Genomic DNA, 109,409 nt, shown 5'->3' on the forward strand with positions numbered 1-109,409 from the left:
TGGTTGTCACCCTGATCAACCCGGTCGCCATGGATGAAGGCCTGCGCTTCGCGATCCGCGAAGGCGGCCGTACCGTCGGCGCCGGCGTGGTCTCCAAGATCATCGCGTAATCTGCTAGAATCTGCGCCCCGATGTTGCCTGGGTAGGGCATCGGGGCGTAACCAAACGGGAAAAGAGGCGCAGGATGCTCCTCGTGTTCCCCAGACCAGGAAGGGTCGCGCCATTCAGGCTTTGTCAATAGGTTTCCTGTTGACTGCCAACTTGTATGCGCGCTATACTTTTTGTCTGGGCAGATCGGGAGACCGGTCTGCCTCGATTTTTGAGGTCTATGGAAAGATCTTGTCGCCGCGCAGGAATGTGCGGCGTCTGCATTCAGGATATTCATGGGACAAGGCAACCCAGAGGCCTTGTCCGTCGCTCTTTTAACGAAGGAACCCACCGTCATGGCGGACCAAAAGATCCGGATTCGGCTGAAGGCGTTCGATCATCGTTTGATCGACCGTTCGGCCAGCGAGATCGTAGAAACGGCAAAGCGGACCGGCGCGCAAGTGCGTGGCCCGATCCCCCTGCCGACCAAGATCGAGCGTTACACCATTCTCGTCTCCCCGCACGTCGACAAAGACGCGCGTGACCAGTACGAGACCCGCACGCATAAGCGCGTGCTCGATATCGTTGACCCGAACGACAAGACCGTGGACGCGCTGATGAAGCTCGAACTGGCTGCCGGCGTCGACGTTCAGATCAAGCTGACCTGAGGACTACGACCATGACGAAGAAATATTCGTTGGGCTTCGTGGGCCGCAAGGCTGGCATGAGCCGCGTGTTCACCGAAGATGGCCAGGCCATCCCGGTAACCCTGATTGAAGCTACCCCGAACCGCATCGCGCAGATCAAGACCGTCGAAGCTGACGGCTACAGCGCCGTGCAGGTGACCGTCGGCGCGCGTCGCGCTGCCCTGGTCAACAAGCCGGAAGCCGGTCACTTCGCCAAGGCGAAGGTCGACGCGGGCCGTGGCCTGTGGGAATTCCGCGTTGAAGACGCGCAGCTCGGCGATTTCGCCGTCGGCGGCGAAGTCAAGGCGGACATCTTTGAAGTTGGCCAGAAGGTCGACGTCCAGGGTGTCACCAAGGGTAAGGGCTTCCAGGGCACCATCAAGCGCTACAACTTCCGTATGGGCGATGCAACCCACGGTAACTCGCTGTCGCATCGCGCGCCGGGTTCCTTGGGTCAGCGCCAGACCCCGGGTCGCGTTTTCCCGGGTAAGAAGATGTCCGGCCACATGGGTTCGGTGCAGCAGAGCACCCAGAACCTTGAAGTGGTGAAGGTCGATGTCGAGCGTGGTCTGATCGCGATCCGTGGTGCCGTTCCGGGCGCAGCGGGTGGTGACGTGATCGTTCGTCCGGCTAGCAAGGCATAAGGAGAGATGACGATGGAACTCGTTATCACGGGTAGCAACAACAAGGTCTCGGTCTCCGATGCCGTGTTCGGTCGCGATTTCAGCGAAGATCTGGTTCACCAGGTCGTCGTTGCTTACCGCAACGCCGGTCGCGCCGGCACCAAGGCACAGAAGACTCGCTCTGAAGTGGCTGGTACCACCAAGAAGTCGAAGAAGCAGAAGGGCGGCGGCGCGCGTCATGGCGCACTGACGGCTCCGATCTTCATCGGCGGCGGTGTCACCTTCGCGGCCAAGCCGCGCAGCTTCGAGCAGAAGGTCAACCGTAAGCAGTACCGTGCAGCCATGTGCGCGATCCTGTCCGAGCTGAACCGCCAGGGCCGTCTGACGATCGTGGAGTCCTTCGATGTCGAAGCGACCAACACCAAGTCGTTGATCGCCAAGCTGGCCGGCCTGGAAGTGGGCAAGCGTCCGCTGATCGTCACCGAAGATGCTTCCGAGCACCTGTACCTGTCGGCCCGCAACATTCCCTACGTGGAAGTGCGTGACGTGCAGGGTCTGGACCCGGTGTCGCTGGTCGGTGCCGACACGGTCGTCATCACCGCGGATGCGGTCAAGAAGGTCGAGGAGTGGCTGGCATGAGCAGCAACGAAAAAGTCTTCAGCGTGCTGCGCGCTCCGCGAGTCTCCGAAAAGACCGCGCGCCTGCAGGAACATTCCAACCAGTATGTCTTCGAAGTTTCGAACGAAGCCACCAAGGCCGATGTAAAGGCCGCGGTCGAGCAGCTGTTCGACGTCAAGGTCGAGTCGGTCAACGTGCTGAACGTGAAGGGCAAGAACAAGTCCTTCCGTAACCGCACCGGCCGCCGCGGCGATTGGCGCAAGGCGTACGTGCGTCTCGCCGATGGCCAGTCCATCGATGTAACGGCCAAGGCCTGAGGTCCATCCCATGCCATTGATGAAATTCAAACCCACTTCTCCCGGCCGCCGTTCGGCCGTGCGCGTGGTCACGCCCGATCTGCACAAAGGCGCGCCGCATGCTGCGCTGCTGGAGCCGCAGAGCAAGTCCGGTGGTCGTAACCACCACGGCCGCATCACTACCCGTCACGTGGGCGGTGGTCACAAGCAGCACTACCGTGTCATCGACTTCAAGCGCAACAAGGAAGGCATTCCGGCGCGCGTGGAACGCATCGAATACGATCCGAACCGCACCGCCCATATCGCCCTGCTGTGCTACGTCGACGGCGAACGCCGCTACATCATCGCACCGAAGGGCCTGAAGGCCGGTGACCAGGTGATCGCGGGTTCGGATGCGCCGATCAAGACCGGTAACACGCTGCCGCTGCGCAACATCCCGGTCGGTACCACTGTCCACGGCATCGAACTGAAGCCGGGCAAGGGTGCTCAGATCGCGCGTGCCGCCGGCGCTGCCGTGCAGCTCGTCGCTCGTGAAGGTATCTACGCCACCCTGCGCCTGCGCTCGGGTGAAATGCGTAAGGTGCCGGTCGAGTGCCGCGCCACCATCGGTGAAGTCGGTAACGACGAACACAACCTGGAAAAGCTGGGCAAGGCTGGCGCCAAGCGCTGGCGTGGTGTCCGCCCGACCGTTCGTGGTGCTGCCATGAACCCGGTTGACCATCCGCACGGCGGTGGTGAGGCGAAGGCCGGCCAGGGCAACCCGCATCCGGTCACCCCGTGGGGTGTCCCGACCAAGGGTTACAAGACGCGCAAGAACAAGCGCACCCAGCAATTCATCGTCCGCGATCGTAGGGGCTAATCGACCATGGCACGTTCACTCAAGAAGGGCCCGTTTGTCGATCACCACCTCATCAAGAAGGTGGAAGCCGCTGCGGGTAGCAAGAAGCCGATCAAAACCTGGTCGCGCCGTTCGATGATCCTGCCGGAAATGGTAGGCGTCACCATCGCCGTTCATAACGGTAAGAACCACGTTCCGGTGCTCGTCAACGAGAACATGGTCGGCCACAAGCTTGGCGAATTTGCCATCACCCGGACCTTCAAGGGTCACGGTGGTGACAAGAAGTCCGGCAAGTAAGGAGAGATGACAATGGAAGCGAAAGCAATCCTGCGCTCCGCGCGCATCTCTGCGCAGAAAGCCCGCCTGGTCGCTGACCAGGTGCGCGGCCTGCCGGCCGAGCGTGCGGTCAACCTGCTGAAGTTCTCGGACAAGAAGGCTGCCCACCTGATCAAGAAGGTGGTGGAGTCGGCTATTGCAAATGCCGAGAACAACCAGGGCGCCGACGTCGACGAGCTGAAGGTACAGACCATCATGGTAGATGAAGGTCCGACCCTGAAGCGTTTCATGGCGCGGGCGAAAGGCCGCGGCACCCGCATCCTCAAGCGCACCAGCCACATCACTGTGGTTGTGGGCGCCGGCAAGTAAGCGGAAAGGAAAACACCATGGGTCATAAAGTTCATCCGATTGGTATCCGCCTCGGCATTTCCAAGGACTGGAACTCCAAGTGGTACGCCAACAAGGCCGAGTTCGCTGGTTATCTGGCAGCCGACCTGAAGGTGCGGGACATGCTGCGCAAGAAGCTTGCGCAGGCCGGCATCAGCAAGATCCTGATCGAGCGTCCGGCAAAGACCGCTCGCGTGACGATCCACACCGCCCGTCCGGGCGTGGTGATCGGCAAGCGCGGTGAGGACATCGAGAAGCTGCGCAAGGAAGTGAGCGAAATGATGGGCGTCCCGGCGCACATCAACGTCACCGAAGTGCGTAAACCCGAGCTGGACGCACAGCTGGTTGCCGAGTCGATCGCGCAGCAGCTGGAGCGTCGCATCATGTTCCGCCGCGCGATGAAGCGTTCGGTCGGCAACGCGATGCGCCTCGGTGCCCTGGGCATCAAGGTCAACGTCGGTGGCCGCTTGAACGGCGCGGAAATCGCCCGTTCGGAGTGGTACCGCGAAGGCCGCGTGCCGCTGCATACGCTGCGTGCCGACATCGACTATGGTTTCGCTGAAGCCAAGACGACCTACGGCATCATCGGCATCAAGGTCTGGATCTACAAGGGCGAAGTCTTCGATTTCTCCCAGGTTGGCCAGGAAAAGCAGGACGACTCCCCGCGCAACGATCGTAACGATCGCGGCGACCGCGGTGACCGTCCGTCGCGCCCGGCTCGTGAAGCGAGGTAACGACAATGTTGCAACCCAAGCGAACCAAATACCGCAAGGTACACAAGGGCCGTAACGATGGTCTGAGCTGGAGCGGCAACGCTGTCAGCTTCGGCGAATACGGCCTGAAGGCAACCGCTCATGGTCAGCTGACCGCGCGTCAGATCGAAGCGGCCCGCCGCTCGATCAGCCGCTACGTCAAGCGCGGCGGCAAGATGTGGATCCGAGTGTTCCCCGACAAGCCGATCACCAAGAAGCCCATCGAAGTCCGAATGGGTTCTGGTAAGGGCAACGTGGAGTACTGGGTAGCCCAGATCCAGCCCGGCCGCATGATCTATGAAATCGAAGGCGTCGCAGAAGACGTGGCACGTGAGGCGTTCCGCCTGGCTGCCGCCAAGCTCTCCGTGACCACCACTTTCGTGACCCGGACGGTGCTCTGATGGATATCAAACAACTTCGCGAAAAGTCGGCTGACGACCTGAAGAGCCACCTGATCGACCTGCGTAAGGAGCAGTTCTCGCTCCGTATGCAGCAGGTCACTGGCCAGCTGCCGAAGACCCACGAAACCCGCCGGGTTCGCCGCGAGATCGCTCGCGTCAAGACCCTGCTCGGCAGCACCAAGTAAGGATGGCCGCGATGAGCGATAACAACGACAGCAAGACGCTGCGCACGGTCGAAGGCCGTGTCGTCAGCAACAAGATGGACAAGACGGTCACCGTGTTGGTGGAGCGCCTGGTCAAGCACGCCCTGTACGGCAAGTACATCAAGCGTTCGACCAAGCTGCACGCACACGACGCCGACAACACCTGCAACGAAGGTGATGTCGTTCGTGTGACCGAGATTGCTCCGATGTCCAAGACCAAGAACTGGCGCGTGGTGGAAGTCATCACGCGTGCGGTTCAATAAGGAGATCTGACTCATGATCCAGATGCAGAGCTACCTCGAAGTCGCGGACAATTCCGGTGCCAAGGAAGTGATGTGCATCAAGGTGCTCGGCGGCTCCAAGCGCCGCTACGCGCACATTGGCGACATCATCAAGGTCACCGTGAAGGATGCAATCCCGCGCGGCAAGGTCAAGAAGGGTGAAGTGTTCGACGCCGTCGTGGTGCGTACCCGCAAGGGTGTGCGTCGCGCCGACGGTTCGCTGATCCGTTTCGATGCCAACGCCGCGGTCCTGCTCAACAACAAGCAAGAGCCGATCGGTACCCGCATCTTCGGACCGGTGACGCGTGAACTTCGTTCCGAGAAGTTCATGAAGATCGTCTCGCTCGCTCCCGAAGTGCTGTGAGCGACAGGAGATAATCATGGCTAACCGTATCAAGAAGGGCGACCAGGTTGTCGTCAACACCGGCAAGGACAAGGGCAAGCAGGGCGAAGTCGTCCGCGTCGACGGCGATCGTGTGATCGTCGCCAACGTGAACATCGTCAAGCGCCACACCAAGCCGAACCCGCAGGCAGGCGTTGCCGGCGGCGTGGTCGAGCGTGAAGCGTCGATCCATATCTCCAACGTGAATGTGCTGAACCCGGCTTCGGGCAAGGGCGAGCGCGTTGGCTTCAAGGTGCTGGAGGATGGACGCAAACTGCGTGTGTTCCGCTCCAGCGGTGAGGCGCTCGACGCCTGAGGAATGAGCAGATGAATTCCCGTCTCGAAAAGTTTTACAAGGAAGAAGTGGTGCCGGCGCTGATGAAGCAGTTCGGCTACACCAATCCGATGCAGGTTCCGAAGCTGGTCAAGGTCACCCTGAACATGGGTGTCGGCGAAGCAGCCACGAACAAGAAGATCCTGGAAAATGCCGTCGCCGATATGGCCAAGGTCTCCGGTCAGAAGCCGATCGTGACCAAGTCCCGCGTCTCGGTGGCATCGTTCAAGATCCGCGATGGTTGGCCGATCGGCTGCAAGACCACGCTGCGTCGTGAAAAGATGTACGAGTTCATGGACCGTCTGATCAACATCTCGTTGCCGCGCGTGCGCGACTTCCGTGGTGTCTCGGGTCGTTCCTTCGACGGTCGTGGCAACTTCAACATGGGTGTGAAGGAACAGATCATCTTCCCGGAAATCGACTTCGACGCTGTCGACGCGATCCGCGGCATGGATATCGCCATCACCACCACCGCCAAGACCGATGCGGAAGCGAAGGCGCTGCTCGCAGCGTTCAAGTTCCCGTTCCGTAACTGATACGTCGAGGAATCCGAAATGGCAAAGACCTCCATGGTCAACCGCGACCTCAAGCGTGCGAAGCTGGCCGTCAAGTACGCCGGCAAGCGTGAAGAGCTGAAGAAGATCATCTCCAGCACGACCGCGTCGTACGACGAAAAGGCCGAGGCCGTCATCAAGCTGCAGAAGCTGCCGCGCGACTCGTCGCCGAGCCGTCACCGCAACCGTTGCGAGCTCTCGGGCCGCCCGCGTGGCGTGTACAGCAAGTTCGGCCTGGGCCGTAACAAGCTGCGTGAAGCCACCATGCGTGGTGACGTGCCGGGCCTGCGCAAGGCCAGCTGGTAAGGGATTCGTCCCTTCAACTGCCCGGTGCCTTCGCGGTGCAGGGCAGGGGGGAGGAGCCGGTTTCCCGGCTCTGATCCCGGATTAAGGGAGCCCGACGCAAGTCGGGCTCTTTTTGCCGTATACTCCCGCGTCTTGCTCGCCCGCAAGGCGTGAGCAGTGTGTGAAGACGGGCCCTGGCCCATTCCAGGTAGACACAAGATTTTCGCGAAAGCGGATATCGGTGCACTCAAAGGTATCGACTATGAGCATGACTGATCCCATCGCCGACCTGCTGGTACGCATCAAGAATGCGGCCGCGGTTGGCAAGCAGACGGTGAAAGCACCGTCCTCCAAGATCAAGGTGGCAATCGCAGAGGTGTTGAAGGCCGAAGGCTACATCACCGATCTGCGCGTGACCAAGATCGAGAACAACAAGGCCGAGCTTGAAATCGTCCTGAAGTATTTCGAGGGCAAGCCGGTCATCGAGACCCTGAAGCGCTTCTCGCGTTCGGGTCTGCGCCAGTACCGTGGCAAGTCCGAGCTGCCGAAGGTCCTCAACGGCCTGGGTATCTCCATCATCTCCACCTCCAAGGGCATCATGACTGATGCGCAGGCGCGCCAGTTGGGCGTCGGCGGCGAAGTCCTGTGCTTCGTGGCCTAAGGCGAGAAGGAACCAACTATGTCCCGCGTAGCCAAGAAGCCAGTCAACCTGCCCAAGGGCGTTGAACTGAACATCCAGCCGGAATCCGTCAGCGTGAAGGGCCCGAAGGGCACCCTGTCGCTTGTCAAGGTTGCTGGCGTTGAAATCACTGTCGACAACGGCGTTGCCACCCTGGCCGCCAACGATGCCTCGCTGGTCGCCCTCACCGGCACCGTGCGTGCCATCCTGGCCAACATGGTCAAGGGCGTCACCGAAGGCTTCGAGCGCAAGCTTGAGCTGGTCGGCGTCGGTTACCGTGCCGCCATGCAGGGCAAGGATCTGAACCTGTCGCTCGGGTTCTCGCATCCGGTCCTGTTCGTGGCGCCGGAAGGCATCACCATCTCGACCCCGACCCAGACCGAAGTGCTGGTCCAGGGCACCGACAAGCAGCGCGTTGGCGAAGTTGCCGCCAAGATCCGTGGCTTCCGTCCGCCGGAGCCCTACAAGGGCAAGGGTGTGAAGTACGCCGGCGAAGTCATCATTCGTAAGGAAGCCAAGAAGGCCTAATTCAGGCCCTCAGCTTTCCAAGGAAAAAGATCATGAACAAGAACATCGCTCGTCTGCGTCGTGCCAAGTCGACCCGTGCACACATCCGTGTGCTCGGCGTGCCGCGCCTGTCGGTGCTGCGCACCGGCCAGCACCTGTACGCCCAGGTCTTCACCGCCGATGGCTCCAAGGTGCTGGCGTCGGCCAACACCACCCAGGCCGACGTCAAGGAAGGCCTGAAGAACGGCAAGAACAGCGACGCCGCCACCAAGGTCGGCAAGCTGGTCGCCGAGCGCGCCAAGGCTGCGGGCATCGAGAAGGTCGCTTTCGACCGCTCGGGCTACCGCTACCACGGCCGCATCAAGGCTCTGGCTGATGCAGCCCGCGAAGGCGGCCTGCAGTTCTAAGGGATAAGGAAGCGGGGCTGGTCCCCGCTTCCGCCTGCCTGCCGGCGCGGGTTGCGCCGGGCGACGTCCTTCTTCTGCAGGGGCGCTCGAATCACCGCTCCATCTCACAGCTATAAGCGGCCCTGAGCCGTACATACTCAATCAATCAAGGAATCAACATGGCAGAAGAACGTCAGCAGCGGGGTCGCGATCGCGATCGCCGCGAAGAGAAAGTCGACGACGGCATGATCGAGAAGCTGGTCGCGGTCAACCGCGTCAGCAAGACCGTCAAGGGCGGTCGTCAGTTCACCTTCACCGCACTGACCGTGGTCGGTGACGGCGCAGGCAAGGTCGGTTTCGGTTACGGCAAGGCGCGTGAAGTGCCGGTCGCCATCCAGAAGTCGATGGAGCAGGCTCGCAAGAACCTGGCCAATGTCGATCTGAACAACGGCACGTTGTGGCACCCGGTGAAGTCCGGCCACGGCGCAGCTCGCGTGTTCATGATGCCGGCCTCCGAAGGTACCGGTGTGATCGCCGGTGGTGCCATGCGCGCCGTCCTGGAAGCCGTTGGCGTCAAGAACGTGCTGGCCAAGGCGGTCGGTTCGCGTAACCCGATCAACCTGGTTCGCGCCACGCTGAAGGGTCTGAGCGAAATGCAGTCGCCGGCCCGCATCGCGGCCAAGCGCGGCAAGAAGGTGGAGGATCTCAACCATGGCTAATGAAACCGTCAAGACCGTCAAGGTCCGCCTGGTGGCTGGCCTGCGTGGCACCCAGTCGCGTCACCGCCTGTCGGTGCGTGCCCTGGGCCTGAACAAGCTCAACGATGTGCGTGAACTGAAGGACAGCCCGCAGGTTCGCGGTCTGATCAACAAGGTCCACTACCTCGTCAAGGTTGAGGAATAATCCAATGACCATGCATCTGAATGAATTGAGCCCGGCACCGGGCGCTCGTAAAGAGCGTACCCGCGTCGGTCGTGGTATCGGCTCCGGCCTGGGCAAGACCTGCGGCCGCGGCCACAAGGGTTCGTTCGCCCGTAAGGGTGGCGGCAAGATCAAGGCAGGCTTCGAAGGCGGCCAGACCCCCATGCAGCGTCGTCTGCCGAAGGTCGGTTTCCGTTCCAAGATTGCCAAGGACACCGCTGAAGTGCTGTCCTACCAGCTTGAGCGTCTGGAAGCTGGCGAGATCGACTTCGCCGCGCTGCGCGCTGCCAAGCTGGTCCCGAGCACTGCCAAGCGTGCCAAGATCGTCATGAAGGGTGACCTGACCAAGGCCTTCACCCTGAAGGGCGTCGCTGCAACGGCCAGTGCCAAGGCCGCGATCGAAGCTGCCGGCGGCAGCGTACAGGAGTAAGACATGGCGCAAGCTGGCATTGGTAACCTCGGCGGCGGGCTCGGCAAGTTCACGGAACTCCGCCAGCGACTGCTGTTCGTCATCGGGGCATTGATCGTCTACCGCATCGGCTGTTATGTGCCGGTGCCTGGGGTCAATCCCGATGCCATGCTTGCGCTCATGCAGGCGCAGGGCGGCGGCATCGTGGACATGTTCAACATGTTCTCGGGCGGCGCCCTGCACCGTTTCAGCATTTTCGCGCTGAACGTGATGCCGTACATCTCGGCATCCATCGTGATGCAGCTGGCGGTCCACATCTTCCCGGCATTGAAGTCGATGCAGAAGGAAGGTGAGTCGGGTCGTCGCAAGATCACCCAATATTCCCGCATCGGCGCCGTGTTGCTGGCGGTGGTGCAGGGCGGCAGCATCGCGCTGGCGCTGCAGAACCAGGTCTCCCCGGGCGGTGCTCCGGTCGTCTACGCGCCGGGCATGGGCTTCGTGCTCACCGCCATCGTCGCGCTGACCGCCGGTACCATCTTCCTGATGTGGGTCGGTGAGCAGGTCACCGAGCGCGGCATCGGCAACGGTGTGTCGCTGATCATCTTCGCCGGCATCGTGGCCGGTCTGCCGGGCGCGGTCATCCACACCGTGGAAGCCTACCGCGACGGCAACATGAGCTTCATCGCCCTGCTGCTGATCGTGCTGGTGGTGCTGGCCTTCACCTACTTCGTGGTGTTCGTCGAGCGCGGCCAACGCCGCATCACGGTGAACTACGCACGTCGCCAGGGTGGCCGCAACGCGTACATGAACCAGACCTCGTTCCTGCCGCTGAAGCTGAACATGGCGGGCGTGATCCCGGCCATCTTCGCCTCGAGCATCCTGGCATTCCCGACGACGCTGGCCATGTGGTCCGGCCAGGCCAGTTCGGCCACGTGGCTGCAGAAGGTCGCCAACGCCCTCGGGCCGGGCGAGCCCCTGCACATGATCGTGTTCGCCGCGCTGATCAGTGGTTTTGCGTTCTTCTACACCGCGCTGGTGTTCAACTCGCAGGAAACGGCCGACAACCTCAAGAAGTCGGGCGCGCTGATTCCGGGCATCCGTCCGGGCAAGGCCACCGCCGACTACGTGGATGCCGTGCTGACCCGTCTGACCGCCGCCGGCTCGCTGTACCTGGTGATCGTCTGTCTGCTGCCGGAAATCCTGCGCACCCAGCTCGGCGCCTCGTTCTACTTCGGCGGCACCTCGCTGCTGATCGTGGTGGTGGTGGTGATGGACTTCATTGCCCAGATCCAGGCGCACCTGATGTCGCACCAGTATGAGAGCCTGTTGAAGAAGGCCAACCTGAAGGGCGGCAACCGCGGCGGTTTTGCCCGCGGCTGATTGACCTGTTACACTAGTCTTCTTGTTGCGAAGGCCCTCCGGTTCCCGGACTGGCCTTCCAAATCGAAGGGCGGCCCCTGCAGCGGTTTCGGGTGGGGGTGTGATGTGGTGGTCCTGCGCGGGAGTAGCGCGGGCGGCGGCGAGGGCAACCTCTGCAGTCAACGACATCCGGCGCCGGAGCATGGGCACACTCCCCACGCCGGGTCCATGGAACCTCTTGGTTCCACGGGCTTCCAAGTAAACCGAGACCTTGATAGAATCGCTAGTTCACTTTTTTGATCCATCCTGCCGGATTGGCGCGCCCATGGTGCGCTGTCGGCCATCACTCAGCTGGAGAACCGCGTCATGGCGCGTATTGCAGGCGTCAACCTGCCAGCCCAGAAGCACGTCTGGGTCGGGTTGCAAAGCATTTACGGCATCGGCCGTACCCGTTCGAAGAAGGTCTGCGACGCCGCAGGCGTGACCTCGACCACCAAGATCCGCGATCTGTCGGAGCCGGAAATCGAGCGTCTGCGTCTCGAAGTCGGCAAGTACATCGTGGAAGGCGATCTGCGCCGTGAAATCGGTATCGCGATCAAGCGCCTGATGGACCTGGGCTGCTACCGCGGTCTGCGTCACCGTCGCGGTCTGCCGCTTCGTGGCCAGCGCACCCGTACCAACGCCCGCACCCGCAAGGGCCCGCGCAAGGCGATCAGGAAGTAAGGGACCTAAGAAATGGCTAAGCCCGTCGCTAAGACCAAGAAGAAGATCAAGCGCGTCGTCACTGACGGCGTCGCCCACGTCCATGCTTCTTTCAACAACACCATCGTGACCATCACCGACCGTCAGGGCAACGCTCTGTCGTGGGCGACCTCCGGTGGCGCTGGCTTCCGCGGTTCGCGTAAGTCCACCCCGTTCGCTGCCCAGGTGGCTGCCGAGAAGGCCGGCCGTGCCGCGCTCGACTACGGCGTCAAGTCCCTGGAAGTCCGCATCAAGGGCCCGGGTCCGGGTCGTGAGTCGGCCGTGCGCTCGCTGAACAACGTGGGCTACAAGATCACCAACATCATCGACGTGACGCCAATCCCGCACAACGGGTGCCGTCCGCCGAAGAAGCGTCGCGTCTAAAGGAGCGATAAGAAATGGCTCGTTATATCGGTCCTACCTGTAAGCTCGCCCGCCGCGAAGGCGCCGACCTTTCCCTCAAGAGCCCGGCCCGTGCGCTGGACTCCAAGTGCAAGCTGGAGCAGAAGCCCGGCCAGCACGGCGCCACTGCCCGTAAGGGCAAGCTTTCCGACTACGCTACCCAGCTGCGTGAAAAGCAGAAGGTCAAGCGTATCTACGGTCTGCTGGAGCGTCAGTTCCGCAACTACTACAAGAAGGCCTCGACCAAGAAGGGCAACACCGGCGAGAACCTGCTGCAGTTGCTGGAAACCCGTCTTGACAACGTCGTTTACCGCATGGGCTTCGCAGTGACCCGTCCGGCTGCCCGTCAGCTGGTCTCGCACCGCGGTGTCACCGTGAACGGCAAGTCGGTCAACCTGGCTTCGTACCAGGTCAAGGCTGGCGACGCCGTCGCTCTGTCCGAGAAGGCTGCCAAGCAGCTGCGCGTTCAGGAAGCCCTGACCGTGTCCGCTACGCATGACCTGCGTCCGTCGTGGGTTGAAGTTGATTCCGGCAAGTTCGCCGGCATCTTCAAGGCCGTGCCGGATCGTTCGGACCTGCCTGCGGATATCAACGAAGCGCTGATCGTCGAGTTGTATTCGAAGTAATTCACATTGGAGAACCTCCGGGTCACACCGGAGGTTCGCAGGAGAACCCGCAACATGACGGTTACCGCCAACCAGGTTCTGCGTCCTCGCGGTCCGCAGATCGAACGCCTTACCGATACCCGCGCCAAGGTCGTCATCGAACCCTTGGAGCGTGGTTACGGGCATACGCTGGGCAACGCCCTGCGTCGCGTGCTGCTGTCGTCCATCCCGGGCTTCGCCATCACGGAAGTCGAAATCGATGGCGTACTGCACGAGTACACCACGCTCGAAGGCTTGCAGGAGGACGTGCTGGAAGTCCTGCTCAACCTGAAGGACGTGGCGATCCGTATGCATACCGGTGACAACGCTACGTTGTCGCTGTCCAAGCAGGGTCCGGGTGTTGTGACCGCTGCTGATATCAAGCTGGACCACAACGTCGAAGTCCTCAACAACGACCATATCATTTGCCACCTGACCAAGGACACGGCAATCAATATGCGTTTGAAGATCGAGCGTGGTTTCGGCTACCAGCCGGCCGCTGCTCGTCGTCGTCCGGATGAAGAAACCCGTGCCATCGGCCGTCTGGTTCTGGACGCCTCGTTCTCGCCGGTCCGTCGCGTCGCCTATTCGGTGGAAGCGGCCCGCGTTGAACAGCGTACCGATCTGGACAAGCTGGTGCTGGACATCGAAACCAACGGCACGATCGATGCCGAGGAAGCCGTGCGCACTGCCGCCGACATCCTCAGCGATCAGCTGTCGGTCTTCGGTGACTTCACCCACCGCGATCGCGGTGCGGCCAAGCCGGCCAACAACGGCGTGGATCCGGTGCTGCTGCGCCCGATCGACGATCTGGAACTGACCGTGCGTTCGGCCAACTGCCTGAAGGCAGAGAGCATCTATTACATCGGCGATCTGATCCAGAAGACCGAAGTGGAGCTGCTCAAGACCCCGAACCTCGGCAAGAAGTCGCTGACCGAGATCAAGGAAGTCCTCGCACAGCGCGGTCTTTCGCTCGGCATGAAGCTGGAGAACTGGCCGCCGGCCGGTGTCGCCCAGCACGGCATGCTCGGCTGATCCAGCGCTACGCAAGATGCTTGACCCCGCACCTTCTGGTGCGGGGGCTTTACCCGCAACACTCCGCACCGACAGGTCGATAGCCTGCGGTGACGGCCAGCCAGGATGGCTGGCACCGGACCATCCGCAGTCCAAGCAACAACGCCAGGATGGCGACAGCGCTACCCAACCGATCCAACATTCACTTCAGGAATCACCGTCATGCGTCATATGAAGTCCGGTCGTAAGTTCAACCGCACCAGCGCCCATCGCGAAGCAATGTTCAAGAACATGGCTGCGTCGCTGTTCAAGCACGAGCTGATCAAGACCACCCTGCCGAAGGCCAAGGAACTGCGCCGCGTTGCTGAGCCGCTGATCACCCTGGCCAAGGTTGATTCGGTTGCCAACCGTCGTCTGGCGTTCGCTCGCCTGCGTGACAACGAAGCCGTCGGCAATCTGTTCACCACCCTGGGCCCGCGTTACGCGAACCGTCCGGGCGGCTACCTGCGTCTGCTGAAGTGCGGTTTCCGCGCTGGCGACAATGCGCCGATGGCCTATGTGGAGCTGGTTGATCGTCCGGCTGCTGTGGCTGAAGCCGTCGAAGAGTAATCTTCGAGCTGCACCCGTTATTCGGTGAAGAACCCGGCCTTGTGCCGGGTTTTTCCGTTTCTGCAGGGTGATAACGGCAACGGCAACGGCAACGGCAAGAGCATGGCGCTGCGGGCGCGGCTGGGGCGTCGGCGCGGGTGGGTTGGCGGGACACGCCGTAAATCCGTCCATGGAGGCTCATGTCGCGCCATCCATGGCGCTCATGGTCCCGACAACCCACCCGCGCCGACGCCTGCACACTGGGTCGGCGCGCTTGGAGGAGAGCGGAGCCTGTGCGCCGCACAGGTAGAGCCGGCCGTTGGCCGGCTGCGTGGCGCGTGGTCGCTTCGCTAGGGTAGATTCCTGCGCCGACTGCACGGAACACGCTGTCCGGTCGGCTACGCCGATGGTCGGCAGGTGCGCATGGACGTTGGTGGTCGCGGCCCTGTTAATCTTGGCGCCTGGACTTTCACGAGTGTTGGCAATGAATCCATTGCGTTGGGGTTTCCGCGCCCAGTTCCTGTTGGGGTTTCTGGTCTGCGCGGTACTGCTGGGGTATGCGATCTTCCTGCAGTTGAAGATGGGGCTGGAGCCGTGTCCGTTGTGCATTTTCCAGCGGATTGCGTTCGCGGCGCTGGGGCTGCTCTTCCTGATCGGGGCGCTGCATGGCCCGCGGGATCCGGCCGGGCGCAAGACGTATGGGGTGCTGGCCTTCATCGCGGCCGCGGTCGGTATCGGCATTGCCGGTCGCCATGTGTATGTGCAGTTGCTGCCGCAGGACATGGGCTCGAGCTGTGGGCCGCCGCTGAGTTTCCTCAGTGAAACGATGGGACCGTTCGAGGTGTTCCGCACGGTGCTGACCGGTACCGGCAACTGCGGCAACATCGATTGGCAGTTCCTGGGGCTGACGATGCCGATGTGGAGCCTGGTGTGGTTCGCGGCGTTGGCGGTGTGGGCGCTGGTGACGGCGTTCCGGGCGCGTCGCCGCCACTGAGGCCTTTCCAACATCGGTTACCCGGCCCGGCCTGGCACGCGTTGCGCGGCCAGGCCGGGTGCTGCGATCAGCTGTGGAGGCTCCTGACCTGATTGGATGACAGGGCGTGCTGGCGCAGCTCAGAAGTCCTGCTGCAGGCTGAGGTAGGCGCCGCGGCGTGGACCCCATTGCGGGGCGAAGACGCCGATGCCGCCGCCGTCGCGCAGTTGATAGCTGCGGTCCAGTGCGTTGACCAGGGCCAGCTGTGCGTGCAGCGGGTGGCCGCTGTCGGCGTTGAAGTCATGGCCGGCGCTGAGGTTGAGCTGCAGATAGGCGGGGAGTTCGCCGCCATTGGGAACGCCATCGGCGTCCGAGCGCAGGCCGCTGCCGAAGACGTAGTCCGCACCCAGGCGGTTGTGGCCGGCGAAGGCGTAGCTGATGCCGCCCGACGAGGTCAGTTTCTGGTCGTGGTCCAGATGGATCCAGTTGTTCTGGACGTAGGCCAATGCCTCGGGGTCGAGGTTGTACTGGCCGGTGATGACCTGCTTGCCCATGGCCTTGTTGTAGGCGGCGTTGACGTAGGCGCTGAGTGGGCCGTTGCTGTAGTCGGCGCTGAACTCCACGCCGTGGATGTGGCCCAGGCGATAGTTGAAGGTGGAGTAGATGTAGGCGGCGCCGAACTGGCCTTCGTCCTGCAGGCGATCGACCTTGCGGTCGTAAGCGTCCAGGCCCAGGGTGAGGTGATCGCCCACTTGCTGGGAGACGCCGATGTCGTAGTAGTCGCTGCGCTCTGACAGCGGTGTGGTGCTGTCCCCGGCCGGCTGCTGGTTGGTGGTGCCGTCGTAGAGTGCGATGTCGCTGCTGGCCACCAGTTCGCTGGCCGGCGGGGTGAAGTAGCGCGAGTAGCCGGCGTGCACGGTGGTGCTGTCGCTGGCGTTCCAGACCACGCCCACGCGCGGGCTGAGCTGGCCCTCGGTGCCGCCGAACGCCTTGTAGCGGTCGCCGCGCAGGCCGTAGTTCACGGTCCAGTCGTCGCCCAGGCGCCATTCGTCCTGCAGATAGACCGCGGTGGTGGTGGCGTTGAAGGCGCTCGCCTCCGGAATGCGCAGCGGCGTGTTGCTGGCCTGCTGGCCGTCGGCGTCGACCGGGAACACCCAGGTGTCGCTGCCGGCGCGGGCGCGCTCGGCGTTGACGTACAGGCCGTAGCGCAGCGTGTGGTTCTCACCGATCGGGGTGGAGACATCGGCCTGCACGGTGTTGGCGCGGTTGCTGCGCTCCACCTGTGAGGCAACGCCGTTGAAGATCAGATCGCTGGGCAGGTCCGGGTTGAAGGACAGGTCGCTGTAGCGCTGCCCGGCCGAGACCTGGTAGGCGGTGTTGCCCAGCGCGCCCTGCAGCACCAGCATGCCGAAGCGGGTGGTCTCGCGCTGGGTTTCGTCCAGCGCGGCGGAGTCCGCAGTGACCGTATCCAGGTAGCCGAACTGCGGGGTCTGGCCGGGGTTGACCGGGATCTGGAAGCGGTTGTTGGAGAACCCGGCGAACAGGCTCAGGCGGGTGTCGTCGTTGACCAGGTAGGTCAGGTCGGCGAACGCCTTGCCCTGGTGGGTGTCATCGTGGTCCGGCTGGCGCGAGGCGGTGGGGTTTTCCATGCCGATCTGGTTCTGGTCATAGTTGCCGGTCAGATACCAGCTCCAGCGGCCCTGGCTGCCCCACCACGAGGCGTTGGGGTTGACCTTGCCGTAGGAGCCGGCGGTGAGCCCGGCGCTGCCGCCATTGCCCAGCTCGGCGCCGCTGCGGGTGGTGATGTCCACCACGGCCGCCGTGCGCTCGCCGAACTGTGCCGGCAGCGCACCGTCCATCAGGCGGATGCTCTTGATCGCGCGGGCATCCAGGGTCTGGCCGAAGCCGGAGATTGATTCGGGCAGCAGGACGCCGTTGAGTCGGTACTGGAGGTTGGCGTGGTCGCCGCGCACGTGCACGCCGCCGTAGGAATCCTGGACCACACCAGGCGCCTGCAGCAGCACCTGGTTCAACGGGGTGGAGGCGCCCAGTGGCAGGTTCTGGATGTCTTCGGCGGTGATCTGGTACTGGCTGCTGCCGATATCCGGCGACAGCGCATTGCGCGCCTGGTCGAGTTTGGCGCTGACCGTCACTGCGTCCAGATCGGTGACGGCAGGGTCGGCGGCGAGGGCGGGCAGGCCGGTCAGGGCCAGGGAAACAGCAATACCGGTAGCAAGCAGGGAGGGCTTCATGAGGATGGCTTGGCTGGGCAATGGGAGGAGGGGCCGGCCTGGCAAGTGTTACTCCGTAACAAATCATGCGCCTCTCCCCGGGCGCTGGACCATGCGCGATCTGGCCAATCGAAGGGGGCTTTCTGCTCCGTTCAGTCTTGTGGCATGTGACCGCCCCTTTGCGCCGGGGGCGCGCTCTGCGACCATGACCGGCCCCACACCCCGGAAGTCCGTGATGAGCCTGTCCGCCCCGCCTGTAGCCGATCCCGCCGCGACCGCTGTCGACGCCTGGTCGCCGGAGAGCTGGCGTGGCAAGCCGGCGCTGCAGATGCCCACCTATCCGGACCCGCTGGCGCTGGATGCCGCGTTGCACGAGCTCAAGCGGCTGCCGCCGCTGGTCACCTCCTGGGAGATCCTGGCGCTCAAGCAGCAGCTGGCCGATGCCCAGGAAGGCAAGCGCTTCCTGCTGCAGGGCGGTGACTGCGCGGAGAACTTCAGCGACTGCGAATCCACCACCATCTCCAATCGGCTCAAGGTGCTGCTGCAGATGAGCCTGGTGATGGTGCATGGCATGCGCAAACCGGTGATCCGGGTCGGTCGCTTCGCCGGGCAGTACGCCAAGCCGCGCTCGGCCGATACCGAAACCCGCGACGGCGTGACCCTGCCCAGCTACCGCGGCGATGTGATCAATGCGCCGGAGTTCACCGAGGCCGCCCGCCTGCCGGACCCGCGCCGGATGCTGCAGGCGCATGCGCACTCGGCGATGACGATGAACTTCGTGCGGGCGCTGATCGATGGTGGCTTCGCCGATCTGCACCACCCCGAATACTGGAACCTGGAGTGGGTGCGGCACTCGCCGCTGGCCACCGATTACCAGAAGATGGTGTCCTCGATCGGCGATGCGGTGCGTTTCATGGAAACGCTGTCCGGCACGCAGGTGTACAACCTCAACCGGATCGATTTCTATACCTCGCACGAAGCGCTGCTGCTGCCCTACGAGCAGTCGCTGACCCGCCAGGTGCCGCGCCAGCAGGGCTGGTTGAACCTGAGCACGCATTACCCGTGGATCGGCATGCGCACCGCGGCACTGGATGGGGCGCACGTGGAGTACCTGCGTGGCGTGCGCAACCCGATCGCGATCAAGGTGGGCCCGTCGGTGCAGCCGGACCAGCTGCTGCGGCTGATCGATGTGCTCAACCCCGATGACGAGCCCGGCCGCCTGAGCTTCATTCACCGCATGGGCGCGGCGCAGATCGCCGAGAAGCTGCCGCCGCTGTTGAACGCGGTCAAGCGCGATGGCCGGCGCGTGCTGTGGGTGTGCGATGCGATGCACGGCAACACCGAGAGCACCAGCAACGGCTACAAGACGCGGCGTTTCGACAACGTGCGTGGCGAGGTCGAGCTGTCCTTCGACCTGCACGCTGCGGCCGGCACGCGCCTGGGTGGCGTGCACCTGGAGCTGACCGGTGAGGACGTGACCGAATGCACCGGCGGTGCGCGTGAGCTGACCGAGCGTGATCTGGAACGCGCCTACCGCTCTTCGGTGGATCCGCGCCTGAACTACGAGCAGTCGCTGGAAATCGCGATGGCGATCGTGCGCAAGCAGGCGCACTACGCCGACTGATACCGGTGCGTGTCCTCGACACGCACCTTACATTCGCCTGACACGCTGGTCATGGCGGCACCGGCATGCTGTGGACTTCCTTGCGAAGAACACAGGAGCGTGCAGTGACCGTGGACTGGCAGCAGGCAGCACTGTATCTATGGCCGATCTCGATCGCCCTGGCGATCGGGATCAGTGGCTGGTGGTTGTTGATGGCGTTGACGCGCCGGTTGAAAGACCGCGACTACCGCCGCGCCCGCATCGCGCGCGTGATCAGCAGACCGTTGGCCTTCGCCTTGCCGCTGTTGCTGTTGATTCCCGCACTGGAAGCGACGCCCCTGCAGGAGCACCGGCTTGAGCAGGTACTGCGGCTGCTGCACATCGGCGTGACCGGCTGTGTCATCTGGCTGCTGGTACGCGCCGTGGCTGCGGGCGAGCAGGCGATCCTGCGCGACCACCCGATGGAGGTGGCCGACAACCTCGAAGCACGCCGCATCCAGACCCAGACGCGCGTGCTGAGCCGCGTGCTGATGGGCGCGATCATCCTGGTGGGCGTCTCGCTGATCCTGCTGACCTTCCCGATGGTGCGCCAGATCGGCACGGCGCTGCTGGCCTCGGCCGGGATCATCGGGCTGGTCGCCGGTATCGCGGCCAAGCCCGTCTTCGGCAACCTGATCGCCGGCCTGCAGATCGCGCTGACACAGCCGATCCGGCTGGACGATGTGGTGATCGTCGAGGGCGAGTGGGGCCGTGTGGAAGAGATCAACAGCAGCTACGTGGTGGTGCGGATCTGGGATGCGCGACGCATGGTGGTGCCGCTGACTTGGTTCATCGAACACCCGTTCCAGAACTGGACCCGGCGCAGCGCCGATCTGCTTGGCACGGCCTTCCTGTGGCTGGATTACACCGCGCCGATTCCAGCCATCCGCGCCGAGCTGGAACGCATCTGCAAGGGCGAGGCGCTGTGGGATGGGCAGGTCTGCGTGACCCAGGTGACCGAGACCAGTGAGCACACGCTGCAGGTGCGTCTGCTGGTGAGTGCGCGCAATTCCGGCGATGCGTTCGATCTGCGCTGCATCGTGCGCGAGCGCATGCTCGACTTCCTGGCGCGCGAACATCCGCAGGCGCTGCCGCGTACCCGTGCCGAACTCAATCAGGAATCCGCGCCGACGCGCCGCGCGCGTTCGCAGCCGGCCGAGGATGTTCGCTCGCCCGGTGCCGAGGATGGTGAGCCGGCGATCCTGCCCGACCCGGGTGACGCATCCCGATAGTGCCGGCCAGCGGCCGGCACTACGGCGGGGCGCTGTTCGTCAGCAGGGTCTCGGTCTGGAACCGCGGCGGCCGACGCGCGCGGGTGCGCTGCTCGTAGGCGTAGCCCAGCTCGATCAACCGCGGCTCGCTCCATGCGGTGCCCATGAACAGCAGCCCCAGCGGCAGCCCGTTCACGTGCGCCATCGGCACGGTCAGGCTCGGGTAGCCGGCCACCGCGGCGGCGCTGTAACTCTCACCGGGGAAGTCATCGCCGCGGCCGGGCCGGATCGGCCAGGCCACCCCGGTGGTCGGCGCCACCAGCGCATCCAGGTTCTGCTCGCGCAGCACCGCATCGATGCCTTCGGGGCCGGCCAGGCGGCGCGCGTCACTGCGCGCGCGGATGTACTCGGGGCTTCCCAGGCCGCCCATCGTGGCGGCCGTGTCCATCAAGTCCTGATCGAACAGCGCCAGCTCCTTGCCCGCATGCTGCCGGTTCCATGCAATGACGTCGTCCAGTGAACGCACCGGCGCCCGGTAGGTCGTGAAGTATCGCTGCAGGCCGGCCTTGAACTCGTGCATCAGCACGATGCGTTCGGCCTCTTGCCACTGGCCCTGGGTGGGCAGCTGCACCGGCACCACGGTGGCGCCGGCATCGCGCAGCACGGCCACGGCATGCTGCAGGGCAGGCGCGATGCCCGGCTTCTGCATCAGGTCGCCATACAGCACACCGATCCGCGCACCGCGCAGGCCATCGGCGTTCAAGCGTGAGGTGTAGTCGTAGACCGCGCGCCCGGGCATGGTCGCGGTGGCCGGGTCGGCCTCGTCACGGCCGGCCATGGCGGTCAGCAGGGCGGCCGCATCGGCCACGCTGCGCGTCATCGGGCCGGCCGTGTCCTGGCTGAAGGAGATCGGGATGATGCCTTCGCGGCTGACCAGTCCCACGGTCGGCTTCAATCCGACCACGCCGTTGACCGCGGCCGGGCAGACGATGCTGCCATCGGTTTCGGTGCCGATCGCAGCCACCGCGAGGTTGGCCGAGACCGCCACCGCGCTGCCGCTGCTGGAGCCGCACGGATTGTGGCTGAGCCGGTAGGGATTGCGGGTCTGGCCGCCCCGGGCGCTCCATCCGGAGATCGATTGGCTGGAGCGGAAGTTGGCCCATTCGCTGAGGTTGGTCTTGCCCAGGATCAGCGCACCGGCCGCGCGCAGGCGCTGGACCAGGAAGGCATCGTCCGGGCGGAACCCTTCCAGGGCCAGTGAGCCGGCCGTAGTGCTCATCGGGCTGGCGCCGATGTTGTCTTTGAGCAGCAGCGGGATGCCATGCAGCGGGCCGCGCAGCTGCCCTTGGCGGCGCTCGGCGTCCAGCTGTGTGGCTTCGCGCAGCGCATCGGGATTGAGCTCGATCACCGCACGCAGGCGCGGGCCGGCCCGGTCAAGGCGGGCGATGCGGTCCAGGTAGGCGCGGGTCAAGGTGACGCTGTCCAGTTCTCCGCTGGCCATCCGCGACTGCAGATCAGCGAAGTCAGCTTCGGCGTAGGCGAACGGAAGCGCGGCGACCGGTGAGGGCGCAGGCGTGGGCGACTCGCGGGCATGCAGGGGCGCCGGGCCCGGGCTGCAGCCGGCCAGTGCGATGAGCATCAGTGACGTCAGTGTCAGGCGCATGCCTGTTCCCCCGAACCGGCCGACAGGCTAACCAGCACAGGCGGCGCTTGGCAACTCAGGCCGCGTCGGCGGCTTTGCCATGGCGTTTGCGGATATCGCGGGCGAGCACGCCGACCACGATCAGATTGATTACCAGCACCGACCACGAGGCCCAGCCCGGATGGCGGAGGATGGCGTAGATATCGAACGGCAGGTAGATGCCGGCAGTGACGCAGCCCAGCCAGGAGGCCCAGGCTTTGGCGCGCCAGAGGCCCCAGGCCTCGAAAAGGTGCAGGACGCCGTAGGCGACCATCGCAGCAGCCGCCAGATGCACCGCATCGGGGCTGATCATGTTGAGCAGCGAGGGCAGGGTGCCGTGATCCGGGTCCAGACTGAACCGGCGGATCAGGGCATTGACCGCATCGCGCAGGGGCTGCGGGCCGAGCATTTCCAGCCCGGTCGCAGCCAACAGCGCCAGAACCGCCTTGCTGGCTTCCAGCAAGGCGATCAGGTGAAGCCCCGGATGCTTGTGAGGATCCGGGTTGTAGGGCTTGTCGATCACGACAATGGGTCCGATCAGCCGCCGCGCGATGCCTTCTTGCGGTCGCTTTCGGTCAGGCCCTTCTTGCGAAGACGGATTTCCTTCGGGGTGATCTCGACCAGCTCGTCGTCTTCGATGAAGTCCAGAGCCTGCTCCAGCGAGTACTTGATCGCCGGGGTCAGCTGGATCGCATCGTCCTTGCCCGAGGCGCGCATGTTGGTCAGCGGCTTGGTCTTGATCGCGTTGACGGTCAGATCGTTGTCCTTGGAGTGGATGCCGACCAGCTGGCCTTCATACACGTTGTCGCCTTCAGCAGCGAACAGCTTGCCGCGTTCCTGCAGCGGGCCCAGGGAGTACGCCGGGGTGGCACCCGGAGCATTGGCGATCATCACGCCGTTCTGGCGCTTGGCGATCGAACCCTGTTCCTTCGGGCCGTAATGGTCGAACACGTGGAACAGCAGGCCCGAACCCTGGGTCAGGGTCTTGAACTCGTTCTGGAAACCGATCAGGCCACGGGCCGGGATCTGGTACTCCAGGCGCACACGGCCCTTGCCGTCCGGCTCCATGTTCTTCAGCTGGCCCTTGCGGGTGCCCAGCTTTTCCATGACGCCGCCCTGATGCTGTTCTTCGATGTCCACCACCAGCTGTTCGATCGGCTCCATGGCCTGGCCGTCGATCTGCTTGATGATCACTTCCGGGCGCGACACGGCCAGCTCGTAGCCTTCACGACGCATGTTCTCGATCAGCACCGACAGGTGCAGTTCGCCACGGCCGGAGACCAGGAACTTGTCGGCGTCTTCCAGCTGTTCCACCTTCAGGGCCACGTTGTGGACCTGCTCGCGGTCCAGACGGTCCTTGATCTGGCGGCTGGTCAGGAACTTGCCACCGGACAGGTCCTTGTTGCCGGCGAACGGCGAGTTGTTGACCTGGAAGGTCATCGAGATCGTCGGTTCATCGACGGTCAGCGCCGGCAGTGCTTCCGGGGTATCCGGGTGGCACAGGGTGTCGGAGATGGTCAGTTCCGGAATGCCCGAGATGGCGATGATGTCGCCGGCCTCGGCGGTGTCCTGCTCGATGCGCTCCAGGCCCAGGAAGCCCAGCACCTGCGCGACCTTGCCGTTGCGCTTCTTGCCTTCACGATCGATGACCGCGACCTGCATGTTCTTCTTCAGGGTGCCGCGCTGCACGCGGCCGATGCCGATCACGCCCACGAAGTTGTTGTAGTCCAGCTGGCTGATGCGCATCTGGAACGGGCCGTCCGGGTCCACTTCCGGCTTCGGCGCGTGCTGCATGATCGCTTCGTACAGCGGGGTCATGTCGCCGTCGCGCACGGTGTCTTCCAGGCCAGCGTAGCCGTTCAGGGCCGAGGCGTAGACGATCGGGAAGTCGAGCTGCTCATTGGTGGCGCCGAGCTTGTCGAACAGGTCGAAGACCTGGTCGATCACCCAATCCGGACGCGAGCCCGGACGGTCGACCTTGTTCACCACGACGATCGGCTTGAAGCCCATCGCGAAGGCCTTCTGGGTCACGAAGCGGGTCTGCGGCATGGGGCCGTCCATCGCGTCGACGAGGATCAGCACGGTGTCGACCATCGACAGCACGCGCTCCACTTCGCCGCCGAAGTCGGCGTGTCCCGGGGTGTCGACGATGTTGATCCGGTTCTTGATACCGGTCTTCTTGTCTTCCCAGGTGATGGCCGTGTTCTTGGCCAGGATGGTGATGCCGCGTTCCTTTTCCTGGTCATTGCTGTCCATCACGCGCTCGGCGAGCACGGTGCGCTCGGAGAGGGTGCCGGACTGCTTGAGCAGCTGGTCGACGAGGGTGGTCTTACCGTGGTCGACGTGGGCGACGATGGCGATGTTGCGAAGATTTTCGATAGACATGCGAAAGGGGGCCAGTCGGCGCCGGATTTGGAAAAAGAAGTCCAACATTATACGGCCAAGATGACCAATCGCGAAAAGTGCCTCGCAAGCCTTGCCGGACGGGCATTCAGCTGTGTGAGGGGCGTCTGTCCAGGCGGCCTGGCGCGCGCCGGGGAGGGGGTGTTCGACCATCGTCAGGCAGGCCGACGGCGGACCACGGGTGTATCCTTATGGGCTGACGATAACCCCGTATATCAAGGATCCGCATGTCCCTCATCGCCACTTTCGACACCACCCAGGGCCCGATCAAGGTCGAGCTGTTCGCCGACAAGGCCCCGCTGACGGTCGCCAACTTCGTCAACCTGGTCAAGCACGGCTTCTATGACGGCCTGGTCTTCCACCGCGTCATCCCGGACTTCATGATCCAGGGCGGCTGCCCCAAGGGCCAGGGCACCGGCGGCCCGGGCTACAAGTTCGAAGATGAAAAGAACGGCGTGAAGCACCAGGTCGGTTCGTTGTCGATGGCCAATGCCGGCCCGAACACGAACGGCAGCCAGTTCTTCATCACCCACATCAAGACCGATTGGCTGGACGGCAAGCACACCGTGTTCGGCCAGGTGCTCGACGGCCAGGCCATCGTGGACTCGGTCAAGCAGGGCGACGTGATCCATTCGATCACCTTGGAAGGCGACACCGACGCCGTGCTGGCCGCTCAGGCCGAGCGCGTGGCGGAGTGGAACAAGCTGATCCCCAGCGCCTGATCCGATCCCGACGGCCCCCTGTGAAGGGGGCCGTTTTTACGATTCTTAGCAGAGGAAATCCCCATGAAAGCACCTGTTCGTGTTGCCGTGACCGGCGCCGCCGGCCAGATCGGCTACGCCCTGCTGTTCCGCATCGCCTCCGGCGACATGCTGGGCAAGGACCAGCCGGTCATCCTGCAGCTGCTCGAGCTGCCGGTCGACAAGGCCCAGGCCGCCCTGCGCGGCGTGATGATGGAACTGGAAGACTGCGCCTTCCCGCTGCTGGCCGGCATGGTCGGTACCGATGACGCCGAAGTGGCCTTCAAGGATGCCGATATCGCCCTGCTGGTCGGCGCGCGTCCGCGCGGCCCGGGCATGGAGCGCAAGGATCTGCTGCTGGAAAACGCCAAGATCTTCACCGCCCAGGGCGCAGCGCTGAACAAGGTCGCCAAGCGTGACGTCAAGGTGCTGGTGGTTGGCAACCCGGCCAACACCAACGCCTACATCGCCATGAAGTCGGCCCCGGATCTGAACCCGCGCAACTTCACCGCCATGCTGCGCCTGGACCACAACCGTGCACTGAGCCAGCTGTCGACCAAGCTCGGCAAGCCGGTCGGTGGCATGGAGAAGCTGATCGTGTGGGGCAACCACAGCCCGACCATGTACCCGGATTACCGTTTCGCCACCGCCGATGGTGCCTCCATCGCCGAGGCGATCAACGATCAGGAATGGAACGCCTCCACCTTCATCCCGACCGTGGGCAAGCGCGGCGCGGCGATCATCGAAGCCCGTGGCTCGTCCTCGGCGGCCTCGGCCGCCAATGCCGCCGTCGACCACATCCGTGACTGGGTGCTGGGCAGCAACGGCAAGTGGGTCACGATGGGCGTGCCGTCCGACGGCTCCTACGGCATCCCGGAAGGCGTGATCTTCGGCTTCGCGGTCACCACCGAGAACGGCGAGTACACCCTGGTCAAGGATCTGCCGGTCGACGACTTCAGCCAGAAGTACATCGACAAGACCCTGGCCGAGCTGGAAGAAGAGCGCTCCGGCGTCGCCCACCTGCTGGGCTGATCGCACGCCACGACAGGTGCTGGCCGTTGGTCGGTGCCTGATGGAAGAAACGCCGGGCATTGCCCGGCGTTTTTTTTGGGTGTCCCTACGACCAAGGTCGTGCGGCCGGCCAACGGCCATCGGACTATGCTCGATCCCATGACTTTGTCTGGGAGGGCTGTCATGCGTTACGAAGATGTCTATCGACGTTCGGTCGATGAACCCGAGGCGTTCTGGGGCGAAGAGGCCCATCGCATCTATTGGCATACCCCGCCGCAGCAGATCCTCGACTACAGCAACCCGCCGTTCCGGCGCTGGTTCGTGGGCGGGGAAACCAACCTCTGCTACAACGCGGTGGACCGTCATCTGGTTGATCGCCCCGACCAGCTCGCGCTGGTTGCCATCTCCAGCGAAACCGGCGTCACCCGCGAGATCACCTACCGCGAGCTGCACCGCGAAGTGAATGCCTTCGCCGCCGTGCTGCAGCGGCTGGACGTGCAACGCGGCGACCGCGTGGTGATCTACATGCCGAACATGGCCGAAGCCGTGTTCGCGATGCTGGCCTGCGCGCGCATCGGGGCGATTCACTCGGTAGTGTTCGGTGGCTTCGCCGCGCACAACCTGGCGCTGCGCATCGATGACGCCGAGCCCAAGCTGCTGATCGCTGCCGATGCCGGCAAACGCGGTGGCAAAGTGATTCCGTACAAGGCGATGGTCGATGCCGCCTGCGCCGAAGCCGCCTCGCCGCCACCGCACGTGCTGATCGTCTCGCGCGGGCTGGACCCGGCCGAACCGAAGGTGCCTGGCCGCGACGTCGATTACGCCACCCTGCGTGCCGAAGTGGGCGACCAGGATGTGCCGGTGGTGTGGCTGGAATCCAGCGAGCCGAGCTATCTGCTCTACACCTCCGGTACCACCGGCAAGCCGAAGGGCGTGCAGCGTGACGTCGGCGGCTACGCGGTCGCGATGGCGCAGTCGATGGAGACGGTGTTCGACTGCAAACCCGGCCAGGTGATGTTCTCCACCTCGGATGTGGGCTGGGCGGTCGGGCATTCCTACAACGTCTACGGCCCACTGATCGGCGGCTGCACCTCGCTGCTGTACGAAGGGTTGCCGACCAACCCGGATCCGGGCATCTGGTGGGCGCTGTGCGAACAGTACGGCGTGCGCACGCTGTTCTCCTCGCCGACCGCGATCCGCGTGCTCAAGAAGCACGATGCGGACTTCATCCGCCGTCACGATCTGGAAGCACTGAAGTATGTGTTTCTTGCGGGCGAGCCGCTCGACGAACCGACCGCGCACTGGATCAACGATGCACTCGGCAAACCGATCATCGACAACTACTGGCAGACCGAAACCGGCTGGCCGGCGCTGACGCTGCTGCCGGGTGTGGACATGAAGCCGGTGCGCTTCGGCTCGCCCGGTTTCCCGAACCTCGGTTACCGGATGAAGGTCATTGACGAGAACACCGGCGAGACCGTCGCGCCGGGGCAGAAGGGCGTGCTGGTGATGATCCCGCCCTTGCCGCCGGGCTGCATGACCACCGTCTGGAAGGACGATGCGCGCTTCATCCAGAGCTACTTCAGCCACTTCAAGGAGCTGCTGTACAGCTCGCTGGACTGGGCGATCCAGGACGAAGATGGCTACACCTTCATCCTCGGCCGCACCGACGATGTCATCAACGTGGCCGGGCACCGCCTGGGCACGCGCGAGATCGAAGAGTGCATCGCCGGCCATCCGCTGGTGGCCGAGGCCGCGGTGATCGGGGTGAAGGATGAACTCAAGGGGCAGGTGCCGCTGGTGTTCGTCACCCTCAAGCAGGCGCTGCAGGGCGACGGTAGTGCGGTGGCGGCCGAGATGATGCAGCGGGTGACCAATACCCTGGGCGCGGTCGCACGGCCGGCGCACATCCATATCGTCAACGCGCTGCCCAAGACCCGCTCGGGCAAGCTGCTGCGGCGCTCGCTGCAGGCGCTGGCCGAGGAGCGTGATCCGGGCGATCTGTCGACCCTGGATGACCCGGCCGCACTGGACGAGATCCGGCGCGCGCTGGGGACGTAGGGCACTGGCAGCCCCGTGCGCTCCCCGGGCCCGCCCTCTCCGGAGAGGCGGGCCTTTTCATGTCCGCCGCAGGCCGGGCAGCGCGTGCTGCAGCGCATTACAGGCGATGCGAAGGGTCGCGTAAGCTGCGCAGGTGATCGTTGCAAGGGGGCGCGGACGCAGCGGCTGACGGCCGGTGCCAGGCGCGGTAATGCACCACGTGAAAGGGGAGCACATGGCGTACATCCATGCCAAGACGGCCGCTGGCCGTCAGGAAATCGAGGATCGTGCACGGCGCCTGCCGCCGGCGCTGCGGTCCATTCTGCTGATGGTCGATGGTCAGCGCGATGACACCGCGTTGACCGCGCTGTTGCCGGGCCTGCGTGCGCCGGCCGATGCGCTGGCGCAGCTCTCGGCGATGGGCCTGATCGAGATCGTCGGCGGCAGTGCCGCACCGGTCGTCGCCGCGGCACTGACCGCGGGGCGCGAGCAGGACCCGGAGCTCTACAAGCGTCTGTACGACTGGATGAGCGAATCGGTGCGCAGGCACCTCGGTCTGAAGGGCTATTTCATGCAGTTGAAGGTGGAGCGCTGCACCGATGCCGGCAGCCTGGAAAAGCTGTGGCCGGACATGGCCGCCGCGATCAGCAAGGCGAAAAGCCCGGCACTGGCCAACCGCTGGCTGGAAGAAACGCACACGCTGCTGCACACCGAGGCCGTGATCGCCTGAGGCGACACGTCGACGGCGGCCAGGCAGCACGCTGTTTAGAATGCGTGCTGTTTCGTGTGCGGGAGAATGGCGATGGTGGATGAGATCGAGGACGACGGCGCACCCGGGTGGGATGCCATCGATGCCGCGTTGAAGGCGGTGTATCCCACGCAGGCGCCGCAGCACTACGGGCCGGTGCTGCGTTCGCTGCTCGGTGGCGAGGATCCGCTGGACGGCATCAGCGCGTACTGGAACGATGCGCCGCTGCCGCACTGGCACTTCGTCAGCTACGGCTTCTCCGAGCTGTATGAAAAGGAGAGCGATGATCCGGCCACCAGTGGCTACGGCTTCGAGCTGAGCTTCCGGGTTGCCGCCGCGGCGGGCAGCGAGCCGCCGGCGTGGGCGATGAACTTCCTGCAGAATCTGGCGCGTTACGTGTTCGCCAACGGCAAAGTCTTCCAGCAGGGCCACTACCTCAACGCGGGTGGGCCGATCGCCGCCGACGCCGATACGCTGCTGCGGCACATTGCCTTCATGCGCGACCCGCAGCTGCCGCCGCGCGAGACGGCCAACGGTTCGCTGGAGTTCCTGCAGGTGATCGGGCTGACCGATGACGAGATGGAGGCGGTGAAACGCTGGTCGACCACCGGCGTGCTCGACGCGCTTCTGCCGAAGATGCCGCTGTGGATCACCGATATCGCGCGTGGCTCGCTGCTGGAGGACCCCGCGCTTGCTGCGGCGGTGGCCGAAGGTGCGGCACGCGAGGGCTCGCAGACGGCCTACCTGTTCCTGGAAAAGCTGGCTTGGGTGGTGCAGGGCGAGGGCGCCGGGCAGCAGTTGACCCTGACGCTGGGCGCGCGCCAGGTGGAATCGCTGCTCGCGCTGCTGCCGGCGCGGTTGCTGTTCGGCCAGCCATTGACGCTGGTCGGCAATGATCGGCAGATCACGCTGTCGCCGGCGGCCGTCAACGCGCTGTTGGCCGAGGCCGACGCGCTGGACTGCCAGTTGGCACCGGCCACGGTGCAGGCCCTGGTCGCCACGGTCATGCCACGCCGCGGCACCTATGCGATCCCGGGCTGGCCGGCGCTGCAGGTGGTGGTGGAGCCGAGCGAACTGCGCGATGCCGAGGGCAACGTGGTCGAGGTCGTTGGCTGAGTGCCGCGCGCGCTGGAAACGAAAAAGCCCGGCACTGCCGGGCTTCTTCTTATGCGTTTGCGAGAGCCATACCGGCTCAGCTCAGGCCTTCGGCCTTCAGCACCGCCTGCACGCCGGTATCGGCTTCCATGCGCTGCTTGAACGCGGCGAGGTTGTCCAGGCCGCTCAGGTCGATCTTCGCGCCCGCGGCCCAGCGCAGGGTGATGTAGAGGTACGGATCGGCGAAGCTGCGGAAGCCGGCCAGCCAGGGGCGGTCGGCCAGCTGCGCATCAGCGCGCTCGAACAGGCCGCGCAGGCGCTTTCGGGCAGTGGCGCGGAGCGCGTCGTACTGGGTGTCATCTTCGATGAAGGTGCCCGGCCCGAACAGCGGCTTGAACGCCGGGTGCAGGTCCGAGTTGACGAAGGACAGCCAACGGGTGGCCTCGGCGCGCTGCTTCGGGCTGCCGTCACCGGTCAGGCCGGCCTGCGGGTAGGTATCGGCGATGTACCCGAGGATGGCCGCGTTCTGGGTCAGCACGAAATCACCATCGACGACCGCCGGAACCGAGCCGGCCGGGTTGATGGCCAGGAAGGCAGGCGCCTTCAGGGTGTCCTTGTCGAGCAGTTCCACCTCGAACGGCTGGCCGGTCCACTGCAGGGCGATGTGGTCGGCGGTGGAGCAGGCTCCGGGCTTGCTGTACAGCTTCATGGGAACTCCGTTGCGGATGGGTGGAAGATCAGCCGCCCACTATTCCAGAGCTGGCCCCGCATCCTCAACGGTATGGCCGTAACAGATCGTTACGATGCGCGCGGCTTGAGTTTCTGCACGCGGTAGAAGGTGTGATCGCCAATCGTGGCCACCTGGTAGGCATTGCGCCAGCTCGGGTTGGCGATCGCCAGGGCCGCAAAGTGGCTCGCACCCGGGACGATCTCCTTGCGCTCACCGGCCGGCAGGGCCCAGTTGCGCTCGGCATCGAAGGCCACCGTCATGGCTTCCTGCCAGGCATCGGCGTTGCCGAGCTGGGTGCCGGGCGCCACGATGGTCGGGGCGAACTGCTTGCGGGCGGTCACCACCTGGCACATCGAGTCGCCCCACAGGCCGCTGTCCAGGCGGCGCAGGGCGACTTCCGCGACGGCTTGCTGGCCGCGCAGGGTCTGGTCACGCGCTTCGAGGTAGACGGTCGTGCTCAGGCACAACGAATCGGCGGCAGGCTGCGGCAACAACTGTGACAGCCAGAGAATCCAGGCCAGTTTCATAAATCTCCTTGCTCCGTGTGGGCCGCACCTGGCTGGTCCATCCGATCGTGCGGACGGGGCGAGGGGTACGACTTGGCGTCATGGGGAGGCGACCATCGGGGTCGCCCGGGGGCGGACCCGAATAGACGTGGGGTCCGCGCGCTCACTCGAACTGGGTGGTGAGCGGGAAAGTTGGCGCACGATAGGGGGGGGTTTCCCAATACATCCTGAACCCGAAAGCTTGACATTCAGGTTCGAAGGTGGGGCTGAATCGGCGGTTCAGCCCCGTATTCAGGTTGGTTTCGACCCGGATCAGAGCGCGGCGGCGAGCCGGCTGCCCTGATCGATCGCGCGCTTGGCGTCGAGTTCGGCGGCCACGTCCGCACCGCCGATCAGCTGCGCGTTGATGCCGGCGGCCTGCAGCGCGGCGTGCAGATCACGGCGCGGTTCCTGCCCGGCGCAGACCACCACATGGCTCACCGGAAGCAGCTGTTCCTCGCCGTCAACGCGGATGCGCAGGCCGCTGTCATCCACTCCCAGGTACTCAACGCCGCCCAGCATGCTCACGCCCTTGGCCTTGAGCGTGGCACGGTGGATCCAGCCGGTGGTCTTGCCCAGGCGGGCACCAGGCTTGCCCGGGCTGCGCTGCAGCAGCCAGACCTTGCGCGAGGGGGCCTCCGGCGCCGGCTTGGCGAGCGCGCCACGGCCCTCGAAGCTGGGGTCCACGCCCCACTCGGCCATCCAGCGCGCCGGGTCCAGCGCGGAGGAGGGGCCCTCGTGGACCAGGAACTCACCCACGTCGAAGCCGATGCCGCCGGCGCCGATGATTGCGACCTGCTCGCCCACCTGGACCTTGCCAAGCAGCACGTCCAGATAGGTGACCACCTTGGGATGGTCGGCACCGGGGAAATCGACCCGGCGCGGGGTGATGCCGGTGGCGATCACTACCTCGTCGAAACTGGTCAGCGTGGCCACATCGGCCACGATACCCAGTTTCACCTCGACGCCGGTCTCCTCCAGTTTGTGGCGGAAATAGCGCAGCGTCTCGTGGAATTCTTCCTTGCCCGGAATGCGCTTGGCGACGTTGAACTGCCCGCCGATCTCGCTGCCGGCATCGAACAGCGTCACCGCGTGGCCTCGCTCGGCGGCCACGGTCGCGCAGGCCAGCCCGGCCGGACCGGCACCGACCACGGCAACGCGACGGGGCGCGGTGGTCGGGCGGTAGACCAGCTCGGTCTCGTGCACGGCGCGCGGGTTGACCAGGCAGCTGGCGGTCTTGTTCTCGAATACGTGGTCCAGGCAGGCCTGGTTGCACGCGATGCAGGTGTTGATCGCCTCCGGGCGTCCGGCGCGCGACTTGTTGGCCCATTGCGGGTCGGCCAGCAACGGCCGCGCCAGCGAGACCATGTCGGCACCGCCCGCGGCGAGGATGCGCTCGGCCACGTCGGGCATGTTGATGCGGTTGGTCGCGATCACCGGTATATGGACATGCGGCTTGAGCTTGGCGGTGACCCCGGCAAACGCGCCGCGCGGGACCGAGGTGGCGATGGTCGGGATGCGCGCCTCGTGCCAGCCGATGCCGGAGTTGATCAGCGTTGCGCCCGCCGCTTCGATGGCCTGCGCCTGCTGCACGATCTCGGCCCAGTTGCTGCCGTCGGGCACCAGGTCCACCAGCGAAAGCCGGTAGATGATGATGAAGTCCGGCCCACAGGCCTCGCGGATGCGGCGCACGATCTCCACCGCGAAGCGCATGCGCTGGGCGGCGTCGCCGCCCCAGCGGTCGGTGCGCTGGTTGGTACGCGGGGCGATGAACTCATTGATCAGATAGCCTTCCGAGCCCATCACCTCCACGCCGTCGTAGCCGGCCTCGCGGGCCAGCCGCGCGCTGCGTGCGTAATCGGCGATGTGGCGTTCCACGCCGCGCGCGGACAGCGCCCGCGGGGTGAACGGGTTGATCGGCGCCTTCAGCTTGGAGGGCGCCACCGAGAGGGGGTGATAGGCGTAGCGGCCGGCATGCAGCAGCTGCAGGCAGATCTTGCTGCCGTTGTCGTGCACGGCCCGGGTTACCTGGCGGTGCGGTCGCACCTCCCACGGCCAGGACAGCTTGCCGCCGAACGGCTTGAGCCAGCCGACCACGTTGGGCGCGAAGCCGCCGGTGACGATCAGCCCGACGCCGCCGGCCGCCCGCTCGGCGAAATACGCCGCCAGCCGCGGGAAATCGCGCGCGCGGTCTTCCAGGCCGGTGTGCATGGACCCCATCAGGACCCGGTTGCGGAGCTGGGTGAACCCCAGGTCCAGCGGGGTGAACAGGTGCGGATAGGCGGTGGATTCGGCGGCTGGCGACATGTGGATACGCTTGCGTACGGAAGCCCGCAGGGTGCCGCGAATGCCCCCGAAGAGCAAGGGGATGCGTTGCGACCGGTGCCCGACCGCCAGTCGGTATCGGCCCTGTTACGGCGTGGCGGCGACCGGGACCGGCTTGCGGATGCCGAACAGCGGCAAGGTGACACCGCACAGCGGGCCGATCAGCAACGCGAAGGCGAGGGTGCCCACGCCGACGTTGCCGCCCAGCCACCAACCGATCAGCAGCACGGTGCCTTCGATGCCGCTGCGCACGATCCAGATCGGCCAGCCGGTGCGGGCGTGCAGGCCGGTCATCAGGCCATCGCGGGGGCCGGGGCCGAAGCGCGCGCCGATGTACAGGCCGGTGGCCAGCGCGACCAGCAGCAGGCCGCAGACGAACATCGGCACCTGCCAGGCCAGCCCATGCACTTCGGGCAGCAGCCACAGCCCGAACTGGGCGCTGGGCCCGATCAGCAGCACGTTGAGCACGGTGCCCAGGCCGGGCTTCTGCCGGATCGGCCACCACAGCAACAGCACCAGCGCGCCGATCACATTGGTGGCCACGCCGAAGGACAGTGGCGTCTGCAGCGCGATGCCCTGTGACAGCACATCCCAGGGCGCCACGCCGATCGCCGCGCGGATCATCACCGCCGCGCCGAAGCCGTACAGGAACAGACCAAGCAGGAGTTGCAGCAGGCGCAGGGGCAGGGAGGTGGGCATGGCGGATTCACCGGAAGGGCCACTGACTGTAGGCGGCACGGCGTACCGCCGACAGATACAGATGCGCACGAAAGTGCGATGACACACCGGCGCGCGGTTTACTCCCAGCCGGACAGCACCAGCTTGCCGATCACGCCGCCCTCTTCCAGCCGGCGGTGTGCTTCGCGCAGATTCGTCGCGTTGATCGTGCCCAGATGCGTGTGCGCGGTCGTGCGCAGTTCACCGGCATCGATGAGGCTGGCCGCCCGGTTGAGAATGCAATGCTGCTCGATCATGTCCGCCGTCTGGAAGCGCGCGCGGGCAAACATGAATTCCCAGTGGATGCCGATGCACTTGGCTTTATAAGGGTCGCCGATGCGCAGCGCGCCGCGCGGTTCGACGATCAGCCCGACATGCCCCTGCGGCGCCAGCAGCTCACCCAGCGGTTCCCAGTAATGGTCGGTGTCGGCCAGGTTCAAGGCCACCTGCACCTGCGCAATCCCCAGTACCTGCAACTGCGGCGCCAGCGGCTGGCGATGATCAATCACGTGGTCGGCACCCATCTGTATGCACCATGCGCGGGTCTCCTCGCGCGATGCCGTGGCGATCACAGTGAAGCCTGCATGCCGTGCGAGCTGGATCGCGATGGAGCCAACGCCGCCGGCCCCGCCGATGATCAACAGATGCTGGCCGCGATGACGGCAGTCATCAAGCTGTAATGGCATGCGCTGGAACAGCAGCTCCCACGCCGTCAAGGTGGTCAGTGGCAGCGCGGCCGCTTCGGCGAAATCCAGCGTGGTCGGCTTGCGTCCGACCAGACGTTCGTCGACCCACTGATACTGCGCATTGCAGCCCGGGCGTGTGACATCGCCTGCGTAATACACCTCGTCGCCGGGCGCGAACGCGCTCACCTCCTCGCCGACTGCTTCAACAACGCCTGCAGCGTCATAGCCGAGCATCCGCGCAGGGTTCTCGTGTTGCGCACGCGGCGCGCGCTGTTTCGCATCGACAGGATTCACCGAAACGGCGTGTACGCGTACCAGCAGATCGCGTCCCTGCGGTGCGCCCGGCGGCGCGATATCCAGGTCCTGCAGGCTGGCGGGGTCTTCAATCGGCAGATACTGCGTCAATCCCACGGCTTTCATGGCGGCTCCGGAAGGGGGAATCACCTTCATCATACGGATCACGACGCCGCTGTTTCTGCGCTGAATCACGCCGTGGCCGGGATTTGAACCCTTCCGTGAAAAATGTGTCGCGACGCCGCCTGAATTGGGCAAAACCCTTGTCGTGTCTGGGTCTTGCGGAATTTCATCAACCTGTATAGGGTGCCACCAGCTGGACCCGGTAGAGGTCTAGCGGTCGTCTTCACATGTTACGGGACTGTTAACATCACCTTCACTCGCCTGAGCATAATGTTCGCGGCGGTGGCGTGCTGAATCGGCAGTCTGAAAACGACGCAGTAGTGCTGGCCCATGCCTCTACCGGTTTCATACCCCCGAAATAGGAGCTGTACTCAATGAACAAGAAGATCCTTACTGCCGCGCTGCTGGGCGGTCTGGCTTTCGCCCAGGCTGCATCGGCGCAGGATTTTGACGACCGCTGGTACCTGACCGGTTCGGCCGGCTTCAACTTCCAGGATAGCGACCGTCTGACCAACGACGCTCCGTTCGTTACCCTGGGCCTTGGTAAGTTCATCAGCCCCAACTGGTCGCTGGACGGCGAGCTGAACTACCAGAACCCGAACTTCGATGCCAACCAGGATCTGAACTGGAGCCAGTACGGCGCGTCCGTCGATCTGCGTCGCCACTTCATCCAGGAAGGCCGCGGCTGGAACCCGTACCTGCTGTTCGGTCTGGGCTACCAGAAGTCGGAAGAAGAGTACGCAGCACTGAACAACAACGGTCCGCGTGAGCGCAAGGACGGCAACTTCGCCGCCAAGCTCGGCGTCGGTCTGCAGACCACCTTCGAAAAGCGCGTCGCCGTGCGTGCCGAAGTGGCCTACCGCGCTGACTTCGACGACCAGAGCATTGCTGCTCCGAGCGAAGACTGGTTCGGCGACGTGCTGGCTTCGGTCGGTGTCGTGATCCCGCTGGGCCCGGCCCCGGTTGCTGCCGTGCCGGCTCCGGCTCCGGTTGCGCCGAGCTGTGCCGATCTGGATGACGACGGTGACGGCGTCAACAACTGCGACGACAAGTGCCCGAACTCCCAGCCGGGTCAGACCATCGGTCCGGACGGTTGCCCGGTCCCGGTGTCGATCGATCTGAAGGGCGTGAACTTCGACTTCGATAAGTCGAACCTGCGTCCGGACGCGGTTGCGATCCTGAGCGAGGCTTCGGAAATCCTGAAGCGTTACCCGGATCTGCGCGTTGAAGTGGCCGGTCACACCGATTCCAAGGGTACCGACGCTTACAACCAGAAGCTGTCCGAGCGTCGTGCTACCTCGGTGTACAACTATCTGACCCAGAACGGCGTTGACGCTTCGCGTCTGGTCGGTCCGATCGGTTACGGCGAGAGCCGCCCGATTGCGCCGAACGCCAACCCGGATGGTTCGGATAACCCGGAAGGCCGCGCCAAGAACCGTCGTACCGAGCTGAACGTCCAGAACTAATCCTTCTGGCAGTACAGTCTCAATAAGCAGGGCCCGGCATTGCCGGGCCCTGTTTTTTTTGTCCCGCCGCCGCCGTTGGTCGCGAAAATCGACAATAATTCCAACAAGTTGCCGTATTCATTGAAGGTGGCGCTTGAAAGACGTTGTGGCGCTGTTAAACTCGCCGCGTCGACCCCTTCCTGGATGCATCCCATGCAGCGTTTTGCACTGGCCGCCGCGCTTGGCCTGGCCCTGGTTCCCGCCGCCCACGCTGCCGTGGACTGTTCGGCACCTGCCAGCGCATCGCCGCTGCCGCTGCCGGCCACCGCGATCGCACCGGTTGCCGAAGAGCTGTACATCCGCAACGTCCAGTTGGGCATGCCCGCCGGCGTGCTGACCTCCAGCTACGACCGCGAGCAGTCGCTGGACAGCGTGCTGCAGCGCCTGCGCATCGAAGGTTGCCAGAACATCGCCAAGGCGATCCCCAGTGCACCGGTGATCAACCCGAACGATCCGGCCGCCTACAAGCCGCAGACCGAGTTCGACAACACGCCGTGGCGCTTTGACATGAGCCAGAACGGCAAGCGCATGACCGCCGAAGAGTTCGATGCCTGGATGAAGGCGCGCGGTGTGCGCGTGGTCAAGGCGCGCCCGGCCCCGGCCGCCGTCCCGGCCGCCGCCACCGAAGCACCGGCTGAGACCAAGCCGGCAGACAAGAAGTAAGCCGCCCTGAGCGGAGCACGATGACGACACGCCGGCCACCCGCCGCGACCGCGTCCCGACCACGCCGCCCCGAGCGGCGTGCGAGCCCCGCAACAGGCACCCGCACCACTGCGTCCAGCACGCCCCCGAGTGCACCGCGCCATGGTCTGGCGCGTGTGCTTTCCAAGGCCGGGCTGTGCTCGCGCACCGAAGCCGCGCGCTGGATCGCCGACGGCCGGGTCACGGTCGACGGCCGTGTCATCAACAATCCCGAATTTCCGATCATCGACGGTCGCCATCATGTGCGCGTCGATGGTCAGCCGCTGGACGCACCCAAGCGCGTGCACCTAATGCTCAACAAGCCGCGCGGCCTGGTGACCACCGCGCAGGATGAGCGCGGCCGAGACACGGTCTACCGCTGCTTCGACGATGCCGGTCTGCCGTGGATCGCGCCGGTGGGTCGTCTGGACAAGGCCAGCGAAGGGCTGCTGCTCTTCAGTAATGATCCGCAGTGGGCCGCGCGTCTGACCGACCCGGCCACCGGCCCGGACAAGACCTATCACGTGCAGATCGATGCCATTCCCGATGCCGCGCAGCTGCAGGCGTTGTGCACGGGCATCGAGGACGACGGCGAACTGCTGCGAGCGCGTCGCGCCACGCTGCTGCGCAGTGGCGACAAGACCGCCTGGCTGGAAGTCGTGCTGGAGGAAGGCCGCAACCGGCATATCCGCCGCCTGCTCGCGGCGTTCGACATCAACGTGCTGCGCTTGGTGCGCGTGGCGATCGGCCAGTTGCCGCTGGGCGAGCTGGGCAAGGGCGCCTGGCGCGAGCTCAGCCAACACGATCTGGATCTGCTTTACGCCGTGGCCGACAGTGCCGCGGCCACTCCGTGACCTTGTGGCCTGCCGACCTGTGGCAGGCCAATCGACCCGGGCAATGGATGGCCTTCGAAGGGACGTTCCGTTCAACACCGGGAGTAAGACCATGCACGTCAGTATCCTCAATCGTTCCCTGTTCCGCGGCGCCTGCCTGGTGCTGCCGGCCGCACTGCTGACCGCCTGTGGCGGCCACAAACAGATCGCCAAGCAGGATCCGCCGGTGACCGACAAAGTAGTGGAGATCAAGATCCCCGAGCTGGATGGTCGTGGCAGCTACCGCTTCATGATGAGCGATGGCGACAAGCGCATGAGCGCCGATGAGTTCGACGCGTGGATGAAGGCCAATGGCATCCGCGTGGCCAAGGGCAATGGTCAGGATGGCCCGATTGCGGCACCGGTGGTGGTGGCCAGCAAGGAAGAGGCCAAGGACAAGAAGAAAAAGAAGAAATAAAAACGCCGGGCAGTGCCCGGCGTGTGGTGGGGACGGCGCGCAGGGCGCCGTCATCCGGTCAACCCTTGATCACGCCCAGTTCCAGACCAATCCGGGTGAACGCATCGATCGCCCGGTCCAGGTGCGCACGGGTATGTGCGGCGCTGATCTGGGTGCGGATGCGGGCCTGGCCCTTGGGGACCACCGGGAAGAAGAAGCCGATCGCGTAGATGCCTTCCTCGAGCAGGCGCTCGGCGAATTTCTGTGCCAGCGGGGCGTCGTACAGCATCACCGGGCTGATCGGATGCACGCCCGGCTTCACATCGAAACCGGCGGCGGTCATCTTCTCGCGGAAGTAGGCGGTGTTCTGCGCCAGGGTATCGCGCAGGTCATCGGCGGCGGCCAGCATTTCAAAGGCCTTGATGCCGGCCGCGACCACGTGCGGCGGCAGCGAGTTGGAGAACAGGTACGGGCGCGAGCGCTGGCGCAGCAGTTCGATCACTTCGGCACTGGCGCAGGTGAAGCCGCCCAGCGCACCGCCCATGGCCTTGCCGAGGGTGCCGGTGATGATGTCGATCTTCTCCAGCACGCCCTTGACCTCGGCCGAGCCGCGGCCCGTGGCGCCGAGGAAGCCGGTGGCATGGCATTCGTCGATGTGGACCAGCGCGTTGTACTTCTTCGCCAGCGCGGTGATCTCATCCAGCGGGGCGATGAAGCCGTCCATCGAAAACACGCCGTCGGTGGTGATCAGCTTGGTCCTGCAGCCGGCCGCATCGGCGGCCTGCAGCTGGGCTTCCAGATCGGCCATGTCGCAGTTGGCATAGCGGAAGCGCTTGGCCTTGCACAGGCGCACGCCATCGATGATCGAGGCATGGTTGAGTGCATCGGAAATGATCGCGTCCTGCTCGCCCAGCAGCGGCTCGAACAGGCCACCGTTGGCGTCGAAGCAGGCCGCATACAGGATCGTGTCCTGCTTGCCGAAGAAATCGGCGATCTGCTGTTCCAGCTGCTTGTGCAGGTCCTGGGTGCCGCAGATGAAGCGCACCGACGCCATGCCGAAGCCGTGGGTGTCCAGCGCGTCCTTCGCGGCCTGGATCAGGTCGGGATGGTCGGCCAGGCCCAGGTAGTTGTTGGCGCAGAAGTTCAGCACCGTGCGGCCGTCGTCCAGGGTGATCTCGGCCGACTGCGGGCTGGTGATGATGCGTTCGGACTTGAACAGGCCCTGGGCGCGGATCGCCTCCAGTTCTTCAACGTAGTGCTGGGTCAACGAGGCGGTGGTGGCGTCGGTCATGGCGGGCAGTCTTCGGCACGGGAAACCCGGGATTTTACCTGCCGGGGGCCACGGCGGGGTTGCTGCCGGCGGTGGATGGGCCGGGCAGGGCGGAAGACGGTTGCAGACGTGATTGTTGCATCGCAATATCAATCAGGTTAAAAAACTGTAAACCGATGCCGTTCCGCCCACCCCCACGTCTGGAGAGACCCCGCATGAACCACGCCACGCGCTGTACCGCCGCCGTTGTGCTCTGCGCCGCCCTGCTTGCCCCGTTCGCTGCCAGTGCCCAGGATGAGGCCGAATCGCCGTTCAGCTGGAACGTCACCGGTGTCTCGGACTACGTGTTCCGTGGTGTGTCCCAGACCGATGAAGATCCGACGATCCAGGCCGGTTTCACCTACACCTCGCCGGTGGGCCTGTACGCCGGTGTCTGGGGCTCGGGCGTGGACTTCGGCGATGGCGGCCCGGATGCCGAGGTCGATTACCTGATCGGCTACGCGTTCGACGTGACCGACAACGTCAACCTGGATCTGCTGCTCAACCGGTACACCTATCCGGGTTCGAGCGAGCTGGCCTACAGCGAGTTCATCACCAAGACCACGTTCGCCGAGCAGTACAGCCTGACGGTGACCTACACCAATGACGTGTTCAATTCGGGCACCGATGCGTGGTACTACGCCGTGGGCGGCGAGTGGGCGCTGCCGCAGGACTTCACGCTGAGCGCGAACGTCGGCCGCAGCACCTTCGAAGAAGGCATCTCCAAGGATTACACCGATTGGAATGTCGGCGTCAGCCGCCAGTTCGGCCTGTTCAACCTCGGCCTGGGCTACTACGGCACCGATGGCAACGGCCGCGACAACTCCGGCAAGCTGGCCGACAACCGTGTGGTGTTCACGGTCGGCATCGGGCAGTAACCGTCGCCCGACACCGCCGACCACCTCGTGAACCAGAAAAGGCGCCCGGATGGGCGCCTTTTCAATGTTGGTCTCACACCGGAACCCTTGCTGGAGAACAGCCCCCCTTGTCGTTCAAGGGGGCGCGGCAACGGCGCGGGGATACGGTGGAATGGACACTTGATCATCGGTGCCGAAGGCGCAGGTGATCAATTCCAGCTCAGGACCACCTTGCCGGCTTTGCCCTGTTCCATGAGGTCGAAACCCTTCTGGAAATCATCGATCGGCAGCTGGTGGGTCATCACCTTGCCGAGCGGGAAGCCGGACAGCACCAGCTGGGTCATCTTGTACCAGGTCTCGTACATTTTGCGGCCGTAGATGCCCTGCACGGTCAGGCCCTTGAAGATGATCTTGTCCCAGTCGCAGCCGGCGCCCTTGGGCATGATGCCGAGCATGGCGATCTTGCCACCGTGGTACATGCAGTCGAGCATGTCGTTGAACGCGCGCGGGTTGCCGCTCATCTCCAGGCCCACGTCGAAGCCCTCCATGTGCAGCTCCTTCATCACGTCCTTCAGCGAGGTGTTGGACACGTTCACCACGCGGGTGGCGCCCATGTCGGCGGCCAGCTTCAGGCGGAAATCGTTGACGTCGGTGACCACCACGTTGCGCGCACCGATGTGCTTGCAGATGCCCGCGGCGATGATGCCGATCGGGCCGGCACCGGTGATCAGCACGTCTTCGCCGATCACGTTGAACTCCAGCGCGCAGTGCGCAGCGTTGCCATACGGATCGAAGAAGGCGGCCAGTTCGGACGGGATCTGGTCCGGGATCGGCCACAGGTTGCTGGCCGGCATCACCATGTACTCGGCGAAGGCGCCGTTGACGTTCACGCCGATGCCCACGGTGTTCGGGCACAGGTGCTGGCGGCCACCGCGGCAATTGCGGCAATGGCCGCAGACGATGTGGCCTTCGGCCGAGACCCGCTGGCCGATCTCATAGCCGGTCACGCCCGGGCCGATCTCCGCGATGCGGCCGACGAACTCGTGGCCGATGGTCAGGCCCGGCTTGATCGTGCGCTGGCTCCACTCGTCCCACAGGTAGATGTGCAGGTCGGTACCGCAGATGGCGGTCTTTTCCAGCTTGATCAGGACCTGGTTGGGGCCGGGGGTGGGGACCGGAACTTCCTCCAGCCAGATGCCCTTGGCGGCTTCGCGTTTGACCAGGGCCTTCATTGTTTGCTGCGCCATCGGGGTGGAACTCGTCTGGGGGAAAACGCGGATTATAGAGGGCTGCGCGCAATTCCCATGTTGCGCTGCGGGTGCGCTGGCGGAACGAAAGGCGGGGGTGCATGGGCGTTTCGAACGGCGCCGGTGCGCTCGCCGGGCCATGCCCGGCGGACGGCGGCATGGCCCGGCCCATGACTTCCGGGGATCGGGCCGGGGCAGGGGCTGGGCTACACTCGGCGGTTCTTTCACCAGGGGCTGCTCAATGCGCTCGAACCTGCTTGCCTTCTCCGTCGTCGCCAGCCTTGGGCTGGTCCAGGTCGCCCATGCCGCTGAAGGCATGTGGGTGCCGCAGCAGCTGCCGGAAATCGCCGGCCCGCTCAAGCAGGCCGGCCTGAAGCTGTCCCCGGAGCAGATCTCCAACCTGACCGGCGACCCGATGGGCGCAGTCGTGGCGCTGGGCGGCTGCACCGCCAGCTTCGTCTCCCCGCAGGGCCTGGTGGTCACCAATCACCACTGCGCCTACGGTGCGATCCAGCTGAACTCGACGGCCGAGAAGAACCTGATCAAGGACGGCTTCAACGCGCCGACCCTGAAGGACGAGCTGAGCGCCGGCCCCAATGCCCGCGTGTTCGTGCTGGACCAGATCACCGATGTGACCGACCAGGCCAAGGCCGCGATCGCCGCCGCCGGCAAGAACCCGCTGGCCCGCACCCGCGCGCTGGAGGCCTTCGACAAGGCCCAGACCGCCGCCTGTGAAGCCGATGCCGGCTTCCGCTGCCGCCTGTACAGCTTCTCCGGCGGCAACACCTACCGCCTGTTCCGCAACATGGAAATCAAGGACGTGCGCCTGGTCTACGCGCCCCCGGGCAGCGTCGGCAAGTTCGGCGGCGACATCGACAACTGGATGTGGCCGCGCCACACCGGCGATTTCTCGTTCTACCGCGCCTATGTGGGCAAGGACGGCAAGCCGGCCGCCTTCTCCGCCGACAACGTGCCGTATCAGCCCAGGCATTTCCTGAAGTTCGCCGATCAGCCGCTGGGCGCCGACGACTTCGTGATGGTGGCCGGTTACCCGGGTCGCACCAACCGCTACGCCCTGGCCGGTGAGTTCAACGAGACCGCCAGCTGGACCTACCCGACCATCGCACGCCACTACAACGCCGTGCTGAAGATGATCGACGAGGCCGGCAAGGCCGATCCGGACGTCAAGGTGAAGTACGCCGCCACCGCGGCCAGCATGAACAACGTGGCCAAGAATTACGCCGGTCAGCTGGAAGGCTTCAAGCGCATCGACGCGGCCGGCCAGAAGCAGGCAGAAGAAGCCGCCGTGCTGGCCTGGTTGAAGAAGCGTGGCGCCGCCGGCAAGCCGGCTCTGGCCGCGCATGCACAGCTGGTCCAGCACCTGGATACCAGCAAGAGCACGCGTGAGCGCGACCTGTTCGTCAGCCAGTTCAACAGCACCTCGGCCGTGGGTTCGGCGATCAGCCTGTACCGCCTCTCGATCGAGCGCAGCAAGCCCGATGCCGAGCGTGAAGCCGGGTATCAGGAACGCGATCTGCCCTCCATCGAAGGCGGCTTGAAGCAGATGGACCGCCGTTACGTGCCGCGCATGGACCAGCAGCTGCAGACCTACTGGCTGAGCCAGTACGTGGCCCTGCCGGCTGCGCAGCGCAGCAACGACGTGCTCAACCAGTGGCTGGCAGGCAGCGACGCGACCGCCGTGCAGGGTCTGGTCGGCAAGCTCTCGGCCACCAAACTGGGCAGCCTGGATGAGCGCCTGAAGTGGTTCAAGGCCGACCGTGCCGCGTTCGAAGCCAGCGCCGATCCGGCGATCCAGTACGCGGTGGCGGTGATGCCGGCGCTGCTGCAGCAGGAAGAGCAGAAGAAGACCCGCGAAGGCGAGTCCCTGGTGTCGCGCCCGCTGTATCTGCAGGCCGTGGCCGACTACAAGAAGAGCAAGGGCGAGTTCGTCTACCCGGACGCCAACCTGTCGCTGCGCATCACCTTCGGCAACGTCATGGGCTACGGCAAGGACGGCGTGAACTACACCCCGTTCACCACTCTGGAAGGCGTGGCCGCGAAGGAAACCGGCGAAGACCCGTTCGATTCGCCCAAGGCGCTGCTGGAGGCGGTCAAGGCCAAGCGTTACGGTGGCCTGGAAGACAAGCGCATCGGGTCGGTGCCGGTGAACTTCCTGTCCAACCTGGATATCACCGGCGGCAACTCCGGTTCGCCGGTGCTGGATGCCAACGGCAAGCTGGTCGGCCTGGCCTTCGATGGCAACTGGGAGTCGGTGAGTTCGAACTGGGTGTTCGATCCGGTGATGACCCGCATGATCGCGGTCGACAGCCGTTACATGCAGTGGATCATGCAGGAAGTGGCGCCCGCGCCGCAGCTGCTGAAAGAACTGAACCTCAGCAAGTAAGCCGACACGTCGGTTTCGAGAACCCCGCAGCGAAGGCTGCGGGGTTTTTTTTATGGTCCGCTCTGTATCCAGCGTGTGGCGTCTTGTTTTTCGCGGAGGGAGCGCGCCGGGCAGGGCTGGGCGAGACACGCCGTGAACCCATCCATGGGGGCTCGTACGACCGCATCCATGCGGTCGAACGGTCTCGCCCAGCCCTGCCCGACGCGCTCTGGACAGATGCCCGTGAGCGGACAGAAAGGCGAAGCGGCACCGCAGTCAATCTTCGCGTCCGCGTCAGCGACGGAGACCTTGGGGGCTGAGCCGGGCAGCCTCCGACAGGACTGTTGTACGGAAGCGAGCAAGCAGCTGTTGCATTTGCCCTCGTGTCCGCGTCAGCGACGGAAACCTTGGTGGATGAGGTCGGGCAGCCTCTGGCAGGACCGTTCGACGGCATGGATGCCGTCGTACGAGCCCCCAGGGATGGGTTCACGGCGCGTCCTGCCAGAGGCTGCCCGGCCTCAGCCTGCGCGGGTCAGTCAGGCGCCATGCTCTACGAGCCATCCGTCAGCAAGCGAGCAATCAGGAGCAAACCGCCACACAGCTTCACAGCCGCGACCGGGTATCATCCCTGTTCCGCGTGCTTTCACAGGATGTGAACGAAGCGCCGGAACCTCCTCCCCCAAGGACCCCTTGTCCGCATGCGCATCCTGCTTGCCCGTCACGGCGAAACGCCGTGGAATGCCGAAGGCCGCTACCAAGGCCAGATCGATATCCCGTTGTCGCCGATCGGCGAAGCCCAGGCCAAGGCACTGGGGGAACGTCTGAAGTCCGTCGACATCACCCGCGCCGTCGCCTCGCCGCTGTCGCGCGCCCAGCTCACCGCCCAGCTTGCCCTCGGCGCCGAACGTGCGCCGATGCTGCTGACCGAACCGGACCTGCAGGAAATTGCCCACGGCGAATGGGAAGGCCTGCTCGCCAGCGAAATCCATGAGAAGGATCCCTCCCGCCTGCGCGCATGGCGCGAAGAGCCCGACACCGTGCTGATGCCCGGCGGCGAATCGCTGCGCCTGGTGCTCGAGCGCAGCTGGCGTGGCCTGGCGCGTGCCGCTGAAGGGCTCGGTGAACATGACACCCTGCTGGTCGTCGCCCATGACGCCGTCAACCGCGTGATCCTGTGCCGCATCCTCGGCCTGCCGATCTCGCGCCTGTGGACCTTCCGCCAGGCACCGACCACGCTCAACCTGCTCGAAGGTCCCGACCTCGACCAGCTTGAAGTGGTGCGCCTCAACGACTGCGCGCACCACACCCCGTTCTTCGGCGAAGCCAAGCATCGCGCGCTGTAACGCACTGCGTCCCATCCTGCCGTCCGCCTCAACGATTCCGATCCAACGACCATGACCACCACCGCCCGCCCGCAGACCCTCTCCGATTGGCTCAGCTACATCGAGCAGCAGCACCCCGCCACCATCGACATGGGGCTGGACCGGGTGCGTACCGTGGCGCAGGCGATGGGGCTGGGCGCGCCGGCCGAGCGCAGCATCGTGGTCGGTGGCACCAACGGGAAGGGCTCCACGGTCGCCTTCATCGAAGCGATCGCCCGTGCCGCCGGCTGGAAGGTCGGCGCGTACACCTCGCCGCATCTGCTGCGCTACAACGAGCGCGTGCGCATCGATGGCCAGGACGCCACCGATGACGATCTGATGGCGGCCTTCAATGCCATTGAAGATGCCCGCGGCGCGACCACGCTGACTTACTTCGAATACGGCACCTTGGCCGCCCTGCAGCTGTTCGCGAAGGCCGGTCTGGATCTGGCCGTGCTTGAGGTCGGCCTAGGTGGCCGTCTGGATGCGGTCAACATCGTTGATGCCGACGTGGCGGTGATCACCACCGTCGACATCGATCACAGCGACTGGCTGGGTGAAGACCGCGAAGCGATCGGGACCGAGAAGGCCGGCATCATCCGTGGCTGGAAGCCGGTCATCCTGGGCGAAATCGATCCGCCCTCGAGCGTGCTCGCGCGTGCCTATCTGGTCGGTGCCAACGCCATCCGCGGTGGCAGCGATTTCTTTGCCGATGCCATTGATGGCGAACGCTGGCGCTGGCGCGATGTCGGCTTCCGTATCGAACTGCCGCACCCGTCGCTGCGTGGCCCGATCCAGCGCGCCAATGCCGCCACGGCGATCGCCGCGCTGCGTGCGCTGGATCGCCCGCTGCCCCGCACCGCGTTCATCGAAGGCGTTGCCGCCGCGCGTATCCGGGGCCGTCTGCAGGCCTTTGACCGCGAGGGCGTGGAGGTGCTGGTCGACGTCGGTCACAACCCGCAGGCGGCACGCGAGCTGGCCGCCGCACTGAAGGCCAGTCGCGTCACCGGCAACACCCTCGCCGTGTTTGCCGCCCTGCAGGACAAGGATGCCGCCGGGGTGGTGGATGCGCTGGCCGATCAGGTCCAGCAGTGGCATCTGGCGGGTCTGGAGGGCGCACGTGCGCAGAGCGCCGAGGAACTGCGGGCACGCCTGGCCGGTACGGCTGCGGCCGGCGGCATGGCGCACGCCACCGTCGTGGACGCCGTGCAGCATGCCGTGACGCAGGCCAAGGCCGGTGATCGCGTACTGGTGTTCGGCTCGTTCCACACCGCCGCGCAGGCGCTGCAGCTCCTGGATCCCGGCGCCTGATGGTGCTTTGCAGCGCCGTTCAGCCGCATCAGCCGCCGCACACGCGCGCACCCGTATAATCGCCGTGGCATTCCGCCGCGCCGCCTGCCTGCCTTCACGTGGATACTCCTCTGAAACAGCGACTGATTGGTGCCATCGTCCTGGTGGCGTTGGCCGTGATTTTCCTGCCCATGCTGGTCAAGGGCCCTGCACCTGACAGTGGTGTGGCCAACGTGCCGATCAGTGCACCGGCCGCGCCGTCGGATGGCCAGTTCGAAACCCGTGAGCTGCCGCTGGTCGCACCGACCGGTGGCGCCACCGGCCTGCAGAGCGGGGCATCCACGACCCAGCCGCTGGCCGACAGCGCTGCGGTCGCCGCCGATCCGGCGCCGGCCGATACCTCACCGGCCGTGGCCGCGGGCAACTACGCCGTCAGCTTTGGTGCCTACGCCAGCGAAGCCGATGCCGACCGCGTCATCGCCTCGTTGAAGAGCGCCCAGCTGGCGGGCTTCCGCGAACCGGCCACGATCAATGGCCGCCAAGCCTGGCGCGTGCGCGTCGGCCCCTACGCCGATCGCGCGCTGGCCGAAGCCGGCCGCCTGCAGGCGGTGAAGGTGCGCAACGACGTCAAGGCCGAGGTCATCACTCTGGATGCCCGCGCTGATACCGCCGTTGCCGCCACGCCGGCCGCCACTGCACCGGCTCCGTCGGCGGCTCCGGCTGCCTCCAGTGCCGCCGCTGCGCCGTCGGGCACTACCGTGAAAACCGAATCCCTGCCGGCCGAGCCGGTCGCGGCCGCCAAGCCCGAACCGAAGCCGGCCGCGCCCAAGCCCGAACCCAAGCCGGCCCCGGCGCCCAAGCCGGAGACTGCCGCCGCGCCGCCCGTGGCGGCCCCGGCCGCCCCGGCCGCCAGCAGCGTCGGCTTCGCCGTGCAGCTCGGCGCCTTCGGCCAGGCCGCCGAGGCCAACGCGCTGCGCGATAAAGTCCGCGCCGCCGGCTTCAGCGCCTTCGTGGAGCAGGTCCGTACCGACAAGGGCACGCTCAACCGGGTCCGCGTCGGGCCGGTCGCCAACCGCGCCGATGCCGAGAACCTCAAGGCACAGGTGGCCGCCAAGGTCGGCGTGGCCGGCATGGTCCGCCCGCACCCCTGATGCCTGATCTACGCCGCCCCGCACCCGCAGGACGGCCCGTAGCGCCCGGCCTGCCGGCATGATCGACATCGTCCTGCTGGTCCTGATCGGGGCCTCGGTCCTGCTCGGCCTCATGCGCGGCTTTGTCGGCATCGTGGTCAGCACGCTGTCCTGGCTGCTGGCCGGCTGGGCGGCGTTCCTGTTCGGCAATGACGCGGCCCACTGGTGGGCGGCGCCGGTGGAACCGGGCACCGGCCACTATGTCGCCGGCTATCTGGGCGTGTTCCTGATCGTCATGATCGCCGTCGGCCTGATCGGCATGCTGATCAAGGCCGCCGTGAAGGTCACCTGCCTGACCGGTGCCGACCGCCTGCTGGGCGGCGCGCTGGGCCTGGTCCGCGGCGCGTTCCTCGGCTGCGTGCTGCTGATGCTGGCTGCGTTCACACCGCTGCCGCAGGAGCCGGCCTGGCAGACCTCGCAGGTGCGGCCGTTGCTGCAGCCGGGCGTGCGCTGGATGCAGGCGCAGCTGCCCGAGATGGCGTTGCCGGAGGTGAATCTGCCGCAACTGCCGACGATGGATTTGGGCAAGCCGCTCGCGACAGGCGATAATGGCGTCCTTGGCGAAGTAGTGGCAGGGCGCGGATGGCCGCGTCCCGTTGACGAGGGGAGGGAGACGGCACCTGCCGACGCTGCGGCGCGCGGGCCGGCTTCCACACTGCCAGTCAATATCGAGCCGGCGCACCCGCGTCCGGACGACACCGTTCCGGCACGGAACGGTACCCCCGGCCAGGCACGGCCACCTTCACTGTAGATGGGCGCAGCCCAGCGGAGAGTTCGCACCATGTGTGGCATCGTCGGAATCGTCGGCAACCAGAACGTCGCCGGGCAGTTGTATGACGGCCTGACCGTCCTCCAGCATCGTGGCCAGGACGCGGCCGGCATCGCCACCGCCGACGGCACCCGCCTGCGCGTGCAGAAGGCCAATGGCCTGGTCCGCGACGTGTTTGATGCCAAGCGGATGTCCACGCTGGAAGGCCGCGTCGGCATCGCACACGTGCGCTATCCCACCGCCGGTTCGGAAGGCATGGACGAGGCGCAGCCGTTCTACGTGAACTCGCCGTACGGCATCGCGCTGGCCCACAACGGCAACCTCATCAATACCGAAGCCCTGCGCCAGCAGGTGTTCGAACAGGACCGCCGCAACGTCAACACCGATTCGGACAGCGAAGTGCTGCTGAACGTGTTCGCCTTCGAACTGGACGCGCAGCGCCAGCTGACCCCGGAAGCGGCGATCCGCGCCGTGGCCGCCGTGCACCGCCGCGTCAAGGGGGGCTATGCAGTGATCAGCGTGGTGCTGGGCCTGGGCCTGGTCGCCTTCCGCGATCCGCACGGCATCCGCCCGCTGGTGCTGGGCAAGCGCGCCCACGCCGAAGGCGACGAATACATCGTGGCCTCCGAATCGGCCGCACTGGACGTGCTCGGCTTCCAGCGCGTGCGTGATGTGCGCCCGGGCGAAGCGCTGGTCATCACCGCGCGCGGCGAACTGTTCTCCGAAGTCTGCGCCGAGCCGGTCGAACACAGCCCGTGCATCTTCGAGTACGTGTACTTCGCCCGCCCCGATTCGATGATCGACAACGTCTCGGTGCACAAGGCGCGCATGCGCATGGGCATCAAGCTGGGCGAGAAGATCCTGCGCCTGCGCCCGGACCACGACATCGACACCATCATCCCGATCCCGGATACCTCGCGCGATGCGGCGCTGGAGATTTCCAACACGCTCGGGGTGAAGTACCGCGAAGGCTTCATCAAGAACCGCTACATCGGCCGCACCTTCATCATGCCGGGCCAGGGTGAGCGGGTGAAGTCGGTGCGCCGCAAGCTCAACCCGATCCATCTGGAGTTCCGCAACCGCGTGGTGCTGCTGGTGGACGACTCGATCGTGCGCGGCACCACCAGCCAGCAGATCGTGCAGATGGCGCGCGATGCCGGCGCCCGCAAGGTCTATCTGGCCAGTGCCGCGCCGCCGGTGCGCTACCCGAACATCTACGGCATCGACATGCCGGCGGCCGAAGAACTGGTCGCGCACAACCGCAGCATCGAAGAAATCGAGAAGCACCTGGGCTGCGACTGGCTGATCTACCAGGACATCGAGGACATGGAAGCGGCGGTCAGCGAAGGCAACCCGGAGCTGAAGTCGTTCGATTCCTCGTGCTTCAACGGCGTCTACCCGACCGGGATCGAGCCGGGCTATTTCGAGCGCATCCAGCAGCTGCGTTCGGACGATGCCAAGCACAAGCGTCGCGCCTGAGGGCAGGGCATGAGTGATGTGTTGGACACCGCGGCCGGCGATCTGCTGCAGGCCGCGCAGCAGTGCCTGGCCGAGCCGGATCCGCTGCGCAAGGTTGCCTTGACCCAGCACTATGCTGTGCAGTTCCGCGCCGGTCGCCTGAAGGCACCGGCCGATGCGCCGGCACCGGACCCTATCCGGATGCCGGGCCGCCCCGCCAGGCCGACGCTGGTCCACCCGCGCGATCTACCGCGGCGTGGTCTGGGCAGCGTGGAGGGGCGTGCCGCCTTCGTGCATGCCATCGCGCATATCGAACTCAATGCGATCGATCTGGCCTGGGATGCGGTGTACCGCTTCCGCGGCCTGCCGACGTCGTTCCATGCCGACTGGGTCAGCGTGGCCGATGACGAATCGCGCCACTTCATGTTGTTGCACGATCGGCTGCAGGCCAATGGCTATGCATACGGCGATTTCGACGCACACAACGGCCTGTGGGAAATGTGCGAGAAGACCGCGCACGACGGGCTGGCGCGCATGGCGCTGGTGCCGCGCGTGCTCGAAGCGCGCGGGCTGGATGTCACTCCGGGGATGATCGTGAAACTGCGTGCCGGGGGCGACCATGCCACCGCCGATGTACTGGAGATCATCCTGCGCGAAGAGGTGGCCCACGTGGCAGCCGGCTCGCGCTGGTATCGGTGGTACTGCACGCGTGAAAACGTCGAGCCGCGACCCCGGTTCATGGCGCTGCTGAAGGAATACGCCGGCGGCTACCTCTATGGCCCGTTCAACCTGGAAGCGCGCCTGTTGGCCGGCTTCGACGAAGAAGAACTGGCCGAGCTGATCGAACAGACCGAACTGCGCGGTCAGGTGTTGGCCAGCACCACGCGCTGACCGCTTTCGGTGGGCCGGTTGACGTAGAACAACCCGGGGCCTGGTCGATACGGCAGTTCACGCGTGCCTGCATCGGCGGCATAGAGCAGTGCGGTATCGCCCAGCGCATCGAAGTTCCAGTGTGCCGACTGCATCAGGTAGTGCTGGCGCAGCGTGAGCTCCTGGGCGGCATCCAGCGGTTGGCCGGCCAGCAGCCGTTCCGCGATGGGGTGCAGCTGCGCAGGCAGTGCGAGCGCGGGCAGCGTGTCCGGTGAGGCCGTCCACGCGACGCCTGCCGCCGCGGCACGCTGGTGCAGCAACCGCAAGGCGATGAACTGGTAACGCGCATCGATCTCGCGGCGCAGGACCACTGCGGCGTACGCACGCAAGGTGAGTTGCGGCAGGACACTTCGGCTGCCGGCGACACGCTGCTGCTGCCACTGGTGCCAGACATCGACCCAGATCGCCTCCTCTCCCAGCCCCAGCGCGCGCTGCCAGCGCCGACACGTGGCCTGCGCGTTGCGGTACACCGTGCTCGTGCGCAGCAGCGCCAGCGGTGGTACCTCTCCTGCCACCAGCCCGGTGCCACGCAGCAGCTGCCCCTGCGGGCGGCTCAGCAGCTTGGGCCCTTCGATGCGCTGGTCATAGCCACCGCCGATGTTGGCATGCACGCCGGGCAGGACGATCTCCTCATGCTCGGGTGCCACGCTGGTCAGCGCGAAATGCTCGCGGTGTTCATCGCGTGCGACCAGCTGCACCACCTTGTCGGCGCAGCCCGCCGGTAGCGCCACCACCGGCATCTCATCACGGTGCTGGCGGCTGATCGCCACCACGGTATCGAGCAGCCCCACGAAGCGCACCAGCCGTGCGGCACCCGGGAAACCCGAGGCCAGCGACCAGCCGCACCGCACCAGCTGCTCGGCCAGCCAGGCGACTGCTCCGGCTGCGCTGAGAAAGGCCACCGCATCGCGCGCGCTGGCCGCGCCGCGCGAGTAACCAAACAGATCCACGTGCACACTGCTCACTGCGCGGCCGGGCTGCGCGCGGGCCAGTTGGCGCAGCGCTTCGGGCAGCAGCTGCTCCAGCGCCCGGCGCCGCTTGGCGCGCACGCCGGTGCGGCCGATCCCGAACGCCAGCCCCATCAGGTCGTCGTCTTCACCCGTGCGCGTACCCACGCCCTCGATGTAGATCGACAGCGCCAGCGTGTCGCCGGTTGCTGGCATCTGCCTATGGTCCGGATACAGGGCCTGCAGCCGCGCGATGTTGGTCAGGCCGTTGCTGTAGCTGCTGGTCAAGCGGCTTTGATACGGCGATGCATCATCGGCGACCACGGCGGGTGGGCGCGGTGTGGGCGTCGTGGCGCCTGCCGGGCGTGACGCGCGCTGCAGGTTGTCAGCGTTGTTGCGGGTGCCATCGAAGAACAGACCGATATGCAGTGACACCGTCGCCCTCGTTGCCGGTTGGGTAGCTGCCACCGCCATGTCGTCCCTGTTCCCCGAGGATCCCACCCTAAGGTAGCGCGGAATCTGTTCGCCGCAAGAGCTCGCGGAGGCCGTCGTGACGTCCCTGAACCAAGGCGCAGTCGATCACAGTTCCGAAATTCCATCTGCAATTTCTATTGAATTTACACGGCCAGAGCGCGCCAGATGGGCGTGCCGGCCCTACCGGCTGACTGCAACCACGACTCCACTCCCGTTTTCACTCAAAGAGAGGCGACATGATGTCCAGTTCGATGAGCAAGGCCGCAGGTGTGTTCGCGTTGTGTCTGTTGGGGGCCGGTGGTGCTGCCGCCGCGCCGCTGTTCGAGCCGGTCACAGTGCTGAGCCGGGCCGGCACCGCAGACCAGCCGGCATTGCAGGGGGTGATGGGCTCGCCCTCGACCAGCGCAGTGCAGGAGGTCCGGGTGGACGCAGCGGCCGTCTCGCCGGTGCAGAAACAACTGGAATTCGAGCTGTTGGGGCAGCCGGTGCAGGCCCTGCAGAGCAAGGTCGAGACGCTCGCTGATGGCGGCAGCATCTGGTACGGCCAGCTCGGCACGCGCGCCGGCGCGCGCCTGATCAAGACCGGTGCGCCGGACCCGATGAACGCGGTGATTCTGGTGCGCTCGGGGGATACCGTGACCGGCTCGATCCGCAAGAATGGCCAGCTGTACCGCCTGCGCCCGGTCAGTGACGGACGGCATGTGCTGGTGGAAGTGGATGAGGCGCGCATGCCGGCCGATCATCCCGCCGACTACAACAGCCTGCCTACCATCGCGATGCCGGCGTCGGACCGGGCAGGGACCGCGGCAGCCTCGTCGGGTACGCCGGCCACCATCCGCGTGCTGGTGGTGGCCACCAACGGTGCGGTGGCGGCGTATGGCGGCAACATGCAGTCGCTGGTGCAACTGGCCGTGGCTGAATCCAATCAGGGCTACAGCAACAGCAATGTCGGCATCACCCTGCAGTTGGCCGGGTACGAGACCACCAGCTATGCCGAGTCGAGCAGTTTCTCCACCGATCTGGCGCGCTTCCGCAACACCAGCGATGGAGTGATGGACAGCATCCATACCAGCCGCAACAACACCCGCGCCGATGTCGCGGTGCTGGTGATCAACAACGCCAGCTCGTGTGGGCTGGCCTCGGGCATCGGCTCCACGGCGGCCACCGCGTTCGCGGCGGTGCATTGGGATTGCGCCACCGGGTACTACTCCTTCGCGCATGAGATCGGCCACCTGCAGAGCGCGCGGCATGACATCGCCACCGACTCGAGCACCTCGCCGTATGCCTACGGCCACGGCTACCGCTACGAGCCGGCCAGCGGCACCGGCTGGCGCACGATCATGGCTTACAACTGCACCCGCAGCTGCCAGCGCTTGAACTACTGGTCCAACCCGAACATCAGCTACAACGGGATTCCGACGGGTATCGCCAGCAGCGCCGACAACCAGCGCGTGCTGGTCAACACCAAGGCGGCCGTGGCCGCATTCCGCTGATATGCGCATCCCGCGGCGGCCATTGCGGCGCCGCGGGGTCGGTTCAGTTCGCCAGGGCGTCCAGCGTCCAGCCTTCGGGCGTCACGCGCAGCACCGAACCCTGCTCGTACCAGTCGCCGAGCACGATGCGGGTGCACTCGCGGCCGCAGGCCTGCAGCGTGTGGATGGCAGGGCGGTGGGTATGGCCGTGGATCATCGTGTCCACGCCGTAGCGGGCGAACGTGCTGTCCACCTCGGCCGGCGCCACGTCGGTGACGGTCTCGAACTGCGCGCGGTCGCCCTGTTTCATTTCCGACTGACGCGCCTGGCTGGCATCGCGCGCTTTCTGTGCGAAGGCGATGCGCGCGGCCAGTGGCTGCGACAGGAACTGTGCCTGGAACACCGGGTCGCGCGTCTGCGTGCGGAACTGCTGGTAGGCCACATCGTCGGTGCACAACAGATCGCCATGCTGCAGCAGCACTGGGCGGCCGTACAGATCGATGACGCTCGGGTCGGGCAGGATCGTGAACCCTGCGCGGCGCGCGTAATCCTCGCCGACCAGGAAATCGCGGTTGCCGCGGATGAAGTACACCGGGACCCCGGCATCGGCCACGGCATGCAGCGCGATCGCGACCGCATCGGCGGCCGGGGAGGGCGTGTCATCGCCGATCCAGGCTTCGAACAGATCGCCCAGGATGTACAGGGCCTCGGCCTGCATCGCTTCCTCGTGCAGGAAGGCCAAGAACAGGTCGGTGATGGCTGGACGACTCGGGTCCAGGTGCAGATCGGAGATGAACAGCGTGGTCATGGCCGCATTGTAAAACGCACATGCGCGATGCGCGCGTCCCCGTCTCTCAGACCGGCAACGGCAGCCATTGGAGGCTGGCAGCTGCCAACAGCGAGGCAATGCCGGTCGCGGCCAGCACGTCACTGGGATAGTGCAGCCCCAGCACCACCCGCGACAGCCCGATCAGCGCGGTGAAGGGCACCAGCAGCGGGGCCAGCCACGGGTAGTACGCCAGTGCCACGATCGTGAAGGACACCGCGTGCAGCGTGTGCCCGGAGGGGAAGCTGAACTCATCCAGCGGCGCCACCCAGGCGCGGATGCGCAGATCGGCTGCGAAGGGCCGCGGGCGGCGCGTCCAGCGTTTCAGGCCCTTGTACAGCAACAACGCCATCAGCCCGGTGGCCGCCATGTGCAGCGACGCACGCAGGCCGTCGAATCCGTCCAACAGCACCAGGGCTGCCATCAGCGCGTACCAGGCCGCGCCGTCGCCGAGACGACTGATGACGGCAAAGGCATGCCGCACCCGGCGGCGCCGGCAGTAGTGGTTGGCGCGTCGGCACCAGCGCGTTTCGCGTCCGCGCAGGGCATCAAGCAGCATGGTCGGCATGCGGCCTCCGGGCCTGGGCCAGTTCGGCGAGCAGGGCATCGAACTCGGCGACCACGTGCTGGGGATGCAGCCGCTTCATCGCGGTGGCGGCATTGCGGCCCAGCCGGTGGCGCAATGCATCGTCGCCGGCCAGTTGCACGGCAGCGGTCACAAAGTCGTTGTCGTCATTCACGGCGATGCCGTTTTCGTCGGTGCGCAGGTATTCGCGGGCGGCGCCGTAGTCGAAGGCGACCGTCGCCAGGCCGCTGGCCATCGCTTCCAGGGTCACGTTGCCGAACGTCTCGCTGCGGCTGGGGAACAGGAACAGATCACCGCTGGCGAAATGCCGGGCCAGCGCATCGCCGCGCTGCACGCCGCAGAAGATGAAGTCCGGGTTGTCGTGGGCCAGCTTGGCGCGCGATGGGCCATCGCCCACGAACACGAAGCGCGCCTTGGGCCGTACCTGCTGCAGGCGGCGGAACGCTTTGACCGCCAGCCCGAGGTTCTTCTCCGGGGCGATGCGGCCGACGTAGATCGCGGCGAAACCGTTGCCGTCGATGCCCCACTCCTCGCGCAGCGCCGGGTCACGGCGCTCGGGCTCGAACTGGCTGCTGTCCACCGCGCGTGCCAGCAGGCGCACGCGATCGAAGCCTTGTTCGCCGAGGAACTGCTGCAGCTCCTGGGTCGGCACCAGCGTGGCATCGGCCTGGTTGTGGAAGCGGCGCATCCAGCGCAGCGCGGCGGCCTGCAGCCAGGCCACGCCATAGTCGGGGAGGTACTCATCGAAGCGGGTATGGAATCCGGTCGCAACCGGGATGCCCATACGGCGTGCGGTGCGCAGCGCCGACCAGCCAAGCGGACCTTCGGTGGCGATGTAGATCGCATCCGGCCGCTGCTGTTGCCACTGGCGGGTCAACCGCGTGGGTGCCGGCAGACCAAAGCGCAGGCCGGGATAGCGTGGCAGGTTGGCACCGGTGACCAGCACCGTGCTGTCCACCGCCTCGGTGTCGGAGGGTTGCCGGGGCCGAACCAGGTCGACCTGATGGCCGGCGGCACGCAACCCCAGTTCCAGGCCCTGCACGGTCAAGGCAACGCCATTGACTTCAGGGGGGTAGGTTTCGGTGACGATGGCATAGCGCATGGCGGGCCTCCGGTATGCCACGCATGCTGGGCCCGGGCGATGTAGCCGACATGACCGCCGTATGACGTTGGCATGACGCCCGTGCCGCCACGGAAAAAGCCACGGCCCCGAAGGGCCGTGGCGGTCAAACGGTGTTGCCCGGCAGCGATCAGAAACGCTGCTGGTACTTCATGTACATGAAACGACCGATGTCGTAGCCACCGTAGTAGGAGAAGTTGGAGTTCGGCTGGCTGTACATGATCGGGCCGTACTTCTCGAACACGTTGTTGGCACCCACCGAGACCGTGGCATCCCATGGCAGGTTGTAACGGAACTGCACGTCGTGGAAGGTCACCGAACCACGCTGGTTGTAGTCACGCGTACCGGCGTACCACGGCGCCTGCACACCGGGGTCGGAGCACTCGTCCGGCCGGGTCTTTGCGTTGAGGCAGCGTTCCTTGACCCCGGAGTAGTAGCGTGCGGTCCAGCTCACCCCGAAATCGCCCATGTCCCAGCCTACGGTCAGGTTGGAGCGCACGCGGAAACCGCTGCCGATGCCGTTCTTCGTTTCGGGCACCACATCGAGGTCGTTGGTCGTACGTTCAAGGTACGAGCTGACATAGGTCGTCGACCACCCCGTGCTCAACGTGCCGTAAGCGGTATCCAGGCGGTGGCTCAGTTCGAGGTCGTAGCCTTCGGTCTCCAGGAAGCCGGAGTTGCGCTTGCCGTAGGTCAGCGTGTTGACAATGCCGGTCACCGGGTCGCGCGTGAAGCCGCTGCAGCGCGAGGCGATGCCCAGCTCATAGCAGTCGCGCAGCATGTCGTTGGGGTGGTCGTTGACGATGGTGTTGTCGATGCGGACCTTCCACCAGTCCAGCGCGACGTTGAGGTTGGACACGAAGGTCGGGCTCCAGACCAGCCCCAGCGAACGGCTGGTCGAGGTTTCCGGCTGCAGGTCCGGGTTGGAGCCGTTGGTGAACGGCACCGGTGTCTGATCACTGCTGGAAGTGATCGGCACGCCGCCCTGGCGCAGCTGGCGGTAGCTGTCTGCGTTGGCGATATCGGCGGCACAGCGTGCGCGCACGTCGGCGCTGCTGGCCGAGGCGCCGTAGACGGTGTCGCAGGGGTCACGGTAGCCGGTGGTGAACGTTTCCGACCCACCGCCGTACAGATCGGAGATGGTCGGCGCACGGAAGCCCTGGGCCCAGGTGCCACGTACCAGCAGCTGATCGATCGGCTTCCACTTGAAGCCGAACTTGCTGTTGAGGGTCTTACCGAAGGTGCTGTAGTCCGAATGGCGCGTGGCGGCGCTCAGGCTCAGCTCGCGCGCGCCGGGCAGGTCGGCCAGGATCGGCACACTCAGCTCCAGGTAGGCCTCGTTGACCTTGTAGCCGCCACCGGTCGGGCCGGCCGCCAGGTTGGTAGTCGCACCACTCTGGGCCAGCGGATCGGGAATGAACTCCCCGGCTTCCTTGCGGGTTTCCACCCCGAAGGCAAAGCCCAGGTCACCGGCCGGCAGGGTCATCACGGTACCGGCGACGCTGGCGAACGCATTGCGTGAGGTGGTCTTGCCGCGGGAGATTTCCGGCGGGAACAGATAGTCGATCAGTTCCTGATTGCCGGTGAGGCCATTGGGGTCGTTTGAGCCGTACGGCACCAGCGGATTCCACGGCATGCAGCCGGCAATCGGCGCGCCCGGCACGCCACAGTCGACCTTGCCGGTGGCCTCGTTGTAGTACGACGGACCGACCGCATTCTTGACGCGTTCCTTGTTGAGGTTGCCGGTGGCACGCTGCAGCAGCTCACTGCGGTTGTACTGGTAGCCCGCTTCCCAGTCGAAGTAGCGCTCGCCGACCTCGACGCTGCCTTCCAGCGCGGCGACCGCACGCCAGGTCGTCAGGTCGCTGATGCTGACCCGCGGCACTTCCCAGGTGCGCCGGTTCCAGCCGATCGCGGTGGGCTTTTCATAGCCGTGATGGTTGCCGAACGGATTGAACCAGCTGTCGATGGACATCGCGCCGATGCCCGCCGTGGCGGACTGCAGCGGGTAGCCGGCGATCTGACGGGTGGACGTGCGCTTGTTGTAGCCCAGCTGGGTGGTCAGGCGGATATCGTCGGTGAGGTCCAGGCGGCCATCCAGGAACAGCGAATCGCGCTTGAGCGGCGAGATCAGGTGCATCTGTTCCTGCGCGTTGCTGACGTCGCCGGTAAACGGAGTCAGATCGCTGAGGTGATAGTTCGCCGGGTTGGTCGGATCGGTGCCGCGGTCCAGCGAGTAGTTGCAGCCCGCAGCGGCGGTGCAGCCCGGCCCCTTCAGGCCGTTGACCTGGCCCCATTGGCTGACCTGGGTCCAGTTGTCGCCCGGGTGGCGGGTCGTGTTCGGGAACTGGCTGAACCAGCGATCGCGCGCCCAGACTTCTTTCTCTTCGGTATGTTCGGCCGAGAAGGTCAGCGATGCGCGGTCGTTGGACCAGCCGGCAACGACGTCGACGCGGTTACGCGCGCCATCGCCCTGGCTGTACTGGCCGTAATAGACGTTGGCGGTGACGCCGTCGACGTTGCTGCGGGTGATGATGTTGATCACGCCGGCCATCGCGTCCGAGCCGTAGATGGCAGACGCACCGTCCTTGAGCACTTCCATGCGCTCGATCGCGGAGACCGGCACGCTGGAGATGTCCTGGTAGCCGCTGGTGGTAATGCCCAGGCGCTTGCCGTTGATCAGCACCAGGGTGCGCTGCGCGCCGAGGTTGCGCATGTCGATGTAGGTGCCGCCGGCGGTCTCGCCAGCGCTGAGCACGTTGGAGCGACTCAATGCAGGGCTGCCCACGGCCGTCAGGTTCTGCAGGATGTCGGCGACCGAACTGAAGCCCTGGCGTTCGATATCGGCGCGGCTGATCGCCAGCACCGGCTGGGCCGATTCCACATCGACCTGGCGGATGCGCGACCCGGTGATCTCGATGCGGTCCAGGGTGGTCGGCGTGGCGTCCTGGGCGAGGACGGCCGTGGATGCGAGGCCAGCGGTGCCGGCGACCAAGGCAAGGCGGATCGCCTGCCCCAGCGGGGTAGTGGATGAAGACATGATCGACTCTCTCTCTGATCGGAACGACGTCCAGGAAGTCGGCGGACCCAGGTACCGCCTGCTTCAAAAAACCGGCGCTGTGCACGCCGGGGATCCGAGAGTAGATCGATTCGTTAAGCATCCATGAAGAAGATGTGAGGGGGTTCTCACAAATAATTCACGGGCGCAGCGTTCTGCGAATTCAGCCCAGAAATTGCTGCAGATGCACGTTGTGAAGCGGGTAAAAAGCGTCAGGCAACGAAGGGTCGGAACTGCACGCCCAGGCCGGACATGCCCTCTGTTTCGCCGATCAGATCCGCGCGCAGCAGCGGACGCGCATCGATGTAGGCCTGCGGCAGGATCAGCGACAGGCGTGCGTCATCAGCGGTCAGTTCCAGCGCCGGCATCGGCGTGTCTTCATGCGCGCGGTTGAGCAGGACCGCCAGCCGCAGCAACGCGGTCATGCGCCGTGCCGGTTGCAGCAGACGCTCGGGCAGTGCCTCGAAGGCGGACTTGGAGATGTTGCGGCGGTGGCTGCGCACCAGCGCGGCGAGCAACTGCTGTTCCTGCCGCGAGAAACCGGCGATGTCCGAGTTCTCCAGCACATAGCTGCCGTGCACGTGGTAACCGCTGTGCGCGATCATCAGGCCCAGCTCGTGCAGGCGTGCGGACCAGCCGAGCATGCGGGCATCGTCCGGGTCCAGCTGCCAGCTTTCTTCCACCTGGGCGAGCAGGTACATCGCGGTGTTTTCCACGCGATCGGCCTGCACGGTGTCGATGCCGTAGCGCTGGGTCAGTGCGGCGACCGATTCATCGCGCAGGTCGTTCTCGCTGGCGCGGCCGAGGATGTCGTACAGGATGCCCTCGCGCATTGCTGCCTTGCTGACCAGCAGCTTCTGCAGGCCCAGCGCCTGGAAGGCGGCCTCAAGTACCAGGATGCCACCGGCGATGATCGGACGGCGATCAGCCGACAGGCCCGGCAGGTCGATGTCTTCGATGCGCTTGGCCTTGAGCAGTTCATCGCGCAGTTGCGGCAATGCCTCGGCGGTGATCGCGCCCTTGCTCAACTTCATCGTGGCGCAGATTTCGCTGATCGCCTTGTGCGTGCCCGACGAGCCCAGCGCCTCGTGCCAGCCCAGCGCACGGTACTTGTTGGCGAACTGCTGGAACTCCGCGCCGATCTCGGTCAGGGCGTCCTTCCAGCGCTTCTTGCTGAGCTTGCCGCCGGGGAAGAAGCGGCGCGTGCTGGCGATGCAGCCGGCCTGCAGGCTTTCGCGCTCCAGGGTCTGCATGCCCTGGCCGATGATGAATTCGGTGGAGCCGCCACCGATGTCGATCACCAGCCGGCGCTGGTCTGCCTTGGGCGGTTGCGCATGGGCCACGCCCAGATAGATCAGGCGCGCCTCTTCGCGGCCGCTGACCACTTCGATCGCATGCCCGAGCGCGGTTTCGGCCGGCATCAGGAAGGCCTGCGGCGAACGCAGCTGGCGGACCGTGTTGGTGGCCAGTGCACGCACCCGCACCGAGGGTATCGCCCGGATGCGCTGGCCGAACCGGGCCAGGCACTCCAGCGCGCGCTGTCGGGCCTCGGCGGACAGGCCGCCCTTGCCATCCAGGCCATCGGCCATGCGCACGGTCTCGCGCAGGCGGTCGACGACCCGCAACTGCCCGAGCGTGTATCGCGCGATGACCATGTGGAAGCTGTTCGATCCAAGGTCGATGGCGGCGAGCAGGTCGCCATCCTGCAGAGCGGGCGGAGTCGTGGAGGTATGCGGCATGGACGAATGTTAGCCGAAGGGTGGGGCCGCGCGTCACCGCGCGGCCTTCACATCATCACGCTGCGACGTTGGGTCGCGGTTCAAAGGCCCTGCAGCAGGGCCATCTGTGCCGAATGCGGCGGCTCGTCGTGCCCCGGCGTGCACTTGATGTAGCTGCCGTCGGCCTGCAGGTCCCAAGCGTTGAGGTTGTCGTCAAGGTAGTTCTGCAGCACGTCGCGGTAGACCTTGCGCGCCAGTTCTGGATCCAGGATCGGGAAGCAGGTCTCGACCCGGCGCAGCAGGTTGCGCTCCAGCCAGTCCGCGCTGGCGCAGAACAGCTCGGAGGCGCCGTCATTGCCGAACCAGTAGACCCGGCTGTGCTCCAGGAAGCGACCGACGATCGATCGCACCCGGATGTTGTCCGAGACGCCCGGCATGCCCGGGCGCAGGGTGCAGGCGCCGCGCACGATCAGGTCGATCTGCACGCCGGCCTGCGAGGCCGCGTACAGGGCCCGGATCATCTGCGGTTCGTTGAGGGCGTTCATCTTGGCGATGATCCGCCCCGGACGCCCGCTGGCCGCCAGCCGCGTTTCGCGCTCGATCCGCTGCAGCAGGCCCGGGTGCAGGGTGAAGGGCGACTGCAGCAGGCGCTTGAGCTTCATCCGCGGGGCCAGCCCGGACAGCTGCTGGAACAGCAGGTGCACATCGTTGCCGATGTCCGGATCGGCGGTGATCAGGCTCAGGTCGGTGTAGGCCCGCGCGGTGCCGCTGTGATAGTTGCCGGTGCCCAGGTGCACGTAGCGGCGCAGCTTGCGGCCTTCGCGGCGCACGATCAGCAGCATCTTGGCGTGGGTCTTGAAGCCGACCACGCCGTAGACGACCTGCACGCCGGCTTCCTGCAGGCGGTCGGCCAGGCCGAGGTTGGCTTCCTCATCGAAGCGCGCGCGCAGCTCGACCACGACGGTGACGTCCTTGCCGTTGCGGGCCGCCTGGATCAGCGCATCGACGATCAGCGAATCCTTGCCGGTGCGGTACAGCGTCTGCTTGATCGCCAGCACGTTCGGGTCGACCGCCGCTTGCTTGATCACATCCAGCACGGCGGTGAACGCATCGAAGGGATGGTGCAGCAGCACGTCCCGGCGCGCGACGATCTCGAAGATGCCATCGCTGTCGCGCAGGACGCGCGGGCTCAGCGAGGGGTACTTCAGGTCCGGCCGCTGGATCACGTCGTACAGCTGGACCACGCGGTTGAGGTTGACCGGGCCGTCAATGCGGTAGACCGCGTTCTCGGTCAGCCCGAAGTTCTGCAGCAGGGTGCGCACGATATCGCGCGGGCAGTCCTGCGCGATCTCCAGCCGCACCGCCGGGCGGTAGCCACGATCGACCAGCTCATCGCGCAGCGCCAGGGCCAGGTTCTCGACTTCCTCCTCGTCCACTACCAGTTCGGAATTGCGGGTCACGCGGAACTGATATGCGCCCTGGACTTCCATGCCCGGGAACATCTCGTCGACGAACGTCGACAGCACCGAAGACAGGAACACGAAGGTCTGCGGGCCGCCGAGTTTCTCCGGCAGCTGGATGATGCGCGGCAGCGAGCGCGGCGCACGCACGATCGCCAGATGGCCGGCACGGCCGAACGCATCGGTGCCCTTGAGCACCACCACGATGTTCAGCGATTTGTTGAGGATCTTCGGGAACGGGTGCGAGGGATCCAGACCGAGCGGGGACAGCACCGGCATGATCTCGTTGCGGAAATACGCCCGCAGCCAGCGCTTCTGGCGATGATTCCAGGAGTGCCGGCCGAGTACGTCGATGCCGGCTTCATGCAGTGCCGGGCGCAGGGTCTCGTTCCAGCAGCGGTACTGCTGGTCGACCAACTGCGCGGCACGGTCATGGATGGCATTGAGGATCGCCTGCGGCGCCATGCCGTCCGGCGCCGGCGGCAGGCCGAACTCCTGCGCATGGCGCACCGCGGCTGCGCGGATCTCGAAGAATTCATCCAGATTGGTGCAGGAGATGCACATGAAGCGCAGGCGCTCCAGCAACGGCACCTGCGGGTCCATGGCCTGGGCCAGCACCCGGAAGTTGAAATCCAGCTGCGACAGCTCGCGGTTGATGTACAGCGCCGGATCGCGCAGCGGATCGCCGTCCACAGGCACGGCGGCGGGAACAGGAGTGCTCATGCGGAAAAGTCTTCAGAAGAAGGAAGGGAGACGACCTCGTTGCGCGCGCGCACCTGGTCGGCATCGAAGTGGCACGAGAACGTGCTGCCTTTACCGACCTCGCTCTGGATGTCCAGGCGGGCATGGTGCAGGCCGAGAATGTGTTTGACGATCGACAGCCCCAGACCGGTGCCGCCGCTCTCGCGCGAACGGCTGCTGGAGACGCGGTAGAAGCGTTCGGTCAGGCGCGGCAGATGGTTGGCCGGAATGCCGTAACCGGTGTCGCGCACCGACAGCACCACGCCGTCGCCTTCGCGCGCGAACTCCACTTCCACGCGGCCACCGGCCGGGGTATAGCGCACCGCATTGGTGACCAGGTTGGAAAACGCGCTGTGCAGTTCTTTGTTGGAGCCCTGCAGGTCCACGCCGGCAGTATCGATGATGCTGATCTGGTGGCGGCCCTGGCTGTGCGCCTCGGCCTCGCGGCGCAGCGTGGCCAGCATCGGGGTCATCGCCACGGCTTCGGCTTCGGTATGTTCCTGCGATTCCAGTCGGGACAGGGTGAGCAGGTCTTCGACCAGCTGCGCCATGCGCTGGGATTGCTTGCGCATTTCCTCCAGCATCGGGCCGGTGCCGGGGAAATCTTCCGGATCCATCATGTCCAGATAGCCGTGCACCACGGTCAGCGGCGTGCGCAGTTCATGCGAGACGTTGGCCACGAAGTCACGGCGCACCTGTTCCAGCCGCAGCAGCTTGCTGACATCGCGTGCGATCAGCAGCCAGTAGTCTGGCGAGTAAGGAATCAGGCGCAGGTTGAGGCGGATTGCCGGATCGACCGGGGAGGGGACGTCCAGGATCGGTTCGGCATTGCGCCCACCGGCCAGCCAGTGCGCCAGCGGCATCGGCTGCAGGCGTTCAACCAGTGCCTCACCCAGATCGCCTGGATGGTGCAGGCCGAGCAGCGAAGTGGCCGCTTCGTTGAACCACTGCACGCGCTGGCTGTTGCGGTCCACCACCACCACGGCGTCCGGCAGGGCGGCGGCCGCGGCGCGATAACTGCGCAGCATGTCCAGCAGGCGCCGCTTGCGTGTGCGCATTTCCCACTGGTTGCGGTAGAGCAGGCGGTCCAGCTCGTTCCACACGCCGGTGCCGTCCCCCATGTCCCAGCGATGGCGTGCGGTGAGCCCGCGCAACACCCGGCGCAGCCGCCAGTAGTGCCAGGTCAGCGCGCCTATCGAAGCCAGTGCGATGCACATCCAGACATGGCCGACCGCCAGGCCCAGCAAGCCGGCCGCGAGCAGCAGGGCGGCGAGGGTGGCCAGCGTTTTCAACCAGGCAGAACGGATGTGGCGGGGCATTGCGGTCTCGCAGAAAGTGCGGGCCTCGGAATCGATCCAAGGTTATAGCAGGAGTGGCCGGCACCGGGCATGCGCGCCCGGTGCCGGCCCGACGAGACTCAGGTCGAGGTGGAGAACCGGTAGCCGGCACCGCGTACGGTCTGCACCATGTTCTCCGCACCGAACGGCTCCAGCGTCTTGCGCAGGCGGCGGATGTGCACGTCGATGGTGCGCTCTTCCACATACACGCTGCCGCCCCACACGTGATCCAGCAGCTGGGCACGGGTGTAGACGCGTTCGGGGTGGGTCATGAAGAAGTGGAGCAGACGGTACTCGGTCGGACCGATCGGCACCGGCTGGTCGCCGGCGAAGACGCGGTGCGCGGCGCCATCGATGCGGATCGTACCGACCGCGACGCTGCCATCTTCGTCATCGTCGCGGGCACGGCGCATCACCGCACGGATGCGGGCCAGCAGTTCGCGCGCGGAGAACGGCTTGACCACGTAGTCGTCTACACCGGCTTCCAGGCCACCGACGCGGTCATTTTCTTCCCCGCGTGCGGTCAGCATGATGATGGGCACCTCGCGGGTGAGGGCTTCTTTGCGCCAGCGCCGGGCCAGGTCCAGCCCGCTGGTGCCCGGAAGCATCCAGTCCAGCAGGATCAGGTCCGGGACGCGATCGGCGATGGCGGTCTGCGCCTCGCGGGCGTCGCCGGCATGGATCGGGTCGTAGTCGCCCTTGCGCAGGGCAAAGGCGACCATTTCGCGGATCGCGGGTTCGTCATCGACGATCAGGATGCGTTTCTGCACGTGCCCACCGTATTGCTCATCAGATCGGGATTGAGCTCAGTAGACTACGGTTTCATGACAGGTTTGTGACGACGTGGCTGTTCCCGTCGCACGTCGCCATCTGGCGGTCATGAGCGGGCGGGCACGGACCGTCTCAGCGGCGGTCCAGGTCCGGGTCGTCGATCCCTTGCCGGCGCATTTCCAGTACGGTCGGGGTAATGCTCTCGATCCGGGCATCGACCCGCGCACGGACCACGTAATCCAGGCTCGGCTGCCGCTTGAGCGCTTGGAGCTGAATCAGCGCCTGCTCCGGTCGGCCGCTCAGGAAGGCAGCCTCGGCATAGGCTTCGCTGGCCCGGATGGTATCCCCGGCCAGCTCGCTGGCGCGCGCAAAACGCTGCTGGAAGACCGGATCATTGCCGCTTTGCGACAGCATCGGGCGCAGCATCGCCTGCGCGCGCTGGCCGGCCTCGCGCCCGCCCTGTTCGTTGAGGATCGACGCATAGGTCAGGGCCACCGGACGGCTGCCGGGGTGCTGGCGCATCAGGGTCTCGAAGCGCGCATTGGCCTGCGCCTGCTGGCCAGAGCGCGATTCCGCCTCGCCCAGTGCCAGCGCCACCCAGACATTGTCGGGATGATCGCGCAGCAGCTCGGTGAGGTCGCGGGTGGCCTGTGCCGCCGCACTGTTGCGCAGCCGCCCCAGCGCGAGCCCATAGCGCTGCGGCTCGGTCAGCCCATTCTTCTGCGCGCGCTGGAGGCTTTCATACTCGCCGATCACATCGGCCGGGGTATCGGCGCTGAGCACGCGCAGGCGCTCGCGCGCCCACTCGAACTGGCCCGTGCTGCCGCGGTTGAGTGAATTGACCGAGATCTGCATCGAGGCCGGGAGCAACGGGTTGCTCCGCCGTACCAGTGGATCGGACAGCGCCGGGTCAGCGGGGTTCACCCGCTCCTGGCGCACCCCGCCGGGTACCTCGGTGGTCAGCAGCACCGTGTCCTTCTTCATCTGCTCGGCGCGGGCCTTGGCCTCGCTGATGCGGGTGGTGGTGACCGGGTGGGTCTGCAGGAAATCCGGCACGCTGTAGCCGCCCTGATTGCCCCGCATCGAGGCCGACATGCGCTCGAAGAAACCCGCCATGGCATCCACGTCGTAACCGCTGCGGGCCAGGGTGCGGATGCCCAGGCGGTCGGCCTCGGACTCATTGGAACGGGTGTAATTGATCTGGCGCTGCTGCATCAGCCCCATGCCGGAGGTGATCGCGGCCATGGTGGCGTCACCGGCGGAATTGCCGCCGGCCTGCTGCGCGGCCACCACCGCGGCAAGCATGCCCAGCAGGATGGGGATCTGGTCGCGCTGGGCGCGCTCCACCCCGCGCAGCACGTGCTGCTGGGTGACGTGGGCGATTTCGTGGGAGAGCACCGCCGCCACTTCGTCCTCGCGCTCGGCAGTCAGCACCAGGCCCGCATTCACGCCGATGTAGCCGCCCAAGGTGGCGAAGGCGTTGATCTGCCGGTCCTTGAGCATGAAGAAGGTGTACGACTGGCGCGGCTGGGCACTGTTGGAGCCCAGCCGGGCGCCCATGGTCTGCAACCAGTCATCGACCAGCGGGTCGTCGAGCAGGAAGCCGTAGTTGCGCAGTTCCCGCAGCATCATCCCGCCGTACTCCGCCTGCCGGGCCGGGGTCAGCAGCTCACCGGCCGAGGACCCGATGTCCGGCAGCTTGCTTTCCTGGGCCCCGGCCAACGGCACCGCCAGGGCCAGGGTCAACGCGGCAGAAAGCAGCAAAGGGCGCAAACGGAGCTCCTGGAGGAAAGGCGGACGACAGCGTGACAGGGCCAGTGCAACCTGCGGTTAAACCACAGTGTTGCGGCGGTGACGTGGAAAATCCAGCAGACCGCTACCATATACAGACCAACGTTCCGCTGTGGAGTTTCCCGTGAGCCAAGATGCTGTTACCCCCCCGGGTGGTGCGCCCGCCATCACCATCTACTCGACCGCGGTGTGCCCGTACTGCGTGGCCGCCAAGAACTTCCTGAAGAGCAAGGGCCGCGAGTGGACCGAGGTCCGGATCGACCTGGATGCCGCCGAGCGCGAGAAGATGATGGCCAAGACCCGCCGCACCAGCGTGCCGCAGATCTTCGTCGGCGAGGTCCACGTGGGTGGCTACGACGACATGATGGCGCTGCACCGCGCCGGCAAGCTGGAGCCGCTGCTGGCCGGGCAGGACCCGGCATGAGCGCGGCCGACGACGGCAGCAAGGACCGCATCGCTGAATTCACGGAGTTCCGCCAGCGCATGAACCAGCGCATCCTGGGCGAGCCGAACCAGGTGGTGCGCCGCTTTTTCGCGCTGGACACCCAGACCTACCAGGCCGGCGCGCTCGACGTGAAGACCAAGGAACTGCTGGGTCTGGTGGCCTCGATGGTGCTGCGCTGCGATGACTGCATCAGCTACCACGTTGCCCAGTGCAAGGACGCCGGCGTGACCCGCGAGGAGTTCTTCGAGACCTTCTCGGTGGGCCTGGTGGTCGGCGGTTCGATCGTGATCCCGCACCTGCGCCGCGCGGTGGACTTCCTGGATCAGCTCGAAGGTGGCGCCGAAGCGCCGGCCGTTCACGAACATTGAGGTCGGGGCCGTGATGGCCCCGCCGCGGTAGGCGCCGACCGTTGGTCGGCTGCTCCGGCACCCCAGCGATGTCGGCGCCCCAAGCTGTGTGCCGTTCATGTTCGCGGCCCCGTTCCCACCGACCAACGGTCGGTGGCTACCCATCGTTCAGCACCCCGTGATTGCCGGCCAGCGGCCGGCACTACCGATCGCGTGTCTGGAGAAGAGCCCCTTCTGTTGAAGGGGCGCGCCGACAGGCGGGGGTAGAGGAGGAATGCGCGGGCAATTCTGCCTTACCCGCCTTGGACCAATGGCCTATTTGGGGTCCATCGGGCGGGTAAGGCATAATTGCCGATGAAACTTCCCTTGCGCCCGCGCTTCGCGCACCTCACGGATGGCGCTCCCCCTCGGTTCGGAATACACATCAATGACGCAGAAAATCACGGTCATCCGCGGTGACGGCATCGGCCCGGAGATCATGGACGCTACCCTGTTCGTGCTCGGCAAGCTGGACACCGGCTTTGAATACGAAGACGCCGACGCGGGCCTGGTCGCGCTGGAAAAGCACGGCGATCTGATGCCGGCCTCCACCCTGGAGTCGATCGCACGCAACAAGATCGCGCTGAAGAGCCCGCTGACCACGCCGGTCGGTGGTGGCTTCACCTCGATCAACGTCAGCCTGCGTCGCCACTTCGACCTGTACGCCAACGTGCGTCCGGCCGTCTCGTTCCCGAACACCAAGTCGCGTTTCGGCGACGGCGTGGACCTGATCACCGTCCGTGAGAACACCGAGGGCGCGTATCTGGCCGAGGGCCAGGAAGTGTCGGCCGATGGCGAGACCGCCTTCTCCGGCACCCGCATCACCCGCAAGGGCTCCGAGCGCATCGTGCGCTACGCCTTCGAGCTGGCCCGCAGCACCGGTCGCAAGAAGGTCACCGCCGTGCACAAGGCCAACATCATCAAGTCGACCTCGGGCCTGTTCCTGGCCGTGGCGCGCGAAGTGGCGGCCAAGTACCCGGACATCGAGTTCCAGGAAATGATCGTCGACAACTGCTGCATGCAGCTGGTGATGCGTCCGGAACAGTTCGACGTGATCGTGACCACCAACCTGTTCGGCGACATCATCTCCGACCTGTGTGCCGGTCTGGTCGGCGGCCTGGGCCTGGCCCCGGGCGCCAACATCGGTGAGAACGCGGCGATCTTCGAGGCTGTGCACGGCACCGCGCCGGACATCGCCGGGCAGGGCAAGGCCAATCCGTGCGCGCTGCTGCTGGCTGCCGCACAGATGCTGGACCACGTCGGCCAGGTCGAGAACGCCGAGCGCCTGCGCAAGGCCATCGTGGCCACGCTGGAAGCCAAGGATTCGCTGACCGGCGATCTGGGCGGCACCGGCAACACCATGGGCTTCGCCCAGGCCATTGCCAGCCGCCTGTAAGGGCGCCGGCGGGTCATTCAAAAAAGCGGGGCGCTTCGGCGTCCCGCTTTTTTGTTGCCCACTCGATGGCGGGTGGGGTGGCGATCCCGAGGGGAGGGGATTCATCAATCTGTGCAAAACATGCACAGATGGTGTGCGGGTAACTGGCTTTTGGCGCACGGATACACGGCGCACCATGCACGCCATCCCAACCACAGCAGGAGCTTTCCCATGAACATCGCCTCCCTCGATCGGCCTGGCCGGCATCCTTGGTGTCGCCACTGCGTCCGCCCAGCCCGCTGCCGAACCGGCCCACCCGACCATCCGCCACATGGCCGGCGCGCCGACGGCCGCCGCCCTGCCGGTCGGCAAGACCGCACTGCTGGTCATTGATTTTCAGAACGAATACTTCGCCGGTGGCCGCATGCCGATCCCCGATGGTGACGCTGCCCTGGCCCAGACCCGCCGCCTGGTGACCTTCGCCGACGCCCACAAGATCCCGGTCATCCATGTCCAGCACGTACTGCCGGCCGGGGCGCCGTTGTTCGCCGAAGGCGGTCGCACGGTCCAGTTCCACCCGCGGATGCAGCCGCGCAAGGGCGAGCAGGTGATCGCCAAGGACACCGTCAGCGTGTTCGCCGGTACTTCCGGCCCGGTGCTCGAGCAGGCGCTCAAGGAGGCTGGGATCGACACGCTGATCATCGCCGGCCTGCAGACCCATGCCTGCGTCGCCGGTGCCGCACGCGATGCCGCGCCGAAGGGGCTGAACGTGATCGTCTCCTCCGATGCCACCGCCAGCCGCGATCTTGAGCTGCACGATGGCAGCCAGGTCGGCCACGCCAGCCTGCATGCGGCGGCTCTGGCGAGCATTGAAGACACCTTCGGCAGCGTGCTCAGCACCGATCAGATCCTGGCCCTGCCGGTCCGTTGAGCCCTCCCGGCCTTGTTATGCTGCCGGTACCGCCACAAGTGCCGGCCGCTGCACGGGAGCGCGATGGACCAGTTTTCTGCCATGAAGGCATTCCGCAGCATCGTCGACGCGGGGAGTTTCACCGCCGCTGCCGAGCGCCTGGACACGACCCACTCGTCGATGTCGCGGCAGCTGCGCCAGCTGGAAGCGCACCTGGGCGCGCGGCTGCTGGATCGCAACAGCCGTCGGCTGACGCTGACCGAAGCAGGGCGGGCCTACTACCAGGATTGCGTGGACATCCTGGACCGGTTGGAGGTCGCCGAGCAGCGCCTGCAGGCCGATCACGACTCACCCAGCGGGTTGCTGCGGGTCAGTGCACCGTTGGTGATCGGCACGCTGGAACTCGCCCAATGGTTGCCTGCCTTTCTGGAGCAGTACCCCGGCATCGCGCTGGATCTGTCCTGCGATGATCGCCAGGTCGATCTGATCGGGGGTGGTTACGACATGGCCCTGCGCATTGCCGGGCCGTTGGCTGACAGCACGCTGGTGGCGCGCGAACTGGCTGTTACCGACATGGTGCTGGTGGCATCGCCGCGCTATATCGCGCAATGGGGGCTGCCGCGCCAGCCGACGGATCTGGCCCGACATGCGCTGATCGGGTTTGCCGGCGCGCGTGGGCCGGTGGCGTGGTCACTGACCTCCGCACGCGGCGTGCAGAGCGAGATCCAACCGCAGGGCCGGCTGCGCGTGGATGCGATCCCGGCGCTGTACGCGGCCGTGCTGGCGGGGCAGGGCATCGCCGCGTTCACCCGCCTGACCGTGCAGGACGATCTGCTGCAGGGTCGCCTGGTGCGTGTTCTGCCTCAGCATCACGCCGGGCGGCGGCATTACTACGCGGTGTACCCGCACGCGCGCCAACTGGCGCCCAAGGTGCGCGCGCTGGCCGACTTCATGGCCCGGCACTACACCGCGCTCCAGCAACGGCGCGCGGCCGTGCCGGAGGCATGAAAAAGGCGCCTTGCGGCGCCTTCTTCATATCACTGCGGGTGCGTGGATCAGCGCTGCTGGATCTTGGACAGCAGGCGCAGGAATTCCACGTACAGCCACACCAGCGTGACCATCAGGCCGAACGCGCCGTACCACTCCATGAACTTCGGCGCGCGCGCCTCGGCACCGGTTTCGATGAAGTCGAAATCCAGCACCAGGTTCAATGCCGCCACCACGACCACGAACAGGCTGAAGGCGATGCCCATCCAGCCGCCTTCGTGGATCATCGGGATGTTGATGTTGAAGAAGCTCAGCACGAACGAGGCCAGGTACAGCAGCGCGATGCCGCCGGTTGCCGCCACCACGCCCAGCTTGAAGTTCTCGGTGACCTTGATCAGGCCGCTGCGGTACACCGCCAGCATCACGAACATCGTGCCGAAGGTCAGCATTACCGCCTGCATCACGATGCCGGGGAACTTGGCATTGAACATCGCCGAGATCGCACCGAGGAACAGGCCTTCGACCAGTGCATACATGGGCGCCGTGACCGGCGACCATTCCTTCTTGAACACCGTCACCAGGGCCAGCACCAGGCCGCCGATCGCGCCGACCAGCGTGTACAGCATGGCGCTGGACGTGGGCAGGCCATTGGCGTCAACCGACTGGCTCCACGCGAACGCCGCCGTCAGCACGGTCAGCAGCAACAAGATGCCGGTCTTGTTGACGGTGCCGTTGATGGTCATCGCCTGGTCGGGGCGGGCCACGACCGAGCCGCTGGCCAGGTCGAGGAAGGTCGACTCGGAAAGTGCGGGATTGCCGCTGCGCATTGCCAATCTCCTTGATGGGGTAGGGGTTCGGCCATCCGGCCGCTGATCCGAGCATAGCTGAAGCGGCCATCGGCCATGGCGACATGTGAATTGATGTGTGAAAACCGTTGACAGATGCCATGCCGATTCCCACAATAGGCGGCTCTTTCGGGGGGAACCCCGGAGGGATACAAACCGCCGGGGTATAGCGCAGTCTGGTAGCGCGCCTGCTTTGGGAGCAGGATGTCGGGGGTTCGAATCCCTCTACCCCGACCAAGCCCGCTGCTCAAATCGGGATTGGAATGCGACAATCCGGATCGAGCGCCCGTAGCTCAACTGGATAGAGCACCGGCCTTCTAAGCCGGCGGTTACAGGTTCGATTCCTGTCGGGCGCGCCATTCGGTGCAAGCGGTAGGAAACAAGGTTTTCAGTGGTGGCTGTAGCTCAGTTGGTTAGAGTTCCGGATTGTGATTCCGGTGGTCGGGGGTTCGAGTCCCCTCAGCCACCCCACTGATTCAAACTGGTTCACCGAAAGTGAATCAGGGTTGCAAAAGGCAGCACACACGCTACAATGTGCGCCTGAGTTTTCAGGGCTGTTAGCTCAGTTGGTAGAGCAGTTGACTCTTAATCAATAGGTCCAAGGTTCGAATCCTTGACAGCCCACCAAGACAGAAGCCATCGGGTCCGCCCGGTGGCTTTTTTCTTGTTTGAGACATCGCGTTGAACGTGCGGATCGTTGCGCGCCTACAGGCGACATTCGTGTTCCATTCAAACAAAACGCTTGCGTCGCGTGCAGGAAACCCTGCATAATTCGCCTCCCGATTTTCGGGCTGTTAGCTCAGTTGGTAGAGCAGTTGACTCTTAATCAATAGGTCCAAGGTTCGAATCCTTGACAGCCCACCAAGACGAAAGCCGCCTGGTCCGCCAGGCGGCTTTTTTCTTGTCCGACATGCGTTGATGCTGGCTGGAGAAGAGCCCCCTTGAGTCAAGGGGGCGCGGCGAAGCCGCGGGGATGTGGAGGCTGATAAGAGGGGCCCGCGTTTTGCGCAGCAAATCGTGGGGCTGCAGCGCGAATGCGCAGCAGCTACCCCACCAAGACGAAAGCCGCCTGGTCCGCCAGGCGGCTTTTTTCTTGTCAAAGCGCTTCAGCTTTGGGTCCGGGCCTGCAACAATGCGCGCCTGAGTGTTCAGACTCGCGAAAGTGGCGGAATTGGTAGACGCCCTGGATTTAGGTTCCAGTGCCGCAAGGCGTGGGGGTTCGAGTCCCCCCTTTCGCACCAGTGCAGGGCGTTTTTGCCGGCACCATGACCATGGGCACGTCCCCGATCGGGGAGACGGCCACATGCTGGCCCCCTGGCGGCCCCGAGCGTTCTCGGCCCGCGCTGGCGGCGCTGGCGTTTATCGGCGAAACTACAGGGCTGCGGCGGGCATGCGCGTCCACGACCCCGCGTCCAAAACCCGTTTCATCCATCACATCGTGCCGGGGCCCATGCCGCCGGTGGCAGGAGTCAACATGCAAGCTTCGATCGAATCCACTGGCAATCTGGAACGCCGCCTGACCTTCTCGCTGCCGGAAGACCGTCTGCAGACGCACATCAGCGGCCGTCTGGGCGAAATCGCCCGCACCACCCGCATCAAGGGCTTCCGCCCGGGCAAGGTGCCGGCCAAGGTGATCGAGCAGCGTTTCGGCCAGCAGGTCCGCAGCGAAGCCGTCGACGGCCTGCTGCGTGAGACCTTCGATGCCGCCCTGCGCGAGCACGAGCTGCGCATCGCCGGTACCCCGCGCATCGACAAGGGCGAGGGCGAGCTGTCCTTCGTGGCCACCGTCGAGCTGGTGCCGGACTTCGGCGACGTGGACGTCAGCAAGCTGACCGTGATCCGCCACACCGCCGAGATCAACGACGCCGACATCGACCAGATGATCACCAACCTGCGCGAACAGCGCCGCAGCTGGAGCCCGGTCACCCGTGGCGCCCAGGACGGTGATCTGGTTGCCCTGGAAACCTGGTCGCAGGCCGGCGATGAGCGCCTGCCGGCCGAAGGCACCGAAAAGGGCAGCGTGATCGTGGGCCAGGGCATGATGTTCGAGCAGATCGAGCAGGGCCTGGTCGGTCTGACCGCCGGTGAAGAAAAGACCCTGGACGTCGAGTTCCCGGCCGATTGGCGCGTCCCCGCGCTGGCCGGCAAGCAGGTCAAGGTCACCGTCAAGGCGGTGGACGTGTCCGCGCCGGTGCTGCCGGAAGTCGATGCCGAGTTCATCAAGAGCTTCGGCGTGAAGGGCGGCGACGTGGAGCAGTTCCGCAAGGACATCCGCGCCAACCTGGAGCGTGAGCTCAAGGGTGCCCTGATGAACCGCCTGCGTCGCGAAGTCGGCGAACAGCTGATTGCCGCCTATGCCTCGGTCGAAATGCCGCCGCGCCTGGTCGAGAACGAAGCCCGCGCCATGCTGGCCCAGCAGATCGATCAGATCCGCCGCAGCGGCCGCAACCCGGGCGACGTCCCGGCTGACGCCCATGAAGGCTTCAAGGACGCCGCCGCCAAGCGCGTGCTGGTCGGCCTGCTGGTGGGTGAAGTGGCGCGCAAGAACGACCTGCGCCTGGACCCGAAGCGCCTGAATGAAACCATGCGCCTGATCGCCTCGACCTATGAAGAGCCGGAGCAGGTCATTGAGATGTACCGCAACGACCCCCAGCTGATGACTGGGCTGCAGAATCGCGTGATGGAAGAGCAGGTGATCGATTGGATCGCCGAGCGCGCCCAGCACACCGAAGAGAAGCTGTCGTTCCAGGACGCGATCCGCCAGTAAGCGGCCCGCGTTTTACGCCCCGCGCCCAGGCGCGGGGTTGTTCCCCCCAAAATAGGTGCCTCACTAATGGACAACCGAACCACAGCCCTGAACATGGTTCCGATGGTGGTCGAACAGACCAGCCGCGGCGAGCGCGCCTATGACATCTATTCGCGCCTGTTGAAAGAGCGTCTGATCTTCCTCGTGGGCCCGATCGACGATCACATGGCCAACGTGGTGGTGGCGCAGCTGCTGTTCCTGGAAGCGGACAACCCGGAAAAGGACATCAGCATCTACATCAACTCGCCTGGTGGCGTGGTCACCGCCGGCATGGCGATCTACGACACCATGCAGTACATCAAGCCGGACGTGAGCACCATCTGCGTCGGCCAGGCCGCCTCGATGGGCGCCCTGCTGCTGGCCTCGGGCGCGGCGGGCAAGCGTTATGCGCTGCCGAACTCGCGCGTGATGATCCACCAGCCGCTGGGCGGCTTCCAGGGCCAGGCCACGGATATCGACATCCATGCCCGTGAAATCCTGACCCTGCGTTCGCGCCTGAACGAAGTGCTGGCCAAGCACACCGGCCAGTCGCTGGAGACCATCGCCCGCGATACCGAGCGCGACAACTTCAAGAGCGCGGTCGATGCGGTGGCCTACGGCCTGGTCGACCAGGTCCTGGAGCGTCGTCCGGAAGAGTCGATCCAGCCGGCGTAAGGTTGTGCCAGGCCGGGAAACCGGCTTGTTTCCACCGGGTCGGGCAGGACTGGCGTCCTCCTGACCCTGTGCTATTCTCGAATCGAACCCCCGTTCAGTCGGGTGGGGTAACTGGGTAAGCGAAGCATGAGCGAAGACCGCCAAGGTCGTTCCACGGACACCGGCAAGATCCTCTACTGCTCTTTCTGCGGAAAGAGCCAGCATGAGGTGCGCAAGCTGATTGCGGGTCCGAGCGTGTTCATCTGCGATGAATGCGTCGAGCTGTGCAACGACATCATCCGTGAAGAGCTGGAGGAGAAGGCGCAGTCGGCCCGCAGTTCGCTGCCCAAGCCGCGCGAGATCCTCGAGGTCCTGGACCAGTACGTGATCGGGCAGAACCGCGCCAAGCGGACCCTGGCCGTGGCCGTATACAACCACTACAAGCGCATCGAGAGCCGCCAGAAAAACGACGAAGTCGAACTGGCGAAGTCGAACATCCTGCTGGTCGGTCCGACCGGTTCGGGCAAGACGCTGCTGGCCGAGACTCTGGCCCGCCTGCTCAACGTGCCGTTCACCATGGCCGACGCCACTACGCTGACCGAAGCCGGTTACGTGGGCGAAGACGTGGAGAACATCATCCAGAAGCTGCTGCAGAAGTGCGACTACGACGTCGAGAAGGCACAGCAGGGCATCGTCTACATCGATGAAATCGACAAGATCTCGCGCAAGAGCGAGAACCCGTCGATTACCCGCGATGTGTCCGGCGAAGGCGTCCAGCAGGCCCTGCTGAAGCTGATCGAAGGTACCGTGGCCAGCGTGCCGCCGCAGGGCGGTCGCAAGCACCCGCAGCAGGAATTCCTGCAGGTGGACACCAAGAACATCCTGTTCATCTGTGGCGGCGCGTTTGCCGGCCTGGACAAGGTGATCCAGCAGCGTTCGAACGATTCGGGCGGCATCGGGTTCGGTGCCAAGGTGAAGAGTTCCGAGCGCAAGCAGGAAGTGGGCAAGATCCTGGCTGAAGTGGAGCCGGAAGATCTGATCAAGTTCGGCCTGATTCCGGAGTTCGTTGGCCGCCTGCCGGTCGTGGCCACGCTGGAAGAGCTGGACGAGGCCGCCCTGGTGCGCATCCTCACCGAGCCGAAGAACGCCATCACCAAGCAGTTCAAGAAGCTGTTCGAGATGGAGCACGTCGAGCTGGAGTTCCGTCCGGACGCACTGGCCGCCATTGCCCGCAAGGCGCTCAAGCGCAAGACCGGTGCCCGTGGCCTGCGTACGATCGTCGAATCGGTTCTGCTGGACACCATGTATGACCTGCCCTCGGCAGAGAACGTCAGCAAGGTGGTAGTGGACGAATCGGTGATCGAGCACAAGTCCGAACCGTACCTGATCTATCAGACGCCACCGGCGCCTGAACAGAAGGCAGCTGGTGCTGAATAATCAGTTCAAGTAATTGAATTGAAAGAAATTTTTCAGAACAGCTTGCATCTAGAAGCCGATGGCCCCATAACGAGGCCATCGGCTTTTTTTGTATCCGGGCGAGGCGCCCGGAGGCCATCCCCACTGTTCCACTGGAGCCCACATGGCCCGTTCCCCAACTGAGACTCTCGACCTGCCGGTACTGCCGCTGCGTGACGTGGTGGTGTTCCCGCACATGGTCATTCCGCTGTTCGTCGGCCGTGACAAGTCCATGCATGCGCTGGAGCAGGCGATGGAAGCGGACAAGCGCATCCTGCTGCTCGCGCAGAAGTCCGCCGAGACGGATGATCCGTCCGCCGCCGATCTGTACCAGGTCGGCACGCTCGCCCAGGTCCTGCAGCTGCTGAAGCTGCCCGATGGCACCATCAAGGTGCTGGTCGAGGGGCTGTCGCGCGTCAACGTCACCGACGTGACCGAGCGCGATGGCTCGCTGCACGGCGTGGGCATGGAAATCGAATCGGACGAATCGCGCGAGCCGCGCGAGATCGAGGCGATCGCCCGTTCGTTGATGTCGCTGTTCGAGCAGTACGTCAAAACCAACCGCAAGCTGCCGCCGGAGCTGCTGCAGACCCTGGCCGGCATCGATGAGCCCGCGCGCCTGGCCGATACCATCGCCGCGCACATCAGCGTGCGCCTGGCCGACAAACAGCGCCTGCTGGAAACGCTGCAGATCGGCGACCGCCTGGAAATGCTGGTCGGCCTGGTCGACGGCGAGATCGATGTGCAGCAGATGGAAAAGCGCATCCGCGGCCGCGTGAAGTCGCAGATGGAAAAGAGCCAGCGCGAGTACTACCTCAACGAGCAGATGAAGGCCATCCAGAAAGAACTGGGTGACCTGGATGACGCGCCGGGCGAGATGGACGAGCTGGCCCGCAAGATCGCCGAGGCGGGCATGCCCAAGCCGGTGGAGACCAAGGCCAAGGCCGAGCTCAACAAGCTCAAGCAGATGTCGCCGATGTCGGCTGAAGCCGCGGTCGTGCGCAACTACCTGGATTGGCTGCTGGGCGTGCCGTGGAAGAAGCGCAGCAAGGTCCGCAAGGACCTCAAGGCCGCGCAGGACACGCTGGATGCCGACCACTTCGGCCTGGACAAGGTCAAGGACCGCATCCTGGAATACCTGGCGGTGCAGTCGCGCGTGAAGCAGATGAAGGGCCCGATCCTGTGCCTGGTCGGCCCGCCCGGCGTGGGCAAGACCTCGCTGGGCCAGTCCATTGCCAAGGCGACCAACCGTAAGTTCGTGCGCATGAGCCTGGGCGGCGTGCGCGACGAGGCCGAGATCCGTGGTCATCGCCGCACCTACGTCGGCTCCATGCCGGGCCGCATCGTGCAGAACCTCAACAAGGTGGGCAGCAAGAACCCGCTGTTCGTGCTCGATGAGATCGACAAGATGTCGATGGATTTCCGTGGCGATCCGTCGTCGGCGCTGCTGGAAGTGCTCGATCCGGAGCAGAACAACGCGTTCAACGATCACTACCTGGAAGTGGATCTGGACCTGTCCGAAGTGATGTTCGTGGCGACCTCCAACTCGCTCAACATCCCCGGCCCGCTGCTGGACCGCATGGAAGTGATCCGCATCCCCGGCTATACCGAGGATGAGAAGCTCAACATCGCCATGCGTTACCTGGTGCCCAAGCAGATCAAGGCCAACGGCCTGAAGCCGGAAGAGCTGGAGATCGAGGCCGACGCGATCCAGGACATCGTGCGCTACTACACGCGCGAATCCGGCGTGCGCAACCTGGAGCGCGAAGTCGCCAAGATCTGCCGCAAGGTGGTCAAGGAGATCGCGCTCGCCGGTCCGGTCGCCCCGGCCAAGCCGGCCAAGGCCAGCAAGAAGGCCAGCGCGAAGAAGAAGGCGCTGGTGGTGGTCAACGGCAAGAACCTGGACAAGTACCTGGGCGTGCGTCGCGTCGATTTCGGTCGTGCTGAAGAGCAGAACGAAGTGGGCCTGGTCACCGGCCTTGCCTGGACGGAAGTCGGCGGCGACCTGCTGCAGATCGAATCCACGCTCGTCCCGGGCAAGGGCCAGCTGATCCTGACCGGCCAGCTCGGCAACGTCATGAAGGAATCTGCCTCTGCGGCCCTGTCGGTGGTGCGTTCGCGTGCCGAGCGGCTGGGCATCGACAACGAGTTCCTGCAGAAGCACGACGTGCACGTGCACGTGCCCGATGGCGCCACTCCCAAGGATGGCCCCAGTGCGGGTATCGCCATGGTCACCTCGCTGGTGTCCACGCTGACCAAGGTGCCGATCCGGGCCGAAGTGGCGATGACCGGCGAGATCACCCTGCGCGGTCGTGTCACCGCCATCGGCGGCCTCAAGGAGAAGCTGCTGGCGGCGCTGCGTGGCGGCATCACCACGGTCATCATTCCCGAGGAAAACCGCAAGGATCTGGCCGATATCCCCGCCAATGTCACCCGTGATCTGAAGATCGTGCCGGTGAAGTGGATCGAGGAAGTGCTCGACCTGGCCTTGGAGACGCCGCTGACCGCACCGAAGCCCAAGAAAGATGGGCAGCGTGTCACGGTACGTGGCAAGTCCAAGACAGCTTCCACCACGCGCGTCAAGCATTGACGCGCGCTGTCCAAGTGCCCGAAACCCGCGTCGTTATTGGCTTTTCAGCTTGCGCGGGTAGGGGGGCACTGGTATAAAAGCACCACTCGTGAGTCAGCGTCATGCTGAATTCGGCGAACAGAGAACTTCACTGGCATCCGGCGGCGTATCGTCCTCGGGTGTCTCAATGTTGAATCCGCGGAATCCCCGCCAAAGGAGCTGTAGAGAATGAACAAGACCGAATTGATCGACGCCGTTGCTGAAGCCGCCGACCTGACCAAGGCCGAGTCCAGCCGCGCCGTTGATGCCGTCATCGCTTCCGTCACCAAGGCCCTGAAGGGCGGTGACGCGGTGACGCTGGTGGGCTTCGGCACGTTCCAGGTCCGCGACCGCGCTGCCCGTACCGGCCGCAACCCGAAGACCGGCGACACCATCAAGATCGCTGCATCGAAGAATCCGTCGTTCAAGGCTGGCAAAGCCCTGAAGGATGCCGTAAACTAAGCGGCTTGCTGGGGTGCTTAGCTCAGCGGTAGAGCGTCTCCTTTACACGGAGAGGGTCGGGGGTTCGAAACCCTCAGCACCCACCAGGCACTGCCAGTAAAAGTTTTGAAATGTGGAGCGGTAGTTCAGCTGGTTAGAATGCTGGCCTGTCACGCCGGAGGTCGCGGGTTCAAGTCCCGTCCGCTCCGCCAGTTTCAATAGGGCCCCTGAGCGATCGGGGGCCTTGTTTTCTCCAGCGGTGTACGTCGCGGTGGAAACAAAAGCGGTTTAGTGCGGAGCGGTAGTTCAGCTGGTTAGAATGCTGGCCTGTCACGCCGGAGGTCGCGGGTTCAAGTCCCGTCCGCTCCGCCAGTTTTACAAAAACCTCGAAAAAAGCAGTATTTCGGGGTGGGCAATCTGAATATCTTCGGATAGAATGAGCGCCTGCAAAGTTTCAAGTGCGGAGCGGTAGTTCAGCTGGTTAGAATGCTGGCCTGTCACGCCGGAGGTCGCGGGTTCAAGTCCCGTCCGCTCCGCCAATCTTTGAAGAGCCCTTGGTGAAAACCAAGGGCTTTTTTTTGTTTTCAATTCAGCGGGTCGATCAATGCGGCGCTGCTGACGGCGCGCCGGCTGCAATGACCGGGCGCGGCCCCTGTGGATCGGGCCGGGGCGGTTGATGCGGGCACTTTTGGAGCCTGCCGCGAAGCGGGTTACACTGCCGGGCTCGCCAATCAGGCCTTGATTTTTCCCATGCTGCAGAAACTTCGCGACAAGACCTCGGGCTGGATCGTTACCGTGATCCTGGGGCTGCTGATGATTCCGTTCCTGTTCGTGATCGACTCCAGCTACCTCGGTGGCGTCGGCTCGCAGAACGTGGCCAAAGTGGCCGCCCCGCCGACCTGGTGGAAGTCCGCCCCGTCGTGGTGGCCGGTCTCGTTCCTGTGGCAGCACCATGAGATCAGCTCCAACGATTTCCGCGTGCGCTTCGAGCAGGCGCGCCAGCAGGCACGCCAGGAACAGGGTGAGGATTTCGATCCGCGCCAGTTCGAAAGCACCGAAAGCAAGCTGGCCGTGCTCGATCAGATGATCGATGAGCAGGTCGTGCGTCTGGCCGGCGAACAGTCCGGCATCGTCATCGGCGATGGCGCCGTGCGCGAGTACATCGCCTCGATCCCGGCCTTCCTGGATGCGGACGGCAAGTTCAACCAGGACAACTACCGCATCGCGCTGGCCAGCGGCAATCCGCCGCGCACGCCGACGCAGTTCGAAGCCCTGGTACGCGAGAGCATCCAGCAGTCGATCATCCCGTCGGCCCTGCAGCGTTCGGGGTTCACCACCCAGAGCGAGGCCGAGCGCCTGATGAAGCTGCTCGGTGAAACGCGTGACGTGGAACTGGCCGCGCTGCCGGAAACGCCGGCCGATACCGCCGAAGTGACCGACGCGCAGATCAAGCAGTGGTACGACAGCCACACCAAGGATTTCCGCCAGCCGGAAACCGTGTCGCTGGAATACGTCGAGATCAACGGCGCGAACCTGCCGGCCGCGGCACCGGCTGACGAAGCCACGCTGCGCAAGCGCTATGCCGAGGAGAAAGCTCGTTTCGCCACGCCGGAACAGCGTCTGGCCTCGCATATCCTGATCACCGCCGATGGCAGTGATCCGGCCAAGCTGAAGGCAGCCGAGGAAAAGGCCACGCGCATCGCCGCGGAAGCCAAGGCGCCGGGTGCCGATTTCGCCGCGCTGGCCAAGGCCAACTCGGAAGACCCGGGTTCCAAGGACGCCGGCGGCGATCTGGGCTGGGTGGAACACGGCGCGATGGTCAAGCCGTTCGAAGACGCCCTGTTCGCCATGAAGACGGGCGAAGTGGTTGGGCCGGTGAAGACCGAGTTCGGCTACCACGTGCTCAAGCTGCGCGAGACCAAGGGTGGCGAAGGCCGTTCCTTCGAAGACGTGCGTGATCAGCTGGCTGCCGAACAGCTCAAGGCCGATACCGATCGCGTGTTCACTGAACTGAGTGGCCGCTTGGTGGATCTGGTCTACAAGAACCCGACCTCGCTGGAAGGTCCGGCCAAGGACATGAGCCTGCCGGTGCAGACGATCGGTCCGTTCACCCGCACCACTGCCAGTGGCATCGCGGCCAACCCCGCCGTGCTGCGTGCGGCGTTCTCCGACGTGCTGACCCAGGACGGCACGGTGAGCGACCCGATCGAGCTGGGCCCGAACCACAACGTGATGATCCGCGTGACCGAGCACAGCCCGGAGCAGGCGCTGCCGCTGGCCAAGGCCCGCGAGCAGGTGATCGCCGCGATCCATGCCGACCGCACCCGCCAGGCCTCGGAGAAGGCCGTGGACGCCGTGCTGGCCAAGCTGAAGGCCGGGCAGACCCTGCAGGCGCTGGCGACCAGCGACCAGCTCCAGATCAGCCCGCTGCCGGGCCTGCCGCGTACCCAGCCGGTGCCGACCCCCGAGATCAACCGTGCGGTGTTCAGTGCGCCGCTGCCGGCCGAAGGCAAGCCGAGCTACGGCAAGGTCGCCGTCCAGGGCCGCTACGTGATCTACGCGGTGACCAAGGTCACCCCGGGCAACGTGGCTGAAGTGGATGCTGCCCAGCAGCAGCAGCTCAAGGAGCAGCTGAGCCAGATCGATGGCATGGCGGCCGCCAAGGCCTACGTGGAAGCGATGCGCAAGCACTTCAAGGTGCAGACCGAAGAAGCCAACCTCTAATCGGGTCGGCTTCTGCTGGACAACAAAAAGCCCGGCCATGCCGGGCTTTTTGTTGAAAACGACAATGCCCGGCAGAACCGGGCATTGTCGTTTTCAACGATGTAATCCGCGCGCGCTCAGTCTTCGACGCGCAGCACCGCGCCCGGCTTCAGCACACTGCTGCCACTGAGTCCATTGAGCGACAGCAGGGCCTTCAACGGCATCCCGTAACGGCGCGCGATGGTCCAGGGCGACTCGCCATCGCGCACGGTATGGCGGCGGCTGCGCGGGCGGTCGGCGCTGGCCACGGTGCGCGTGGCTACCGGACCCGGTGCGGTCCGCGCGGCCGACGTGTCTGCCGGCGCGCTTGGTGCCATGGCAATGGCGGCCACGCTGGCGCTGGCATCCACCGGCGCATGCGCGGTCGGGGCCAGAACCGTCACCTGGCCGCTCGGGCGGCCCTTGCCGCTGGCCAGGGCCGGATTGAGGCGGGCTATCCGGGCGGGGTCCAGTGCGCGCTGCTGGGCCCACTGCTGGACGCTGGTGCCGGCCGGCAGGGTGTGGCCCTTCAGCACCGGCACGGTGCGGTCCAGCGAGGCCATCACGGCCGGCTCGGTTTCCGCGTCTTCCAGGACGCAGGCCAGCGCATGCAGCTTCTCGACATAGGCATAGGTGACCGGCGACAGCCCCGGCAGCTCGGCCGGGCGCGCGTTCTGCGCGTTCATGCCGGCCTTGCGCAGCGACTGCAGCACCCGGTACTCACCGGCGTTGTACGCCATCGTGGCCAAGCGCCAGTCGCCGCCGAACATGCCGTGCAGGGTCTTCAGGTAGCGCACCGCGGCCTGGGTGGAATCCACTGCCGAGAGGCGGCCGTCGTAGCCCGGGGTCATCTGCACGCGGTGGTTCTTGGCGGTGGTGGCGATGAACTGCCACAGCCCGGCCGGGCCGCTGCCATTGCGGGCGTTGGGCCGGTAGCCACTTTCCACGAAGGGAATCAGCGCGAATTCGGTGGGCAGGTCGGACTTGCGCAGCTCTTCGACCACATAGCCGAACAGCACCAGCGCGTCATCGTCCTGATTGGCCAGCCGCGAGGGCGCGTGGGCGAACTGCTTCTGCCAGCGCGGGCTGGTCGCCTCGGCGTCGCAGGTGGGTTCGGCCAGGCCATCGCGGAAGCTGGCAAAGATCTCCTGCCCGTTGCGCACCGAGGCCGGCGGCAGGGCCGCAGCAGTCAGGGGAAGGGAGGACAGGCCGGCCACGTTCTGCGACATGCCGGCGGTCAACGACTGGGCGCCCGCGCTGCCGGCCACGGCGATCGCCAGGCCAAGCGCGAGCGGCAACAATCGCCGACTCATGTTCGAAATCCGTCTTTCCAGTGCCGCAGGCCTGCGACAACATCGACTTCATCGGTTACGGGACGCCCAAGATGGGCGCTGACAGCCGCCTGGATGGCGGGGGTGTTCGTACGCAGGAACGGATTGCATTCCAGCTCGCTTGCCAGTGAAACCGGCAGCGTGGGCAGGTCATCGCGGCGCATGGCCAAGGCCTCCTCATGGCGCTGCGACAGCGCAGCGTTGGTGGGGTCTACATGCCGCGCGAAGACGGCATTGGACAGGGTGTACTCGTGCGCGCAACACACCATCAGTTGCGCTGGCAGGGACGACAGCTTCCGCAGGGATGCCAGAAGCTGGGGAGGCGTACCTTCGAACATGCGCCCACAGCCCAGGCTGAACAGCGAATCGCCACTGAAAAGGTGTTCAGCGGTGTGAAACGCGATATGGCTCCGGGTGTGCCCGGGCACGGATACTACGTGGAACCCGAGCCCCAATGCCTGAACGTGTTCACCTTCGCCCACCCGGTGCGCCGGGACCGCAATGCGCGGTTCGACCGGTGCGTAGACCTCCACTGCCGGAAAACGGGCCTGCAGTTCGGCCACGCCACCGATGTGGTCGTCGTGGTGGTGCGTCAGCAGAATGCTGTGCGGAACCCATCCCTGCTGCGCTGCGGCAGACAGAACGGGGGCGGCCTGGCCGGGATCGATGACCACGGCGCGGCCGTCGTCGGCGACCAGCGCCCAGATGTAATTGTCCGCGAACGCGGGTAGGGCGGTCAGTCGCATAGAATTGGACCATGCCCCCCGCGTTGAGCCCCCGTCAAGCGACAGTCGCATCCTGGTTTGATACTGAACCGGCACACGCCTTGTGCCGCTTGGAATCGGAGCGGTTGCGCAGCCTGCTGGCCGAACGCCCGGTCAACCCGTGGCTGTGGGTGGCGCCGACGCCTGGCTGGCTGGAAAGCGTGGACTTGCCGGGCCGCGGCCTGCGCCTGTACCGCCAGGACGCCGAGTATGCCGGCGATGTCCAGTGCGCCCTGCCGCTGCCGCTGCCGGACGAGAGCGTCAATGCCATCGTGCTGCAGCACGTCACCGCCCGTGACGCCGAGCAGCTGATCGCCGAGTGCGCGCGCGTGCTGATGCCCGGGGGGCGGCTGTGGCTGTCCACCCTCAACCCGTTCAGCCCATACCGTCGCCAGTGGCGGCATCACGGGCTGGTCGTGCGCAGCCCGCAGCGGCTGCGCCACACCCTCACGCAGGCTGGCCTGAGCTGCGAGGACCTGCACTACCTCGGCCCGATGTGGCGCAACCGCTCGCCGGGCCGGCGCGACCTCGCCCCGCTGCGGGCCGCCTGCCTGTTCACCGCTGAAAAACGCACTCTGGCATTGCCGGGACCGACGCCCGTGGCCGTGCCACGTTGGCACGGCACGGTTGCCACCTGATCTGGAATGGAATGAAGACGATAGAAATCCACACCGACGGTTCCTGCCTCGGCAATCCCGGCCCCGGCGGCTGGGCGGCGTTGCTGCGCTACAACGCGCACGAGCGCGAACTGAGCGGTGGCGAAGCGCATACCACCAACAACCGCATGGAGCTGATGGCGGCCATCTCGGGGCTGGAAGCCCTCACCGAGCCGTGCAACATCGTGTTGTTCACCGATTCGCAGTACGTGCGCCAGGGCCTGACCGAGTGGATGCCCGGCTGGATCCGCAAGAACTGGAAGACCGCCGGCGGCTCGCCGGTCAAGAACCGCGAGCTGTGGGAGCGCCTGCACGCGGCCACGCTCAAGCACACCATCGACTGGCGCTGGGTCAAGGGCCATTCCGGCGACCCGGACAACGAGCGCGTGGACCAGCTGGCGCGCGACGCCGCGATCCGGATCCGCGCCGCCGGCCCGGTACACTGAGCCCATGCGTCAGATCATCCTTGATACCGAAACCACCGGCCTGGAATGGCGGAAGGGCAACCGCATCGTCGAAATCGGCTGTGTGGAACTGCTCGAACGCCGCCCCAGTGGCAACAACTACCACCAGTACCTCAAGCCGGACTGCGAGTTCGAACAGGGCGCGCAGGAAGTCACCGGCCTGACCCTGGAGTTCCTGGCCGACAAGCCGGACTTCGCCCAGGTGGTGGACGAGTTCCTCGCCTACATCGACGGCGCCGAACTGATCATCCACAACGCGGCGTTCGATCTGGGCTTCCTGGACAACGAGCTGTCGCTGCTGGGCGACCACTACGGCAAGATCACCGACCGCTGCACGGTGATCGATACGCTGAAGATGGCGCGCGAGCGCTTCCCCGGCCAGCGCAATTCGCTGGATGCGCTGTGCCGCCGCCTGGGCGTGGACAACGCCCACCGCCAGCTGCACGGCGGCCTGCTCGATGCGCAGATCCTGGGCGATGTGTACATCGCGCTGACCTCGGGCCAGGAAGAAATCGGCTTCGGCTCGGCTGATGACCAGAAAACCGGCAGCGCCCACGCGCAGACCTTCGACACCTCGCGCCTGCTGCCCCGCCCGCGCGTGGTCGCCACGGCCTCGGAGCGGGAAGCGCACGAAGCGCGCCTGGCCAAGCTGCGCAAGAAGGCCGGCCGCGCAATCTGGGATGGTGAACCCGACGCGGCGGAAGCGGTCAGCGCCTGACGGGCCGATCCCGGCGGTAGATCCCGACCGTTGGTCGGGAGGCCTGCCTCAATGGCACCGCACCAGGATCACCGTGATGTTGTCCGAGCCGCCACCATCCAGCGCGGCGGCGACCAGGGTATCCACGCATTCCTGCGCACTGGCATCGTCGAAGGCGAGGGTGCGCGCGATGCCCTTGTCCTCGACCTCTTCGGTCAGCCCATCACTGCACAGCAGCAGCTGCATGCCCGGGCGCAGCTCACCGGTAGTGGTCGCCACATTCAGGTGCGCCGGATCGGTCACCCCCAGGGCCTGGGTCACCACATTGCGATGCGGGTGCGCGCGCGCCTGCTCGGCGGTCAGATTGCCCTGTGCCACCAGCTCCTGGACCACGCTGTGATCCTGGCTGAGCTGGGCCAGCTTGCCGTCGCGCCACAGGTACGCGCGGCTGTCGCCGACCCACGCCACCTCGTACCGATTGCCCTGCACACGGGCGGCCACCACGGTGGTACCCATCGGCAGGCTGTCGTTGCGCCGGCGCGAGGTGCGGATGATCTCCTCATCGGCGATCCGGATCGCATGTGCCAGCGTCGCCCCGCGACGGATCTCGCGCACGATGGTTTCGCGCGCCAGCGCACTGGCCACCTCGCCACAGGCGTGCCCGCCCATGCCATCGGCAACCAGCCACAGCGCCAGCTCTCCATCGCCGTAATACGTATCCTCATTGAGGTCACGGCGCAGGCCGGGGTGGGTCAGGTGTCCGAATTCGATCATGAAGGCGCGTGCCGGTGAGGATTGCGAGGGATAACGGCATGATCGCGGCCCGCCGGACATCCGGCAAGGCATCCATACAGAAGAAATTCACTTCTTTGCCTGCAATGACTTGTCGGCAGCGCGTCCTACCCGTATCATTCGCGTCCCGGTTCGCCGGGACCATCTGGAGAGGTGGCAGAGCGGTTGAATGTACCTGACTCGAAATCAGGCAGGCGTTTATAGCGCCTCGGGGGTTCGAATCCCCCCCTCTCCGCCAGATAAAAAGAAAAGGGCTGCCCATCGGGCGGCCCTTTTCTTTTTATCCGGCCTGATGGGCGGACGAGAACCCCCGACGGGGTTCGACGGATCTGCAGGAGCAGATCCGGACAGACGAACGTCTGGTCCTGGAGCGCGCAGCGCGGAAGGGCTGGGTGCATGGATGCACCCAGCAATCCCAATGAAGCGGCCACCCTGCTTCCGGAGCCCCAAGCCTCATCACCGACTGGTCTCGGCAGCAGCCAAATCTGCAACTCCGTCCTCAGAACGGTTGATCAGACGTGTGCTAATAGTCCTACTCGGGCGTTCCGGCCCATCAAGGAGGATGTAATGAGGAAGCTTACGTTTGCAGCAGCGGCTGTACTTCTTTCATTCACTGGCGCGGCTGCAGCCGCCACGGTCGAAGTGTTCGACGTTTATGGCGAAGGCATCAATTTTTCGGACGCACGTAAAGATGCGGAGAACCAGGCTCGGGTGATCTGCAATGCCATGGGAGGGCAGCATGTGGTGGTGGAGGTTGTCGACACGGCCAATCCTGGCGGCCGGGTGCTCCTGTACGGCTTGGCACAGTGCCATATTCCCTGAGTCGTGAGCTGACAGCCTGTCGAACGGGCCTCATTGGTGAGGCCCGTTCAACCAAAGCGCCCGCAAAGACGGCGCTCAGGCCCTCAACACCTCGCCTCCGGTAAACTGAAGTACCCGTCCCGGAATCCCCACCATGACCGCTGAAATCCTCGTCCCCGTGTCCTTCGGTGAACTGCTCGACAAGATCTCGATCCTGCAGATCAAATCCGAGCGCATCAGCGACGAGGCCAAGCTGGCCAACATCCGCACCGAGCTGAGCGCGTTGGAAAAGACCTGGATGGCGCACCCGGCCGGGGTCAAGGACATCGCGCGGCTGCGCGCCGAACTCAAGGCCGTCAACGAGCGCCTGTGGGATATCGAAGACAACATCCGCCTGCAGGATAAGGCCCAGGCCTTCGACGACCATTTCGTCGAGCTGGCCCGCAGTGTCTATCAGCAGAACGATGAGCGCGCCCGCATCAAGAAAGACATCAACCTGGCGCTGGGCTCGCTCTACGTGGAAGAGAAGTCGTACAAGGATTACGCGCCGCGCGGCGCGTAATCGGCGACATAGCGCTCGAAGGCGGCAATGCCATCTTCGACCGTTATCAGCTGCATCACGTCGTCGAATTCGACCTTCGCGCCCCACTTCAGTTCGCTGGCTGACTTGCCCAGGAATCTGCGCGCGGCATCGTCGTAGCGATCCACGCAGTAGCGGCGGTCGGAATAGGGGCCGCTGCGGTGCGGGTTGCTGGCCGCATGCAGGCCCAGCACTTTGGTGCCCATCGCGTTGGCGATATGCATCGGGCCCGAATCGGGCGTCATCACCAGCGCGGCACGCGCCAACAGGGCCGGTAGCTGCTTGAGGGTGTCTTTGCCGACCAGATCCAGCGCCGGGGTGGTCAGCTGCGCCTGGATCGCATCGGCCATGCCGCGCTCCAGGTCGCTGCGCCCACCGCACAGCACCACCCGCCAGCCGCGTGAGGTGGCGTGGTTGGCCACGGCCGCATAGCGGTCGGCATACCAGTTGCGGCGCACATGGCTGGAGCAGGGCGAAATCATCAGCACCGGGCGGCCGTCATCGGCCCACTGGGCATTGGCCCACTCGAACGCCGCCGGCGGCACGGCCATGTCCCAGCTGACCTCGGTCTGCTTCAGGCCCAGCGGTTCGCAGAAGCTGCCGATCGCATCCAGCACGTGGATGCCGGGGCGGTCGGGGATGCGCTCATTGATAAACAGCCCGTGAAGGTCCTTGGAGCGCGATTTGTCGTAGCCGATGCGGCGCTTGGCCGGCACGAAGGCGGACAGCACGTTGGCGCGGAAGGCCACCTGCATCTGCAGCAGCGCATCGAATCGCCCCGCCGGGAGGCTCTCGCGCAGGGCGCGCATGCCGGCCAGGCCGGTCTTCTTGTCGTAGCTGTGGAAGGTCACGCCGGGCAGCCCATCGAGCAGCTTGTGGCCGGCCTTGTCGATGATCCAGTGCAGCGACACGCCGGGGTCGGCCTGCTGCAGGGTGCGCACCAGCGGCACCACATGGGTCACGTCCCCCAGCGCGGACAAACGCAAAAGACACAAGGAAGAGGACGTTGGTGCCATGGTGTTGTTAGACTCGAAGGAATGGTCGCATTCGACGCCACTGAAGCGCTGACGCCCTGCCGCGATGGACGCGGTATCGGTGCCATTCTGTTCGACCGCGAAGCCCTGCGGCAAGCCGAGATGAGCCTGTTCGCGCCGGCTCACTGGGGCGAGCGGGCGCGACCGGTCGGCGATGGCGGCCGCGGCGGTGCCTGGTTCGTCGATGCGCCCTTCGGTCATGCCGTGCTGCGCCAGTACCTGCGCGGCGGCCTGGCGGCCAAGCTCAGCCGGGACCACTACATCTGGCGTGGCGCCAACCGCACCCGCAGTTTTGCCGAGTTCCGGCTGATGCGTGCCCTGCGCGCGCAGAAGCTGCCGGTGCCGCGACCGATTGCCGCGTTCTACATGCGCGAAGGCCTGCGCTACAAAGCGGCGATCCTGATGGAGCGGCTGGAGGGCGTGCGCTCGCTGGCCGACCGCGCGCTGGTCGCCGGGCGCGGCGCCCCCTGGGAAGAGACGGGCCGGCTGATCGCGCGCTTCCACCGCGCCGGGCTGGATCATGCCGATCTCAACGCCCACAACATTCTGTTCGATGCCAACGGCCATGGCTGGCTGATCGATTTCGATCGCGGCGTGCTGCGCATTCCCGCCACGCGCTGGCGCGAGCGCAATCTCAAGCGGCTGCTGCGCTCGCTGATCAAACTGCGCGGTGAGCGCAGCCATGACGACGTCGAAAAGGACTACGCACGGCTGCGCCGCGCCTACGATCTGGCCTGGAACCGGGGTTACTGATGGACTGGGCACTGCGTTTCATGGGGGTCGGCAATGCGTCGGCCGTGCAGCTGGGTTCGCCGATGGCGGTGATCGAGCGCGATGGCCGCCCATGGCTGACCATCGATTGTGGCGGGGAAGGGCTCACGGCGTTCCAGGCGCACTACGGGCATGTGCCGCAGGCGTTGTTCGTCACCCATGTGCACCTGGACCATGTCGCCGGTTTCGAGCGGCTGTTCGTGGATGCGTATTTCTCGCCGCAGCGTCGTGGGCGCATCCGCCTCTACGTGCCGGCGACGGTCGTGCCGCTGCTGCACAAGCGCGTGGCCGATTACCCGAACGTGCTGGCCGAGGGCGGCGCGAACTTCTGGGATGCCTTCCAGCTGATCGTGGTCGGCGATGCATTCTGGCATGACGGCATGCGTCTGGAAGTCTTCCCGGTGCGCCATCACTGGCCGGAAACCGCCTATGGCCTGCGCCTGAAGGGTGCGGTCACCTGGAGCGGCGATACCCGCCCGATTCCGGAAATGCTGGCGCGCTACGCCGACGACAATGAACTGATCGCCCACGACTGCGGCCTGCACGGCAATCCGTCGCATACCGGCGTGGACGACCTGGAGCGTGAGTACACGCCTGAGCTTCAGGCGCGGATGATGCTCTATCACTACGCCAGCGAGGCTGACGGCGAGGCGCTGCGCCACCGTGGCCACCGTGTGGCCCTGCCCGGTGAGCGTGTGGCGCTGGCCCCCCCGACCGCGATGCATGTGCTGGCCCAGGATCCTCCCTGAGCATGGACGACGCGCTGGCCGCCCATCTTCAGGCGCTTGAGCGCGCGTTGCATGGGCCGGCGGTTCGCGGTGATGTCGCGCAGTTGGCCGCCTTGTTGGATGACGACTTCCGCGAGATCGGCAGCTCGGGGGCGTGTTTCGACCGTGCTGCTGCGCTGGCTGAGATTCCGCGCGAGTGTGCGCAGGTTGAGATCGTGTCCAGCGATTACGACATCGCTCTGCTGGCCCCGACGCTCGCGCAGGTGCGCTATCGCAGCTGGTACGTGATCGATGGGGTGCGTCAGCGCGAGGTGCTGCGCAGCTCGCTGTGGCGACTGCATGGCGAGGCATGGCGGGTGGTGTTCCATCAGGGCACGCCCGCAGCGCCTTAGGCGGCAGCGTCGCGTGGGGAAAACCGGGGCCCAAAAAGGTGGCGGCCCCGCCGGCTGACCTCGGCGCCCGCGTCGATCGATACCGTTGCTGCCTTCCGGCCCTGGCGGGATTTTCGACCTAGCGTCGCGAGGGGCCGACGGGGCCACCATAGAGACGTTCCGGCTGCAGGGCGATCAGGGATCAGCCGACCGCAGGCGGAAGGTGCACCGCAGGAACAGGTCCGGCAGTGCAGTCGCGCATTCTAGCGCATGCGCGGCACGCAGTGCCAGACGCGAAGGCTGAATCCCGTGTAGCCCGATGCCGTCAGTCGCGGCCATTGCGCGGGTGGGGCGGTAAAATACGCGGCACAGGAGGAACGGCCTCCCCCATTTCGGGAACCACTGACCAGGACGGCCTGGCCCCCATCAAGGAGGGCCGCATGGCCTGGATCTATCTGTTGGCAGCCGGTGTACTGGAAATCGTCTGGGCGTTCTCGATGAAGCAATCCGAGGGGTTCAGCAAGCTCACCCCCTCGATCATCACCCTCGTCACCATGATCGCCAGCTTCTGGCTGCTGTCATTGGCGATGCGCACGTTGCCGTTGGGTACCGCGTACACGATCTGGACCGGCATCGGCGCGGTTGGTGCGTTCGTGATCGGCATTACCTTCCTCGGCGAGCAGGTGAGCGCGATGCGGATTGCCGCAGCGGTGTTGATCGTGAGTGGGTTGGTGCTGATGAAGTTGAGCAGCAGCTGAGGCGTTTAAAGCGCACGCTGTGCGCTCTGGGGCAGGGCCACGCCATGCGTGGCTGACGCACTGCTGACCCGATCGAATCACTGGCGCCGCTCAACGCTGCGCCAGTTCGAGCACCATCTCCACCGCATCCAGCCCTGGGCCGTGCCCATCGGGGGTGATGTGGGTGACGGCGAAGCCGAGTCCGGCGTAGAAATCCTGCGTGTGCTGGCTGGTGCTGAGCGTCACGCGCTGTGCGCCGAGTGTTTTTGCGTGGGCCAGCCGCGCGTGGGAGAGCCGTGTGCCCAAGCCTTGGCGATGCCGGGCGCGGTCGACCATGCCCCAGCACAAGGCGGCGGTGTGGTTGTTGTCCAGGGCGATGCCGCCGCAGGCGACGATGTGGCTGTTGTGGTGGATCACCAGATAGTCGTGGGCGCGGTCTGGGTGAAGTAGATAGTTGGCGAAGTCGTGGCGTTCGTGTGGGGCGAAGTAACGCGGCACGTTGGTGTCGAACAGGGCGAGGCAGGCCGGGGCGTCAGTTGGGGTGTAGGGGCGCAGGGTGGGCATGGGGGGACTTTGGCATGCTCCGCGTTGGGATGGTCGGCTTCGGATGCAGGGTGGCTGCTTCATTGGGATTGCTGGGTGCATCCATGCACCCAGCCCTTCCGCGCTGTCGCGCTCCAGGGCCAGCCATGCGGCTGTCCGGATTCGCTCCCGGCGAATCCGTCGAACCCCCGTCGGGGGTTCTCATCCCCCTCCAGGGTTTCGCGCGCTGCTACCGGAGCCGGATGAATGACGAACGTGAGAAACGCAAAAGGCCGCCCCGAAGGGCGGCCTTTTACGTTTGTCTGGCGGAGAGAGGGGGAGGTACTGATCCGAAGACCTCACTCCCTGACTGCTCGCAGCGCGCAAACCGGACGGGTGTCCTGTGTTGTGTCCCGCCCATCATAGCTGCCCAGAAGCCGCATGATGCAAGGACGGACACCATTTTTCCAAGGTCTTGCCGTGGAGGGAGCGATCCGCACCGAATGCCCGGCTCGGGAAATAGCAAAGCTGAATGCGCCTATCTTGCATTAGGCCCCGAAGGCCATATGATCGGTCCTATGAAGCACTTCTTCAGCCAGTTCACCATCGCCAAGCGCGGGCAGAAAGACACCTTCTATGAGGTCAACCGTGATGGTGCCCTCGTGCTTAACCGTGACGGGCTTCTCAAATCTGGCCGGATGAACCGCCAGCTCGACGCCGCACGCGATCTCAAGGTTGCCGCCGACAAGGCCCGCTCCGCGAAATGACGAGCTTAGCCCTGCTGGCCGTTCTCTTGGCTGCGGGCTGGTATTTCTATCGGCAGTGGCGCTACACGCGATTTGAAGCGCTGCACCATCCTGGCCACCCGCAATATTTCGGGGCCGCTCTTTGTTCGGTCTATTTGTTCGGCATCAGTGCCGGGCTACATGCGTTGGCGATGCGGCATGCCACCTACGGCGTGTATCTAGGAAAGCTTCACGCGTTGTTGCCTCTTCAGATGAGCGATAAGCAGTCGGCCGAAGGCCTAACCCTGCATTTGGCGATTACTCTTTGGTGTCTAGTCCTTGGAGCCGCGCTTCCCATCCTACTCAATGATCCGTTGGTGCGAATCCGGTCGCTCGCGCAGCTGATCGCGTCACGGCATGGCGCAATCGATGCAATCGAGAGCCTGGCAATCAAGTGCGAAGAGGACGGCACGTTGGTCGCGTTGACGCTGGACAACGGCAAAGTCTACGTGGGCCTGCTGGACGAGTTCACTGGCCCCAGAGTAGGGAAAGAGTGGGTAGGAATGACCCCTGTAGCCTCCGGGTTTCGGGATGCCGAAGGCAAACTGGTCTTCACGACGTATTACGACATCAAGCTGCCAGACGATGCGACGATGGAAATCTTCCAGGTCATTGTCTCGATGAAGCAAATCATCTCGGCGCAAGCCTTCGATCTGCAGCTCTACAAACAGTTCCAACTGCCTGAAGCCCATACACAAGCGGTAGCGGACAGAAAAGAACTGGCGCCCCAGCGGTCGTCCGTGGCTGTGGACAACACGCGGCACGGTTTCTATTTGGGGTTGCCCATTTTTCTGCTTCTATCGCCATACGTTGGCCTGAAGTCCACTATTGGCGGGCTGAGCCTCGTTGTGGCGGCGGGTCTTAGTTGTATTGCGTCCGAGACGCTACGGCGGAACCCCGTGAGGGCCGGCGCTGACAGCAGGTCAGCACCTCTTGAGCCTGAAGAGGTGAACTTCGTTTAGTGCGACGCTGCATTTCGCATGCATTGATGGCACTCGAAGAGACGAGGCCCGAGTGCCGTCCCAGGGTGCTTACACCCCGCTACTCGGTTACCTCGGCGAGCCATTTGGAAATCAACTGGTGAGATGCACTGCCTGGATCCCTCAGGATGGAAATGGTGTCGGTCATGGTGGTCTTCTCCCACTTCGCAGGGTGGGTGACCAGATCCGCGTAGTAGCCCAGAATCTCGACCTTCCGGAAGTGGCGGAACCACACACCCAGCTCATCTTCTGGTGATCTGATGTAGTTGTATTGCCCGGTGACCCGAGCTAATGCGCAGGGGTAGTGATGTGCGACTACCAAAATGATGTCGCCCACATTCATAGAGTGCGCAAAATCCCAGTAGTCTCGCTGGCTCTGGTCGATGTCTTGCTGCTTCACATCGGTCAGGTCGCCCGGGGGATCCGCAAAGTCCAGTCCCACATACCCCAGGCCAAGCGACCTGGTGGTATGGGAGACGGCTCGCGCACTATCAGAAGGGTGCAACTGCATACGCCAAAAGGTCATAGATGCTCCGTTCCTTGGGTCAATTTTGAAGCACGGGTCAAGGTCGGAGTATGTATCACTTTTGTCGTATCAGCTCCGGCAGGGAAGTCATGTTAGGAGGTCAGCTGGACCCACAGCACCAAGAGCACCATTGGCAGGCCACTCAGTAGTCCGAAAACCCAGAAAGCGCCCAGCATGGTCAGCGGGGTCATGAGCCACCATTGCCACCAAGTGAAGCCGTGGTCTCGTTGTCGAGCTTCCCACGCCTCGACCGCCTGAAGGCGTTCTACCTTCCGCGTTCCTCGCCGGGCCATGAGCGGCCCGACAATGAACCCGAAAGGTCCCAGGAAGAGCAGGGTCCCGGTATACCACCAGAAGAAACGCTCTCTAGGCGTCATGAGCTTGCGGCGTGCAGGGGGCGCTTGAGCAAGGAGGGGAGGCGGATGGGCACTCATTTGGCGTAGGCCTTCCAGACCCCCGATTCACGCACATACCGAAGGTTTTTGTTGACAGGGATCGGCACCTGCCGGCCGCCGATGTCGATGGATACTTTTCCGGTGGTGTCGCACCGGTAGCCTTCCATGTCCTGGGCTCCAACGCAGCCGGACAGCTGGAACTCCTGGATTCCGGTGATCTGACCTGCGCCACTCTGGGTAAGCAGGGCTGCCAAGGCCTTCTCGGCATCGCTGCTGGAAGGCGGACCAGCGCAGGCGGTCAGGGTGAGGGCAACGGCCAAGCTGGCCAAGATGATCTTCGTTGCTTTCATGGTCATTCCTTGAGGTGGGCGGGGCGGCCAAGGGCCCCCCAAAGTTATTGCGACGAGGTATCTGCTTAGCGGTCGCGGTTGCCTTCGGGCTGGAAGCCGGCGATCCACATCCTGGAATCCTTAAACGGGATCAGAAGGCCACTGGCCCCGGGATGTAGGTCGGCGGTCTGGATGAAGCCCGAGACCCAGCCGACTCGCAGAGCCACGTCAATGGCGCGGTCGGAGACCCCCGGCCGGGAAACGTTGACCACGAACGGCTGGCTGGGCGGATTGGGCCCGGGGGAACGGTTGGCCCCGGTGTTGGGCTTGCCGGCAGGCACTCGAACGCCCATAAGAGCGTCCCGTCCCTTCCAAAGGGCCGACGTGTTGAGCTCTGCCACATCGCCCAAGTCGTCGGTCTCGGTCACCGCGGCATTGGCGCAGGTCCGGAAGGTCTCAGTGGTCGACGCGGACGGCCCCGTCCAGATGCGGGCTTGGACGGTCCAGCAGGGCAGCGTCGCCCCCCATTCCTGGAACGTCAGGGCAACGCGCGGCCAGTCGAGCTTGCCTTGCTGGGCAAGCTGATGGTTGTCGGCCTTGAACAAGCCGCGGATCTTTGCGGTCCCACTGACCGGGGTGTAGATGGCCCCGCCGCTGACGCTGGTCTTAGCGCCGCTCTGGGCCGGTTTCACCCCGACCATCTGCTGCCCCGCGTCTTTCAGACTGCTGCCCAGCTGCCGGAAGAACCCCGGTTTATTAGGCATCTCTTCCCGCTCAGGTTGGGTTTGTGCGCCTGCGCTCTGGGTGATCAAAAGCAGTGCGGCCGCCAGGGCGGTGGCCATCCTTGTCTGGTTCTTCTTCATGGAAACCCCTGTGGGTGGTCGGGAGGGTGCTACATTTCATGAAGAGTCTGCCATGCAGAGGAGTAGCAAGTCATGCTGTCGGCCCAGCTTTTCAACATTCGTTCACGTGCCCAAGGCTTCCCCCCGCTCCCTGTTCGCTGCCCGCCTCAAGCAGGCCAGGGAACTCCGTGGCATCGCCAGCCAGCGAGCCTTGGGGGTCTTGATGGGGCTTGATAAGAAGCTGGCCAGCAGCCGCGTGAACCGATATGAGACGGAAGTCAGTGGTATCGACTTGGATGGACTGGGGAAACTTGCCGACGTTTTAGGCGTTCCGATGGCTTATCTGGTAGCCGAGGACGATGCGACGGCCGCCTTCATCTTGGCATTGAAAAAGATGACGCAGGCCGAGCGCAGGGAGTTGTACAAGAAGCTTCTCAGCAGCAAATCCGCTGATTGAGCGGGAGTGGTGGTCTAACCATTGACAAGGAAAGTGAGATGGATCCAGTTGCTCTTCACCCGAAGGTCTTCGTCAGTCATGCAAGCGAGGACAAGGACAGTTTTGTCCTTGAGTTTGCAACAAAACTTCGCGCGCACGGCGTCGATGCATGGGTTGATAAATGGGAAATGCTTCCCGGCGACAAGCTCATCCATAAGATTTTTGAAGAGGGCCTTAAAGCGCCAGACGCCTTCATCATCGTTCTTTCCAAGACGAGCATCACAAAGCCGTGGGTCCGAGAAGAGCTCGACGTGGCTGCTGTGAAAAGAATTTCCAATGGGATGAAGTTGATCCCTGTCGTGATCGACGATTGCGAGATTCCTGGCGTATTGACGGCAACGCTGTATGAGAAGTTCGATAAGCCAGAAAACTACGATGCGTCCTTCGATCGCGTTCTCTCAGCCATCTTCAACCTGAGTTCCAAGCCTCCTCTGGGGGAGCTGCCCGCCTATGCGCATCCGTCTCCTGTCCGAATGGCAGGCCGAAGCGCGTCGGACAGTCTGGTGATCCATGTTGCTTGCGAAAGGGCGCTGAAAGATGGAGATCAGTTTGTGGATCCGGTGGAGGCCTTTGACCTCAACAGCACACCGAAGCTTCCCGCTCAGGAGCTTCGAGATTGCCTAGAAATCCTTGAGGACTTCGGTGCGATTGAGAACCTCAAGGCTCTTGGCCCGGGTTTTAAGCCCTTTCGGATTACGGAGGCTGGGTTTGAGCTTTACGCGCGTGAAGCTATCCCTGGGTATTCGGCGATGCGAGGCAAGGTTGTCCGCGGCATCGTCAACTCTGAGTTGACCTCAAATATTTCTCTTTCGGAACACTTGGGATTGCCGGTCTACCTAATAAACCACATCCTCTCTGTGCTTGAACACGAAGGCGGGATCAAGCTGACTAAAGGTCTTCAAGAAAGACGAACGATCTACCATGTTGGAGCTTCGCTCCGACGGGAGCTGTCCGCATAACGTCGGTTCAGCGGCTTTGGCGGCTGTGGGTTTCACGTATCAGGATCCTCCGTCGTCAGAGGTCCTTGATGGCGGAAGGTCGCCTGGATGGGCTATAAATCAAATCCTGCCCTTTTAATGGAGTAGCCCTTTTGGCCCTCACGACCCTGAAATCGCTCAACGCAGAAATCAAGCAGCTCGAAGCCCAGAAGAAACTTGTCGAGAAGCGAGATGGCGAGGTGCCAAAGGCATTGGCCGTGCTGCAGCGTTATGCAAAGGTGCTTAGCCCGGCCCAGCGCCGGCAGGTGGCTAAGATCGCCGGCGACACTGTTGAGGTTCAATCCGGGCGCGCTATCGCTGCACTACGGGGCCCAATGAAGGGACGCAAGCTCGGATCGGTCGCTCCGAAATACCGGCTGCCGACTGGTGAGACTTGGACTGGTCGCGGACTGTCTCCCAAGGTCTTCACTGCTTGGGCGAAGTCGGCTGAGGGCCGGACTTGGTCCAAAGCGCACCCGGAGTCCAAGTTCCCGCCGGCGGAAGGCTCGTTGAAGCCCTCTAGGAAGCCCGAGAAGAAGGCAACCAAAGCTGCCAAGAAGGTCGTCAGGAAGCCGACCAAGCGCGCTCCTGCCAAGAAGGTCGCAAAGAAGGCCACTCGAGTCGCTGTAAAGAAGGCAGCACAATAAGACCTGCCAGACCTTCGTCACCCACCACGGGCAACTGAGTCCAGTGGTGGGGAAGTGCGAGGACGGCGTATCAGGGATAGAACTTGCTTGGGTCGGACAGCTGCTGGGCAAACTGTCCGCGCTCATACTTCGGCAGCTCCACACTGGGCTTGTAGCGCTTGATAGTCCGGAGCTTTTTCTTCTGCGCCAAGGCTGGCTTCTTGTGGAAATAGGCCTCGTGCAAGACAGCGACGCGTTTGTTGGGAGAGTGCCCCGTAATCAGCGCAATGACTTCTTCCGGGATGTCCTGGTGATGAAGCTCCGTGGCGATCGTGTGGCGGAACGCATGGAAACCGATGCCTTTCTTGAAGCCTAAGCGTTTCATGTAGGTGCTGAACTGGTTAAGCGCCGCTTGGCTGTATCGAGCGTTCGAGTCTCCCGTCTCGCGGTTGATGCCAGCGGAAAGGTGCGGGAATAGGCGGGGGTGACCGCACTGCCGCATGTCCTCTACGAACTCCAAGAAGCCCGCATCAATGAGCGGTTGCGCGATGGGCACGTCCCGGATGGCCGATTTGCCTTTTAAGCGTTGTCGGCTGCGGTCGCGGCTCTTATGCGCCAAGTCTGGATCGATCGTGACACGAATACGTATCCACCAGGTGCCATCAATCTGCACAATGTCAGCCAGCTTGAGCTGAGCTACCTCGTTGATGCGAGCCCCAGTGTAGAGCCCAATCATGGGCATCCACCACCGGTGCGGATGTTTTTCAGCCCAAGGTATGAACGTCTCTCGAGCAAAGATCTTCTTCAGGTCTTCTTCGTCAAACAGGCGCTCTGCCTTGTCTGCGTCTTCTGCCAGGTCGTCCTTGAACTTCTTGAACGCTGCCATGGGGGAGGCTGGGATAGCGTTTGCGTCAACCAGGCCCTTGAAGAAGGTGGAGAGGAAGCGACGGTGCTTCTCAAGCGTTTTGGGTGCCAGTGGTTGCACGGCGAGCTCTTTGCCCAGCGCGACCGCTTCTTCATATGTGTAGTCGCGATACTTGGGGTCCGAGAGAAGCGAGGGAGGAGCCCACCGCAGCAGTTCCCACAGGCGATAGATGTGGGCATGGTCAATACGCGACACCGGAATGTCGCCGCAGGTCATCTTGAGCAAGGTGAGCGTGCGAAGCGTAGATCCGGTCGTGCCACTCGTCAGCCCACGGTCGCCACGGGCCCTGATGTAATCGGCAATCTCGACTGACAGCAGGCGAGGTGCCGACGCGATGGGGAGCGGGGCTGGATACTGGGTGCATCCATTGGCGCGACGGCTGCGGCGCTGGCGGTCGTCTGCCCGGTCCAGCATCTCTTGGGCATGGATGGCCGCCTCTCGGCCAGTGATGTTCAGCTCTTCAATACGAAGGTTGCCCATCTGGACACCTCTCAGCTGAAGAGTGCCCATGGGGTGGAGTAGGTATTGGTGGAGGTGTTCTAGAGCGGGCGTTTGCATTGCTTGGCTTCCATCATTCGATGGAAGTACCAATAAGACAGCTCAGAAAATGGTCAATACAAAATCGGCGGCGACTTGAACACCGTAAGCATCGCCACGGCCTATGGCGGATTCAATGAAGCGCCAAGTTTGTACCCTCGTCCTTTCCAGGGCTGAATCTTTCTATATCAATGACTTGGGCGGAGAGGGGCAGGAAAACCTCAGAGTCATTTTGGTACTGTTTAACCGATGTAAGCTAACTAATTGACTATCACAGGATGAACGCAAGATAAACATAGTATCCAATCTAACGAGGGTTCTGGTGGGATTTCATATCCTTTAAGGGCCACCACGAGGTGGTGAGGAGAGACCCATGGCGAAGAACGAACAGACCGGGCCGAAAGCAGCTAAGGCTGCAAGCCATGTTTTGCGCGACGGCCGAACCGGGGATAAGTCCAAGACCGCCGCAGCCTCAGCGCTAAGCCAAGCCCCTGATAAGGGCAAGAAGACCAAGAAATAGGCAACTTGGCGGGCGCGCCAGGCTGCCTGTCCCTTTCAAAGCGGTAAAGTCTGGGCGTCAATGCAGGGGCCGGGTGTGGGCGAACGAGGAGTGGCTACGAAAGCGGGAAGCCCAAGCCGCCCAGGTCGTCACCCATACCGGGCTAGGCGCGGCTGTGCTTTGGCCGGCCCTCATGAGGCACCAGTGCTGAGGTTGGGAATGGGTTGACATCTGGTCAGGTTGACCATATCGTTCAATAAATTCTGACCAGATAGGGGTAACCCATGACTCCTCCGCAGCGTTTCAACACCTTGATGCCTCTATCAGGTGCCTCTCCTTATGAAGACGCATTGGATGCTTTGGCCAAGAAGCTTGGCCAGGCTGCGATTGAGGAGCCTATGCCCATCTCGAAATTCAAGTCTGATTACAGCGGGCTTCTGCGAGAGGCGTTGAGCGGTCATCTGAGTCAACTTTCGCGAAACAACGAGCGATTCCTTCTGCTATCTGAAAGGCAGGTCATTGCCCTCGCGGCGCCCCAAGACCAAGGCAAATCGCTAAGTAGCACGTTGGCGGGTATCGATCCACCCGGCGTAAAGGTGGACTTGTCGCAACTTCATAGCCGTGGTGCTCGTGAGATGTATTCGATCGTGCCGCGGGGACAGGCGAAGTGAATGACCAGAAGCGGCGACTGATCGGCCCTGGGCTGCTGCTGGCCATCTGTCAGAAGGAAGACTGGGCCGTGGCGTGGGGCGATAAGACGCCTGCAGATCGATGCATCATTAGCTCGCTTGCGGTTGCGATTGCGAAGTCTGTGGTCATGCAGCAAGCGAGCGGGGCCGCTCAGCGAAAATGGCTCTTGCAGATTGATCGCACTATTTCCACCTTGGAGGCCGAGGGCGTGAAGGTCATTGGTGTGAGCGACGACACGATTGGGCGCTTCATTACGTGGCGGTCCGAGGCCGATCTCACGCACACGGTGGTGAATGCGGACCAGTCGCACGAGCAGTGGCCGATTGGCCAAGACACGCGGTTGTTGATTGCGACAGCAGATGCCATGGAACTGGCATTCTGTGAAATCGATGACACCTACATGGAGGTGCTTGAAAGGCTTGGAATCACGGTGGAGCGGCTCTGAATGGGCCAGCCCCGCGAATACCTCCGTCTTCCTCCTGGCCCACCGAAGCCGCTGCATGAAGAGGCGCGCGTTCTTTGCATTTCGGGCGGCGGCTATCGCGGTCTCTTTGCTGCGCGACTGATCAGCCTGATCGAAACGCACGAGTTGGGCGGGAATGGTATTGCAGCTCGCTTCAACCTGATCTCGGGAACGTCGATTGGCGGGATCATTGCGACTGCGATCTCCTGTGGTGTGTCTGGTCAGAAAATCACAGATGCTTTAAAGAAGAGCGGGCTGCTCATCTTTCCGCCCCGAACGTGGCATAACGTTCGACGATTGGCAGGTAGTGCGCCGTATGACCCCAAGCGTCTGACCGAGTGCATTCTCGAACTGATGCCTGAGGCGGGCAAAATCAAGCTGGCTGATCACGCCCCACCGCTACTCCTGACGACGGTGAACTTCAACACCTCGAAGCTCCAACTATTGGGAAGCAAAACCACTCGCGTGCGGGACCTGACAGGAATGACGTTGATGGATGCGATGCTGGCTACCTCAGCCGCGCCAACCTACTTCCCGCCTCATGAGCATGAGAAGTCGATCTATGTCGATGGTGGCGTAGCCGCGAATGCGCCAGACCTGCTGGCCCTCCGCGCCATCGAGCAGATGGTGCCAAGAAGCCGGTCGCTCATGCTGAGTCTGGGAACGGCGAACCCTAGTTATGGTCTAGCACCTTCGAGCAAGCCGCTGCGTGGGATTGGCTGGGCCAAGATCACCATCGAACTCAGCATGCATCTGCAAGAGCAGCTGGCGGTCGATGAGTGCACGAGGCTACTCGGAACAGATCGATATTTGAGGTTGAACAAGACGCCGAGCCCGAATGAGCAGCCGCATTTGGGTTTGGACATAGCCAGCGCGGAGAGCACCTCGGTGCTCACCAGCCTGGCTGACAACTGCTTCCAATCGCTCACGAGCGAGCAAAGGCAAACACTCGCCGCCATACTTGGCTGATCCGGGTCGGTTCGCCGCACCCGAGTCAGACCCCCGACAAGGGGAGGAAGGGGAGGCGGCAGTTCCGCGGGCCGGCATCAATCGGCGACGGTCTCCTTTCGGCGTCAGAGCCAGGGAATCACGATGATTGAGGTTGCATCGGTTGGGTCGCCGTCGTTCAAATGTTCTTGGAGCTTGGTGTGCTCCGCAGATGTGGCGAGATGCGATCTAGGAGTTGGTCTGCGGCTTGAGCAAGCTCTGCAGATAGGTCATCCGTGTTGAGGTCGATGGCCAAAACCGAAATATTGACGTTACCCACCTTTCCGACCCGGATAATCGAAGGCTTGTCTCTCGGCCGCTGCGGAACGGCGATGATAGCGTGTCGTGCACGGTAGACGGCCGCATAGGTGACCACTTGCTCGACATCCGACCGGTCGGGCACTTTGCCGCGGTAAGGGCGGTATTTGACGTCCATAACCGCGAGCGTTTTCTCGTTGTGAGTAATCACGAGGTCCGGTTTTACCTCTATACCGCGCGCATCTTCCATCTTGGGTTGACGGTAGAGCTTGCGCTGATGTCCCTCAGCATCATTGATGTTGCCATCGAAAACGCCCAAATGATGGACGGCCAGCAAGCTGCTCAGACGGGTTCGCAAAAAACACTCAAAGGTGTCTTCAAGGTTGATCACCACTGGGTTCAGTCGGAGCCCACCAGGCTGCGTCGGGTCGATGCCTGCACCGGAAAAAACAGTCCAAGCAAGAGCCGAGGCCTCGGCGTATTCTGGGCGAGCAGCGGCCTTTTTAGTTATTGGCGTAAGAGCCGTCTCTTTCAATCTCCGGTCATTGATCGTGACCCGCGAAAAGATCGTTTTGGCTTCCGCCAAGGCGGAGCACATCGCGGGTGCCCCTTTTACTTTGCCTAGTCGTTGGTAGGCCAAGTAGAGATAGGAAAGCGCAGCGAGGATGACGCGGTTTGCCGCGGTATCCACCGAGCGGCTCCATCTGCGCGAGACAGATTCAGTAGGGTTGCGAGTGGCTAACTGTCGCAGCCGTGTCTGTATAGGTATCGGGGCGCCCGAAAGCGTCACGCCGGTCAGAATTTCCGGAACGAATTCGAAGTCTAGTCCGTTCAACCGAATTACCTTGGATAGGTGGATCAGTCTTCCCGCAAGCAGGTCGGTCAGGTTGCTTGGTCTCAGCTGCCCGTGGCCATACCCGTGGAAGCCCACCGGAATAATTCGCTGCTTGTTGGATGAGACGTGCGACAGGAGCTCATCCATGACACTGATAGGAACGCGGGGCCGCACTTGGATGGCAACATGTTCGTTCAGTGGTATGAAGCCGACCCAAGACGTGGCACGGAGCTTAATTCGTCCTGCTTCCAACGAGATCGCCAAATAGCCGGCCTTTTCTACTGATGGGTCTAGAAAAAGCTTGTCTCCTCGAAAAATGCGGTCTGCGTCGATCCGGATTTCTCCATGCTCAGCAACCTCAAAAACTTCGACACCTGGACGCAGGCGTGAGACATTTGGAATCACATCGTCACCGATCATTCAGATTCTACGGTGGGCGCCGCTTCGTCGGCAGGCGCTGCCGCAGCTGGCCGGTTGGCTTTGCGCGCTGTCCACGCAGCGTCGAAGCGTGCGGCTTCGGATGCGTCCAAGCGCGTGACCCGCTTGATGTGGGGCCAGATCTGGAACTTCCAGAGCCGCTCTAGGGAGGCCTCATCCTTCACTCTTGAGAAGTAGGCGTGCCCGAGGTGCATCATGCTATTGCTGGAGGCCTGAAGTAAGGTGAAAAGCTGGCTGCAGAGTTCTTTCGTCTCCGTGTTAGCGCCATTGCTATCTAGAATGCCTAAGAGTTCATCGGTGCTAGGCGGCACCTCTATGTGCGCAAAGCGACGCTCCAATGCGACGTCAAGTTCATCTACCGATACGTCCCACGGGTTCATCGTCGCGACGACAAATAGGTTCCTTGGGATTTCTGCAACCTGACCAGAGGCCAAGTAGAAAGGCTTATCACGCAGCGACATCTCGAGATAGGTCAGTGCTTCCCCGAGCACCCGGGGAACATCTGCCCGGCTGATCTCGTCAATCACCAGCACGTAGGTATGCTCCCGATCGTCCCGAGCTGCCTTGGCTATGGTTAGGAGATGCCGGTTGGTGCGCTCAAACCCCCCTAAACCATCTGGCTCCCAGCCTTGCACGAAGTCTTCGTATTGATAGCCGGTGTGGAACTGAACCGATCTTACGCGAAGTGGGGAGCCGGAAAGCTGCGCCGCGATTTTCTGGGCATACCAGCTCTTCCCTGTCCCGGGCGGTCCGCTTAGGATCACTCCCCCGTAGCCGTCCATTTTGGCCTCGTTGACGGCTAGCCAGAGAGGATGATCTTCGGGGATGACATCTTCTACGTCTTCCAAATCTGTGAGCGGCTGGTCCTCGGAAGAGGCCTCACTCGGGCCTTCCTGCGTCGATATACCGAGGTCCTCCTTACTATAACGGTCGTTGGGCGACACGATCTGCTTAAGCGTGGTTGGCTGCGGGCTGTTCATCGAAACAGGCTCCCCTTATAGAAGAAAGGAGTGGAGTAAGCCAATTCCACCGCTTCGTCGGACAGTCCAAACTCACTTTTGGTAAGAGTTTCCATGCCGTCGTGGCTCGCGATAGTCGGATCTATCAGGTAATCCCGATAGAGAAACACGCCCAGGGCGAGAACCGAGGCAGGTCTGCCGCCCAAGAGGTGCTGAAGCGCGAGGCTGGCATGCTCTGGAAGTAGGCTGAATGTGGCAGGAGTTGCGCTTCTGTTTATGGTTGCCACTTTCATCAGTGGCGCAACGTCTCTGAGGGAACTAGGCGCGTATGACCCGGCCACGTTCTTGTTGTTCGTTGGACCGCCAAAAGGCTTGATATACGGGACATCTTCCGACATGCCGTTTGCACGTAAGAAGCGGTCAAAGAATCCCTTAAAATTGACACGCAAGTCTTCCGTTCGGCCGCTGGTCTGAGCGGCCTCACAGATCGCCAGATAGCCAAGGAAGTGAGCGTGGGCCTTACTTGCCTCGAGCTGCTCCCACGCGGCGCGCACCGCGTCCCTGTTCAGCCTCATTGTCGGTGCCACTGTCGCTCCATACGGCTCGGTCCGTTAATGGAGCAAAGTCTACACCGACCGCAGATCGCTGCATGCGCTTGGCGACCCGGAGGGTGGTTCCTGTCCCCTTAAAGGGATCGAGCACCGTGCCGGGGCGGAAGCCGGCGTTGCAGCCACAGTCAGACCATCCTGCGGTTCGCTTCTTTGCGAAGGTGAATTCTCGGAAATAACCCCCTAATGCCAGCTTGGCCTCCGCAGCCAGCGCCTGAACTCGGGCCGTATTCTTTCCCGTCCCTGTTTGCACCTTGAGGGCTTTGCCTGCATCGGAGATGCCGGTCGCTTGGATTGCGGCGATATGAGCGGATGTGAGGCCGTTTTTCTTGGCCAACGCCATTGCTCTTGCTGCTTGCGGGCGAGAGGGGTCGAGCTCACCGGTTCTCGCGATGATCCGCTCCCGGGGCCGACCGCAGGAGTTGCAGACCATGAGTGGGCATGCGAGAGTCAACGCGCGCTCGACTAGCTCTTCCGGGAAGGGGGCAAGGTGACTTCCCATGCTTCTCTGTAGGGCTATGTTCCATACGTCGCCCTGGGTGCTTCCGTTTCCGAACTGCTCGGAGTAGCCGAAGGCGTCGTAATAGTAGTCAGCATCCTTGCTGAAATGAAGGATGTATTCATGGCGATTGGCCAGGCGGTTCTTTGCCGGCTCGGGCATGCCTCCCTCCTTCGCCCAGATGATTCGGTTTCTGAGGATCCAGCCGTCGTCAGCAGCCGCGGCTTCAACTCGACCAGGGATGCCTGCCAGCGACTTGTTGTGGTAGGTGTCACCGAGATTGACGAAGACTGAGCCGTGGGGTGTAAGCAGGCGTCGCCACTCTCGCATGCAGTCAACAATGGTAGAGGCAAATTCTTTTGGGGTCGGCTCTTGGCCGATCTGCCCAGCAAAGCTGTAGTCGCGCTTTTTCCAATACGGAGGGGACGTGACGACTACATCGACGGTGGCCGGCTCCAAGGGGATATCTCGAGCATCTGCCTGAATCTCACAGTAGGTCGGCGAACTGACGTTTTGGTCGCCGGTAGATTCTGGGTTTTTCTTGACTGCCATAGATGTCTCGAACAATGAAATGCGTGATCGCACCACAGAAATGGCGTTCGATCATTGGTGCCTGAGCCGCCATCCCCTAAGGAGCGCGGACAACATGCCTGTATCCACTTTGTAGCACAGCGATTGGACGTCGTCGACCCCCTCCCAGAGCTTCCCAGAGGCGGCTCTCATAGGCTGAGATTGGCCCGTCCAAGTGTTTGTATCGACCCGGGCGCGGCATGCTATCACCAGGTCGCCGTGGCGCAAGCGGCCACGTGGACCCTGCGCCTGAACGAAGGGGCGAATAGCGCACTTAGGCATCCTGACGGATGCGTGCGCCAAGGGCTGCGCCCCTGGAACCCCAAGCCTCTGCGAGGCTTGCCAACGGCAAAAGCTGGTCCATAAAGAATCCTGTCTTCACAGGAATCTCTATGGCCATCTTCCACACCTCAATCAAGACGTTCAGCCGCGGCCGAGGGCAGTCCGCTGTCGCTGCGGCCGCCTACCGGGGCGGCCTGCTGCTCGCAGATCTGCTCACCGGGCAACACCACGACTACCGCCGCCGCAGCGGTGTCGTTGAAAGCTTCTGTATCGCCCCTCCAGACTCCCCCGAGTGGGCCTTGGACCCCCGGGAGCTCTGGGCGGTCGCCGAAGCCGCCGAGCGCCGGAAAGACTCGACGGTGGCTAGGGAGTTCGAAGTCTCCTTGCCCCACGAGTTGTCCGAAGAGCAACGGGCGCATCTGGCATTCGCCATCGCCGATGCGCTTGTAGAACGATATGCCTTCGCTGTCCAAGCCAGCATCCACGCCCCCGGCACTCCGGATGGCCTCAATCACCATGTCCACATCCTGGCGACCACGCGGCGCGTGGGGCCAGAAGGCTTAGGCGAGAAGACGAGAGAGCTGGACGTGGGTCCCTCCGGCAAGGTCCAGGTGCAGTGGATTC

Annotated in this window: 114 protein-coding genes, 11 tRNA genes, 1 other RNA gene and 1 pseudogene (1 of these 127 running past the window's edge); 90 read left to right on the top strand and 37 right to left on the bottom strand. The window is 64.4% G+C overall.

Annotated elements, in window-relative coordinates:
- The 29 genes and pseudogenes from ABE464_RS15520 to ABE464_RS15660 form a co-directional block, all read left to right on the top strand.
- A pseudogene (locus ABE464_RS15520) lies at positions 1–110 on the top strand (elongation factor Tu); the annotation flags it as partial.
- A 333-nt stretch (positions 111–443) separates the two neighbouring features.
- Entirely contained in the window at positions 444–755 is a 312-nt protein-coding gene (rpsJ, locus tag ABE464_RS15525) for a 30S ribosomal protein S10 (protein WP_010341589.1), read from the top strand.
- Between the two features lie 11 nt (positions 756–766).
- A complete protein-coding gene (gene rplC, locus ABE464_RS15530; protein WP_019186145.1) occupies positions 767–1,417 on the top strand; it encodes a 50S ribosomal protein L3 in 651 nt (216 codons plus the stop codon).
- A 12-nt stretch (positions 1,418–1,429) separates the two neighbouring features.
- Positions 1,430–2,035, top strand: coding sequence for a 50S ribosomal protein L4 (rplD, locus tag ABE464_RS15535; RefSeq protein ID WP_019186146.1), 606 nt, complete (start codon positions 1,430–1,432; stop codon positions 2,033–2,035).
- Complete coding sequence (gene rplW, locus ABE464_RS15540) at positions 2,032–2,331, top strand: 50S ribosomal protein L23 (RefSeq protein ID WP_019186147.1); 300 nt, start codon at positions 2,032–2,034, stop codon at positions 2,329–2,331. Before rplD ends, rplW begins: the two co-directional genes overlap by 4 nt.
- Positions 2,332–2,341: 10 nt before the next feature.
- A complete protein-coding gene (rplB, locus tag ABE464_RS15545) occupies positions 2,342–3,169 on the top strand; it encodes a 50S ribosomal protein L2 (RefSeq protein ID WP_038690292.1) in 828 nt (275 codons plus the stop codon).
- Between the two features lie 6 nt (positions 3,170–3,175).
- Positions 3,176–3,445, top strand: coding sequence for a 30S ribosomal protein S19 (rpsS, locus tag ABE464_RS15550; RefSeq protein ID WP_019186148.1), 270 nt, complete (start codon positions 3,176–3,178; stop codon positions 3,443–3,445).
- Positions 3,446–3,457: 12 nt separating this feature from the next.
- Complete coding sequence (gene rplV, locus ABE464_RS15555) at positions 3,458–3,793, top strand: 50S ribosomal protein L22 (RefSeq protein WP_017355410.1); 336 nt, start codon at positions 3,458–3,460, stop codon at positions 3,791–3,793.
- Between the two features lie 17 nt (positions 3,794–3,810).
- A complete protein-coding gene (gene rpsC / locus ABE464_RS15560; protein WP_019186149.1) occupies positions 3,811–4,545 on the top strand; it encodes a 30S ribosomal protein S3 in 735 nt (244 codons plus the stop codon).
- A gap of 5 nt (positions 4,546–4,550) precedes the next feature.
- Entirely contained in the window at positions 4,551–4,964 is a 414-nt protein-coding gene (rplP, locus tag ABE464_RS15565) for a 50S ribosomal protein L16 (protein WP_019186150.1), read from the top strand.
- Positions 4,964–5,149 (top strand): 50S ribosomal protein L29, encoded by a 186-nt coding sequence (gene rpmC / locus ABE464_RS15570; RefSeq protein ID WP_019186151.1) that lies wholly within the window; start codon positions 4,964–4,966, stop codon positions 5,147–5,149. Before rplP ends, rpmC begins: the two co-directional genes overlap by 1 nt.
- 11 nt (positions 5,150–5,160) lie before the next feature.
- Positions 5,161–5,430, top strand: a complete 270-nt coding sequence (gene rpsQ, locus ABE464_RS15575) for a 30S ribosomal protein S17 (RefSeq protein ID WP_121042876.1) — start codon at positions 5,161–5,163, stop codon at positions 5,428–5,430.
- A gap of 13 nt (positions 5,431–5,443) precedes the next feature.
- Positions 5,444–5,812, top strand: a complete 369-nt coding sequence (rplN, locus tag ABE464_RS15580) for a 50S ribosomal protein L14 (protein ID WP_017355415.1) — start codon at positions 5,444–5,446, stop codon at positions 5,810–5,812.
- A 16-nt stretch (positions 5,813–5,828) separates the two neighbouring features.
- Positions 5,829–6,146 carry a 50S ribosomal protein L24 gene (gene rplX / locus ABE464_RS15585; RefSeq protein ID WP_017355416.1) on the top strand — a complete coding sequence of 106 codons (318 nt, stop codon included), beginning with the start codon at positions 5,829–5,831 and terminating at the stop codon, positions 6,144–6,146.
- 11 nt (positions 6,147–6,157) lie between these two features.
- Positions 6,158–6,700 carry a 50S ribosomal protein L5 gene (gene rplE, locus ABE464_RS15590; protein ID WP_019186154.1) on the top strand — a complete coding sequence of 181 codons (543 nt, stop codon included), beginning with the start codon at positions 6,158–6,160 and terminating at the stop codon, positions 6,698–6,700.
- An 18-nt stretch (positions 6,701–6,718) separates the two neighbouring features.
- Entirely contained in the window at positions 6,719–7,024 is a 306-nt protein-coding gene (rpsN, locus tag ABE464_RS15595) for a 30S ribosomal protein S14 (protein ID WP_019186155.1), read from the top strand.
- A 241-nt stretch (positions 7,025–7,265) separates the two neighbouring features.
- Entirely contained in the window at positions 7,266–7,664 is a 399-nt protein-coding gene (gene rpsH, locus ABE464_RS15600; protein WP_019186156.1) for a 30S ribosomal protein S8, read from the top strand.
- An 18-nt stretch (positions 7,665–7,682) separates the two neighbouring features.
- On the top strand, positions 7,683–8,210 hold the full coding sequence (rplF, locus tag ABE464_RS15605) for a 50S ribosomal protein L6 (protein WP_176990877.1): 528 nt from the start codon (positions 7,683–7,685) through the stop codon (positions 8,208–8,210).
- 32 nt (positions 8,211–8,242) lie between these two features.
- Entirely contained in the window at positions 8,243–8,596 is a 354-nt protein-coding gene (gene rplR / locus ABE464_RS15610; protein ID WP_121042882.1) for a 50S ribosomal protein L18, read from the top strand.
- A 158-nt stretch (positions 8,597–8,754) separates the two neighbouring features.
- Positions 8,755–9,294, top strand: a complete 540-nt coding sequence (gene rpsE / locus ABE464_RS15615) for a 30S ribosomal protein S5 (RefSeq protein ID WP_121042884.1) — start codon at positions 8,755–8,757, stop codon at positions 9,292–9,294.
- Positions 9,287–9,478, top strand: a complete 192-nt coding sequence (rpmD, locus tag ABE464_RS15620; RefSeq protein WP_019186160.1) for a 50S ribosomal protein L30 — start codon at positions 9,287–9,289, stop codon at positions 9,476–9,478. Before rpsE ends, rpmD begins: the two co-directional genes overlap by 8 nt.
- 4 nt (positions 9,479–9,482) lie before the next feature.
- Positions 9,483–9,926 carry a 50S ribosomal protein L15 gene (rplO, locus tag ABE464_RS15625; RefSeq protein ID WP_019186161.1) on the top strand — a complete coding sequence of 148 codons (444 nt, stop codon included), beginning with the start codon at positions 9,483–9,485 and terminating at the stop codon, positions 9,924–9,926.
- Between the two features lie 3 nt (positions 9,927–9,929).
- On the top strand, positions 9,930–11,285 hold the full coding sequence (gene secY / locus ABE464_RS15630) for a preprotein translocase subunit SecY (protein WP_019186162.1): 1,356 nt from the start codon (positions 9,930–9,932) through the stop codon (positions 11,283–11,285).
- Between the two features lie 345 nt (positions 11,286–11,630).
- A complete protein-coding gene (rpsM, locus tag ABE464_RS15635; RefSeq protein ID WP_019186163.1) occupies positions 11,631–11,987 on the top strand; it encodes a 30S ribosomal protein S13 in 357 nt (118 codons plus the stop codon).
- 12 nt (positions 11,988–11,999) lie between these two features.
- Positions 12,000–12,389, top strand: coding sequence for a 30S ribosomal protein S11 (rpsK, locus tag ABE464_RS15640; protein ID WP_017355427.1), 390 nt, complete (start codon positions 12,000–12,002; stop codon positions 12,387–12,389).
- A 14-nt stretch (positions 12,390–12,403) separates the two neighbouring features.
- The gene (gene rpsD, locus ABE464_RS15645) at positions 12,404–13,033 is read left to right on the top strand and encodes a 30S ribosomal protein S4 (RefSeq protein ID WP_019186164.1); all 630 of its coding nucleotides are present in this window, start codon (positions 12,404–12,406) and stop codon (positions 13,031–13,033) included.
- Between the two features lie 54 nt (positions 13,034–13,087).
- Positions 13,088–14,086 carry a DNA-directed RNA polymerase subunit alpha gene (gene rpoA, locus ABE464_RS15650; protein WP_019186165.1) on the top strand — a complete coding sequence of 333 codons (999 nt, stop codon included), beginning with the start codon at positions 13,088–13,090 and terminating at the stop codon, positions 14,084–14,086.
- A gap of 201 nt (positions 14,087–14,287) precedes the next feature.
- A complete protein-coding gene (gene rplQ / locus ABE464_RS15655; RefSeq protein ID WP_019186166.1) occupies positions 14,288–14,674 on the top strand; it encodes a 50S ribosomal protein L17 in 387 nt (128 codons plus the stop codon).
- A 463-nt stretch (positions 14,675–15,137) separates the two neighbouring features.
- Positions 15,138–15,647, top strand: a complete 510-nt coding sequence (locus ABE464_RS15660; RefSeq protein ID WP_346472697.1) for a disulfide bond formation protein B — start codon at positions 15,138–15,140, stop codon at positions 15,645–15,647.
- A 119-nt stretch (positions 15,648–15,766) separates the two neighbouring features.
- Here the strand turns inward: ABE464_RS15660 and ABE464_RS15665 are convergent, their stop codons facing one another.
- Positions 15,767–17,878: a TonB-dependent receptor gene (locus tag ABE464_RS15665; protein ID WP_346472698.1), complete on the bottom strand. Its 2,112-nt coding sequence runs from the start codon at positions 17,876–17,878 to the stop codon at positions 15,767–15,769.
- A 214-nt stretch (positions 17,879–18,092) separates the two neighbouring features.
- Between ABE464_RS15665 and ABE464_RS15670 the strand changes: the two genes are divergently transcribed.
- Positions 18,093–19,481, top strand: a complete 1,389-nt coding sequence (locus ABE464_RS15670; protein WP_346472699.1) for a 3-deoxy-7-phosphoheptulonate synthase class II — start codon at positions 18,093–18,095, stop codon at positions 19,479–19,481.
- A 110-nt stretch (positions 19,482–19,591) separates the two neighbouring features.
- Positions 19,592–20,731, top strand: a complete 1,140-nt coding sequence (locus ABE464_RS15675) for a mechanosensitive ion channel family protein (RefSeq protein WP_346472781.1) — start codon at positions 19,592–19,594, stop codon at positions 20,729–20,731.
- Between the two features lie 19 nt (positions 20,732–20,750).
- Here ABE464_RS15675 and ABE464_RS15680 read toward each other — a convergent pair whose 3' ends face one another.
- From ABE464_RS15680 to typA, 3 genes are read right to left on the bottom strand one after another with little or no spacing between them, the layout of a single operon-like run.
- Positions 20,751–22,373, bottom strand: coding sequence for an amidase (locus ABE464_RS15680; protein WP_346472700.1), 1,623 nt, complete (start codon positions 22,371–22,373; stop codon positions 20,751–20,753).
- Positions 22,374–22,428: 55 nt separating this feature from the next.
- Entirely contained in the window at positions 22,429–22,914 is a 486-nt protein-coding gene (locus tag ABE464_RS15685; RefSeq protein ID WP_319214249.1) for a DUF2127 domain-containing protein, read from the bottom strand.
- Between the two features lie 14 nt (positions 22,915–22,928).
- Positions 22,929–24,776 carry a translational GTPase TypA gene (gene typA, locus ABE464_RS15690; RefSeq protein WP_102789532.1) on the bottom strand — a complete coding sequence of 616 codons (1,848 nt, stop codon included), beginning with the start codon at positions 24,774–24,776 and terminating at the stop codon, positions 22,929–22,931.
- Between the two features lie 245 nt (positions 24,777–25,021).
- Between typA and ABE464_RS15695 the strand changes: the two genes are divergently transcribed.
- The 5 genes from ABE464_RS15695 to ABE464_RS15715 all read left to right on the top strand — a co-directional run bounded on the left by ABE464_RS15695 (position 25,022) and on the right by ABE464_RS15715 (position 30,449).
- Positions 25,022–25,516, top strand: coding sequence for a peptidylprolyl isomerase (locus tag ABE464_RS15695; protein WP_121042904.1), 495 nt, complete (start codon positions 25,022–25,024; stop codon positions 25,514–25,516).
- A gap of 63 nt (positions 25,517–25,579) precedes the next feature.
- Positions 25,580–26,566 (top strand): malate dehydrogenase, encoded by a 987-nt coding sequence (locus ABE464_RS15700; protein ID WP_088435213.1) that lies wholly within the window; start codon positions 25,580–25,582, stop codon positions 26,564–26,566.
- A gap of 162 nt (positions 26,567–26,728) precedes the next feature.
- Entirely contained in the window at positions 26,729–28,606 is a 1,878-nt protein-coding gene (gene prpE / locus ABE464_RS15705; RefSeq protein WP_346472701.1) for a propionate--CoA ligase, read from the top strand.
- 214 nt (positions 28,607–28,820) lie between these two features.
- Entirely contained in the window at positions 28,821–29,315 is a 495-nt protein-coding gene (locus tag ABE464_RS15710) for a hypothetical protein (protein ID WP_346472702.1), read from the top strand.
- 72 nt (positions 29,316–29,387) lie between these two features.
- The gene (locus ABE464_RS15715; protein WP_346472703.1) at positions 29,388–30,449 is read left to right on the top strand and encodes a suppressor of fused domain protein; all 1,062 of its coding nucleotides are present in this window, start codon (positions 29,388–29,390) and stop codon (positions 30,447–30,449) included.
- A gap of 76 nt (positions 30,450–30,525) precedes the next feature.
- Here the strand turns inward: ABE464_RS15715 and ABE464_RS15720 are convergent, their stop codons facing one another.
- The 5 genes from ABE464_RS15720 to ABE464_RS15740 form a co-directional block, all read right to left on the bottom strand.
- Positions 30,526–31,137 (bottom strand): glutathione S-transferase N-terminal domain-containing protein, encoded by a 612-nt coding sequence (locus ABE464_RS15720; protein ID WP_346472704.1) that lies wholly within the window; start codon positions 31,135–31,137, stop codon positions 30,526–30,528.
- Between the two features lie 89 nt (positions 31,138–31,226).
- Positions 31,227–31,685: a cell wall hydrolase gene (locus ABE464_RS15725; RefSeq protein ID WP_088435200.1), complete on the bottom strand. Its 459-nt coding sequence runs from the start codon at positions 31,683–31,685 to the stop codon at positions 31,227–31,229.
- 291 nt (positions 31,686–31,976) lie between these two features.
- On the bottom strand, positions 31,977–34,010 hold the full coding sequence (locus tag ABE464_RS15730) for an NADPH-dependent 2,4-dienoyl-CoA reductase (protein WP_346472705.1): 2,034 nt from the start codon (positions 34,008–34,010) through the stop codon (positions 31,977–31,979).
- Between the two features lie 105 nt (positions 34,011–34,115).
- Positions 34,116–34,727, bottom strand: coding sequence for a hypothetical protein (locus tag ABE464_RS15735; RefSeq protein WP_346472706.1), 612 nt, complete (start codon positions 34,725–34,727; stop codon positions 34,116–34,118).
- 98 nt (positions 34,728–34,825) lie between these two features.
- The gene (locus ABE464_RS15740; protein ID WP_346472782.1) at positions 34,826–35,851 is read right to left on the bottom strand and encodes a zinc-binding alcohol dehydrogenase family protein; all 1,026 of its coding nucleotides are present in this window, start codon (positions 35,849–35,851) and stop codon (positions 34,826–34,828) included.
- A 371-nt stretch (positions 35,852–36,222) separates the two neighbouring features.
- Here ABE464_RS15740 and ABE464_RS15745 point away from each other — a divergent pair, with 371 nt between their 5' ends.
- The 4 genes from ABE464_RS15745 (at position 36,223) to ABE464_RS15760 (ending at position 39,324) form a co-directional block, all read left to right on the top strand.
- Positions 36,223–37,314 (top strand): OmpA family protein, encoded by a 1,092-nt coding sequence (locus ABE464_RS15745; RefSeq protein WP_346472707.1) that lies wholly within the window; start codon positions 36,223–36,225, stop codon positions 37,312–37,314.
- A 192-nt stretch (positions 37,315–37,506) separates the two neighbouring features.
- Positions 37,507–38,016 (top strand): hypothetical protein, encoded by a 510-nt coding sequence (locus ABE464_RS15750; protein ID WP_346472708.1) that lies wholly within the window; start codon positions 37,507–37,509, stop codon positions 38,014–38,016.
- Between the two features lie 20 nt (positions 38,017–38,036).
- Positions 38,037–38,888 (top strand): pseudouridine synthase, encoded by an 852-nt coding sequence (locus ABE464_RS15755; RefSeq protein WP_346472709.1) that lies wholly within the window; start codon positions 38,037–38,039, stop codon positions 38,886–38,888.
- 91 nt (positions 38,889–38,979) lie between these two features.
- Positions 38,980–39,324, top strand: a complete 345-nt coding sequence (locus ABE464_RS15760; RefSeq protein ID WP_346472710.1) for a hypothetical protein — start codon at positions 38,980–38,982, stop codon at positions 39,322–39,324.
- Between the two features lie 58 nt (positions 39,325–39,382).
- On the opposite strand, the gene kbl is transcribed toward ABE464_RS15760, so the two are convergent.
- Positions 39,383–40,594: a glycine C-acetyltransferase gene (gene kbl / locus ABE464_RS15765; protein WP_346472711.1), complete on the bottom strand. Its 1,212-nt coding sequence runs from the start codon at positions 40,592–40,594 to the stop codon at positions 39,383–39,385.
- Positions 40,595–40,788: 194 nt separating this feature from the next.
- On the opposite strand from kbl, the gene ABE464_RS15770 reads away from it, so the two are divergent.
- Positions 40,789–41,490, top strand: coding sequence for a TorF family putative porin (locus tag ABE464_RS15770; protein ID WP_346472712.1), 702 nt, complete (start codon positions 40,789–40,791; stop codon positions 41,488–41,490).
- A 188-nt stretch (positions 41,491–41,678) separates the two neighbouring features.
- Here ABE464_RS15770 and tdh read toward each other — a convergent pair whose 3' ends face one another.
- Positions 41,679–42,701, bottom strand: coding sequence for an L-threonine 3-dehydrogenase (gene tdh, locus ABE464_RS15775; RefSeq protein ID WP_123728470.1), 1,023 nt, complete (start codon positions 42,699–42,701; stop codon positions 41,679–41,681).
- A 256-nt stretch (positions 42,702–42,957) separates the two neighbouring features.
- Here tdh and ABE464_RS15780 point away from each other — a divergent pair, with 256 nt between their 5' ends.
- The 7 genes from ABE464_RS15780 to ABE464_RS15810 all read left to right on the top strand — a co-directional run bounded on the left by ABE464_RS15780 (position 42,958) and on the right by ABE464_RS15810 (position 52,058).
- Positions 42,958–45,120: a S46 family peptidase gene (locus ABE464_RS15780; RefSeq protein WP_346472713.1), complete on the top strand. Its 2,163-nt coding sequence runs from the start codon at positions 42,958–42,960 to the stop codon at positions 45,118–45,120.
- A gap of 677 nt (positions 45,121–45,797) precedes the next feature.
- On the top strand, positions 45,798–46,442 hold the full coding sequence (locus ABE464_RS15785) for a histidine phosphatase family protein (RefSeq protein ID WP_346472714.1): 645 nt from the start codon (positions 45,798–45,800) through the stop codon (positions 46,440–46,442).
- A gap of 51 nt (positions 46,443–46,493) precedes the next feature.
- Positions 46,494–47,771, top strand: coding sequence for a bifunctional tetrahydrofolate synthase/dihydrofolate synthase (gene folC, locus ABE464_RS15790; protein ID WP_346472715.1), 1,278 nt, complete (start codon positions 46,494–46,496; stop codon positions 47,769–47,771).
- A gap of 98 nt (positions 47,772–47,869) precedes the next feature.
- Positions 47,870–48,901: an SPOR domain-containing protein gene (locus tag ABE464_RS15795; protein WP_346472716.1), complete on the top strand. Its 1,032-nt coding sequence runs from the start codon at positions 47,870–47,872 to the stop codon at positions 48,899–48,901.
- Positions 48,902–48,959: 58 nt separating this feature from the next.
- Positions 48,960–49,691 carry a CvpA family protein gene (locus ABE464_RS15800; protein WP_346472717.1) on the top strand — a complete coding sequence of 244 codons (732 nt, stop codon included), beginning with the start codon at positions 48,960–48,962 and terminating at the stop codon, positions 49,689–49,691.
- A 30-nt stretch (positions 49,692–49,721) separates the two neighbouring features.
- Entirely contained in the window at positions 49,722–51,188 is a 1,467-nt protein-coding gene (gene purF / locus ABE464_RS15805; protein ID WP_019185825.1) for an amidophosphoribosyltransferase, read from the top strand.
- A gap of 9 nt (positions 51,189–51,197) precedes the next feature.
- Positions 51,198–52,058, top strand: a complete 861-nt coding sequence (locus ABE464_RS15810) for a ferritin-like domain-containing protein (RefSeq protein ID WP_346472718.1) — start codon at positions 51,198–51,200, stop codon at positions 52,056–52,058.
- Here the strand turns inward: ABE464_RS15810 and ABE464_RS15815 are convergent.
- On the bottom strand, positions 52,031–53,479 hold the full coding sequence (locus ABE464_RS15815; RefSeq protein WP_346472719.1) for a DUF2235 domain-containing protein: 1,449 nt from the start codon (positions 53,477–53,479) through the stop codon (positions 52,031–52,033). The genes ABE464_RS15810 and ABE464_RS15815 overlap by 28 nt on opposite strands.
- A 275-nt stretch (positions 53,480–53,754) precedes the next feature.
- On the opposite strand from ABE464_RS15815, the gene ABE464_RS15820 reads away from it, so the two are divergent.
- Positions 53,755–55,011, top strand: a complete 1,257-nt coding sequence (locus ABE464_RS15820) for a zinc-dependent metalloprotease (protein ID WP_346472720.1) — start codon at positions 53,755–53,757, stop codon at positions 55,009–55,011.
- 43 nt (positions 55,012–55,054) lie between these two features.
- Here ABE464_RS15820 and lpxH read toward each other — a convergent pair whose 3' ends face one another.
- The 9 genes from lpxH to ABE464_RS15865 form a co-directional block, all read right to left on the bottom strand.
- Positions 55,055–55,798 carry a UDP-2,3-diacylglucosamine diphosphatase gene (gene lpxH / locus ABE464_RS15825; protein ID WP_346472721.1) on the bottom strand — a complete coding sequence of 248 codons (744 nt, stop codon included), beginning with the start codon at positions 55,796–55,798 and terminating at the stop codon, positions 55,055–55,057.
- Between the two features lie 46 nt (positions 55,799–55,844).
- Positions 55,845–56,384: a phosphatase PAP2 family protein gene (locus ABE464_RS15830; protein ID WP_346472722.1), complete on the bottom strand. Its 540-nt coding sequence runs from the start codon at positions 56,382–56,384 to the stop codon at positions 55,845–55,847.
- Positions 56,365–57,504 (bottom strand): glycosyltransferase family 1 protein, encoded by a 1,140-nt coding sequence (locus ABE464_RS15835; protein WP_346472723.1) that lies wholly within the window; start codon positions 57,502–57,504, stop codon positions 56,365–56,367. The genes ABE464_RS15830 and ABE464_RS15835 overlap by 20 nt, the downstream gene beginning before the upstream one ends.
- Before the next feature lie 148 nt (positions 57,505–57,652).
- A complete protein-coding gene (locus ABE464_RS15840) occupies positions 57,653–60,562 on the bottom strand; it encodes a TonB-dependent receptor (protein WP_346472724.1) in 2,910 nt (969 codons plus the stop codon).
- 230 nt (positions 60,563–60,792) lie between these two features.
- Entirely contained in the window at positions 60,793–62,319 is a 1,527-nt protein-coding gene (ppx, locus tag ABE464_RS15845) for an exopolyphosphatase (RefSeq protein ID WP_346472725.1), read from the bottom strand.
- 80 nt (positions 62,320–62,399) lie between these two features.
- On the bottom strand, positions 62,400–64,481 hold the full coding sequence (gene ppk1 / locus ABE464_RS15850; RefSeq protein ID WP_346472726.1) for a polyphosphate kinase 1: 2,082 nt from the start codon (positions 64,479–64,481) through the stop codon (positions 62,400–62,402).
- The gene (gene phoR, locus ABE464_RS15855) at positions 64,478–65,818 is read right to left on the bottom strand and encodes a phosphate regulon sensor histidine kinase PhoR (RefSeq protein WP_346472727.1); all 1,341 of its coding nucleotides are present in this window, start codon (positions 65,816–65,818) and stop codon (positions 64,478–64,480) included. Before phoR ends, ppk1 begins: the two co-directional genes overlap by 4 nt.
- A gap of 98 nt (positions 65,819–65,916) precedes the next feature.
- Complete coding sequence (phoB, locus tag ABE464_RS15860; RefSeq protein ID WP_019185815.1) at positions 65,917–66,606, bottom strand: phosphate regulon transcriptional regulator PhoB; 690 nt, start codon at positions 66,604–66,606, stop codon at positions 65,917–65,919.
- 133 nt (positions 66,607–66,739) lie between these two features.
- Positions 66,740–68,380: a M48 family metalloprotease gene (locus tag ABE464_RS15865; protein ID WP_346472728.1), complete on the bottom strand. Its 1,641-nt coding sequence runs from the start codon at positions 68,378–68,380 to the stop codon at positions 66,740–66,742.
- Between the two features lie 142 nt (positions 68,381–68,522).
- Between ABE464_RS15865 and grxC the strand changes: the two genes are divergently transcribed.
- From grxC to ABE464_RS15890, 5 genes are all read left to right on the top strand, one after another.
- A complete protein-coding gene (gene grxC / locus ABE464_RS15870; protein WP_123728488.1) occupies positions 68,523–68,822 on the top strand; it encodes a glutaredoxin 3 in 300 nt (99 codons plus the stop codon).
- The gene (locus ABE464_RS15875) at positions 68,819–69,211 is read left to right on the top strand and encodes a carboxymuconolactone decarboxylase family protein (protein WP_019185812.1); all 393 of its coding nucleotides are present in this window, start codon (positions 68,819–68,821) and stop codon (positions 69,209–69,211) included. Before grxC ends, ABE464_RS15875 begins: the two co-directional genes overlap by 4 nt.
- 406 nt (positions 69,212–69,617) lie before the next feature.
- Positions 69,618–70,625 carry an isocitrate dehydrogenase gene (locus ABE464_RS15880; protein ID WP_121042973.1) on the top strand — a complete coding sequence of 336 codons (1,008 nt, stop codon included), beginning with the start codon at positions 69,618–69,620 and terminating at the stop codon, positions 70,623–70,625.
- Between the two features lie 310 nt (positions 70,626–70,935).
- Positions 70,936–71,535, top strand: coding sequence for an isochorismatase family cysteine hydrolase (locus tag ABE464_RS15885; protein WP_346472729.1), 600 nt, complete (start codon positions 70,936–70,938; stop codon positions 71,533–71,535).
- A gap of 63 nt (positions 71,536–71,598) precedes the next feature.
- Entirely contained in the window at positions 71,599–72,522 is a 924-nt protein-coding gene (locus ABE464_RS15890) for a LysR family transcriptional regulator (RefSeq protein ID WP_346472730.1), read from the top strand.
- 47 nt (positions 72,523–72,569) lie between these two features.
- Here ABE464_RS15890 and ABE464_RS15895 read toward each other — a convergent pair whose 3' ends face one another.
- The gene (locus tag ABE464_RS15895; RefSeq protein ID WP_346472731.1) at positions 72,570–73,328 is read right to left on the bottom strand and encodes a Bax inhibitor-1/YccA family protein; all 759 of its coding nucleotides are present in this window, start codon (positions 73,326–73,328) and stop codon (positions 72,570–72,572) included.
- Positions 73,329–73,506: 178 nt separating this feature from the next.
- On the opposite strand from ABE464_RS15895, the gene ABE464_RS15900 reads away from it, so the two are divergent.
- The 16 genes from ABE464_RS15900 to ABE464_RS15975 all read left to right on the top strand — a co-directional run bounded on the left by ABE464_RS15900 (position 73,507) and on the right by ABE464_RS15975 (position 84,013).
- Positions 73,507–73,583, top strand: a tRNA-Pro gene (locus ABE464_RS15900).
- A 45-nt stretch (positions 73,584–73,628) separates the two neighbouring features.
- Positions 73,629–73,705: transfer RNA gene (locus ABE464_RS15905), tRNA-Arg, on the top strand.
- A 35-nt stretch (positions 73,706–73,740) separates the two neighbouring features.
- Positions 73,741–73,817: transfer RNA gene (locus ABE464_RS15910), tRNA-His, on the top strand.
- An 80-nt stretch (positions 73,818–73,897) separates the two neighbouring features.
- Positions 73,898–73,973: transfer RNA gene (locus ABE464_RS15915), tRNA-Lys, on the top strand.
- 161 nt (positions 73,974–74,134) lie between these two features.
- A tRNA-Lys gene (locus ABE464_RS15920) sits at positions 74,135–74,210 on the top strand.
- 292 nt (positions 74,211–74,502) lie between these two features.
- Positions 74,503–74,587 (top strand) — tRNA-Leu (locus ABE464_RS15925).
- 233 nt (positions 74,588–74,820) lie between these two features.
- Complete coding sequence (gene tig / locus ABE464_RS15930; RefSeq protein WP_346472732.1) at positions 74,821–76,113, top strand: trigger factor; 1,293 nt, start codon at positions 74,821–74,823, stop codon at positions 76,111–76,113.
- A 66-nt stretch (positions 76,114–76,179) separates the two neighbouring features.
- Positions 76,180–76,806: an ATP-dependent Clp endopeptidase proteolytic subunit ClpP gene (gene clpP, locus ABE464_RS15935; RefSeq protein WP_121042979.1), complete on the top strand. Its 627-nt coding sequence runs from the start codon at positions 76,180–76,182 to the stop codon at positions 76,804–76,806.
- 126 nt (positions 76,807–76,932) lie between these two features.
- Positions 76,933–78,222 carry an ATP-dependent Clp protease ATP-binding subunit ClpX gene (gene clpX, locus ABE464_RS15940; RefSeq protein ID WP_019185803.1) on the top strand — a complete coding sequence of 430 codons (1,290 nt, stop codon included), beginning with the start codon at positions 76,933–76,935 and terminating at the stop codon, positions 78,220–78,222.
- 142 nt (positions 78,223–78,364) lie between these two features.
- Positions 78,365–80,830, top strand: a complete 2,466-nt coding sequence (lon, locus tag ABE464_RS15945) for an endopeptidase La (RefSeq protein ID WP_346472733.1) — start codon at positions 78,365–78,367, stop codon at positions 80,828–80,830.
- Between the two features lie 207 nt (positions 80,831–81,037).
- Positions 81,038–81,310, top strand: coding sequence for an HU family DNA-binding protein (locus ABE464_RS15950; protein ID WP_019185801.1), 273 nt, complete (start codon positions 81,038–81,040; stop codon positions 81,308–81,310).
- Between the two features lie 11 nt (positions 81,311–81,321).
- Positions 81,322–81,396: transfer RNA gene (locus ABE464_RS15955), tRNA-Val, on the top strand.
- A gap of 28 nt (positions 81,397–81,424) precedes the next feature.
- A tRNA-Asp gene (locus tag ABE464_RS15960) sits at positions 81,425–81,501 on the top strand.
- An 83-nt stretch (positions 81,502–81,584) separates the two neighbouring features.
- Positions 81,585–81,661, top strand: a tRNA-Asp gene (locus ABE464_RS15965).
- 90 nt (positions 81,662–81,751) lie between these two features.
- A tRNA-Asp gene (locus tag ABE464_RS15970) sits at positions 81,752–81,828 on the top strand.
- Positions 81,829–82,039: 211 nt separating this feature from the next.
- Complete coding sequence (locus tag ABE464_RS15975) at positions 82,040–84,013, top strand: peptidyl-prolyl cis-trans isomerase (protein WP_346472734.1); 1,974 nt, start codon at positions 82,040–82,042, stop codon at positions 84,011–84,013.
- A 116-nt stretch (positions 84,014–84,129) separates the two neighbouring features.
- On the opposite strand, the gene ABE464_RS15980 is transcribed toward ABE464_RS15975, so the two are convergent.
- Positions 84,130–85,344 carry a transglycosylase SLT domain-containing protein gene (locus tag ABE464_RS15980; RefSeq protein WP_346472735.1) on the bottom strand — a complete coding sequence of 405 codons (1,215 nt, stop codon included), beginning with the start codon at positions 85,342–85,344 and terminating at the stop codon, positions 84,130–84,132.
- A complete protein-coding gene (gene gloB / locus ABE464_RS15985) occupies positions 85,341–86,108 on the bottom strand; it encodes a hydroxyacylglutathione hydrolase (RefSeq protein ID WP_346472736.1) in 768 nt (255 codons plus the stop codon). The genes ABE464_RS15980 and gloB overlap by 4 nt, the downstream gene beginning before the upstream one ends.
- Positions 86,109–86,119: 11 nt before the next feature.
- Between gloB and ABE464_RS15990 the strand changes: the two genes are divergently transcribed.
- From ABE464_RS15990 to dnaQ, 3 genes are read left to right on the top strand one after another with little or no spacing between them, the layout of a single operon-like run.
- Entirely contained in the window at positions 86,120–86,764 is a 645-nt protein-coding gene (locus ABE464_RS15990) for a methyltransferase domain-containing protein (protein ID WP_346472737.1), read from the top strand.
- An 11-nt stretch (positions 86,765–86,775) separates the two neighbouring features.
- Positions 86,776–87,228 (top strand): ribonuclease HI, encoded by a 453-nt coding sequence (rnhA, locus tag ABE464_RS15995; protein WP_121042991.1) that lies wholly within the window; start codon positions 86,776–86,778, stop codon positions 87,226–87,228.
- 4 nt (positions 87,229–87,232) lie between these two features.
- Positions 87,233–87,964: a DNA polymerase III subunit epsilon gene (gene dnaQ, locus ABE464_RS16000; RefSeq protein ID WP_346472738.1), complete on the top strand. Its 732-nt coding sequence runs from the start codon at positions 87,233–87,235 to the stop codon at positions 87,962–87,964.
- Between the two features lie 48 nt (positions 87,965–88,012).
- Here the strand turns inward: dnaQ and ABE464_RS16005 are convergent, their stop codons facing one another.
- On the bottom strand, positions 88,013–88,717 hold the full coding sequence (locus ABE464_RS16005; RefSeq protein WP_019185793.1) for a protein phosphatase 2C domain-containing protein: 705 nt from the start codon (positions 88,715–88,717) through the stop codon (positions 88,013–88,015).
- 165 nt (positions 88,718–88,882) lie between these two features.
- Between ABE464_RS16005 and ABE464_RS16010 the strand changes: the two genes are divergently transcribed.
- From ABE464_RS16010 to ABE464_RS16020, 3 genes are all read left to right on the top strand, one after another.
- Positions 88,883–88,973 (top strand) — tRNA-Ser (locus tag ABE464_RS16010).
- A gap of 329 nt (positions 88,974–89,302) precedes the next feature.
- A complete protein-coding gene (locus ABE464_RS16015) occupies positions 89,303–89,557 on the top strand; it encodes a hypothetical protein (protein ID WP_346472739.1) in 255 nt (84 codons plus the stop codon).
- Between the two features lie 133 nt (positions 89,558–89,690).
- Positions 89,691–90,098, top strand: a complete 408-nt coding sequence (locus tag ABE464_RS16020) for a DUF6165 family protein (RefSeq protein WP_019185792.1) — start codon at positions 89,691–89,693, stop codon at positions 90,096–90,098.
- Here the strand turns inward: ABE464_RS16020 and ABE464_RS16025 are convergent.
- Positions 90,077–91,132: a glycosyltransferase family 9 protein gene (locus ABE464_RS16025; protein WP_346472740.1), complete on the bottom strand. Its 1,056-nt coding sequence runs from the start codon at positions 91,130–91,132 to the stop codon at positions 90,077–90,079. The genes ABE464_RS16020 and ABE464_RS16025 overlap by 22 nt on opposite strands.
- Positions 91,133–91,153: 21 nt before the next feature.
- Between ABE464_RS16025 and ABE464_RS16030 the strand changes: the two genes are divergently transcribed.
- The 3 genes from ABE464_RS16030 to ABE464_RS16040 are packed head-to-tail and all read left to right on the top strand — an operon-like array spanning position 91,154 to position 93,041.
- Positions 91,154–91,903, top strand: a complete 750-nt coding sequence (locus tag ABE464_RS16030; RefSeq protein WP_088432881.1) for a 3-deoxy-D-manno-octulosonic acid kinase — start codon at positions 91,154–91,156, stop codon at positions 91,901–91,903.
- Positions 91,903–92,670, top strand: coding sequence for an MBL fold metallo-hydrolase (locus ABE464_RS16035; RefSeq protein ID WP_346472741.1), 768 nt, complete (start codon positions 91,903–91,905; stop codon positions 92,668–92,670). Before ABE464_RS16030 ends, ABE464_RS16035 begins: the two co-directional genes overlap by 1 nt.
- Positions 92,671–92,672: 2 nt before the next feature.
- Positions 92,673–93,041 carry a DUF4440 domain-containing protein gene (locus ABE464_RS16040; protein ID WP_346472742.1) on the top strand — a complete coding sequence of 123 codons (369 nt, stop codon included), beginning with the start codon at positions 92,673–92,675 and terminating at the stop codon, positions 93,039–93,041.
- Positions 93,042–93,085: 44 nt separating this feature from the next.
- Here the strand turns inward: ABE464_RS16040 and ffs are convergent.
- Positions 93,086–93,182, bottom strand: an RNA gene (ffs, locus tag ABE464_RS16045) — signal recognition particle sRNA small type.
- A gap of 278 nt (positions 93,183–93,460) precedes the next feature.
- Here ffs and ABE464_RS16050 point away from each other — a divergent pair.
- On the top strand, positions 93,461–93,778 hold the full coding sequence (locus ABE464_RS16050; RefSeq protein ID WP_123728503.1) for a multidrug efflux SMR transporter: 318 nt from the start codon (positions 93,461–93,463) through the stop codon (positions 93,776–93,778).
- A gap of 90 nt (positions 93,779–93,868) precedes the next feature.
- Here ABE464_RS16050 and ABE464_RS16055 read toward each other — a convergent pair whose 3' ends face one another.
- Positions 93,869–94,321: a GNAT family N-acetyltransferase gene (locus ABE464_RS16055; RefSeq protein ID WP_346472743.1), complete on the bottom strand. Its 453-nt coding sequence runs from the start codon at positions 94,319–94,321 to the stop codon at positions 93,869–93,871.
- Between the two features lie 536 nt (positions 94,322–94,857).
- On the opposite strand from ABE464_RS16055, the gene ABE464_RS16060 reads away from it, so the two are divergent.
- Both ABE464_RS16060 and ABE464_RS16065 read left to right on the top strand, forming a co-directional pair.
- On the top strand, positions 94,858–95,046 hold the full coding sequence (locus ABE464_RS16060; protein WP_346472744.1) for a hypothetical protein: 189 nt from the start codon (positions 94,858–94,860) through the stop codon (positions 95,044–95,046).
- Complete coding sequence (locus ABE464_RS16065) at positions 95,043–96,026, top strand: hypothetical protein (protein WP_346472745.1); 984 nt, start codon at positions 95,043–95,045, stop codon at positions 96,024–96,026. Before ABE464_RS16060 ends, ABE464_RS16065 begins: the two co-directional genes overlap by 4 nt.
- Positions 96,027–96,105: 79 nt before the next feature.
- On the opposite strand, the gene ABE464_RS16070 is transcribed toward ABE464_RS16065, so the two are convergent.
- The 4 genes from ABE464_RS16070 to ABE464_RS16085 form a co-directional block, all read right to left on the bottom strand.
- Positions 96,106–96,570 (bottom strand): hypothetical protein, encoded by a 465-nt coding sequence (locus tag ABE464_RS16070; protein ID WP_346472746.1) that lies wholly within the window; start codon positions 96,568–96,570, stop codon positions 96,106–96,108.
- A 92-nt stretch (positions 96,571–96,662) separates the two neighbouring features.
- Positions 96,663–97,004: a hypothetical protein gene (locus ABE464_RS16075; RefSeq protein ID WP_346472747.1), complete on the bottom strand. Its 342-nt coding sequence runs from the start codon at positions 97,002–97,004 to the stop codon at positions 96,663–96,665.
- Entirely contained in the window at positions 97,001–97,315 is a 315-nt protein-coding gene (locus ABE464_RS16080; protein WP_346472748.1) for a hypothetical protein, read from the bottom strand. Before ABE464_RS16080 ends, ABE464_RS16075 begins: the two co-directional genes overlap by 4 nt.
- Before the next feature lie 65 nt (positions 97,316–97,380).
- The gene (locus ABE464_RS16085) at positions 97,381–98,157 is read right to left on the bottom strand and encodes a hypothetical protein (protein ID WP_346472749.1); all 777 of its coding nucleotides are present in this window, start codon (positions 98,155–98,157) and stop codon (positions 97,381–97,383) included.
- A gap of 130 nt (positions 98,158–98,287) precedes the next feature.
- Here ABE464_RS16085 and ABE464_RS16090 point away from each other — a divergent pair, with 130 nt between their 5' ends.
- From ABE464_RS16090 to ABE464_RS16100, 3 genes are all read left to right on the top strand, one after another.
- Positions 98,288–98,593: a transcriptional regulator gene (locus ABE464_RS16090; protein WP_346472783.1), complete on the top strand. Its 306-nt coding sequence runs from the start codon at positions 98,288–98,290 to the stop codon at positions 98,591–98,593.
- 38 nt (positions 98,594–98,631) lie between these two features.
- Positions 98,632–99,591, top strand: coding sequence for a toll/interleukin-1 receptor domain-containing protein (locus tag ABE464_RS16095; protein WP_346472750.1), 960 nt, complete (start codon positions 98,632–98,634; stop codon positions 99,589–99,591).
- A 131-nt stretch (positions 99,592–99,722) separates the two neighbouring features.
- The gene (locus tag ABE464_RS16100) at positions 99,723–100,256 is read left to right on the top strand and encodes an H-NS family nucleoid-associated regulatory protein (protein WP_346472751.1); all 534 of its coding nucleotides are present in this window, start codon (positions 99,723–99,725) and stop codon (positions 100,254–100,256) included.
- A gap of 70 nt (positions 100,257–100,326) precedes the next feature.
- Here ABE464_RS16100 and ABE464_RS16105 read toward each other — a convergent pair whose 3' ends face one another.
- The gene (locus tag ABE464_RS16105) at positions 100,327–101,718 is read right to left on the bottom strand and encodes a site-specific integrase (protein WP_346472752.1); all 1,392 of its coding nucleotides are present in this window, start codon (positions 101,716–101,718) and stop codon (positions 100,327–100,329) included.
- Between the two features lie 352 nt (positions 101,719–102,070).
- On the opposite strand from ABE464_RS16105, the gene ABE464_RS16110 reads away from it, so the two are divergent.
- From ABE464_RS16110 to ABE464_RS16125, 4 genes are all read left to right on the top strand, one after another.
- Positions 102,071–102,217 carry a hypothetical protein gene (locus ABE464_RS16110; RefSeq protein ID WP_346472753.1) on the top strand — a complete coding sequence of 49 codons (147 nt, stop codon included), beginning with the start codon at positions 102,071–102,073 and terminating at the stop codon, positions 102,215–102,217.
- Between the two features lie 263 nt (positions 102,218–102,480).
- On the top strand, positions 102,481–102,867 hold the full coding sequence (locus tag ABE464_RS16115; RefSeq protein WP_346472754.1) for a hypothetical protein: 387 nt from the start codon (positions 102,481–102,483) through the stop codon (positions 102,865–102,867).
- On the top strand, positions 102,864–103,331 hold the full coding sequence (locus ABE464_RS16120; protein WP_346472755.1) for a hypothetical protein: 468 nt from the start codon (positions 102,864–102,866) through the stop codon (positions 103,329–103,331). Before ABE464_RS16115 ends, ABE464_RS16120 begins: the two co-directional genes overlap by 4 nt.
- The gene (locus ABE464_RS16125) at positions 103,332–104,318 is read left to right on the top strand and encodes a CBASS cGAMP-activated phospholipase (RefSeq protein ID WP_346472756.1); all 987 of its coding nucleotides are present in this window, start codon (positions 103,332–103,334) and stop codon (positions 104,316–104,318) included.
- 157 nt (positions 104,319–104,475) lie between these two features.
- Here ABE464_RS16125 and ABE464_RS16130 read toward each other — a convergent pair whose 3' ends face one another.
- From ABE464_RS16130 to ABE464_RS16145, 4 genes are read right to left on the bottom strand one after another with little or no spacing between them, the layout of a single operon-like run.
- Entirely contained in the window at positions 104,476–105,849 is a 1,374-nt protein-coding gene (locus tag ABE464_RS16130) for a hypothetical protein (protein ID WP_346472757.1), read from the bottom strand.
- Positions 105,846–106,847: an AAA family ATPase gene (locus tag ABE464_RS16135; RefSeq protein ID WP_346472758.1), complete on the bottom strand. Its 1,002-nt coding sequence runs from the start codon at positions 106,845–106,847 to the stop codon at positions 105,846–105,848. The genes ABE464_RS16130 and ABE464_RS16135 overlap by 4 nt, the downstream gene beginning before the upstream one ends.
- Entirely contained in the window at positions 106,844–107,380 is a 537-nt protein-coding gene (locus ABE464_RS16140) for a hypothetical protein (protein WP_346472759.1), read from the bottom strand. Before ABE464_RS16140 ends, ABE464_RS16135 begins: the two co-directional genes overlap by 4 nt.
- Positions 107,346–108,485, bottom strand: coding sequence for a site-specific DNA-methyltransferase (locus ABE464_RS16145; RefSeq protein WP_346472760.1), 1,140 nt, complete (start codon positions 108,483–108,485; stop codon positions 107,346–107,348). The genes ABE464_RS16140 and ABE464_RS16145 overlap by 35 nt, the downstream gene beginning before the upstream one ends.
- Positions 108,486–108,895: 410 nt before the next feature.
- Here ABE464_RS16145 and ABE464_RS16150 point away from each other — a divergent pair, with 410 nt between their 5' ends.
- On the top strand, positions 108,896–109,409 hold the 5' end (the start) of the coding sequence (locus ABE464_RS16150; protein ID WP_346472761.1) for a MobA/MobL family protein. The gene runs 1,022 nt beyond the window's last position; 514 of the gene's 1,536 nt are visible here — the first part of the coding sequence; the start codon lies at positions 108,896–108,898; the stop codon falls past the right edge of the window.

The sequence above is a fragment of the Stenotrophomonas sp. TWI587 genome, assembly GCF_039674145.1.
GTDB lineage: Bacteria > Pseudomonadota > Gammaproteobacteria > Xanthomonadales > Xanthomonadaceae > Stenotrophomonas > Stenotrophomonas maltophilia_AY.

What these genes read in the sequence shown, in the direction of transcription:
- ABE464_RS15840 (WP_346472724.1), bottom strand. Translation starts at nt 60,562, where the DNA reads ATGTCTTCATCCACTACCCCGCTGGGGCAGGCGATCCGCCTTGCCTTG.
- ABE464_RS16085 (WP_346472749.1), bottom strand. Translation starts at nt 98,157, where the DNA reads ATGAAGAAGAACCAGACAAGGATGGCCACCGCCCTGGCGGCCGCACTG.
- ABE464_RS15660 (WP_346472697.1), top strand. Translation starts at nt 15,138, where the DNA reads ATGAATCCATTGCGTTGGGGTTTCCGCGCCCAGTTCCTGTTGGGGTTT.
- ABE464_RS15980 (WP_346472735.1), bottom strand. Translation starts at nt 85,344, where the DNA reads ATGAGTCGGCGATTGTTGCCGCTCGCGCTTGGCCTGGCGATCGCCGTG.
- ABE464_RS16040 (WP_346472742.1), top strand. Translation starts at nt 92,673, where the DNA reads ATGGACGACGCGCTGGCCGCCCATCTTCAGGCGCTTGAGCGCGCGTTG.
- rpsJ (WP_010341589.1), top strand. Translation starts at nt 444, where the DNA reads ATGGCGGACCAAAAGATCCGGATTCGGCTGAAGGCGTTCGATCATCGT.
- clpX (WP_019185803.1), top strand. Translation starts at nt 76,933, where the DNA reads ATGAGCGAAGACCGCCAAGGTCGTTCCACGGACACCGGCAAGATCCTC.
- ABE464_RS16030 (WP_088432881.1), top strand. Translation starts at nt 91,154, where the DNA reads ATGGTCGCATTCGACGCCACTGAAGCGCTGACGCCCTGCCGCGATGGA.
- ABE464_RS16020 (WP_019185792.1), top strand. Translation starts at nt 89,691, where the DNA reads ATGACCGCTGAAATCCTCGTCCCCGTGTCCTTCGGTGAACTGCTCGAC.
- ABE464_RS15700 (WP_088435213.1), top strand. Translation starts at nt 25,580, where the DNA reads ATGAAAGCACCTGTTCGTGTTGCCGTGACCGGCGCCGCCGGCCAGATC.
- ABE464_RS16060 (WP_346472744.1), top strand. Translation starts at nt 94,858, where the DNA reads ATGAAGCACTTCTTCAGCCAGTTCACCATCGCCAAGCGCGGGCAGAAA.
- ABE464_RS15740 (WP_346472782.1), bottom strand. Translation starts at nt 35,851, where the DNA reads ATGAAAGCCGTGGGATTGACGCAGTATCTGCCGATTGAAGACCCCGCC.
- ABE464_RS15695 (WP_121042904.1), top strand. Translation starts at nt 25,022, where the DNA reads ATGTCCCTCATCGCCACTTTCGACACCACCCAGGGCCCGATCAAGGTC.
- ppk1 (WP_346472726.1), bottom strand. Translation starts at nt 64,481, where the DNA reads ATGAGCACTCCTGTTCCCGCCGCCGTGCCTGTGGACGGCGATCCGCTG.
- rpsQ (WP_121042876.1), top strand. Translation starts at nt 5,161, where the DNA reads ATGAGCGATAACAACGACAGCAAGACGCTGCGCACGGTCGAAGGCCGT.
- ABE464_RS15670 (WP_346472699.1), top strand. Translation starts at nt 18,093, where the DNA reads ATGAGCCTGTCCGCCCCGCCTGTAGCCGATCCCGCCGCGACCGCTGTC.
- rplR (WP_121042882.1), top strand. Translation starts at nt 8,243, where the DNA reads ATGAACAAGAACATCGCTCGTCTGCGTCGTGCCAAGTCGACCCGTGCA.
- ABE464_RS16055 (WP_346472743.1), bottom strand. Translation starts at nt 94,321, where the DNA reads ATGCCCACCCTGCGCCCCTACACCCCAACTGACGCCCCGGCCTGCCTC.
- ABE464_RS16115 (WP_346472754.1), top strand. Translation starts at nt 102,481, where the DNA reads ATGACTCCTCCGCAGCGTTTCAACACCTTGATGCCTCTATCAGGTGCC.
- ABE464_RS16135 (WP_346472758.1), bottom strand. Translation starts at nt 106,847, where the DNA reads ATGAACAGCCCGCAGCCAACCACGCTTAAGCAGATCGTGTCGCCCAAC.
- rplF (WP_176990877.1), top strand. Translation starts at nt 7,683, where the DNA reads ATGTCCCGCGTAGCCAAGAAGCCAGTCAACCTGCCCAAGGGCGTTGAA.
- ABE464_RS15885 (WP_346472729.1), top strand. Translation starts at nt 70,936, where the DNA reads ATGGCCGGCGCGCCGACGGCCGCCGCCCTGCCGGTCGGCAAGACCGCA.
- ABE464_RS15680 (WP_346472700.1), bottom strand. Translation starts at nt 22,373, where the DNA reads ATGCGCCTGACACTGACGTCACTGATGCTCATCGCACTGGCCGGCTGC.
- rpsC (WP_019186149.1), top strand. Translation starts at nt 3,811, where the DNA reads ATGGGTCATAAAGTTCATCCGATTGGTATCCGCCTCGGCATTTCCAAG.
- ABE464_RS15750 (WP_346472708.1), top strand. Translation starts at nt 37,507, where the DNA reads ATGCAGCGTTTTGCACTGGCCGCCGCGCTTGGCCTGGCCCTGGTTCCC.
- rplW (WP_019186147.1), top strand. Translation starts at nt 2,032, where the DNA reads ATGAGCAGCAACGAAAAAGTCTTCAGCGTGCTGCGCGCTCCGCGAGTC.
- ABE464_RS15770 (WP_346472712.1), top strand. Translation starts at nt 40,789, where the DNA reads ATGAACCACGCCACGCGCTGTACCGCCGCCGTTGTGCTCTGCGCCGCC.
- gloB (WP_346472736.1), bottom strand. Translation starts at nt 86,108, where the DNA reads ATGCGACTGACCGCCCTACCCGCGTTCGCGGACAATTACATCTGGGCG.
- ABE464_RS15890 (WP_346472730.1), top strand. Translation starts at nt 71,599, where the DNA reads ATGGACCAGTTTTCTGCCATGAAGGCATTCCGCAGCATCGTCGACGCG.
- ABE464_RS15975 (WP_346472734.1), top strand. Translation starts at nt 82,040, where the DNA reads ATGCTGCAGAAACTTCGCGACAAGACCTCGGGCTGGATCGTTACCGTG.
- rpsH (WP_019186156.1), top strand. Translation starts at nt 7,266, where the DNA reads ATGAGCATGACTGATCCCATCGCCGACCTGCTGGTACGCATCAAGAAT.
- ABE464_RS16110 (WP_346472753.1), top strand. Translation starts at nt 102,071, where the DNA reads ATGGCGAAGAACGAACAGACCGGGCCGAAAGCAGCTAAGGCTGCAAGC.
- ABE464_RS15950 (WP_019185801.1), top strand. Translation starts at nt 81,038, where the DNA reads ATGAACAAGACCGAATTGATCGACGCCGTTGCTGAAGCCGCCGACCTG.
- kbl (WP_346472711.1), bottom strand. Translation starts at nt 40,594, where the DNA reads ATGACCGACGCCACCACCGCCTCGTTGACCCAGCACTACGTTGAAGAA.
- rpsK (WP_017355427.1), top strand. Translation starts at nt 12,000, where the DNA reads ATGGCTAAGCCCGTCGCTAAGACCAAGAAGAAGATCAAGCGCGTCGTC.
- ABE464_RS15665 (WP_346472698.1), bottom strand. Translation starts at nt 17,878, where the DNA reads ATGAAGCCCTCCCTGCTTGCTACCGGTATTGCTGTTTCCCTGGCCCTG.
- rnhA (WP_121042991.1), top strand. Translation starts at nt 86,776, where the DNA reads ATGAAGACGATAGAAATCCACACCGACGGTTCCTGCCTCGGCAATCCC.
- purF (WP_019185825.1), top strand. Translation starts at nt 49,722, where the DNA reads ATGTGTGGCATCGTCGGAATCGTCGGCAACCAGAACGTCGCCGGGCAG.
- ABE464_RS16145 (WP_346472760.1), bottom strand. Translation starts at nt 108,485, where the DNA reads ATGGCAGTCAAGAAAAACCCAGAATCTACCGGCGACCAAAACGTCAGT.
- ABE464_RS15800 (WP_346472717.1), top strand. Translation starts at nt 48,960, where the DNA reads ATGATCGACATCGTCCTGCTGGTCCTGATCGGGGCCTCGGTCCTGCTC.
- ABE464_RS15780 (WP_346472713.1), top strand. Translation starts at nt 42,958, where the DNA reads ATGCGCTCGAACCTGCTTGCCTTCTCCGTCGTCGCCAGCCTTGGGCTG.
- ABE464_RS15990 (WP_346472737.1), top strand. Translation starts at nt 86,120, where the DNA reads ATGCCCCCCGCGTTGAGCCCCCGTCAAGCGACAGTCGCATCCTGGTTT.
- ABE464_RS16050 (WP_123728503.1), top strand. Translation starts at nt 93,461, where the DNA reads ATGGCCTGGATCTATCTGTTGGCAGCCGGTGTACTGGAAATCGTCTGG.
- ABE464_RS15755 (WP_346472709.1), top strand. Translation starts at nt 38,037, where the DNA reads ATGACGACACGCCGGCCACCCGCCGCGACCGCGTCCCGACCACGCCGC.
- secY (WP_019186162.1), top strand. Translation starts at nt 9,930, where the DNA reads ATGGCGCAAGCTGGCATTGGTAACCTCGGCGGCGGGCTCGGCAAGTTC.
- ABE464_RS15810 (WP_346472718.1), top strand. Translation starts at nt 51,198, where the DNA reads ATGAGTGATGTGTTGGACACCGCGGCCGGCGATCTGCTGCAGGCCGCG.
- rplP (WP_019186150.1), top strand. Translation starts at nt 4,551, where the DNA reads ATGTTGCAACCCAAGCGAACCAAATACCGCAAGGTACACAAGGGCCGT.
- rplN (WP_017355415.1), top strand. Translation starts at nt 5,444, where the DNA reads ATGATCCAGATGCAGAGCTACCTCGAAGTCGCGGACAATTCCGGTGCC.
- ABE464_RS16065 (WP_346472745.1), top strand. Translation starts at nt 95,043, where the DNA reads ATGACGAGCTTAGCCCTGCTGGCCGTTCTCTTGGCTGCGGGCTGGTAT.
- rplC (WP_019186145.1), top strand. Translation starts at nt 767, where the DNA reads ATGACGAAGAAATATTCGTTGGGCTTCGTGGGCCGCAAGGCTGGCATG.
- ABE464_RS16035 (WP_346472741.1), top strand. Translation starts at nt 91,903, where the DNA reads ATGGACTGGGCACTGCGTTTCATGGGGGTCGGCAATGCGTCGGCCGTG.
- folC (WP_346472715.1), top strand. Translation starts at nt 46,494, where the DNA reads ATGACCACCACCGCCCGCCCGCAGACCCTCTCCGATTGGCTCAGCTAC.
- ABE464_RS15835 (WP_346472723.1), bottom strand. Translation starts at nt 57,504, where the DNA reads ATGCGCTATGCCATCGTCACCGAAACCTACCCCCCTGAAGTCAATGGC.
- rpsM (WP_019186163.1), top strand. Translation starts at nt 11,631, where the DNA reads ATGGCGCGTATTGCAGGCGTCAACCTGCCAGCCCAGAAGCACGTCTGG.
- ABE464_RS16015 (WP_346472739.1), top strand. Translation starts at nt 89,303, where the DNA reads ATGAGGAAGCTTACGTTTGCAGCAGCGGCTGTACTTCTTTCATTCACT.
- ABE464_RS15725 (WP_088435200.1), bottom strand. Translation starts at nt 31,685, where the DNA reads ATGAAACTGGCCTGGATTCTCTGGCTGTCACAGTTGTTGCCGCAGCCT.
- rpsN (WP_019186155.1), top strand. Translation starts at nt 6,719, where the DNA reads ATGGCAAAGACCTCCATGGTCAACCGCGACCTCAAGCGTGCGAAGCTG.
- ABE464_RS15730 (WP_346472705.1), bottom strand. Translation starts at nt 34,010, where the DNA reads ATGTCGCCAGCCGCCGAATCCACCGCCTATCCGCACCTGTTCACCCCG.
- rpsD (WP_019186164.1), top strand. Translation starts at nt 12,404, where the DNA reads ATGGCTCGTTATATCGGTCCTACCTGTAAGCTCGCCCGCCGCGAAGGC.
- rplE (WP_019186154.1), top strand. Translation starts at nt 6,158, where the DNA reads ATGAATTCCCGTCTCGAAAAGTTTTACAAGGAAGAAGTGGTGCCGGCG.
- ABE464_RS15735 (WP_346472706.1), bottom strand. Translation starts at nt 34,727, where the DNA reads ATGCCCACCTCCCTGCCCCTGCGCCTGCTGCAACTCCTGCTTGGTCTG.
- dnaQ (WP_346472738.1), top strand. Translation starts at nt 87,233, where the DNA reads ATGCGTCAGATCATCCTTGATACCGAAACCACCGGCCTGGAATGGCGG.
- rplX (WP_017355416.1), top strand. Translation starts at nt 5,829, where the DNA reads ATGGCTAACCGTATCAAGAAGGGCGACCAGGTTGTCGTCAACACCGGC.
- ABE464_RS16130 (WP_346472757.1), bottom strand. Translation starts at nt 105,849, where the DNA reads ATGATCGGTGACGATGTGATTCCAAATGTCTCACGCCTGCGTCCAGGT.
- rplO (WP_019186161.1), top strand. Translation starts at nt 9,483, where the DNA reads ATGACCATGCATCTGAATGAATTGAGCCCGGCACCGGGCGCTCGTAAA.
- ABE464_RS15820 (WP_346472720.1), top strand. Translation starts at nt 53,755, where the DNA reads ATGATGTCCAGTTCGATGAGCAAGGCCGCAGGTGTGTTCGCGTTGTGT.
- ABE464_RS15710 (WP_346472702.1), top strand. Translation starts at nt 28,821, where the DNA reads ATGGCGTACATCCATGCCAAGACGGCCGCTGGCCGTCAGGAAATCGAG.
- ABE464_RS15785 (WP_346472714.1), top strand. Translation starts at nt 45,798, where the DNA reads ATGCGCATCCTGCTTGCCCGTCACGGCGAAACGCCGTGGAATGCCGAA.
- rplV (WP_017355410.1), top strand. Translation starts at nt 3,458, where the DNA reads ATGGAAGCGAAAGCAATCCTGCGCTCCGCGCGCATCTCTGCGCAGAAA.
- rpsS (WP_019186148.1), top strand. Translation starts at nt 3,176, where the DNA reads ATGGCACGTTCACTCAAGAAGGGCCCGTTTGTCGATCACCACCTCATC.
- tdh (WP_123728470.1), bottom strand. Translation starts at nt 42,701, where the DNA reads ATGAAGGCCCTGGTCAAACGCGAAGCCGCCAAGGGCATCTGGCTGGAG.
- clpP (WP_121042979.1), top strand. Translation starts at nt 76,180, where the DNA reads ATGGACAACCGAACCACAGCCCTGAACATGGTTCCGATGGTGGTCGAA.
- rpmC (WP_019186151.1), top strand. Translation starts at nt 4,964, where the DNA reads ATGGATATCAAACAACTTCGCGAAAAGTCGGCTGACGACCTGAAGAGC.
- rplQ (WP_019186166.1), top strand. Translation starts at nt 14,288, where the DNA reads ATGCGTCATATGAAGTCCGGTCGTAAGTTCAACCGCACCAGCGCCCAT.
- ABE464_RS15720 (WP_346472704.1), bottom strand. Translation starts at nt 31,137, where the DNA reads ATGAAGCTGTACAGCAAGCCCGGAGCCTGCTCCACCGCCGACCACATC.
- ABE464_RS15875 (WP_019185812.1), top strand. Translation starts at nt 68,819, where the DNA reads ATGAGCGCGGCCGACGACGGCAGCAAGGACCGCATCGCTGAATTCACG.
- typA (WP_102789532.1), bottom strand. Translation starts at nt 24,776, where the DNA reads ATGTCTATCGAAAATCTTCGCAACATCGCCATCGTCGCCCACGTCGAC.
- rpoA (WP_019186165.1), top strand. Translation starts at nt 13,088, where the DNA reads ATGACGGTTACCGCCAACCAGGTTCTGCGTCCTCGCGGTCCGCAGATC.
- ABE464_RS15880 (WP_121042973.1), top strand. Translation starts at nt 69,618, where the DNA reads ATGACGCAGAAAATCACGGTCATCCGCGGTGACGGCATCGGCCCGGAG.
- tig (WP_346472732.1), top strand. Translation starts at nt 74,821, where the DNA reads ATGCAAGCTTCGATCGAATCCACTGGCAATCTGGAACGCCGCCTGACC.
- ABE464_RS16080 (WP_346472748.1), bottom strand. Translation starts at nt 97,315, where the DNA reads ATGAAAGCAACGAAGATCATCTTGGCCAGCTTGGCCGTTGCCCTCACC.
- rpsE (WP_121042884.1), top strand. Translation starts at nt 8,755, where the DNA reads ATGGCAGAAGAACGTCAGCAGCGGGGTCGCGATCGCGATCGCCGCGAA.
- ABE464_RS15830 (WP_346472722.1), bottom strand. Translation starts at nt 56,384, where the DNA reads ATGCCGACCATGCTGCTTGATGCCCTGCGCGGACGCGAAACGCGCTGG.
- rpmD (WP_019186160.1), top strand. Translation starts at nt 9,287, where the DNA reads ATGGCTAATGAAACCGTCAAGACCGTCAAGGTCCGCCTGGTGGCTGGC.
- phoR (WP_346472727.1), bottom strand. Translation starts at nt 65,818, where the DNA reads ATGCCCCGCCACATCCGTTCTGCCTGGTTGAAAACGCTGGCCACCCTC.
- ABE464_RS15745 (WP_346472707.1), top strand. Translation starts at nt 36,223, where the DNA reads ATGAACAAGAAGATCCTTACTGCCGCGCTGCTGGGCGGTCTGGCTTTC.
- ABE464_RS16025 (WP_346472740.1), bottom strand. Translation starts at nt 91,132, where the DNA reads ATGGCACCAACGTCCTCTTCCTTGTGTCTTTTGCGTTTGTCCGCGCTG.
- ABE464_RS15715 (WP_346472703.1), top strand. Translation starts at nt 29,388, where the DNA reads ATGGTGGATGAGATCGAGGACGACGGCGCACCCGGGTGGGATGCCATC.
- ABE464_RS16125 (WP_346472756.1), top strand. Translation starts at nt 103,332, where the DNA reads ATGGGCCAGCCCCGCGAATACCTCCGTCTTCCTCCTGGCCCACCGAAG.
- rplB (WP_038690292.1), top strand. Translation starts at nt 2,342, where the DNA reads ATGCCATTGATGAAATTCAAACCCACTTCTCCCGGCCGCCGTTCGGCC.
- ppx (WP_346472725.1), bottom strand. Translation starts at nt 62,319, where the DNA reads ATGCCGCATACCTCCACGACTCCGCCCGCTCTGCAGGATGGCGACCTG.
- ABE464_RS15760 (WP_346472710.1), top strand. Translation starts at nt 38,980, where the DNA reads ATGCACGTCAGTATCCTCAATCGTTCCCTGTTCCGCGGCGCCTGCCTG.
- lpxH (WP_346472721.1), bottom strand. Translation starts at nt 55,798, where the DNA reads ATGACCACGCTGTTCATCTCCGATCTGCACCTGGACCCGAGTCGTCCA.
- ABE464_RS16105 (WP_346472752.1), bottom strand. Translation starts at nt 101,718, where the DNA reads ATGCAAACGCCCGCTCTAGAACACCTCCACCAATACCTACTCCACCCC.
- ABE464_RS16075 (WP_346472747.1), bottom strand. Translation starts at nt 97,004, where the DNA reads ATGAGTGCCCATCCGCCTCCCCTCCTTGCTCAAGCGCCCCCTGCACGC.
- rplD (WP_019186146.1), top strand. Translation starts at nt 1,430, where the DNA reads ATGGAACTCGTTATCACGGGTAGCAACAACAAGGTCTCGGTCTCCGAT.
- ABE464_RS16070 (WP_346472746.1), bottom strand. Translation starts at nt 96,570, where the DNA reads ATGACCTTTTGGCGTATGCAGTTGCACCCTTCTGATAGTGCGCGAGCC.
- lon (WP_346472733.1), top strand. Translation starts at nt 78,365, where the DNA reads ATGGCCCGTTCCCCAACTGAGACTCTCGACCTGCCGGTACTGCCGCTG.
- prpE (WP_346472701.1), top strand. Translation starts at nt 26,729, where the DNA reads ATGCGTTACGAAGATGTCTATCGACGTTCGGTCGATGAACCCGAGGCG.
- ABE464_RS16095 (WP_346472750.1), top strand. Translation starts at nt 98,632, where the DNA reads ATGGATCCAGTTGCTCTTCACCCGAAGGTCTTCGTCAGTCATGCAAGC.
- ABE464_RS16005 (WP_019185793.1), bottom strand. Translation starts at nt 88,717, where the DNA reads ATGATCGAATTCGGACACCTGACCCACCCCGGCCTGCGCCGTGACCTC.
- ABE464_RS15895 (WP_346472731.1), bottom strand. Translation starts at nt 73,328, where the DNA reads ATGCGCAGCGGCAATCCCGCACTTTCCGAGTCGACCTTCCTCGACCTG.